The following is a 113,553-nucleotide window of genomic DNA, read 5'->3' as shown; positions in this document are numbered from 1 at the left end:
CCGCAGTTCGATGCCGCCTGGGCTGATGAGCTGGCCAAATGGAAACGCGGGCAGGACAGCTGGGACATGCTGCAATTTGCGCTCCGGCTGGGGCAGGAGCCGCGCGTCTGCGTCACCACCACACCGCGCAATACCGGCGTGCTGCGAGACCTTCTGGCCAGCCCCTCCACCGTGCAGACCCATGCCGCGACCGAGGCCAACCGTGCCAATCTCGCCGCCTCCTTCATCGCGGAGGTGCGCAGCCGCTATGCCGGGTCACGGCTAGGCCGACAAGAGCTGGACGGCATCCTGTTGCAGGATGTCGATGGCGCGCTCTGGACCAATGCCGGGCTGGTTGCGGCGCAGATCGCAAAGGCCCCGGCACTGGACCGGGTGGTGGTGGCGGTGGACCCGGCGGTGAGCGCCGGCAAACACTCCGACGCCTGCGGCATCCTCGTGGTGGGTGCCACGCTCACAGGCCCGCCGCAGGACTGGTGCGCCTATGTGCTCGCGGATTGCACGGTGCAGGGCGTCGGACCGCTGACCTGGGCGCAGGCCGCCATTGATGCGCGCGACCGCTACAGCGCCGACCGGGTGGTGGCGGAGGTCAATCAGGGCGGTGCCCTGGTCGAAAGCCTGCTGCGCCAGATTGATCCGCTGGTGCCCTTTACCGCGCTGCACGCCAGCCGGGGCAAGGGGGCACGGGCCGAACCGGTCGCCGCCCTTTACGAACAGGGCCGGGTGCGCCACCTGCCGGGGCTTGGCGCGCTGGAGGATCAGCTCTGCCAGATGACCCCGCGTGGCTATCTGGGGCAGGGCTCACCGGACCGGCTGGATGCCCTGGTCTGGGCGGTGCAGGAGCTGATCCTGACCCCGGCGACCCGCCACAGGCTGCCCCGCGCGCGCATGTTATAGGCGGGCCACCGGCCATCAAATCAGACGCAAAACGCCCGCAGTCCTGCGGGCGTTTTTTATTTGAATCAAAGGTTTAGCGCAGGTGTTGCGTGCCCTGCGCGCGCCTTGCTCAAATCTTCTTCAACCCCCGCCGTCATAAAGGATCGCAGCAAACAGGGGCATGGTTCGCCCCCTTCAAGCAAAGGAGTGGCCCCATGGTCTTTGACCTTCTGCGGCGCAAGCAACAGCCCGTCGAAACCAAGGCAAGCGCCGCCGCCCGTGTGGTGGCCTGGCACGGTGGCACTGGCAGCACCGGCTGGAGCCCGCGCGACAGCAGTTCGCTGACCCGCAGCGGCTTTGTCGGCAATCCCGTGGGCTACCGTGCCGTCAAGATGATCACCGAGGCCGCCGCCGCGCTGCCGCTGGTGTTGCAGGACGGCGCACAGCGCTACGACAGCCACCCGCTGCTGACGCTGCTGGCCCGGCCCAATGCCGCGCAGGGCCGCGCCGAGCTGCTGGAAGCGCTGTTTGGCCACCTGCTGCTGTCCGGCAACGCTTATATTGAGGCGGTCTGCGATCCCGACGGTCGCGACGTATTGCCGGTCGAGCTGCATGTGCTGCGCCCTGACCGCATGACCGTGGTGCCCGGCAGCGATGGCTGGCCAGTGGCCTATGACTACAGCGTGTCGGGTCGCAAACACCGCTTTGATGTGACCATGCCCTGCGCCCCGATCTGCCATCTGCGCAGCTTTCATCCGCAGGACGATCACTACGGTTTGTCGCCGATGCAGGCCGCAGCCATGGCGGTGGATGTGCATACCTCGGCCTCGCGCTGGTCCAAGGCGCTTCTGGACAATGCAGCCCGCCCCTCCGGCGCTCTGGTCTGGACCGGAAGCGATGGTCAGGGGCTGATGGCTGAGGATCAGTTTCGCCGTCTAAGTGAGGAAATCGAAATGAATTTTCAGGGCGCGCGCAATGCCGGCCGTCCAATGGTGCTGGAAGGCGGGTTGGATTGGAAACCAATGGGGTTCTCGCCATCGGATATGGAATTTCACCAGACCAAGGACGCCGCCGCGCGCGAAATTGCTCTCGCGCTTGGGGTGCCGCCAATGCTGCTGGGCCTGCCGGGCGATGCCACATATGCCAATTATCAGGAGGCCAACCGCGCCTTTTACCGGCTCACCGTGCTGCCGCTTGTGACCCGTGTCACCGCGACGCTGTCGGACTGGCTGGCGCGCTATCAGGGGGCTGCGGTCACCCTGAAACCGGACCTTGATCAGGTGCCTGCGCTGGCCTCCGAACGCGAGGCGCAGTGGCGCCGCGTGGCCGCCGCGGAGTTCCTCAGCGTGGCCGAAAAACGCAGCCTTCTGGGCCTGCCGCCGCAAGAGGAGGCGATGGCGGATGACTGAGATCCCGATCCCGCCGTTTGAATGCTCACCGGGTCTGCGGCTCACCGCCCATGAGCGCATCGCCGAGATCCAGCAGGAGGCGATGAACCGGCGTCTCGACCGGCTGGAGATGATGATGGAGCGGATGGAAAAACGCCTCTGGCTCACCGTTTACGGCGTTGCCGCCGTGATCCTGGCGCAGGCTTTCCAGTCCTTTCTTGTGGTTCAGTAATTGCCAGAAATTCAAAGAGATAAAAGGAGAAGCTGATGCCATCTCATGCGCATCTGGAGCATAAGTTCGCGCGCTTCGGCGAGGATCTGACCATTGGCGACGAGGCCGACGATATGGTCATGATCAGCGGATATGCCAGCCTGTTTGGCTGCGTCGACGCTGGCGGTGACATGGTGCAGCCGGGGGCCTATCAGGCGTCGCTCGACCGTCTGGCGCAGGCCGGGATCGCGGTCAAGATGCTGTGGCAGCACGATCCCGCACAGCCCATCGGAGTCTGGGATGAGGTCCGCGAGGATGCCCGCGGCCTGCATGTCCGGGGCCGTATCCTGACCCGCACCCAAAAGGGCGCCGAGGCTGCGGCGCTGATCGCTGTCGGCGCATTGGATGGGCTGTCGATCGGCTACCGGACCCGCCGCGCCGTGGCGCGCAAAGGCGGCGGGCGCTCCCTGTGTGAGCTGGACCTCTGGGAGGTCTCGCTGGTGACCTTCCCGATGTTGTCCACAGCCCGCGTCAGCCCAGCCGGGGCCGCCGCCAAATCGCAGACCGCAGAGCACGGCGCCATCGCCCCGGACGATACCCCGCAGATCTGGCGGGAGGTGATCGACCTGCTGCGCAGCGGTGCCAGCCTGACGCCGCTCGGCTGAATGCAGGCCCCGGCCGCCGCTGCGGTCGCGCCCCGCTTTTGCCTTCCTCAATCGACCCAAAAGGACAGACAGATGAGCCATCCCCAATCCCACCCGGAACCAACGGCCCACTCCCATGCGGCCCCGCAGGAGGTCAAACAGGCCGTTGCCGACTTCGTGCATGATTTCAACGGGTTCAAAGACGACATTGCCCTGAAACTGAAACAGACAGAAGAGCGTATGACCATGTTGGATCGCAAATCCCACTTTGCCAATCGTCCCCCTCTGGCCGCTGCCGATGCAGGCGGCGCGCCTCATCAGAAAGCCTTTGATGCCTATCTGCGGTCCGGCGATGACGCCGCGCTGCGTGGCCTTGATCTTGATGCCAAGGCGATGGCCACCACCGTCAATGGCGATGGCGGCTACCTGGTGGATCCGCAGACCTCGGATACGGTCAAATCCGTGCTGAACAGCACCGCCTCGATCCGCGCCGTCGCCTCGGTGGTGACGGTGGAGGCAACCTCCTACGATGTGCTGATCGACCATGGCGATGTCGGTCACGGCTGGGCGAATGAGACGGCGGCGGTAACCGAAACCGCAACCCCGGTGATCGACCGCATCACCATCCCGCTGCATGAGCTGAGCGCCTTGCCCAAGGCCTCGCAGCGGCTGCTGGACGACAGCGCCTTTGACGTCGAGGGCTGGCTGGCTGGACGGATCGCCGACAAGTTTTCCCGCGCCGAGGCGGCTTCCTTCATCAATGGCGATGGCAACGACAAACCGACCGGCATCCTCTACCACCCGGTGGTGGCCAATGACAGCTGGAGCTGGGGCAACCTTGGCTATGTCACCACCGGCGTGGAGGGCGATATCGGCGATGGCGATGCAATCATTGATCTGGTCTATGCGCTTGGCGCGCAGTACCGGGCCAACGCCAGCTTTGTGATGAACTCCAAAACCGCGGGCCTCCTGCGCAAGCTGAAGGATGCCGATGGCCGCTTCCTGTGGTCCGACGGGCTGGCAGCGGCGGAACCGGCGCGGCTGATGGGCTATCCGGTGGTCATTGCCGAGGACATGCCCGACGCCGGTGTGAACGGCTATGCCGTGGCCTTTGGCGATTTCGCGGCCGGCTACACGATCGCCGAACGCCCCGACCTGCGGGTGCTGCGCGATCCCTTCAGCGCCAAGCCGCATGTGCTGTTCTATGCCACCAAACGTGTCGGCGGCGATGTCAGCGATTTTGCCGCCATCAAACTGCTGAAATTCGGCCTGAGCTGACGCTTGGACCGATGGCGGACCCGGCAGCCCGGTTCCGTCTGCGGATGCGTGCCTTCAGGCCGCTGTCGTCCAGCTGCTCCCCTTCCGTCCAGCGGCAGCAGCCCGGCGCGCATCCGCCCCGACCCATCCGGCAACAGCCAGCCCGAGCAGCCCCCGAACGAACACCCGTTGGAGTGAAGAGATGATGTTGAATGAAGTGACACCGGTGCCAGAGGCGGTTCTGCCGCAAGAGGCGTTCAAGGCGCATCTGCGTCTGGGCACCGGCTTTGACGAGGCGGGGGTGCAGGAGGCCGTGCTGATCAGCTTCCTGCGCGCTGCCATCGCGGCGATCGAGGCACGCACCGGCCGGGTGCTTCTGGCGCGGGATTTCCTGCTGACGCTCGCCGCCTGGCGGGATCCCCAGCTACAGGCGCTGCCGCTTGCACCGGTGCAGCAGATCCACTCGGTCACGCTGAGCGATGCCGCCGGGGTCGAGACCGTGCTGCCACCCGGTCGCTACCGGCTGGAACCCGACAGCCAGCAGCCCCGGCTGCGTCCGGTTGGCGGGGTGCTGCCCACAATTGCCAGCGGTGGTGCGGCGCGGATCCTGATGCGGGCGGGCATGGCCAACAGCTGGTCGGCATTGCCCGGCGATCTGGCGCAGGCGGTGCTGATGCTGGCGGCGCATTACTATGAGTTTCGCGATGACACGAGGTTGCAGGGCGGCTGTATGCCCTTTGGCGTCACCAGCCTGATCGAACGCTATCGTGCGCTAAGGGTGAGCCTGGGCGTCGGCGGCGGGCATGGGATCGGGTTCGGCCGCAGCTTTGGGCCGGGGGCAGGCGCATGAGCCGCCGCACCACATCCCGCCCCGCTGCCCGCTCCACACCACGTCTCAACCGCTGTCTGGCGCTGGAGGATCCGCGCCGCACCTCGGATGGGGCTGGCGGGTTTCTTGAGGCATGGCAGTTGCTTGGCCACCATTGGTGCGAGATGCGTGCCCTCAGTGGCCGCAGCACCGATCACTCCGGCACCAGCCTGTCATTGCAACGCTACCGCATCACCCTGCGCGCCCATCCCACCGGTAGCCCGGCGCGGCCCCGGCCGGACCAGCGGCTGCGCGATGGTGCCCGGATCTTTCGCATTGATGCGGTGGCCGAAGGCGACCCTGACGGCCGCTACCTGACCTGTTTTGCCACCGAGGAGACCACCGCATGACCTATGCCCTGGCCCTGCCGCTGCAGGAGGCGCTGTTTCAGCACCTGACCAATGACCCGGCGCTGACCACCGCGCTGAGCGGCGCCATCTATGACGCGCTGCCAGCAGGCAGCCTGCCGCAGACCTATGTGACCCTTGGCCCCGAGGAGGTGCAGGACCGCTCCGACCGCAGTGGTGCCGGCGCGCGCCACCGGGTGGAGATCACCGTCTATACCGATATTGCGGGCTTTGCCGGTGCGAAGGGCATTGCCGCCAGCATCTGCGACAGCCTCGCCAGCGCCTCGCTCAGCCTGACGCGCGGGCGACTGGTGGGCCTGTGGTTCGACCGCGCCAGCGCCAGCCGCAAACCCTCCGGCGGCCGCGAGATCCGCCTGCGCTTCACCGCGCGGCTGGAGGACAGCTGACACCCGGTCGGTTTGGTGAAAATCCAACATTAATTACAATGCGTTGCGCGGCAAGGCTGATCTGAACTGGCGCGACGTCCCATCACTCAGCAACAGGAGATCACCGCTATGAGTGTTCAAAACGGCAAGGATCTATTGGTCAAGATCGACATGACCGGCGACGGTCAGTTCGAAACCATCGCGGGGCTGCGCGCCACGCGCATCAGCTTCAACGCCGAAAGCGTCGATGTCACCAGTCTGGAAAGCCAGGGCGGCTGGCGCGAGCTGCTGTCCGGCGCGGGGGTGCGCTCGGCCAATATCTCCGGCTCCGGCATCTTTCGCGATGCCGGGACGGATGAGCGGGCGCGCCAGCTGTTCTTTGAGGGGCTGACCCCCGCGTTTCAGGTGATCATCCCCGATTTTGGCATCGTCGAAGGCCCGTTTCAGGTCACCGCCCTGGAATATGCCGGCAGCCACAATGGCGAGGCCACCTATGAGCTTGCGCTCGCCAGCGCCGGCGCGCTGGTCTTCACCGCCGTCTGAGGGGGGTGACCATGACCCCCTCGGAACAGCCAGCCCCGGCAGTTAACGCCTGTGCGGCCAATCCCTATGCCGGCGAGGTGCTGCTGGCGGTAAACGGCGATGTGCTGGCGTTAAAGCTCACCCTCGGGGCGCTGGCGGCGCTGGAAACGCGGCTCGGGACGGGATCGCTGATTGATCTGGTGACCCGGTTCGAAAGCGGCGGGTTCTCGGCGGCGGATGTGCTGGCGCTGCTGGCGGCGGGGGTGCAGGGCGGCGGCCACCGGCTCAGCGAGGCGGATCTGGCTGTTGCCGATATCGACGGTGGTCCGATGCAGGCCGCACGGGTCGCCGCACAGCTCCTGGCGCGCAGTTTTGCGCTGCCGGGAGAGGCGGGCGCGCAGCCGACCGGATCGGTGGCCCCATGACGCGCCGGCAGCACTCCACAGACAGACAGAGCACCGGCCTTGACTGGCCGGCGCTGATGCGGGCGGGGCTGGCGGGGCTGCGGCTCACGCCGGATCAGTTCTGGCGCCTCACCCCGGCGGAGCTGCGGCTGATGCTGGGGCAGGACAGCGGCGTTGCGCCGCTGGGACGGGCCGGGCTGGACCAGCTGATGCGCGCATTTCCCGATCCCGCCGCGCCGAGATCCCCAGAAACAGGAGCCGTAAGCGATGAGTGACACAGGACTGAACCAGCTGGAACAGCAGGGCGAGGCGCTGAGCGACAGCCTTGGCGATGCGGCGGGCATGGCGGCCACATTCGATGCCGAACTGCGCCGGGTGCGCGCCGCCTTTGCCGCCACCGGCAAGGATGCCGAGACCCTGGAACGCGGTATGTCCAAGGGGCTGCGCCGCGCCTTTGACGGTGTTGTCTTTGACGGCATGAAGCTCTCGGATGCGCTGGATACCATGGCGCAGTCGATGATCCAGACCACCTATTCGGCGGCCATGAAACCGGTCACTTCCCATATTGGCGGGCTGCTGTCGGATGGGGTGGGCAAGCTGATGAGCGGCATTCTCCCCTTTGCCGATGGGGCGGCGTTTTCGCAAGGCCGGGTGATGCCCTTTGCCAAGGGGGGGATCGTCAGTGGCCCGGTGAGCTTTCCCATGCGCGGCGGCACCGGGCTGATGGGCGAGGCAGGCCCAGAGGCGATCCTGCCGCTGACCCGTGGCGCCGATGGTGCGCTTGGTGTGCGCAGCCAGGGCGGGCGGGCCACCTCGGTGGTGATGAATATCCAGACCCCCGATGTGCAGGGGTTCCAACGCAGTCAGGGCCAGATTGCCGCCCAGCTGAGCCGCGCGCTGTCGCGTGGCAATCGCAACCGCTGAGCCGGAGGACAGCAGATGAATTTTCACGAGGTCAGATTTCCCGCATCGCTGAGCTTCGGCTCAATCGGCGGACCGGAGCGGCGCACCGATGTGGTGACGCTTGCCAACGGGCATGAGGAACGCAACACCCCCTGGGCGCATTCGCGTCGCCGCTATGATGCGGGGCTGGGCCTCAGGGGGCTTGAGGATATCGAGGCGCTGATTGCCTTTTTCGAGGCGCGGCAGGGCCAGATGTACGGTTTCCGCTGGAAGGATTGGTCCGACTACAAATCCGCCCGCGCCACGCAGGAGGTGGCGTTTGGGGATCAGGTGATCGGTATCGGCGACGGGGTGCAGCAGGTGTTCCAGCTGAGCAAGACCTATCGTTCCGGCAGCTTTGCCTATCAGCGTCCGATAACGAAACCGGTGGCGGGCAGCGTGCGCATCGGGATTGAGCAGGACGCTTTGCAGGAGACGGTAGACTACACGCTCGACAGCACCCTTGGCACCATCACGCTGGCGCATCCGCCAGAGGCGGGACTGTCGGTGAAGGCGGGGTTTGAGTTCGATGTGCCGGTGCGCTTTGACACCGATCGCATTCAGACCAGCGTGGCGTCCTTTCAGGCGGGCGACGTGCCCAATGTCCCAGTGGTGGAGGTGCGGGTCTGATGGCGGGGGTAAGCGAGGCGTTTCAATCCCATGTGGCCAGCGGTCTGACCACGCTGTGTCGCTGCTGGCTGGTGACCCGCAGCGATGGCGTGCGGTTCGGCTTTACCGATCATGACCGCGACCTGCGGTTCGAAAGTGCCGCCGAGGGCGAGGCCGGTCTGCTGTTTCGCGCAGGCACCGGGCTGACCGCGCGCAGCCTGCAACAGGCCACCGGGCTGGCGGTCGACAATACCGAGGCGCTGGGTGCGCTGAGCGATGCCGCGATCCGCGAGGACGAGATCGAGGCCGGGCGCTTTGACGGCGCCGAGGTGCGCTGCTGGCTGGTGAACTGGGCCGATGTCTCGGTGCGCTGGTTGCAGTTTCGCGGCAGCTTTGGCCAGATCCGCCGTGCCGGTGGTGCCTTTGAGGCGGAGCTGCGCGGCCTGACGGAGGCGCTCAACCAGCCGATGGGGCGGATCTACCAGAAACCCTGCACGGCGGTTCTGGGCGATGGCGCCTGCCGCTTTGACATGACCACGCCGGGTTACACGCTGGAGCTGGCCGCCGAAGAGATCCGCGAGGGGCAGTATTTCGGATTTGCCGCCCTGCCGGGGTTTGAGCCGAACTGGTTCACCTCTGGCCGTCTCACGGTGATGAGCGGTGCGGCTGAGGGGTTGTGGGGCTGGATCAAGCAGGACCGCCAGAAGGTCGGGCGGCTGGGACAGGACGCCACCGCGCCGGATCCGAACGCAGAGCACCGCCAGCTGACCCTCTGGGAGCCGCTGCGGGCGCAGATCCGACCCGGCGATCTACTGCATCTGGCAGCGGGCTGCGACAAGCGGCTGAAGACCTGCCGGCTGAGGTTCAACAATGGCGTCAATTTTCAGGGCTTTCCCGATATCCCGGGCGAAGACTGGGTGATGAGCGTGCCGCGCCAGAGCGGCAATAACACCGGCGGCAGCCGCAGATGAGCGGCGCGAGAGGGATATTGCGCGCCGAGCTGGTTGCTGCGGCGCGGGGCTGGCTGGGCACGCCCTATGTGCATCAGGCCGCCCGGCGCGGTGCTGGCTGCGATTGCCTCGGCCTGATCCGGGGGGTCTGGCGTGAGGTCTACGGCCAGGAGCCGGAGGCGGTGCCGGGTTATACGATGGACTGGTCCGAACCGCAGGGCGAGGAGGCGTTGTGGCAGGCGGCGCTGCGCCATCTCAGCCCCCGACCGCTGGAGGATGCGCGCGCCGGTGACGTGATCCTGTTTCGGATGCGCCGGGGGGCGGTGGCCAAACATATCGCGCTGCAAACTGAAACCGGCGCCATGCCGCGGTTCATCCATGCCTATTGCGGCCACGGTGTGGTCGAGAGCGCATTGAGCCAGCCGTGGCAACGGCGGATCGTGGCGCGGTTTTCCTTTCCTGATGTTGATGCTGATGAGGTGACGTGATGGCGACCATTCTTCTTTCTGCGGCGGGGGCGGCCCTTGGTGGCTCGGTTGGGGGGGCTGTGGCGGGTCTCTCCTCGGTAGCGATTGGCCGCGCACTTGGCGCCACCGTCGGACGCGCCATCGACAGCCGCCTGCTGGGCGCGGGCAGTGAGCCGGTGGAGACCGGCCGGGTGGAACGCTTTCGCCTGACCCATGCCAGCGATGGCCAGCCGATTGCGCAGGTTTATGGCCGGATGCGGGTGGGCGGGCAGGTGATCTGGGCGTCCCAGTTCCGCGAGACCTCCACCACCAGTGGCGGCGGCGGCAAGGGCGGCGGTCGGCGCCAGCCCAAGGTCACCAGCTACAGCTATGATGTCTCGCTGGCGGTGGCGGTCTGCGCCGGAGAGGTCGCCTCCATCGGGCGGGTCTGGGCTGATGGCGAGGAGGTCGCGCCCAAGGATCTGAACATGACCGTCTATCGCGGCACCATGGACCAGCTGCCCGATCCGGTGATCGAGGCGGTGGAGGGCACAGGCGAGGTGCCCGCCTATCGTGGCACCGCCTATGTGGTGATGGAGAACCTGGCGCTGGAGCGTTTTGGCAACCGGGTGCCGCAATTCTCGTTCGAGGTGCTGCGTGCCGAGCAACCGGCCTCCAGCACCTATGATCTGGATCTGCCGCAGCTGGTGCAGGGGGTTGCCCTGATGCCGGGGACCGGGGAATACGCGCTGGCCAGCACGCCGGTGCATTACGACCACGGGCCGGGACAGGCCAAACCCGCCAATTCGCACAGCCCCTCGGGGGAGACCGATCTGGTCACCTCGCTGACGACCCTTGGCGAGGAGCTGCCCGCCTGTGGCGCGGCCTCGCTGATTGTGTCGTGGTTTGGCAATGATCTGCGCTGCGGAGTGTGTAGCGTCAAACCGAAGGTGGAGCGCCAGCATATCGAGGGGGCGAATATGCCCTGGTCGGTGGCCGGGCTGACCCGGACGGAGGCCGAGCTGATCGCGCGGCAGGATGACAGACCCATATACGGCGGCACCCCCACCGATGCCTCGGTGATCGAGGCCATTCGCGCAATGCAGGCGCAGGGCAAGCGGGTGATGTTCTATCCGTTTATCCTGATGGATCAGATGGCGGGCAATGATCTGCCCGATCCCTGGAGCGGTGAGCCGGGTCAGGCGCATCTGCCCTGGCGCGGGCGGATCACCCTGTCGCTGGCACCCGGCCAGCCCGGCAGCCCCGATGGCACGGCTATGGCGCGGGCTGAGGTGCAGCAGTTCTTTGGCACGGCAACGGCGGCGGATTTCACCGTGGCTGACGGGAGCGTCACCTATAGCGGCCCGTTGGAGGATTGGGGGCTGCGGCGGTTTATCCTGCATAATGCCGCGCTTTGTGCCGCGGCGGGCGGGGTTGAGGCGTTCTGCATCAGCTCGGAGATGCGCGGATTGACCCAGATCCGCGATGAGGCAGGCTTTCCTGCGGTGGCAGAGCTGCAGGCGCTGACGCAGGAGGTGCGCCAGATCCTTGGGCCGGATACCAAGATCGGCTATGCCGCCGACTGGTCGGAATACTGGGGCTACCAGAGCCCGGAGGGGAACCGCTATTTCCACCTCGATCCGCTCTGGGCGGATGAGCAGATCGATTTCATCGGCATCGACAATTACATGCCGCTGTCCGACTGGCGCGAGGGGGAGGATCATCTGGACGCCCGGGCCGGGGCGCCGGGCATCCATGATCTTGAGTATCTGCGCGCCAATATCGAGGGCGGCGAGGGCTATGACTGGTATTACCACTCGCCCGAGGCCGAGGCGGCCCAGATCCGCACGCCGATCACCGATGGCGCCTATGATGAGCCGTGGATCTGGCGCTACAAGGATCTGCGCAGCTGGTGGTCCAAACCGCATCATGACCGGATCAACGGGCAACGTGCCGCGCTGCCCACCGCATGGGAGCCGCAGAGCAAACCGATCTGGTTCACCGAACTGGGCTGTGCCGCCATCGACAAGGGCACCAACCAGCCGAACAAGTTTCTGGATCCCAAAAGCTCGGAATCCAAACTGCCGAAATTCTCCAACGGGCAGCGCGATGACATGATGCAGCTGGCCTATCTGCGCGCGTTGCTGGGCTATTGGCAGGAGGAGGGGAAAAACCCCGTCTCCGAGGTCTATGGCGGCCCGATGCTGGATATGTCGAACGCCTATGTCTGGGCCTGGGACGCGCGCCCCTTTCCGGTGTTTCCCAATGCGGTGGAGGTCTGGAGCGACGGGGAGAATTACCTGCGCGGCCATTGGTTGAACGGACGGGTGGGGCAACGCACGCTGGCCTCGGTGCTGGAGGAGATCTGTGCCGCCTCGGGTGTTGCGGCGATTGATGTCAGTGACCTGCCTGCGCTGGTGCGCGGCTATGCGATCAGCGATGTCGGTGAGGCCCGCGCCGCGCTGCAACCGCTGTTGCTGCGCCACGGGGTGGATGCCATCGAACGCGATGGTCTGCTGCGGTTTCGCCTGCGCAATGGGCGACAGGACGCAGCGCTGGATCTGGCGCAACTGGTTGAGGGGCAGGAGCTGGACGGGGTGCTGGAACAGACCCGCGCGCCGGAGGCCGAGCTGGCCGGACGGATGCGGCTGCGCTTTGTCGAATGGGGCGGGCGCCATGATCTGCGCGGCGAGGAGGCGGTGCTGCCCGATGAGGCCACCCATGCGGTCAGCGACAATGAGCTGCCGATGGCGCTGACCCGCGCCGAGGGGCGGCAGGTGGTGGAACGCTGGCTGAGCGAGGCCCGTATGGCCCGCGACACCCTGCGGCTGGAGCTGCCGCCCTCCGCCATGGCGCTGGGCGCGGGCGATGTAATCCGCCTGCCGCTTGCCGGGGCAGAGGCAGGCCCGGAGGTAGGTTCAGAGGCGGGTGCGGAGGTCGGCAGCGGTGCGCAGGCCCGGTACCGGATCGACCGGGTCGAACAGGGCGCGGCGCAGCTGATCGAAGCGGTGCGGATCGAGCCGGAGAACTACCACCCGGCACCAGTGCCGGAGGAACTGCCCGGTGTCACCGCCTTTGCGGCACCGGTGCCGGTGCTGCCGCTGTTCATGGACCTGCCGCTGATTGGCGGCGATGAGGTTCCCCATGCGCCGCATCTGGCAGTGACGGCGCAGCCCTGGCCGGGGAGCGTTGCCCTATACGGCGCACAGAGTGATGCGGATTATGCACTGGAGGAGGTGCTGGCCGCCGCTTCAACCATTGCCATCACCAATACGGTGCTGCCTGCGGGCGCGCCAGGGCGCTGGGAGCGGGGCGACGATCTGGAAGTTGATATGATCTCTGGCCAATTGCAGAGCCGGGACCGGCTGGCGGTGCTGAATGGCGCCAATCTGGTGGCCATCGGCGATGGCAGCCCCGGCAATTGGGAGCTGATGCAATTTGGCGAGGCCGAGCTGATCGCGCCGGGGCGCTATCTGCTGCGCGACCGGCTGCGTGGGCAGCAGGGCAGCGATGCGCGGATGCCGGTGGCCTGGCCGAAGGGCTCTTATGTGGTGGCGCTGGATGGCACGCCGCAGCAGATCACACTGGCTGCCAATCAGCGTGGACTCAGCCGTCACTACCGTATCGGCACCGCCCGGCGCCCCTATGATGATCCGAGCTATGTGCATCTGGAGGCGGCCTTTGCCGGTGAAGGGCTGCGCCCCTATGCGCCGGTGCATCTGCGCCAGACAGGCGTGTTGGGCAGCGGCGCGGTCGGGCTGGACTGGATCCGCCGCAGCCGCATCGACGGCGACCGCTGGGATCTGGCGGAGATCCCGCTGGGCGAGGATCTGGAGCGCTACCGCCTGCGGATCCTGCGCGGCGGCGAGATCCTGCGCGAAGAATTGCTGGACGCTCCCGGCTGGAGCTATTCGCTGGCGGCCCAGACAGCGGATGCGGTGGTGCCGGGAGATCGTATCGAGGTGGCGCAGGTCTCGGCCCGCTACGGGGCTGGTGCGGTGACCGCACTGCGGCTGGTCTGAGGCGGGGCGGGAATGCGACGGCCTATCCTGCCCGGTGATATCACCAGCACCGCCCGCGCGCTGCTGGCGGTGGCCCCGGCGCAGCGGCGCGCGCTGTGCCAGCGGATCTTTGCCGGGGCGGCGCAGGCGGTGCGCCATCTGCGCCGCCACCGGCGGCTCTGCCCGCGCTGGGGCGATGGCTCCCTGAGTGCTGCGGCGCGGAAATTCCCGCTGGCGGATGAGCCGTTTTATGACGCGCCGGACTATCTGGCCTGTACCCGGCTGGTGCTGGCTGAATTGGCGCGTCATATCAGGCATAATCCGGGCTAGCGGCTACCGGATGCCTTGTGATGCGGCTGTTGCGGCGCCTCAACGACGCTGGCAGCGTCTGTGCCGGGCGGCCATTTGACAGCCTGTGGCACTGTCAATATCGGGCCTGCACAGCCCCTGTGCATCGGGGCACGGGAACTGGTGCGGCGGGTGATCACCAATAAAAACAATGGGCTGTCGGTGTATGACTGCGCAGCCGGGGCAAAAGATCAGCAGATCCGATGGCTCTCATCACGGATTTGCGGTTGGCCTTTTTGCGCTGGGGGAGGTACTCTGGTTGCAACACAGGAGGCAGAGCCATGCTTGAGACGCGCCAGGCCGTCAGTTCCGTTGATCCCGTCTGGGATCAGATCACCACCGAGGCGCAGGACGCCGTGCGCCGCCAGCCGCTGATGGGCGGGCTGATCCATGCCTGCATCCTGCATCATACCTCGCTTGAGAAGGCGCTGTCCTATCGCATCGCGGCGAAGCTCTGCTCCAATGAGATGTCGATGGTGATCCTGCGCGAGATCGTCGACCGGGCCTATGACGAAAACCCGGATCTGATTGCCGCCGGGCGCGCCGATCTGATGGCGGTCTATGAACGCGATCCCGCCTGCCACCGGCTGTTGCAGCCGATCCTCTATTTCAAGGGGTATCAGGCGGTTCAGGCCTATCGGGTGGCGCATTGGCTGTGGCAGCAGGGCGATTACGATCTGTCCTATTTCTTCCAGATGCGGATTTCCGAGATCTTTGGCGTTGATATCCATCCGGCGGCCAGAATTGGCCGGGGCATCATGATCGATCACGCGCATTCCATCGTCATCGGCGAGACGGCGGTGGTGGGCGACAATGTCTCCATGCTGCATTCGGTGACCCTGGGCGGCACCGGCAAGGAAGAGGAAGACCGGCACCCGAAGATCGGCAATGGCGTGCTGATCGGTGCTGGCGCCAAGGTGCTGGGCAATATCAAGGTGGGCCATTGCAGCCGTATCGCGGCAGGATCGGTGGTGCTGGCCGAGGTGCCGCCCTGCAAGACCGTTGCGGGCGTGCCGGCCAAGATTGTCGGTGAGGCCGGCTGCGACCAGCCGTCGGTCAGCATGAACCAGGTGCTGGGCGGCGACAAGCCGCAGTAGGCCGCGCCGCTTTGCAGGTCTGGGCATGGCGGGCAGTGCGCGTGCCGCCATCGGTGCATTTGTGAGTATTTTTGGAAAGATGACGATGGAGAGGGGCAGCGCTGGCGGCCCCTTTTTTGGTGGGGTGTGGGAGGTGCGAATGGTTGCCAGTCGGGTAAGTCGCTGTCACAGCCCGAAGCCGACTTGCGGCGATGCGGCGGCAGGGCTGCCGCGAAACTTTATCGGGGCGCTTCTGCCAGACGACGTTAAGCTGCCCAACGTAGGCATGGCCGCCTCATGTCAGCTAGAGGCCGGTTCGGCGAGACGTTTCATTTCAAGTTCGTCCTCCCGCAGGCGGAGTTATCTCTGGTCGGCTTTGAAATCCTTAAGGGCATGCCGCCGGGTATCGGTCGCAATCTGGCCTTCGGCGCTTCGCCTTGCGTCTAAATCCACCGGTTCTTCCGTCATCACTTTGTCCTCTGATACATCAGCGTTCGGCCGCGGCCGTCAGGCCGGGAGCTGGAGGAGGCGTGCTCCCAGCCGGCTCTCCGGTCTCCATTCCTCTCAGAAACCTGAAAAGTTCGCTGTCCGTTGTCAAAACCAGCGTTGTGCCCCCTGAAATCATGTCCTTGTAGGCCTGCATTGTCCGGGTGAACGCATAGAATTCGGCTGCTTGGGCGTCGGTGTTGTAGGCTTTTGCGTAGATCGCAGCCGCCGAGGCGTCAGCCACGCCGCGGATTTCCTCGACGGCGCGATACGCTTCGGACTGTATCTTGTTCAGGTCGCGCACCCGGTTGCCGCGGATCCGCGCGGCTTCGCCGTTACCTTCGGAGAGGAAACGTTCAGCGATCTGGCGGCGCTCTGAGATCATGCGGTCGTAGATCTTCGGACGCACACTCTCGTTGTAATTGATCCTCTTGAAACGGATATCGAGAAGCTCGATCCCAAAAACGCGAACCTTTTCTGAGGCGGCTGCGAATATCTCCTGTTCCACAAGTGCGCGGCCTTTCTGGATAGGAACCAGAGAACCTATGTCCTGCGCGCGCTCCTCATCGGTCAAAAGCGTGTCCCGCAGCGGGGTCCGGCCCTTCGTGGTCCGGATAATCTCTATCAGCTCGTGTTTGGCGACGGCATTGCGGGTTTCGCTGCCGAGAATATCGTCTAGACGGGATTGCGCGCTGCGCTCATCGCGCAGCCGCAGAAAATACTGCAACGGGTCGGTGATTTTCCAGCGGGCGAACAGATCGACGGATATGTAAAGCTTGTCCTTGGTGGGCATGTCAGAAGGATTGCCGTCCCACTCAAGAACCCGGCGGTCGATCCGGTTGACGTCCTGAACGATGGGCAGCTTCAGCTTTAATCCGGCCGTTATGACTGGTTCGCCCACAGGTTTACCGAATTGGGTGATAATGGCCTGCTCGACTTCGCCAACAGTGTAGAGGGAACCGGAGGCAATCACGCCGACAGCAACCGCAATCCCTGCGAAGAGCCCCAATCTGATGTTCATGACGGATCCTCCTGAAGCCTGTCGAGGTTCAAAAGCGGCAGGATGCTCGCAGTCGATCCGTCGACAATGATTTTTGACAGGATGCTGGGCAGAACATCTTGGAGGGTTTCTATGTATATCCGCCGCCTCGTGACTTCAGGCGCCTTTACGTATTCGGCCAAAAGCGCGGTGAACCGCGCTGCGTCGCCTTCCGCCTCGTTGACGCGTTTCAGGCGATAACCGTCAGCCTCGCGGATCCGCTGATCTTTCTCGCCTTCGGCCAGCGGAATGACTTTGTTGTATTCGCGGCGCGCCTCATTGATCAGGCGCTCCTTTTCCTGCTGTGCCTGGTTGACCTCATTGAACGACGCCTGAACCGGTCCCGGCGGGTTGATGTTCTTCAGCTGGACCTGGTCGATGCTGATACCCATGGCGTATTTCGTGGACAGAGCCTGCATCTTGAGAAGCGCCTCGCTCTCGATCTCCTGACGGCCGATGGTGATGACCTCGTCAACGGTGCGGTCGCCAACGACCTCTCGCATCACGGACTCAGAGACGTAGCGCAAAGTCGCGCTTGGCTCGCGTACCTCGAACAGGAATTTCAGGGGGTCAGAGATCCGGTACTGCACCACCCATTCCACAAGCGCGGCATTCAGATCTCCCGTGACCATTTCGGTTTCGCGCCGGCCGTCTGACGGGCTCTGGAAGGGATCACTCCGGCCCGGAGTCGTGAATCCGAATTCCTGCTTCAGCTGCCGTTTCACGGGCACCAGCGTGGCAACGTCGATGCCAAGCGGGAATTTGAAATGCAGGCCAGGCGGAACCTCAGCAGTGTATCTGCCAAAACGCTGGACAACGGCGACAGAGTCGCTCGGGACTGTGTAATATGAAGACCAGGCCGCAACCGCTGCCAAGACTATCGCTCCTGCGACCAGTATGCCCTTCACAGGGGGCCGCCCATCAGGGAGCAATCCGCCCAGCCGGTCGCGGCCTTGACGAAGAATTTCGTCGATATCGGGCGGATTGCGCTTCTGTCTGCTTTGCCATGGCCCACGGTCTTCCGGGCCGCCGTTCTGGTCAGGCATATTGTTTCCTCTCCTGGTCTCTCAAACCGGCATCCGATACAGACCTTTGACGCAAAGGCGCCTGCGCGCGGCTTATTCCCTCTGTGTCGGCATTCCTTCGTTCTCCGCGGCCTGGATTGGTGAATTTTCCGTTGGCAATTCACCCGCTATAGCCGCATCCGGCGCCTCTTTGTGCGCCTGAGATGCGCCCCCGCCCGAGTAAAGGTTCCGCAGCTGAGTTTCGGAGACCCCGTCGGCCACCATCACCAGCCGGACCATCGGGTCAGAAAGCATTTCTTCCAGGAAATATTCGGCCAGTTCTTTTCCGGTGAGCTTGTCCTTTGCCAGGGCGTCATCGAGGTCGGCCAGCGAAACGGTCAAGGTTCTCGCCAGCCCGGGGTGGAATTCCCTGGGATGCAACTTCACGGCGACAGAAGCTCTCCAAGTCTCAGGCTGCAGGCTGTCGGGAGGTGAACACAGTTCCGTTTCAATGTCATATTCTCCGGCAGGGAGCGTTTCGCTGAAGCCCGGAACGTTGAACGGCCGGGCAAAGACCGCAATGGATTTTCTAACTGCCTCGTTCATGGGTGGGGTCCTCTCATCGAAGCGACAAGCGGGCCAAGGCTGCGGCTACTGACGCAGTGCCCTTGTCGTGGTAGTCCCCGTGGAAAACACCGTCCACCTTGACCTCCCAGATTCCATTCCTCTTCCGGGCACGAACGCGCTCCGCCTTCGCAGTTGGACGATAGGGGTGTGTCGAAATTTGGATATCTTCCGGTTTGTGCAGTGGCTTATCGAGCACGCTGGAGCTTGCGGCCCTTGGCAAATGCGGTTCTCCAAGAGCCATTACGGTGCGAATGAATTCCTCTGCATAATCATCCGCGTTCCGGTGGTCATGCTCATGCCTCACCATGGCCATTGGCTCAACAAAACGCTTCTTAAGGTGTTCAATGAAACGCGGTTCCGTGCGGGACATGTAAGCAATGAGCGACTGGAGAATCCGTTCATGGGCCAGAACGCGCCGTTCAAGATCTGTCATTTCAGGCAGAGATGGTAACATGGCACTGTTCATCCTTCATTGATCGTGTTTTCCGGGCGCTCCGACGACTTTTCGACGTCAAGGGCCGCAAGACAGGCGTGCGCAATGTCCCGGTCCGGAAACTCGGTTCCCGGGACGGTCGCCCAACCGGCTTTCATGAGGGCATCCCGCTGCCGGTAGGTAGCAACGGCCCTGATCGCTGCCAGCTTTGCGTCGCGTTCCGCATCGGTTCGGGCCATGTCCAGACAGACCGGGACCAAAGCCGTGACTACATTGTTGCGGGACATGGTCACGGCCATGCCGTGTGACGTTCCGCCGGTCACCCAGCCGCCCCAGGTAAATCCGCCGATGCCTAATAATGCGCCACCTATCACGGCGCCGTAGAGGCCGGGTTTAAGCCATTCGGGAGTGTACATTGTGAATCCTCCTGCGGGGAAAGCGCCGCCTCGCTATCTTCAAGTGTTGCGTTTCGGGTCTTGGCCGAGCGCTGCTTCCAGGTCGGTCCAGGTAATTGGCCGCAACTCTGTCCGGCCCGGCAAACGCCCCTTGCCGTGGATGGTCAGGTAAATCGCCGTTCTGCGGTAAGCCGTGAAACTCAGCCCTTCGATAAGCTCCTCCTCGACCAGCACTTCGTATTCGCCGGAAGGCAGTTCGTCCGGATATCCGGGCAAGGTAAAAGGCTGCGGGAAAGTCACGGTGGATCTGATTGATCGCAAGGCCATCACCGGTCTCCGCGATATGTGCATGTCTGCCGCGCTGCCTTGGCTGCAGCATCCCGGTTGCCGAGAGGCAGCCAAACTTTGCGGCCCTCCTACATTACCCCGGAACCGGGCGGTGCGTGCTGACCCATGTTAGCGCCGCTGGGGTCCTGACCGCTCTGGCATACCCGGACCAAACCTTCGGCTAGACTTCAGAGGACTGGAGACCGGCTGATCTGCGTCAGCGCGTGCGTCGGGCAATGCGGGTATGATCGGAGTTATCCGAAGCGTGTTACCCGGCAGGCGGCAGCCCGGTTCTTCGGGAACAGCCGCTTCCCGATCCGAACACCTAAAAAGGGAGGATATGCCGATGCCAGCCGCTGGCATTCTTCAACCCCACAGCCCTGAGTTTGACCGCTTTTTGCAAGCCTTCGTTGGCGAGGACCGGAATGGCAATGCTGTTACGGTTCTATCGGCCCTCGCGCGGCTTGAACTCGAACCTTGGGAGGAGGCAGCCGCGCTTGCCGCGTTGGAGAAAGAGGTCGCAGGCTCGCGACTGGAGATGCTGCTGTCGCAATGCCGCGACGTGCCCGCACTCAAGCAGGATAGCGGAACGCTCGCCCGGAAACTGACCCGGCTTCTCCCCAAACATCGCAAGCGCTTGATGGCTGTTTCTGGCGCCGCAGAAAACGGGCCGACGAATTTGTCTGGGTTGATCTGGGCGGTACTGACGATCCTCTTTCTGATTTTGCAGTTAATACTCACAGGCACTCCGGGGACGGGCCAATGATGTCAGGCAAAACACGGGAGGGCGACCGCAGTGATGGTAAGGACTATGCGGTGCTATGGGATCTGGAAGAGCGGTGCTGGACCAGCGGAGCGGACAGCGCCCGCACCGTGACTGCAAAAAATGCAGTGATGATACTTCCCTATCCGCCGGGCATTCTTCAGGGCGGGCAGATCCTGGAGCATGTGAAGAAAAACACGGGCTGGCGAACCGTGGAAATGAAAGACCGCAGCCAAATCAGGCAAGGGGCCGTTGCTGTGCTCGCCTACCGCGTATTCGCCGAGAAGTCAGGCTTGCCAATCTATGAGGCGCTCTGCGCGTCCACATATCTGCTGGACAACGGCCGGTGGCTGCGGCTGTCACATCAGCAAACCCCCACCACCTGATGCCAGCGGGATGAACCCTCACCTTGGGGCGATATCTTTAACGCACTTCTCGGCATGTGAAACGGCTCCCGAGCTCTTCGTTCAAAGATCATCAGCCAGAAGATGCGGACCCGCCCCAAGCTAACCTGCGTCAGTGCTGCGGAGCAGAGAAGATGGGTACATGGCTGCGTGCCTGCCGAATCTCCGGCGGCACTCATTTCCGAGCAGCAGAGAAGCACGGGATGCGTGCGGATCCTCAAATGGACTGCATTGCACTGCGTGCCCTATTCTCGGAATGTCCAAGAAAGGACAATCCAATGACACCCGAACAGACCAATGCCGCCGAGAAGATGACCTCGGTCAAAGCAGCCTGTGACAAGGCAATCGCCGGCCCCAAAAAAGACCGGGCTGTGAAGCACTACCAGGCGGCCGAGAAGGCGCACGCTGCGAAGAACCACGCCGAAACGAACAAGGAACTGGACGCGGCTAAAAAAGCGCTTTCGTGATACTCCTTTGCTTTAAATGAAGATCGGGCCGCCCCAGGTTGTTCCGGGGGGAGGGGCGGCCTTTTTCATTTCAAGAGCGGGCCGGTCTGATCCAGATACGCCGGATCGAACCCCGAAAACTCTACCAGCCCGTCATAATTGCCGAACGTTACACGGCCGTCCCGAAATGTCAGCAGGCCGCGTTCGCGAAGCTGGCGCAAGACACGGTTCACATGGACGGCGCTTAGGCCGAGCGCGTCAGCAAGATGATACTGTGTCAAAGGGCAGACGTAGCCTTTCTTGCTCCCCATTCCGACCAGCTTCAGCCTTGCCCCCAATTCCAGCAGAAAATGCGCCATGCGTGCATCCGCAGCGCGGCGGCCAACTCCTACGAGATGCTCGACCACCATGGCTTCGTCCCGTGATGCCGCCCAGAGAATTGCTGCCGCGAGGCGAGGCGTCTTCTCGAAGGCTTCCAGAAGGTCGTCCGCAAAGACCTCTGCCGCCTGAATATCCGTGACCGGCTCGAAGCTATGGTCGGAGGTGCGCAGCAGCACGCTGCGCAATCCAATAAAGTCCCCCGGTATCTGGAAATCTACGATCTGGCGGGTTCCGTCCGGCTGAAGCTTGTAGGAACATACCCAGCCGGCGGCCAGAATATAAGCGGCCTGATCCGACTGCCCCTGATGCACGAGATCACGCCCCGCCAAAAAGGACCGGCGGCGCAGATGCAAACGCTTCAAGACGCCCAATTCATCTTCAGACAATGCGACGAAGACTTGCAGCTTCCGTGTAAGCGGGCTTTCTAAGATATCCGTCATCGGGGCCTCTCAAGCTGGAAAGAAACTCCAGACGCAATCGCGCACAGACTGCTTTCGGTTAGCCCAGCATACCATTTTTCTGCGAAGATGCTTGGGACAAGCGAGGCCAGTCTGCTGCGCGATGTTTTACCGTCACCGGAAGGATACAATAAAATGCTCAGCGAGAAAGACTTCTCGGGAATGGCTGCCCTCTCGATCTGCGAAGCACTGCTGCTGGCGATGAACGATCACAAGCTCCTGCCCGAGCGCGAGATCGTGGGTATCCTGCGGGACGCTGCAAAGACGCATGAAAACGCAGCTGTTACTGATGGCGAGATAGAGGCGCATCGAGCCGTAGCGGGTCTCATCAACCGGATCATTGCTGGCGGGAACTCCGTTCGGAGGCCGCCGGGATGATATACTCAATCGCAGCGTGATAGACTTCGCCTATGCCGCTTTCGTCCAACTCTTGCAATGCACGGAGCCACCAGGCCGACCTGCAGGACATACCGAGTGGCACGGGCCGCAAAGACGGTAACGTCCAATCTGACATTGTCTGACGTCAGCGCCAATGGGACAGTGTAGCGCGATTTGATAACAGCGGGTTTCCGGCTCATCGTAACCACCATTGAGTGGAGATGAGGCGACCCACTTCCGTATGCGAACGCCCAAGAACGTCCGTACCAAGATGGCCTTCCATGTCCTCGCCGATAAGATCAAGCGAATGATAGCCCCGATCGGGGTACGCGGGCTTCTGACTGCCATTCCGGCCTGAAGGGCGGTGCTCAACTCAAGCTGCACCGCAGAAAACGCCACACAAGCGCGGATTCAGCCCTCTCCGGCGTATAAGACGCTAAAGTGTTCCTGGATCCGGCTGCCTCCCCAAAATCGACTGAAACATCCTCATCGTCGAGAAACCAGGCGAGTTTCCACAGACCCTCGGCTGAAGCCAGACAAATAGCTGCGGCAAAAGCCTTGGAGCATATACTTTCGTGATTGTGAGCATTGTCGCGAAGAGCCTGATCGAACAGTAGTTATGACGCAGCTGGGCGATCTCCAGGCTCTGTCCATTACCTTTGCCGCTGACGCGATATACAAACCTGTGTCCAGCAGTGATCCGGCGGGACCACCAGCCGCTTAAATCGCCTTTGAGAGCCAGTATCCTCTCCTCCCGCTGGAGCCTTGCCTAAGGCTCTACAAGTCAGAGGCAAGGCTTTGGGTATGTTTTTTAACGTCTTGGCGTCCTAGATCTCGACACTCTCGGAAATTGACAAGGCATCTTCCAGGTCAACCCCTAAGTAGCGGACTGTGCTATCCATCTTGGTATGGCCGAGAAGGAGCTGAACCGCTCGAAGGTTCCCGGTTTTGCGATAAATCTGAGCCACCTTGGTACGCCGCATCGAATGTGTTCCATAGGCGCTTGGCTCCAAGCCAATGGATTTCACCCAATCCCGAACCAGTCGCGCGTATTGGCGTGTACCTATGTGCGGCCGATCGTGCAGTCTTCCAGGCCAAAGAAACTCCGATTTCTTCATTATTGGCATATTCAGCCAGGCCTGAAGCGAAGATCGCGTTCCTTCGGTAATTTCGAACCGAACCGGTTGACTGGTTTTGCTTTGGGTTATGGACGCGTGCTCTTTCACGTGGCCTGCTGCATAAACGTCAACAACACGCAAACGGACGAGATCACATCCTCTGAGTTTGCTGTCTATTGCCAAGTTGAAGAGTGCCAGATCACGCACCCTATCGGAGAGTTCAAGGCGAACGCGAATTGCCCAGACATGCTTGGGACGCAAAGGACGTTTTTGGCCTATGATACGCCCTTGTTCCAGGGAGCGTGACGCATGCGAATTGCGGGAAGGTTAGGAATTGACATAGTTGGTCCTCCGACCACCGCAACCCTCCACATCCTTGGCATTTCGCCAACGGTCTATGGATAGCATCTGAAGTCCATCCGTAGGTCGAAAGACTTCGAAGTATTCTGCGTTAGAGGGTAATAGTGCGGAAAGGTCTGCTTTGCTTCGCTGCAACGCAGCAGAGTGGCGACAGGGCAAGAAAGAAGCTCCGACTTTGCAAAGCCCGCTTTCCTGCGCGTCGCTGACGTCTACACTGATCGCAGTATCGCCTGGATCAATTGGACAGGCTTGAAGGTCCGCTTTCGGGAGACCTTTCGCGCTTGCAGCGGCGCTTGCGCTGCGCCCTGCCTGAATGTCGTGATTGGGCTGCCTTGCGTTGTCTGGTAGAAGCGTCTTGGTGAAGTTTCGCTGCAACCCTGCCGCCGCATCGCCGCAAGTCGGTAGTGAGCCCAACCTGTACCTTGGATGTTCTCGCTGCGCGTGCTCGCAGCAGAAAAATCGCCGCGTGAGCAAGAAATTTGATGCCGCCAAGCAGCAGGAAGAGCGGTCACTCATGCGCGCCGCAGCGAGATCACTCACCCGAATTCACAGGTCGCCGGACAAAACTGACATTGGAAATTTGACAATTGCTGACGCAGCATCTGTTCTCGCACATAGCGCGTCCATCGTTGCGATGCAGCGCGTGTCGTTGCAGCGGTCGTTCGGGTTTAGAAGCTTTCCGCTAGCCCTCGACCACCCACGCTTACAAACCCAAGCCCATGACAAAAGCGACCGCCAGGGCTAGAAGAAACAGCGTCTCGGCCAGAAGGATAATTCCGTAGCTGGGTTTCACCTTGAGGATCGTGGAGAGGCTGGTCTTCACGCCAAGTGCCGAGATGGCGATAACCAGGCACCAGCGCGACAGGGCGCCTGCCGCTTCGGTAATTGCCTGCGGCACTGAAACGGTGTTTGCAAGAACCGCCAGGACAATGAACAGAACAAGGAACCACGGCAGCGACAGTTTTTGCGCTTGTGCGCCGCGGAAGCTGGCCATGACAAGAAGCATCACCACGGGCAGCAAAGCCACCCTGACCATTTTCACAAAGGTGGCAATGACCCCGGCCTCTTCGCTGATGGAATAGCCAGCCCCGACCACCTGGGCGACATCGTGAATGGTGGCGCCAATCAGGAAACCGCTTTCCAGGTCGCTCATCCCGACGGCCGCAAAGAGGACCGGATAGACAATCATGGCGATGGTCGAAAGGGCGGTAACGCCGATCACGACAAACAGGGTGTCCTGCTCGCGGCCGCTGCGCGGCGGCAGAACGGAGGCAATGGCCAGCGCGGCGGAGGCCCCGCATATCGCCACGGCTCCACCTGCGAGAAGGCCGAAGGCAAGGCGGCGGCCGAACAGGAAGGACAGGGCCGCCCCCCAGGCGAGGGTGGCAATGACGAAACCGGCCACCGCGGCGACAGCGCCCAGCCCCACGCTCTCCACGTCGCCGATGCTCAGTCTCAGCCCCAGCAGAGCAACACCAACGCGCAGCAGGGTCTTTGCGGAAAAGTCCAGACCGGGTGAAAACGCCGGGTCGCTGTTCAGGAAATGGAAGGCCATCCCGATCAGCAGCGCAAACAGCATGGCAGGCGCGCCATAGTGTTCTGACAGAAAGGTTGCGGCGGCGGCGATCACGCAGACGAGCAGTATGCCGCCAAAGTGGCTGTCCCAGCGCGGTTTGATCGCCGAAATCATTGGCCTCTCCTCAATCGGAAGTGCAAATGCACGCACTGGCCCCGGTCATGGGCCAGGCATGGCATTCTACAGAGAATGTGCGACCCTAAGAGGGCAGGCCGCACAGAAGAACGCGGATCAGGATGTCCAGCGGGCCTTATGGTCAAAGGCGGCATCATATCCGAACAGTGCCGCCGCGCCGCCGGTATGCAGGAATACCACCCGCTCACCTTTCTTGAAATGCCCCTTGCGGATCAGATCGATGAAGCCGGCCGCCCCCTTGGCGGAGTAGACCGGATCCAGCAGGATGCTTTCCAGCTCGGCAAACATCCGGATCGCCTCCAGACCGCCTTCGGTCGGGATGCCATAACCCTCGCCGACATAATCCGTGTTGGCCACCACATCTTCGCGCTGCACGATGCCGCCGCAGCCCAGCTTCTCCGCCGTGGCGCAGGCCAGGTTATAGACGTTCTCTTCCTGCTTGGGCTTGGGCGCCCGGACACCGATACCCAAGAGCGGGATCTGCGCGTTCATCGCCTTCAGGCCTGTGATCAGCCCCGCCTGGGTTCCGGCAGAGCCGGTGGCATGAACGATATGGTCGATCTTCAGCCCGCCGGCATTGGCCTGCTGCAGGATCTCAAAGGCGCAGTTCACATAGCCCAGTGCGCCCGTGGCGTTGGAGCCGCCGCCGGGGATCGTATAGACCTTTCTGCCATCGGCGCGGAATTTCTCGGCCACGGCCTCCATTTCCGCATTCATGTCCAGACCGCCGGGGCGCTTTTCGGTGGTGGCGCCATGCAGGTGGTCCAGCAGTACGTTGCCGTTGTTGTTGTAATTCGCGTTGTTCGAGCCGGTGCGGTCCTCCAGCAGGATATGGCAATCGAGGCCCAGCTTAGCCGCAAAGGCCGCAGTCTGGCGGGCATGGTTCGATTGGGTGGCACCCTGGGTCATCACCATATCGGCTCCCTGCAGCTCCGCCTCTGCCATCAGGAACTCCAGCTTGCGGGTTTTATTGCCGCCGGTGGACAGCCCGGTGCAATCGTCCCGCTTGATCCAGATCTCGGGCCCGCCCAGCTCCTTGCTCAGGCGGTCGAGCCGCTCAAGCGGCGTGGGCAGATGCGCGATGAAACGGCGGGGGAAGCGGGCAAGGTGCATGGGACTCTCCTAATGTGGATTTCCTGCAAGTTACCCAACCCAAACACAGTAAACTAATGCAAAATCCGCAGCTAAAATTGCCGATCTTGCATGTTATGACATTTTCGACCTAATCTGCCGCCATGCAGCTGGACTGGATCGACGACATACTTGCGGTGATTGACACTGGCTCTCTGGCGCGCGCGGCAGAGCAGCGCCTGCTGACCCAGCCCGCCTTCACCCGGCGGGTGCGCGGCATCGAGACCCGCCTTGGCGCCCAACTGTTCGACCGCTCCCGCAAGCCGGTGACAATCCTGCCCGGCGTCATGGCGATGGAGCCTGAACTGCGCGAGCTCAGCGCCCGCCTGCGCCGCCTGGAGCACGACCTGAAGGTCTCAGCCGAGAGCGGCGGCCGCGGCGTTGCCTTTGCCTGCCAGCACGCGATCACGGCAACCATATCCCCCTGGATCGTGAAACTGCTGACCGCCGCGCAGGACCAGCCGGTGCGGGTGCGCTCCGGCAACCGCGATGCCTGCCTGATGCAGCTGCTGTCTGGCGATGCCGACTTCGCCGTCGCATATGACTGGATCGGCGGCGGAAACCTTGCGCTGCCCGAGGCCTTCGGCACCCGGGCATTGGGCACCGACCATCTGGTGCCGGTTGCCGCGCCCGCCCTTATGGCCGCGATGGAGCAAACCGAAATCCCCGCGATCACCTACCCGTCCGATGTATTTCTTGGCCGGGTGGCAAGCCAGGCAATTCACCCCCGGCTGCCGGACGGCACCGTGCTGCTGCCCAAGGCCGAAACCGCGCTGACGCTGGCGGCTTGCGAATATGCGCTGGACGGGATCGGCGTTGCCTGGCTGCCGCTGAGCCTGGTCAAGCCGCATCTTGACGCCGCCCGCCTGCAGCAGGTGCCCAGCCTGCCCGCGGAAGAGCTGAACGTGGTGATGATCCGCCTCGCCGGGCGCGGCAGCCGTCAGCAGGAAGCGGTCTGGCGCCTGCTGGGCGATTCGGCGGATTGCCCTGGCCTGTCATAACGCATCCCAAACCTGCAGCCCGGTCTTGTCCAGGCGTTCAAGCGAGCAGAACAGCGACAGGGTCAGCTGCGCCTGCCAGACAGGGCCGCCAACCTGAACCACACGGCCTGCAGCCAGTTCCGCCGCCACCACGCTTTCGGGCAGCCAGGCGATGCCGCTGCCGGACAGCATCCGGCGTTTGATGGCTTCGGTCAGCGCATCCATATAGCGCAGCGACAACGGAGGCGTGCGGCTGCCGATGGTCTGGTCAACCACCGATCCCAGGAAACTGCTTGGATCATAACCGAGATAGGGAAACGGCCCGCGCCCGCCCCGGTCCAGATCCCACCCCCCAGCCCTGGCCGCGGCGGCCTCTGCCACCGGCAGCATCAGCTCGGTGCCGATGTCCTTGCGCGCGAATTGCGCCTCATCGAACACCGGCTGCACGTCCTTGTGCCGGTAATACAGCAGGAAATCGCAGGTGCCGTCCGAGAGCAGCTGGCAGCAGGTGCGCAGGTTGTCGGAATAGATCCGCACCCGCAGGTTCGGAATGCTGTCTTCCAGTTCGGCTATCCGCAGCGACAGGTAGTTGACCGAGATCGTATGCAGCACCGCGACGCGCTGAAACGCGGTGCTGCCCTGCTCCTGCGCCCGCAGGGTCTGACGGATGTCGGTGAGGTTCGCAATCAGCTCCAGCGCTACCGGCAGAAACTGCTGGCCCGCCTCAGACAGCTGCACCGGGTAGCTGGAGCGTTTTATCAGCGGCACCCCCATCCAGATCTCCAGCGACTTGATCCGCCGGCTGAAGGCCGACTGGGTGATATTCCGCTCTTCCGCGGAGCGGGTGAAATTCAGCGTCCGCGCCAGGCAGGTAAAGTCCCGCAGCCAGTTGATATCCAATTGCCCCTCCAGCCCAGCAGCAAGATACTGGAAACAAACATCTATGCGCTTTTCGAATAGTTTAATGTTTTTTTTGAGTTGGCCAACCCCGCACGGCAGCACCTAGCCTTCCCTACAGGCATCCCGGGCCTCAGGCCAAAATCACCAAAAGGGGGAGCCACGGGTCCGGCGTCCTTGAGAGCCGCCATGAAGCCCGAGTTTCAAGGGAGGAACGAATGATCAGAACGACAACATCCGCAGTTGCCCTGGCGGCTGCCCTGGCCGCAGGCGCGGCCTCCGCCGAGACCACGCTGCGCCTCAGCACCTATGTGAACGAATCCGACATCCGCTATCAGGGCTTCACCCATTTCGCGGACCTCGTCGCGGAAAAAACCGGCGGCTCCGTCAAGGTTGAGGTGTTCCCTTCGGCCACGCTGCACGGCTGGTCCGAGGGCGTCGATTCCGTTCAGGGCGGCGTCTCCGACATCAGCTGGATCAACGCCGACAACCGCCTGCCCTGCTACGCGGTCACGTCGCTGTATCCGGCCGAGGTCAGCCTGGAAGACCAGACCGGCCTCGATGCCGCCTATGCTGAGCTGATCCGCGATGAGGCCGCAAACGCCGGTCTGGTGCCGCTGTTCAACTCGAACTATTCCTACGATCAGGAATGGTGGTTCGAGGAGCCGATCAGCGACATCGGCAACCTGAACGGCAAGCTGGTGCGCTCCATCGGGCCGCTGGTCAGCATGATGATCGAGACCTGGGGCGGCGAGCCGGTGTTCGTGGCGCCCAAGGAAGTGTTCCAGTCAGCCGAACGCGGTGTCGTGGACGGCATCAACATGGGGGTTGCTACCTACAGCTCCTGGAAGCTGTGGACCGTGATGCCCTATATGGTCAACGCCAACCTGTTCTATGGCAACATCCAGTACATGATGAACAAGAACAAGTTCGACGCTCTGACCGCGGATGAGCAGGCGGCGCTGACGGCCGCGGCGGCCGAGACCGAGGAATGGCTGCAGCCGCGCTATGAGGCATGGGTCGACCAGCAGGTCGGCAATGCGGTGATGCAGGGCGGCGGTGCGGCAGTGTCCATTTCCGATGACCAGCGCGAAGCCCTGATCGCCAGCGTCAAACCCAAATGGGATGAAACGGTGAACGAGGCCTGCGGCGCGGAAATGGCCGACAGCATCCGCTCCCTGCTGGCAAGCCACGCGCCCTAAGGCTCCCCCCCGGCCCGGCGGTGCGGCACCTTGCCCGCCGCCGGGAACTGAACACCTCCAACAAGGAGCCCTGTCATGGATGACGGTCTAGACCGCCTGATCCGGGCCGTGGAACGCGCAGTCGTCTGGCTGGCCGGAGCGGGCGCCGCTGTGGTTCTGGTTCAGATGCTGTGGATCTCCTACGGTGTCTTTGTGCGCTACGGCCTGGGAAAACCCGACCGGATGGTGACCGAAGCCACAGCCCTGCTGCTGTTTCCGGTCGCCTTTGCCGGCCTCGCCTATGCCCTGCGCGAAGACGCCTTTCCCAAGGTCACGATGATCACGGAGCTGCTCCGCCCCAGCGCCCGGCGGCTGCTGGATATCGTGAACCATATCCTGATGCTGGGGGTCGGCAGTTTCTTTGCCTATGCCGGGGTCAGCGCCACGATCCGCTCCTTCAACTCCGGCGTTGCCTCCGAAATCCTGCACTGGCCCCGCTATGCGTTCTGGGCCCCCGGCGCCACCGCGCTGGTGCTGTTCTCACTTTATGCCGCATTGCGCCTGATCCGCCTGATCCGCACTCCGGCCCCGTCGGGAGACCTCTAATGGAATGGTATACTGTCGGCCTTGGCCTGCTGGGCCTGCTGATGATGTTCATCACCATCGGCCTGCCCATCCCCTTTGCCCTGGCGGCGGCCTCGCTGCCGTTCCTCTGGCAGATCCAGGGCTGGGAAACCTCCATCGTCTCGTCTGAGCTGAAGCTCTGGGGCGTCTGGATCGACTACATCCTGCTGGCAGTGCCGCTGTTTGTCTTCCTGGGTGAACTGATCGGACGCTCCAGCATCGGACCTAACCTCTACCAGTTCCTGCATCAGGGTGTCCGGATCAAGGGCTCTGCCGCCTATGGCTCCATCGGGGCCAGCGCCGGTTTCGGGGCGGTCTGCGGCTCCTCGATGGTGGGGGCGCTCACAATCGGCGGCGTCGCCCTGCCGGAAATGCTGCGGCTGGGTTACGGCAAGCGCCTGTCCAGCGGGGTGCTGGCGGCAGGCGGCACACTGTCGGTGCTGATCCCGCCCAGCCTGATCCTGCTCTTTTATGGCATCGTGACAGACCAAAGCATCGGTGATTTGTTCATCGCAGGCGTCATCCCCGGACTGATCCTGGTCTCCAGCTTTGTGGTGGTGGTGCTGATCTGGGGCATGATGAAGCCCGAGGACATCCCCGGCAGCGAGGACGCCGCGAAGATGCCGCTGAAGATGATCCTCAGCACCATCGGCCCCGTCATTCTGATTGGATTGGTGATCACTGTCGCGATCTACGCAGGAATTGCCACCCCGACCGAGGCCGCGGCCGTTGCCGCGCTCCTGACCGTGGTGCTGGCCTTCTCGGTCGGCGACCTCAACTGGCAGGGCTTCAAGGGCGCCATCTTTGCCACCATGCGCACCATGGGCTACCTTGGGCTGCTGTTGTCGGCCGGGGTGCTGTTCGGCTTCGTGCTGACCTACTACCGGGTGCCGCAACAGTTCACCGATCTGTTCCTGTCGTTTGAGCTGTCGCCCTACACGGTCCTGGCCATCGTGCTGGTGTTCTACATCGTGCTTGGCATGTTCCTGGAACCGGTATCGATGACCTTCATCACGCTGCCGACCATCTACCCGCTGATGGATGCAGCCGGGTTCGATCTGATCTGGTTCGGCGTTGTTTACACCATCACCATGGAAATCGCGGTGCTGACGCCGCCAGTGGGACTGAACCTTTATGTGATCCAGGCCATTGGCCGCGAACAGGTGAGCATTGGCGACGTGATCATGGGCTGCCTGCCCTTCATCGCCGCCATGATCCTGCTCATCTCCATTCTCATCCTGTCGCCCGAAGTGGCGCTGTGGCTGCCGGAGCAGATGCGCTGATGCCAAACCTTCCCTATCTGCGTTCCGGCTCCGGTCCGGTTTTGGTGCTGGTGCATGGCTACCTGGGCGGCGCCGCCCAATGGCAAAGCGAAATCGATGCCTTCGGCGGCGGCTACGATGTCATCGCGCCCAACCTTCCGGGCTTTGGCACCGCCGCAGGCCTGCCGGGATGCAGCACCATCGCAGCAATGGCAGAGGCAGTGCTTGACCTGCTCGACAGCCTGAACGTTCCGGAGTTCATCCTCATGGGCCATTCCATGGGCGGCATGATTGCCCAGGAGATGGCCGCCACCCGGCCCGCGGCGGTGCAGAAGCTGATCCTCTACGGAACCGGCCCGCTGGGCCTGATGCCGGACCGGTTCGAACCCATCACGGTATCGCGTGAAAGGCTGCTGTCTGACGGTGTGGCAAAGACCATCGCGCGCATCGGGGCAACCTGGTTCAAGGCCGGGGACACCGCGCGCGGCTACCCGCTGCTGACGCAAATCGGCGCTCAGGCCAGCCCGCAGGCCGCCTTGGCCGCTCTGCAAGCGATGGCCGAATGGGACGGACGGCAGGCGCTGCCGCGGCTGACCATGCCGACGCTGGTTGTCTGGGGCGATTCCGACCGCTCTTACCGTTGGCCCCAGGTTGAATCGCTGTGGACCAACCTGCCCAACGTGCGCCTATCGGTGGTGCCCGGTGCCGCCCATGCGGTTCATCTGGAAAAACCGGCTCTGTTCCAGTCCCTGATCCGTGACTTCCTGCAGGAAGGCTGCGGTGCCAACGAGTAACTATCGGATTTGCAGCGGCACTTGCTGTTCAGGGAGCACCCCGTTCTGTCTCTCCGCTTTCCGCAAGAGCAAAAGCTGGCAAAGGTCTGTTTAGTCCCGCTCCTAGTGAATTGACCGTTCCTGCCTCGCTGAACGCCGCACAAATGGCCGGTTTCATCGCCGCGTCACAGCGCTAGATTTCAAGCGCATGCAGCATTTCTTCAACTGAGAGCGCGCGCAAACACAACCCACAATGACCGGGTAGGGCTCTCTGCTGCCCAATGCGTCTGCGGCGTTCCCCGAAGAAGCGGCAAGCTGACAACAGCCATTCAAACCACCTGTAAACTGGGGCGTCAGCGCTGTGCTGATGTCTGGGTTTGGCGGGAGGATTGGAGGGCGTACAATGCCAAGAGTCCAACTTCCCGCTGTCACCCCGAAACGAAGAGCCTGGAACAAGGGCCGGATCATCGGCCAGAAACGGCCGCTATTGCCGAAACAGGTCTAGGCGATCCGCGCGCGGCTCGAACTGGCGGGCAACCTGCGCGATCTTGCGCTGTTCAACGTGGCAATTGATAGCAAGCTTCGCGGATGCGATCTGGTGAAACTGGCTGTCGCCGACCTGGTGAGGGATGATCGCGTTCGCGAACGGGTGTCTGTGGTCCAGAGCAAAACCAAGCGGCCCGTTCAGTTTGAACTCTCTGAAAACACGCGGAATACCATTGCCGCATGGATCAAGTCGCCAGAGATGCTCGGTTGCCGGTTTATGTTTCCCAGCAGGTTTCATGACCGCCCGCATATCTCGACACGCCAATATGGCCGGCTTGTGAGGGATTGGGTGGCCGCGATTGGGCTGGAGCCCAGCGGATACGGCACCCATTCGCTGCGCCGGACCAAAGCAGCGGAAATCTACCGCAAAACCGGGAATCTCCGGGCGGTTCAACTCCTGCTAGGACACACAAAGGTGGACGGCACTGTCAGATACCTTGGCGTCGAACTTGAAGATGCGCTGAGCATTGCCGAGCAAATCGACATTTGAACCACGTAGGCGGACGGCACTTGCCGTTCGCCAACCCTGAGCGCACCTACGTTCGGGTCGCAGCGGTGGGTCGGATCGAGCCCTTTCCGGAAGCGCTGAAATTCTGCTGCGGGCGCGAAAAGTACGTGAAACCGCTCCGCCGACGATCAATTCATGCTGCGTTGCAACGGCAGATTTGGTCATTCCGAAAAGCCCGGGAAGGAATCGACGACCAACGGCCGTTCGTCGAAGATATTCCTCTTCCACTGGCAACCCGCGTTAACCAGCCGAGGAGGACGGTTTTACGGTCAATACACCCCCAAAAAGAAAAAGCGGCCGCCCCTTCCGGTGCGGCCGCAGTGATGTGCGTTTTTGATTACGCCCGCGAAACGTCAGGAGTTTTCAGCACATGGGGAGTGTCGTACGCCTCAAGGTCAATTTGATCTTCGGACTTCGCAATGAGCACGGTGCAGGCTGCGTCTCCGGTGACATTGAGCGACGTGCGTGCCATGTCGAGAATACGATCGATGCCTGCAATGATGGCAACACCTTCCAAAGGCAGGCCGACAGAGGTCAGAACCAGCGACAGCATGACCAGCCCGGCCCCAGGAACACCGGCGGTACCGATGGAGGCCAGCGTCGACGTCAGAATGATTGTGACATATTCCGACATGCCCAGTTCTATACCAAAGGCCTGTGCAACAAAGAGAGCGGCAACGCCCTGGTACATGGCGGTTCCGTCCATGTTGATAGTTGCGCCGAGCGGCAGGGTAAAGCTTGCAACCGACCGGTTAACGCCAAGGTTCTGCTGTACGGCGGTCATTGTGACGGGCAGAGTGCCTGAGGAGGACGTGCTGGTGAAAGCCACGATCTGCGGTTCAATGATGCCTTGGAAGAAGCGAACCGGACTTAGGCGGGCGAAGACCGAAACGAGCCCGCCATAGACAAACAGCGCATGCAGGATGCAGCCGATATAGAGTGCGGCAATCACCGTCCCCAACGGAAGCAGAAGATCAAGCCCGTAGGTTCCGGCGACCCAAGCCATCAGTGCAAACACGCCGTAGGGGGCGAAACTGATCACTATCTCTGTCAGCTTGAGCACAACTGAATTCAGCGCTTCAAAGAACTCCCGCACCGGCTTGCCTGCGTCGCCAACCAGGTTGATGGCCAGGCCGAACATGATTGCGAAAAAGATGATCTGAAGAACGTTTCCGTCTGCTGCGGCGGCAACCGGATTCTTCGGGACGATCCCGATGAGCTGCTGAATGAAGGGCGGTGAGGTTTTGGGTTCCATGGCGGCGGCGGCACTCAGGTCAATGCCCGCGCCGGGTTGCATCAGTAACCCCAATGCCAGGCCGATCGTGATCGCAAATGCAGTCGTGCCGAGATAGAACACAATCGCCTTCAGGCCAATACGACCCATGCGCGCCATGTCGCTGACGGATGTCATGCCGCATACGAGCGACACGAAGATCAGCGGGACAATCAGCATTTTAATGAGCGACAGGAACAAGGTTCCGATGTTCTTGATCATGCCGGCAATTGCCTGGTTGCCGGTCGCGTTCAGCAGAACGCCTGTAATCACTCCAAGGACAAGTGCGATTACGATTTGCTTCCACAGAAGCATGTTTCTCCAAGGTGCCAAAAACCCTATTTTTTGACTGGTATTCGCCATGAGGACCTCCCTTTCCAAGGCAGCCAACCGGATCGGGCTGCCAACAGTCGCAGCATGGTACCAGTTCGATGACAGTCAGCGTCGCGCAAACATGGCAAGGGCGTTGCAAACTTTGCAACGCCCTTTCAGCTCCCAAGGAGAAACCGCTTTCAGCTATGGGCAGGACCTTAGGCCTTTGCCAGTTGCACGCATTTACGGGCCAGCACATCGGTTGGATCAACGGCCAGCGCCCCCAGTTCGCCGGCGCCTGCCGTCACAAGGATAGGGAGTTCCGTGCAGCCGAGAATGACAGCCTCGGCGCCGCGCCCAACCAAATGGGAAAAAGCCCGGGTAATCAGCTCCTTGCAGAGACCTTCGGTGTACCCAGCCTTGACGCCGGCCGGGCCGTATATGCACTCCATGACCAAGTTTTGATGCTGCTCATCGGGGACGATGTGGCAAAGACCAGCCTCCTCAAGCGCCTGCTGATACAGTCCGCTTCGGATTGTTCCATCGGTGCCGAGAACCCCGACCGTGCGCGTCCCGGGAGAGCTTTCCCTGATGTGGTCAGTGGCCGCTGCCAGAATACTAATGATCGGAATGCCGAGATGGCGCTGGATACGATCGACATAGGCGTGGGCGGTGTTGCAGGGAATGACCAGAATGTCAGCCCCACCGCGTTCCAATTTCTTGCAAGTGGAATAGAGGGCTACTGTCGGATCGGCTCCTGTTCCCACCAGGTTTTCAGTCCTGTCAGGGATTTGCGGATTTTGTTCGACCAATATCTTGATGTGATCCTGATCACGTGCGGCCTCAGTACCCCTAACAAGTTTGGAGAGGAAATCCACGGTTGCGGCAGGCCCGACACCGCCAACAACCCCGACTTTGAATCGGCGGCGGTGGTCTGTTTGCGTCTCCTGTAGCGCGTGCTCTGCATAAATCGCCGCCGTGTCTATGGCTGCCATCCCGTCTGGCAGGTCAAGCTGATCGAGCAGCAGCGGCAACTCAGAAAGCCCGGGCACAAAAACCGTCGCCCCCTGCTCCGACAGGCTGGCAAGGGCTGCGTTGATAGGTTTCAGCACTTCTTCGCTACGGTTTCCGGCTTTGAAACCGTTGTTGCCATAGACCGCTTCCAGAACAACGCATTCCAGCTCCGCAGCGGGATAGACAACCTGTGCATCCACCCCGAACAGGTGCTCGAACAGCCCGTGTTCCCTGACAAAAGGTGTCGCGATGACACCAATTTTCTCTGGCTGCGGATCCAGCCTTGCAACCGCAGCTGAAATCGCCTCCGTCATGCTGACAAGTTTCAGCTCCAGTTCATCCCCCAGTTCCTGCAGGAAACTATGCGTGACAAAACATGGCAGAAGCGCCGCATCACATCCTTCCCGTTCCATGCGGGACAGCGTATCAAATACATAAAGTTTACGGTGTGTGGGTTTGTAGTCAGGTTCCTTGGGGGAGACTGGTTCGCGCAATGGCTTTTGATGGAAAACCAGCTCCCTGTGATCCTCCTCCGACCTGACCGGAGTGTTCTGAACAATTCTGTTCAGCAAGTCGGCCCCGGCAAGGGCGCCTAAGCCGCCGACAATTCCCAGACGCAGAGACTTGTTACTGTTCATTGGGCTTCCTCCCGCATCTTAGCCTGAAGATGTCTCAGGGCCGTCTCGGCCAATTCTTCCGGTAAGGCCGGCATTGCAGCGGATTGCAGGCTCAGCCCGTTTGCCTGCGCATATTTAGCAAGTTTGGTTGCGGCCTCATAACCGATCAGGGGGGCGAGCGCGGTCACATGCACAAGACTATTGCTCAGCAGCATCTGGCATCTTTCTTCATCTGCTGCGATGCCGTCCACGCAACGGGTTCGCAGCACATTCATTGCACTGGTTAGAGAGCCCATCGTTTCCAGCACCTTGTGGATGATAACAGGCTCCATTGCGTTGAGCTGGAACTGGCCTGCTTCGGCGGCCATCGTCACGGTCAGATCGTTTCCGATCGCCTGGTAGCAGACCTGGTTCACCACTTCCGGGATAACCGGATTTACTTTCCCGGGCATGATGGAGGACCCGGCCTGCACTGCAGGCAGAATGATCTCGCCGATTCCTGCGCGCGGGCCAGAGGACATGAGGCGCAAATCGTTGCAAATCTTGGACAGTTTGATGCCAACCCGCTTAAGCGTGCTGGAAAACATCACAAAGGCGCCGAGATCAGAGGAGGCTTCTATCAGGTCCAGGGCCAGTTGTAGTGGTTCGCCCGTGATGTCCCGCAAGTGCGCAACGGCGGTTTCCCCGAAATGTTCGGGCGCATTGATGCCGGTGCCTATCGCCGTGCCTCCAAGGTTCACTTCGGTAAGAAGGCGGGAAAGGTCGCACAACCGATCGGCGTCCTCATTGATCGTTGTTGCAAACCCCCGGAATTCGGCGCCGAGCGGCATGGGTACAGCGTCCTGAAGCTGCGTACGGCCGACCTTCATAATATGCTGAAACTCGGTTGCCTTTTGGCCGAACGAATTGGTCAGCCAGTGCATAGCCTCGATAAGAGGGGGAATCCGGGAGAGGACAGCCAGACGGATTGCTGTGGGATAAACGTCGTTTGTGGATTGTGAGCGGTTCACGTCGTCATTCGGGTGAAGCCGGCTGTAAACGCCAAATTCCACGCCAAGCTTTCTAAGCCCGAGGTTAGCAATGACTTCGTTGGCGTTCATATTGGTCGATGTCCCGGCGCCGCCCTGCATCACATCGACAACAAACTGATCGTGATGCTCCCCGGTAATAATCTCATCGCAGACGGCGGCAATGGCGGCCGCTTTATCAGCAGGCAAAGCGCCCAGATCCCGGTTTGCTAGTGCGCAGGCTTTCTTGACCGAGGCCAGTCCGGCGATCAATTCCGGATAGTGGCTGATAGATACGCCAGTTATTGGGAAGTTTATCAGCGCCCGCTGGGTCTGGCTGCCCCAAGCGGCTGCCAGGGGAACTTCCACAAGGCCGTGGCTGTCGGATTCCATTCTATGTTTGCTCATGATCTGGGGCCTTTCTGCGGTCCGGCTGTACCCGCCTGAAGCGTGGGGCACAGAAACGGGGCTATCGTTGGGCCAAACCTACTGCCGGGCCGTGCCCGCAACTATGACAACCAACGCAAGGGCGTTGCATTTTTTGCAATCAACTCCTAGCATTACTCATTTCTTCAAGCGGAGGAGACAGATGGAGATCGACTGGCTGGAAGATTTTTTGGCACTGTCCGCTGCAGGGGTATTTGCCCGGGCCGCCGATGCGCGCAACATTAGCCAATCCGCTTTCACGCGGCGGATCAAGAATCTGGAGAACTGGACCGGGACACCCCTGTTCGATAGGAGCGTGCATCCGGTCGAGCTCACTGCCGCAGGCAAGGCGTTCAAGCAAACCGCCATCGATACCGTTGCCGCGCTGAAGCAAACCAAAAGCGATATCCGCGGCCTGTCCCGCCGGGAAGCCTCAGTGCTGGACTTCGTTGCGCTACACACCCTGGCAATTTCTTTTTTTCCCACCTGGCTGACAGGTATGTCCAGCCATCTAGGCCCCATCAAGTCCAGGCTGGTCGCGGAAAACTTCTCAGGCTGCGCTGAAGCGATATTGAGCGGCAGTGCAGATTTCATGCTATGCTATTTTCACCCGGCGGTGCCTACTATTTCGGATGAAAACCGGTATCCGTCCTCAACGATCGCAAAAGACCAGATAATAGCCGTCAGCTGTGTTGGCGCCGATGGGCGTGTCAAATACAGCTTGGCCGCAGACAACCCGGTTCCGTTTCTGTCCTATCCGCCCGATACTTTTCTGGGTCGGGTCTCCCAAGTTTGCCTGGAACGGGGTAACCTGGGTGACGCAGTGGAGCCCGTTTACGAAAACTCCGTTGCCGAGGCGCTCAAATCCGCCTGCCTTGCCGGGCTTGGCGTGGCTTTTCTGCCAGAAAGAGCCGCAGAGCGGGAACTGCAAGACGGCACATTGCACAAGATCAGCAGGCCGGAATACGAATTGGCAATTGAAATTAAGCTTTACCGTTCAATCGAACGGTCAAGGGCAGAGCTGGAGCGGTTCTGGATGCTGGCCCAGAACCTCTGAATAACTTGCCGAAACAGCCCAGCAATGTGCTAGCGTGCCGGAACGCCAGCACTTTCTGCTAGCTTCCAGAAGCGCTCAACGGATGGGCGGCTTCTTTCGATCGAGCGGTACAGTTTGATGGACATACTGCGTTCAGAAGCATCGTCGCTGATTCGCACGAGTTTACCGTCATCTAACATCGGCAGTATTGTCATTTTGGGCAGCCAGGCCACTCCCAGTCCTTCCGCACAGGCTGCTTTCTGAGCCTCAGCCACCGAGTTTTCGCTGCGGATTTCCAGTTTTTCTGCCACCCCAGCCCGCTTGATTGAGATTTCGCTTAGCCGTCCAAGAAAGCTCTCTGGGGAATAGGCCAGGAAAGGCAGTTTACCTTGCTGGTCGAAACGGTAGAGCGCGTTGCCGGATTTGTCGGTGCCGGACACGGCTACAAGCCTGTCATCCGCGATCTTGACCGAAGGGTAACGGTCGTCATTGGACATGGTCGCAATGGACGGATGATCATAGCACAGCATGAAATCTGTAGTTCCGGCCATTAGCGTTTCCACGCAGTCAGAGAAATTCTCAACCGCAAACCTGGTGTTGATCGGGCCTATTGCAGCCGAGATTGTTTTTAGCCACGCAGGGGTGAATGAAATGGCAAGTGTATGCAGAGCGGAAATGTTTATTACGTCACCCGCACGCCTTGTAAGCAGTTTCAGGTCTTCACGGGCAAGGCGAAGGGAACACACAGTCTCATAGGCTGTTGCTCGAAAGGCTTCTCCCGCTGGTGTCAGAACCACCGGATGCACGCTTCTGTCAAAAAGGTCCGCTCCCACCCAGTGCTCCAGGTTTCTGATTCTGCGCGTAAATGCAGACTGACTGATATTTCTGGCATAGGCGGCCTTAGCAAAGATTCCCGCCGAGGACAGCGCCAGGAAATCCTCCAGCCAATCAATTTCCATTCCAGTTCTCCCTAGGATGCAATGGAGTGTAGCGGCGAAGGAAGATAGATGGCATTGCAAACTTTGCATGGTGGTTGCAAAGTTCAGTCTGAGGTTTCGCCTTTTTCCCCTTGTGCGGACAAAGGGTACACCTCAAATCGCTTTCTCATTGCTGATGCATGATAGTCGGCTTTTCCAGGAGCAAGCGAGGATGACGGCTGCCGCTGGCGTTTCAAGCTCCAGTCAATCCAGGTCAGCAACTGATTTCCGGAAAAGTGCTCCGCGCGGATTGGACACATGGGTATAAAGAACGATATCCAGTGGCAGACGGCCGTACTCGGGGGAGAGAATGACAGCATCGCCGGAAATGATGTGGTTCTGAATGAGGGAGTGAGGCACCCAAGCGGCGCCGGTTCCTTCGAGAACCATCTGAGAAATCCCCACCGAAAACGCGCTTTCCACCGTCGACCTACCTATCCAAGCACGTTCAGCCTTGTTTTGATGCAGCGAAACAATCTGCCCGAAGAAACTACCGGAAGGATAATCAATGCAGGGAGCATCCGGCGGCAGTATCTGGCCTTCCAAGAGATCATGCCGCAGAGCGCCGCCGACGACGGGAAGCAGGGTGTCCCGCCGCCAGACACAACGGTCAACGGTATCGTCAAAAGGCACCTGCGGCAGTTCGCGGTACTCATAGCTCACAAGAACATCGGCTTCGTGGCGCAAAAACGTTGACATGGCCGATACCTGGTTTTGCGTCCGCAGCCGGATTTGCGGCGTCCGACCGCTGGTGCGGAACTTGCGGAGAATCTCTGGGACAACAGACACTGACAGCGAGTGCTGCGTCGCCAGCACCAGCGGCTCACCAGTGCCTTCCGAGTTCTTCAGGTGCCCATGCAATTGCCGCAGATGTGCCAGCAGAGCCCGGATCTGTGGCTCGCTTTGAAGCAAGGTGGGGGACAGTTCTACCCGGTTGGCCTCGCGGGTCAGCAAGTTTTTGCCAATCCAATGTTCCAAGGCCCGTATGCGCCTGGAAAAGGCCGGTTGTGTTACGTTCCTGCGGGCTGCCGCGGCAGTCAGGCTGCGTTCTTCCAGCAGGATCAGAGCATCTTCTAAAAGGCGTGTGTCCATACTCACCCATACAATTTGTATGAGCAGCCTGCAATATTTGCATTATTCAGCAGTTCCTGCAGCGGGTAGCCTTACAAAAGATACGCAAAAGGGATAAAATGCATGAACAGCGCAGTGACAGATGACACGACTGCAGCGGATGGCAACCTCATTCTGGTAAAGCGCGCACTTGAGAACTTCCCGCGCGTGCGGCTGGGCCATATGCTAACTCCGCTGGAGCCACTGGACAGACTGAGCGAAGAACTGGGCGGGCCGCGCATCTGGGTCAAACGCGACGATTGCACGGGTCTTGCATCGGGCGGCAACAAGACCCGCAAACTTGAATTCCTGATGGCCGAGGCACTGAAACAGGGTGCAGATACGGTAATCACCCAGGGCGCCACCCAATCCAACCATGCCCGCCAGACGGCAGCCGCAGCGGCAAAACTGGGCCTGGACTGCCATATCCTTCTGGAGGACCGCACAGGTTCCAATGAAGAGGCCTATAATTTCAATGGCAATGTGCTTTTGGACCAGCTGCATGGCGCAACCATCTCCAAGCGGGCTGGCGGCGCCGACATGAATACCGAGATGGAGACCCTGGCCCAAGCGCTGCAGGATCAGGGCCGCAAGACATACATCATCCCAGGCGGCGGTTCGAACCGCGTTGGCGCATTGGGCTATGTGAATTGCGCCGCCGAACTGGAGGAGCAGGCCGCGGCGATGGGGCTGAAGATCGGCGCGCTGGTCCATGCCACCGGCAGCTCCGGCACCCAGGCGGGCCTGGTGGCGGGCCTTGCAGGCCTGGCCAGCGATATTCACCTGCTTGGGATCGGCGTGCGCGCGCCGCAGGAGAAACAGGAAAGCATGGTCTTTGATCTGGCCTGCAAGACCATGGATTACCTTGGAATGGGGGTTGAAATCGACCGGGCCACGGTTCGGGCGAATTGCGATTATGTGGGGCCAGGCTACGGGCTGCCGACCGAGGGCATGCGCGAGGCCCTTCTGAAGCTGGCCCGGCTCGAAGGGCTTCTGTTTGATCCGGTCTATTCGGGCAAGGGGCTCGACGGCCTGATCGATCAGGTCCGCAGGGGGTATTTCGACGGCATGGAGAACATCGTTTTCCTGCACACCGGCGGCAGCGCAGCGCTGTTTGGATACCCCGGTATTTTCGGCCTGCCGGGTTATCAAGCCTGACGCAAGCAAAAGACAAATCAACAGGGAGAAAAACATGGAACTACTGAAACCAGCGGCCGCCTTGGCCTTTGCTTTGGCCCTGGCGGCTCCGGCCTCAGCCCAAGACCGCACCGGAACTCTGGCCAAGATCGATGCCTCGGGCGAGATCGTCATCGGGCACCGCGAAAGCTCGGTTCCGTTTGCGTATCTGGATGAAAACCAGAAACCGGTCGGCTATTCGATCGACCTCTGCATGAAGGTGGTTGACGCGGTCTCTGCGGAACTGGGCAAGGAACTGTCGGTCAAATACGTGCCGGTGAACCCGAAGACCCGGATCGCGCTGATGGCCAATGGCACCATCGATCTGGAATGCGGCTCAACAACCAACAACCTGACCCGCCAGGAGCAGGTGGAATACCTGCCCACCACCTTCATCACCGGAACCAAGCTGATGGTGCGCAAGGACTCGGGTATCAGCTCGGTTGCGGACCTGGACGGCAAGGCCGTTGCCCTGGCGCAGGGCACCACCAATGAGCGCGCAGTCAAGGCGGCCATTAAAGAACTGGGCCTGGATGTGAAGGTGCTCCCGGTACGCGACCATGCCGAGGGCATGCTGTCGCTGGAAACCGACCGTGTGGACGTCTATGCCACCGATCACATCCTCCTGTTCGGGCTGATCGCCAAGTCGAAGACTCCAGACGCATTTGCGGTCGTCGGCGATTTCCTTTCCTTCGACCCTTATGCGCTGATGGTGCGCCGCGACGACAGCGCCTTTGAACTGATCGGCAAGAAGGCCCTGGCCGAAGTATTCCGCTCGGGTGAGATCAACGGGATCTATGCCAAGTGGTTCGATCCGCTGGACGTTGCCCAGACTGACCTGCTGAAGGCCGCATTCCAGCTGAACGCGCTGCCCGAGTAACGGTTTGCCGCACATGCCGGCCGGGTCATCGCAATTCGAGGGGCCCGGCGGCTTCATCAGGGTATTGAATCATGAATTACAACTGGAACTGGGGTGTCCTCTTTGAAGAGGAGTACCTGGGCTGGCTGATATCAGGGCTGGGCTGGACCTTTGCGGTCGCGCTTGCAGCCTGGGTGCTGGCTCTGGCCGTGGGCGTGCTTGTCGGCGTCGGTCGCACGCTGCCGTCACGGCCCGTTGCCGCCCTCTGCACCACCTATGTCGAGCTTTTCCGCAACGTGCCGCTTCTGGTGCAGCTGTTCCTGTGGTACTTCGTCATGCCCGAAATCGTCCCCGACGATCTGGGCCGCTGGATGAAGCGGGACATGCCCAACCCTGAGTATGTCACGGCTGTAATCGGCCTGGGTCTCTACACCGCCAGCCGCGTTGCGGAACAGGTCCGCGCCGGGATAAACGCCGTCGGCCCCGGCCTGACCAGCGCCGCCTACGCCAACGGCTTCTCCACCGCGCAGACCTACCGCTATGTGCTGCTGCCGATTTCCTTCCGGCTTATCGTGCCGCCGATGACCTCCGAGTTCCTGACCATCTTCAAGAACTCTTCGCTGGCGCTGACCATCGGCCTGCTGGAACTGACCGCGCAAAGCCAGCAGATCGCCGAATACACCTTTCAGGGGTTTGAGGCCTTTACCGCCGCAACCGTCATCTATGTGGTCATTGCGCTTGGTGCGACCGTGATTGCGCAGACCCTTGAAAAATATACCCGGATCCCGGGTTTCGTCGGAAAGGGCTGAGCCATGGGTGATTTTGATCTTTCCGTCATCTGGAACAGCCTTCCTTTCCTGTGGCAGGGGCTGCAGCTGTCGCTGTGGCTCACCCTTCTGGCCGTGATCGGCGGCATCATTCTGGGCACGGGCCTCGCTATGATGCGGCTGTCGGGCATCGTCCCGCTTGCACTTGCCGCCGCCGGCTATGTGAACCTGATCCGCTCGGTGCCGCTGATCCTGGTTATCTTCTGGTTCTACTTCCTGGTGCCGCTGGCACTGGGCCGTCCGATCGGCGGCTTCTACTCGGCGCTGATCGCCTTTGTCATGTTCGAGGCGGCCTATTACTCGGAGATCATCCGCGCAGGCATCCAGTCGGTCCGCCAGGGGCAGGTCCATGCGGGGCAGGCCACCGGCCTCAGCTACTGGCAGATCCAGCGCTATGTGGTGCTGCCGCAGGCGTTCCGCAACATGATCCCGATCCTGGTCACCCAGGGCATCATCCTGTTCCAGGACACCAGCCTGGTCTTTGTCGTCAGCCTGCGCGACTTCATGACCGCCTCCTCCATCGTTGCCCGCACCGAGGGCCGGCTGGCGGAAATGTATATCTTCGCCGCCCTTGTCTACTTCACCATTTGCTTCGCCGGCTCGCTTCTGGTCCGGCGCCTTCAGAAGGCCAGAACCGCATGATCAGCATCGAAAACATTTCCAAACGCTACGGCGACTTCCAGGTGCTGACCGATTGCACCACCCATGTCGCCAAGGGGGAAGTCGTAGTGGTCTGCGGGCCGTCCGGTTCCGGCAAGTCGACCCTGATCAAATGCGTGAACGGGCTGGAGCCGGTTCAAGTGGGCCGCATCCGGGTCGAGGACGTGGAGGTCACCGCCAAGGGCACCAATCTGACAAAGCTGCGGGCGCGGATCGGTATGGTGTTCCAGCATTTTGAGCTCTACCCGCATATGAGCGTGCGTGAAAACCTGTGCCTGGGCCAGCAGAAGGTTCTGGGCCGCTCGCGCGACGAAGCCAACGCCAAGGCCGAGGCCCTGATCGGCCGGGTCGGTTTGCTGCCGCATATCGAGAAGTTTCCCGGCCAGCTCTCTGGCGGCCAGCAGCAGCGGGTGGCGATCAGCCGGGCGCTGGCGATGGATCCGATTGCGATGCTGTTTGACGAGCCTACATCAGCCCTTGACCCGGAGATGATCAACGAGGTGCTGGATGTGATGGTCGAACTGGCGCAAGACGGCATGACGATGATGGTTGTGACCCACGAGATGGGCTTTGCCCGCAAGGTTGCGGACCGGGTGGTGTTCATGGACGCCGGCAAGGTTGTTGAGGACCGCGCTACTGAGGAGTTCTTCGGAGACCCTGAAAGCGAACGGGCACAAGATTTCCTGAGCAAGATCCTGAATCACTAAGCTTGCCCGGCGAGATTTTACCGGCAGGTGTCTTGAGTTTTTGGCGCAAGTTCGAACAGCAACTTTCCGGGTATCGTCGTGAGGTTTCGTGCAGACAAGATTATTTCACCTCGTCATTGTATAGACCAGTCGCTGCGAAAAGGGCGGATATGAGTTGCACTTTAGGTGATTTTAGATGACCGCTTCAATGACAAGGGCTGCAATGCAGCGAGGAGTCCGCCGCGTGTGCAAAGCCATGCTGCGTCAGCGAACAGGAAGAACCCAAGGTCGGTTTTGTCCCGCATCCCTTCCGTTCGATGATGGTTGGTGGCTGCACCTGCGGCGAAGGTCTGCTCCTTTCATTGCTCGTGCAGCATGGGATCGCCGTCCGACTGCCAGCCCCCGAGATTTTGCAATGGTCACTAACTGCGCTCCGCCGCCTCCGGTGCAACCCGCAGAATCCCATGAAGCAACTTGGCCCTGCCGAGCGTCCGCTTCCGGGAATTTGGCCCCAGACCTTTGCACCTGCGGCGATACCAGCGCCGGGCCTGGCACGGCCGTCTGCTTTGGGCTGGCTGGTGTCATCTGGTAGCTTGAATGTGGTACGAGATCTACTGCAACCCTGCCGCCGCATCGCCGCAAGTCGGTAGTGAGCCCATATCTACCGGTGCTGCAATCAGCTCGAATGGCCGCATCGCTATTTTGCTGCGAATTTCGACCGTGAAAGCCGGTTGCCCCGTGTTTCAGGTGCGGACGTATTGGGACGCCGCGTCCTGGGCCGCTGAATAATCCCAGGCCGTACCGTTTGCCTTCATTGCATCATTGACCACCTGTTTCATGGCAAGCCGGTCCCAGACGTCGGATTTGATTTTCTCCAGATCGAAATAGCCGCCGGTGATTTCGCGGTTCAGCCTAGCTTCGATTTTGGTATAACCGGGATCGCCTGCCAGGTTGTTCCATTCACCGGGATCTTCCGCCAGGTTGTATAGCTGCGGCGCTGAGCCGTGGCAGTAATGATACTTCCAGTCGCCCAGCCGCACCATAAAGCTGGGGCGCATGATCCCTTCGCCGTGGTATTCGGAAATCACCGGAATGACATCAAGACCGGCCCCGTGAATGGCAGGCAGCAGGGATCGGCCTTCCAGCCGCCGCACCGGTTCCTGCCCGGCGATATCAATCAGGGTTGCGGGCAGATCCAGCAAGGAAACCGGTGTGCCGATTTGCCGGGGCTCAGCCCCCGGAATGTCTATGAACATCGGGATCCGGGCGGACCATTCATATAGGCCCCTTTTCTGGATCATGCCCTTTTCCCCCAGCATTTCACCGTGATCCGATGTGACGATGACGATCGTTTCTTCGCGGAGGCCGCTGTCTTCGAGAACCTCCAGAAGCTCGCCGATTTTGTCGTCTACATAATGGGCCAAGGCGGCAAAGCCGCGGCGCATCGCAATCAGGTTTGCCGGATCGCGGATCTCATCGCTCCGGATATGCAGCCCGTGCCAGCGGCGCAAAGCGAGATCATAGTCAGAATACCTGGCATCCATGTCATCAGGATAGTCAGGCAGCGGGATATCTGCATCCTTGTACCTCTCCCAGTACTTCTTAGGGACCTTGTAGGGCGGATGGGGGTTGGTAAAAGAGACTGTCAGCAGCCAGGGATTGCCCGGGGCGTTGCGCAGAAACTCCAGCGACTTGAAATGGGTCTCTTCGTCATATTGAAGCTCCTTCGACCAACCCGGCCCGATGTTTTCGGCCAGGTATTGCGGGGTGAAGTCAAAGGCTTTGAAGTTCGGATCGTTTTCCGGAGGCAGCGGGTAGGACCAGATGAACCCCGACGGATAAACGTCCGTATTCAGGCGGCGCTGGAACCCGTGCAGCTGATCGGCGCCGATGAAATGCATTTTGCCTGCCAAAACCGTCTCATACCCGGCATTGGTCAGGTAATGCGCAAAGGTCGGGATGAAACTGTGATAGGGGTCGCCATTGTCATAACAGCCGGTGGTCGAGGTATAGAGCCCGGTCATGAAACAGGACCGCGCGGGCACGCAGATCGGGCTGGGCGTATAGGCATTGGTGAAATTGGCCGAACGCCGGGCCAGCGCGGTCATGTTTGCCGTCCTCGCGCCAGTGCCGCCGCATGCCTCAAGCATGAAGGGCGTCATCTGATCGGCCATGATCAGCAGGATGTTCGGTTGTTTTGTCTTGGTCATGCAGAGGTCTCGCAGGGGCTGGTTGAGAAATCGGGAAAGAGATCCGGGGACAGAACGCCCGAAATGTGGCTGCACAAAAAACGCGCGTTGTCGCGGCGCATGGCGGATAGGATCCGGCGGCGGCTTGCCTTCAGCGCGGCCGCATCCGCCCAGACGGGGCACAGGGCGGGGTTGTCAATCTCGGCCCGCACATGAAATAGATCTGCCAGAAAAAACAGGACCTCGCCGTCCGAGGAAACACGCACCACGCGATGGCCCGCGGTTTCACCCGGGGCGTCGAGCAGGCGGATTTCCTCCGGCAAGGGTACGGCGCTTTCACCCAGGTCCAGCAATCCGCGCCGGTACAGCATTTCAAGTGACGCAGGGTCGGCGGCATCGCCATCGGCCCGTTGCGCTTCAGGTGTCAGCGTGCCGCCGGCCCAGTCTTGCGGCGGAAGAACATGCCGCGCCGTTGGGAAGGCAGGTTCATTACCGGGGCCGGCCACACCGCAGAAATGGTCGTGATGCCCATGTGTCAAAAGGATATGGGTGACACGCCCCGGGGAAATTCCGGCCTCCTCCAGGCGCTGCCCGATGCTGCCGCCTGCAGATCCGGTTTCCGGGTAGCACCGGGGATCGCAGGCATCGATCAGAACCGAAATGTCAGGCCCGCCGATATGCAGGCAGTTCACCGGCAGCCGTGTTTCGCCGCCCGCAACAGCCAGCGAGCCCGTCGGAAACCAGCGGCGCTGTTCGTCATAGATTTCACCCAGGGGCAGGACCGTGATACGCAGCGCCCCAACCTCAACCCTTTGCACCGGCCAGCCTGTCATCCTTCGACAGCCGCGCGGAATTTCCGGGCGTAATCGCCGCGGTTTTTCACAAACCACAAAGGTTGCTCAGGCTGCCACCAAAGCTTGTCCAGGGCGTTGTCCGGATAGCTGGCCGCAAAGAACGCCTGATCCTCCGGCGGCAGCACCTCTCGTGCACCCTTTGCCGCCGGGTTGGCCCCAAAGGCTGAGGCATACAATGCAGAACCGCTTGGAGTGTTGACCCAGGATATCCAGTCCTGCGCAGGGCCCGGGTCAGCCCTGGCGCTCAGGACAAAATTCTGCAGGTAGCAGTTTGCGCCCTCCGCCGGGGCGGCAAAGGCAAATGGCATTCCCTGCCGCGTCAGGGCCGCTATTGTCGTGTCCCAACTGTAGCCGATCACGCACCCGCCGGATCGGAACGCGTCAATGCCCTCCTCTTCACTGAACCAGAAGCGAGCGATATGGGCTGCATGCCCGCAAAGAAAGGCGCAGATGACATCGTAATTGGCAATCATCCGCTCCTCAAACGCATAGGAATCGTCAAACGGGAACGGCAGCTTCCCGGCACTTTCGAGCGCCCGCCCGGCGGCGACAAAGGCCGTGTCCTCGCGCAGGGTAAGCCGCCCGGCGAAAGCGGGGTCAAACAACTTCATCAGGCTGGCCTCTGCCCCGTCAAGCGGCGCTTTGCCGGTATGATGCCCGATGCCGGCCCCGCCCCAGAGATTGGGTGAACCATAGCGCTTGCCCTGAATGACCGTATGGGCATCGGCATGAAAGGCCGGATCAATCCGCCCATAGCCGATCCGGCCGTCATCCAGAGGGGCGATCAGCCCGCTGTCAAGCCAGCTGGCCAGCCTGTCGGTGGTCGGGCAGGCGATATCGAAGTCTTCGGACTGCGTCGCCGCGTGCATCTCGTCTTGGTTGCGCACCCCTCGGAACGAAACGGCAATTCCGCTGTCCCTGGTGAAGCTGTCAAAGGCCTTGCTCAGGCCCGTGTCATATCCTTGCCAGCCTAGAATTTTCAGCATGATCCAGCCCGCCTCGAAAGAAGTCAGGCACAAGATTTGCATGGCCCGGGGCCTCGCTGATGCGGTATCCTGCCGAAATGATATGGAATACCGCCAATGCCTCCTAAGAAGCTCGCAGTCTTTGCCGTTCACACCGGGTTTTCACTTTTTGGCTACGGAATCGCGCGTGACTTGATCCGCATGGCCAATGACACCGGCAGCAACGTACAGGTCGACGTGGCTACCGCTGCCTCCAACTCGGGTCCGGTGCGCAGTTCCTGCGGTGCGGTGGTCCTCGCTGATCACGGCTGGCCGGTGATTTCACGGGCCGATTATGTGTTCGTCTGTTCGTCCCGTGATCCGGGTTCGGAAGGCGCCCCAGCGGCCCTTCTGGCCGGTCTGCGGGAATGCCACCGCCATGGCGGCTGGGTCATTGGCCTTGGCACCAGTATCTTCGCCCTGGGCCAGGCGGGATTGCTGGCGGGCAGGCGGGCTGTGGCACATCCGGCGCAGCTTCCAGCACTGGAAACTGCGTTTGCCGAAACCTGTTTCACATTCCGGCCCTTTCTGATCGACCAGCGGATTGCAACCTGTGTCGGCGGAGATGCGGTGACAGACCTGATGCTTGAGCTGCTGTCGCAGGCCTTCGACCCTGCAATCGCCGAGAACGTCCGCAGGCATGTGCTGCTCAAACCTGAGCGTTCGGAAACCTTTGCTGCATCCATTGGACTAAAAGGTTCGCTGGAAAGTCTCGACCCGCGGCTCGCCCGCTATATTCAGCTGGTCGAGCAGACCCTCTCAGCCCCAAGGCCCTTGGACGAGATTTGCGCCGCAATCGCTACCTCCAGCCGGACGCTTTCACGGCTGACCCGCGCTGTGTTCGACTGCACCCCAGGCGAGCTGTCAGCCCGGATCCGGCTGAACTACGCCGCCGGCCTGCTGAAGTCTTCCTCCAAGAGCTTGCCGGATATCGCGGAAGCAAGCGGCTACCGAAGCACCCCCCATTTTTCAAAAGCCTTCAATGCGCATTTTAGAATGAGGCCGGGGAAGTACCGGACACTCCAAAAGCAGCCACTCGAGCAAAAAGAATGAATGGCAGAAAAATCCCGCTGTGTGTGAATTCACCAGGTCCAACACCTCGCAGTCGCAGCGAATGACCGGAACAGCGGGCCGCGCCGCAGCATGGTTGCTTCAAACGGCCGAGTTTGCAAATGACGCTTCCTGCGCTTTGCTGTCTCTGGCAGCCGTCCAGCTGCGCCCGCGTGCGGGAGGCTTAAGTGGCCTTTTGAGCAAGGCACCCGTTCCACAAAACAAGGCACCCGCTCCACAAAAAAGGACCGGAGCGCTGCGCCGGTCCTTTCCTTATGCTTGTCCGTTGACCTGTGGCGGTTTAGGCCAGCATCATCATCGGATTTTCAAGGTTGTCCTTGATCGCGTTCAGCAGTTCGGCGCCAAGTGCGCCGTCGATGACGCGGTGGTCGACGGACATGGTCACCGACATGACGGTGGCCACGGCCAGTTCGCCATCCGCACCGACAACCGGTTTCTTCACCCCTGCGCCGACGGCAAGGATGCCTGCGTGCGGCGGGTTCACGATGGCGTCGAAATTGTCGATGCCGAACATGCCGAGGTTGGAGATCGCAAAGCTGCCGCCCTGATATTCATGCGGCGCAAGCTTGCGGTCGCGGGCGCGTTTGGCGAGGTCTTTCATCTCCGTCGACAGCGTCGAGAGTGATTTGGTCTCGCTGTTTTGCAGAACGGGTGTGAACAGGCCGCCCTCGATCGCGACGGCGACCGCCACATCGGAGGCCTCCATCTTCAGTACGCGGTCACCGGCCCAGACGGCATTGGCATCCGGCACGGCCTGCAGCGCCAGGGCGCAGGCCTTGATGATGAAGTCGTTGACCGAGAGTTTGACGCCACGGCCCTCGAGCTGTTTGTTCAGCTCGCCGCGGAATTTCAGCAGGGCATCCAGCTGGATGTCGCGGCGCAGGTAGAAATGCGGCACCGTCTGCTTGGCCTCGGTGAGGCGGGCGGCGATGGTCTTGCGCATGCCGTCCAGTTTGACCTCCTCATAGCTGCGGCCTTCGTACATGCGGGCGACCTGATCGGCGGAGGGGCCTGTGGCGGCGGCGGCTGCGGCAGGGGCTGCGGCGGCTGCCGGAGTGGTTGCTGCCGGGGCGGCGGCGGCCTGCGGTCTGGCGTTTTCCACATCGGCCTTCACGATGCGGCCACGGGGGCCGGAGCCGGAGATGGCGGCCAGATCCAGCCCTTTGTCAGCTGCGATACGGCGCGCCAGGGGTGATGCAAAGATGCGGTTGCCATCGGCGCCCTGCGGGGCTGCGGGCGCGGGTGTTGCCGCAGCGGCGGCCTCTGCCGGCGCCGGGGAAGAGGCCGGGGCGGCTTCCTCGGACGCCGCCGGGGCGGCCTCGTCTGCCGCGGCGGCGGGGCCAGCCGGGGTGGCGCCGATGTCGTCGGCGCTTTCGCCCTCTTCCAGCAGCACGGCGATGGGGCTGTTGACCTTCACGCCTTCGCTGCCTTCGGGGATCAGGATCTTGCCGATCACCCCTTCGTCGACGGCTTCGAATTCCATCGTCGCCTTGTCGGTTTCAATCTCTGCCAGCAGGTCGCCGGAGGCGACGGTGTCGCCTTCCTTCACGAGCCATTTGGCGAGCGTGCCTTCCTCCATGGTGGGAGAGAGGGCGGGCATCAGGATTTCTGTGGGCATCGCTGTCTCTCCTTACCGGTAGGTCACTTGTTTCACCGCTTCGATCACCTCATCGGTGGTGACCAGCGCGTGTTTTTCGAGATTGGCGGCATAGGGCATGGGCACGTCCTTGCCGGTGCAGGTGATCACCGGGGCATCGAGGTAATCAAAGGCCTCCTGCATCACCACAGAGGAGATATAGCTGCCAACAGAGCCCTGCGGCCAGCCTTCCTCAACTGTAACCAGACGGTTGGTCTTCATCACCGATTTGATGATGGAGCCGGTGTCCATCGGGCGCAGGGTGCGCAGGTCGATGACCTCGGCGCTGATGCCATCCTCGGCCAGTTTCTCCGCCGCTTCCAGCGCATAGGTCATGCCGATGCCAAAGGAGACGATGGTGACGTCAGTGCCTTCCCGCCAGATCCGGGCCTTGCCAAAGGGAACGGTGTAATCATCCAGCTTCGGCACTTCAAAGGATTTGCCGTAGAGGATCTCGTTCTCGAGGAAGATCACCGGGTTGTTGTCGCGGATCGCGGTTTTCATCAGACCCTTGGCGTCGGAGGCGGAGTAGGGCATCGCCACCTTCAGGCCGGGGATCTGCATGTACCAGGCGGCGTAATCCTGGCTGTGCTGCGCGCCCACGCGGGCAGCGGCACCGTTGGGGCCACGGAACACCATCGGTGCCCCCATCTGACCGCCGGACATATAGAGCGTCTTGGCGGCAGAGTTGATGATGTGGTCAATCGCCTGCATGGCGAAGTTGAAGGTCATGAACTCCACAATCGGGCGCAGACCGCCAAAGGCCGCACCGGTGGCGATGCCGGCAAAACCATGTTCGGTGATCGGGGTGTCGATCACGCGCTTGGAGCCGAATTCGTCCAACAGACCCTGAGAGATCTTATAGGCGCCCTGATATTCGGCGACTTCCTCGCCCATCAGGAAGACATCGCCGTCGCGGCGCATTTCCTCGGCCATGGCGTCGCGCAGGGCTTCGCGGACCGTGGTCTGCACCACTTCGGTGCCCTCGGGCCAGTCCGGGGTGGTGTCCACCTCGGGTGCGGCGGGGGCTGCGGCAGCAGCGGCGGCGGTTGCGGGCGCCGCAGGTGCCTCTGCCGCCGGCGCTTCGCTTGTGGAGGGCGCGGATGCTGCGGGGGCCGCATCGGGGTCGTAGCTTTCGCCCTCTTCCAGCAGCACGGCGATCGGGCTGTTGACCTTTACGTTCTCGGTGCCTTCACCGATCAGGATCTTGCCGATGACGCCTTCGTCAACGGCTTCGAATTCCATCGTCGCCTTGTCGGTTTCGATCTCGGCCAGAATATCGCCGGAATTTACTGTATCGCCCTCTTTGACCAGCCATTTGGCCAGGGTGCCTTCCTCCATGGTCGGCGACAGGGCGGGCATCAGGATTTCAGTTGCCATATCGTATTACGTCCCCTCAGGCGGTTTCTTGCGGCAGCTCATCCGCATAAATATCGGTCCAGAGTTCATCGAGCGCCGGTTCCGGGCTCTCCTTGGCGAAGTCTGCGGATTTGTTGACGATGTCCTTGATCTCTTTGTCGATCACCTTGAGGTCGTCCTCGCTTGCATGTTTGCCGGTGAGCAGCATGTCGCGGACCTGTTCGATGGGATCGCGTTCCTCGCGCATTTTCTGCACCTCTTCGCGGGTGCGGTACTTGGCGGGGTCGGACATGGAGTGGCCACGGTAGCGGTAGGTCTTGACCTCAAGGATATAGGGGCCTTTGCCTGCGCGGCAGTGGGCGACGGCGCGTTCGCCAGCCTCTTTCACGGCCAGCACATCCATGCCGTCCACTTCCTCGCCCTTGATGCCGTAGGCTTCGCCGCGTTTCCACAGGGCGGGGGATTTGGTCGAGCGCTGCACCGAGGTGCCCATGGCGTATTGGTTGTTCTCGATCACGAAGACGACCGGCAGATCCCAGAGCTGGGCCATGTTGTAGGTCTCGTAGACCTGACCCTGGTTGGCGGCGCCATCACCGAAATAGGCGAATGTCACGCGGTCGTTGCCTTTGTATTTGTCGGAGAAGGCGAGGCCTGCGCCCAGTGGTACCTGCGCGCCGACGATGCCGTGGCCGCCGTAGAAGTGTTTCTCTTTCGAGAACATGTGCATCGAGCCGCCTTTGCCCTTTGAGTAGCCGCCTTCGCGGCCGGTCAGCTCGGCCATGACGCCGTTGGGGTCCATGCCACAGGCCAGCATATGGCCGTGGTCGCGGTAGGAGGTGACGCGTTTGTCGCCCTCTTCGGCGGCGGCCTCAAGGCCGACAACAACCGCTTCCTGTCCGATGTAGAGATGGCAGAAGCCGCCAATCAGACCCATGCCATAGAGCTGGCCGGCCTTTTCCTCGAATCGCCGGATCAGCAGCATCTCGCGGTAGTACTCGAGTAGCTCTTCGGCAGAAACGTTTGGTTTCTTGACACTTTTTCTCGCAGCCATAGTGGCGGGCTCCCCCTTAAGGCTAGATAGTTTAATGCTAAACTAGTTCATAATGGATTTTGTTACGTCATGCGAGTGTTATTATGACGTGCCGTCACCAAGGGGTAAAGGCGATGGTGTTTCACCAGTGTTTCAGCGGTGTTCCGGGGCGTTGACCTGAGGGCTGATCGGGGGCTGGCCTGCGGCGTGGGGTATCGGCTGGCATCGCGCGGCGCAGCCTTGCGCCCGCCGGACAGCAAAACGCCCGCGAGCGAGGCTGCGGGCGATCACATGTTTCAGAGCGGTCTGCGCCGGGGCGGCTGTTTAGCGGATGACGATTTCATCCGAGCGCAGCAGGCCCAGAACGGAGCGGGCCTGTTCATCCAGCAGGTCCAGATCGAGGTAATCATCGGACAGCCGGTGGGTGAGGTTCTCCATCTGCGCGGTCTCACGCTTCAGCTGGTCGAGATCCTGACGCAGCGCTTCCACTTCGGCCTGGATCTCGACCCGCCTGAACAACCCGAAATCCCCCTGCACGGCAGCGAAGGTGAAATATGCGCTCAGCGCGAATGCAATCGTGGAAAAGACGAATGCACCCAAAGAGGGTCGATTGGTTCGGGTCACGGTGATGGCCTGTATGATCTGCTGCTCAAGTCTCGCGCCGGTTTACCCGGCGTCTGCAACAATACTGCCACAGGCATCATGGTTTGTGAAAGGTGAAAATTGTTAATTATGAACATTCTGACGCAAAAACGCACCCCAACCGGATGGCAGGGGTGCGAGGTGTTAACAAGTGGTTAACGGATCTTGCGGGTCACCGCGATCTTAACCTTTTGGCGGCGATACCGGCCTCCGGCCTGCGACAGGTGGCAGATTCGGCTTAGCCCTCCAGTGCGGCGACGCCGGGCAGGGTCTTGCCCTCCATCCATTCCAGGAAGGCACCGCCCGCGGTGGAGATATAGGTGAAATCAGCCGCAGCCCCGGCCTGATTGAGGGCCGCAACGGTATCGCCGCCCCCCGCGACGCTGACCAGCGCACCGGATCTGGTCAGCGCGGCGGCCTGTTGTGCGGCGGCATTGGTGGCGGCATCGAAGGGCGCGATTTCAAAGGCGCCCATGGGGCCATTCCAGATCAGCGTTTTGGAGGCGGAGAGTGTATCGGCGACGGCAGCGACAGTCTGCGGGCCTGCGTCGAGGATCATCGCATCTGCGGGGCAGGCGTCGGCGGCGACGGTTTCATTGTCGGCCCCGGCCTTGAATTCGCGTGCGACGACGACGTCGACGGGCAGGATGATCTTGCAGCCTGCGGCCTCGGCTTTGGTCAGGATCTCGCGGGCGGTGTCGGCCATATCGTGCTCGCAAAGCGATTTGCCCACATCAATGCCCTGTGCGGCGAGAAAGGTATTGGCCATGCCGCCACCGATCACCAGATTGTCGACCTTGCCGACGAGGTTGCCCAGCAGTTCCAGTTTGGTGGAGACCTTGGCACCGCCAACCACGGCGGTGACCGGGCGCTGGGGTTGGCCGAGGGCTGCGTCAAGCGCTGTCAGCTCAGCCTCCATCAGACGACCAGCGCAGGCGGGCAGCAGACGGGCCAGCGCCTCGGTCGAGGCATGGGCGCGGTGGGCGGCGGAGAACGCATCGTTGCAATAAATATCGCCCAGCTGGGCCATCTCAGCCGCAAGAGCGGCGTCATTCTTCTCCTCGCCCGCGTGGAAGCGGGTGTTTTCCAGCAGCAGCACGGCACCTGCGGGCAGGCCCGCCAGCGCGGCCTCGGCAGCGGGGCCGCGACAATCGGCGGCAAAGGTCACCGGCGCGTCGAACGCGGCCTCAAGTGCTGGCACCAGCGGGCGCAGCGACATCTCTGCGACAACCTTGCCCTTGGGGCGGCCGAAATGGGCCAGCAGAATCGGGGTGCCGCCCTTGGCGAGGATATCCTTGACCGTTGGGGCGACGCGCTGAATGCGGGTGTCATCGGTGACGCGGCCATCCTCGACCGGGACATTGATATCGACGCGCACCAGAACGCGCTTGCCTGCCAGGTCCATCTTGTCGAGTGCGGTCCAGCCCATGATCATATCCTTCTGTTGGTCGCGTGTGTTGGTCGTGCTGTGCGAGGCCAGTCGCGCGGAGGCGGGCTGGCGCTGTTGGCGCGATGTTTCGGGGCTTTTTGCCGCCCAGTCAATGCTCCGTGACCAAAGCTCCCTTGGCAATCGGCGGCGCGGGGCTTAACTATCGGGCGAATGCAAAGCACAGGAGGGCCACATGGCCGAGATCAAGGATCCCGAAAACACCATCATCATGGAGCTGAAAGACGGCAAGGTGGTGATCGAGCTGCTGCCCGATGTGGCCCCCCAGCACAGCGCACGCATGAAAGAGCTGGCCCGTGGCGGTGAATATGACAATGTGGCGTTTCACCGGGTGATCGACGGCTTTATGGCGCAGACCGGCGACGTGCAGCACGGCGATATGGAAGACGGGTTCAACCTGCGCATGGCAGGCACCGGCGGCTCTGACCTGCCGAATGTGCCGGCGGAATTCTCCAAGCTGCCGCATGACCGTGGCACGCTGGGCGCGGCGCGCTCCGCCAACCCGGATTCGGCCAATTCGCAGTTCTTCATCAACTTCAAGGACAACCATTTCCTGAACGGTCAGTACACGGTCTATGGCCGCGTGATCGAAGGTATGGAACATGTCGATGCGATCACCCGTGGCGAGCCGCCTGCGAACCCCGACCGCATGATCAGCGTCAAGGTGGCAGCCGATGTATAAGCTGGCAGCGGTATTTGCGCTGATGGCGGGGCCTGCGCTGGCCAGCGGTCTGGAGATCGCGGTCGAAGGCGAGGGCGCCAATGGCACCATCAAGATCGACCTGTTCGAGGATGTGGCCCCCAAACATGTCGAGCAGATCACTGCGCTGGCAGCCGAGGGCAAATATGATGGCGTGGTGTTTCACCGCGTGATCGAAGGCTTTATGGCGCAGACCGGTGATGTGGAATTCGGCAAGCTGGGTGGCGATATGCGCCGCGCAGGCATGGGCGGTTCCGAGCGCTCGGACCTGCCGGCCGAATTCTCCGATCTGGAGTTCGATCGCGGTGTCGTCGGCATGGCCCGCTCACAGGATCCCGACAGCGCCAATTCGCAGTTCTTCATCATGTTTGCGCCGGGGCATTTCCTCAATGGTCAGTACACCATTGTGGGCAAGGTGACCGAGGGCATGGATGTGGTTGACGCGATCAAGCGCGGCAGCAGCAGTCAGAACGGCGCCGTTGTCGGCCAGCCCGATGTGATGAAAACCGTCACAGTGACTGAGTGATCCTGCGATCCGGCCTGCCGGATTGACCTGATATATATTGCAACGGCCCGTACCCTGCGTGGTGCGGGCCGTTTGCCGTTTCAGCCAGGGATACGCACGCCTGTCACGGGCTTGTGCGGTGCATGTGAGGGGATTTTGCGGCAGGCTGTGCGCCTCAAGATCAGTTGCGAAGCTGGTCGCAAGTCAAGGGGGAGCGCAGAGATGTCACGGCTGGCGATAGGGAAACGGGATCCGCTGCGCGTCGGGACGGTCGGCGCTGTGCTGGCGGCTTTGCTGGTGATGCTGGGCGCTGTTGCGGCGGCGGCTGATCCGGCGCAATGGGCGCGGGAGTGGCCGCAGACCGATTTCAGCCGCTCCGCCGTGGCCAGCTGGGATGAGATCAAATCCGGTGGTCCGCCAAAGGATGGCATTCCGGCGCTGAGCGATCCGGCGTTTCACCCCGCGGCGCAGGTGACGGGGCTGAGCCCCGCCGAACCGGTGGTGGTGCTGGATCTGCCCGGACAGGCGGCGCGGGCCTATCCGCTGCGCTATCTGATCTGGCATGAAATCGTCAATGACCGGGTCGGTGGCACGCCGGTTGCGATCACCTATTGTCCCTTGTGCAATTCCGCCATGAGCTTTGACCGGCGGGTGGCTGGCCGCACCCTGAGCTTTGGCGTCACCGGCAAGCTGCGCCAGTCCGATATGGTGATGTATGACCGCGAGAGCGAGAGCTGGTGGCAGCAGGCCACGGGCACCGGCATCGTGGGCGAAATGACGGGCCGGGAGCTGCGGCAGCTGCCGAGCTGGCTGGACAGCTGGCAGGCATTTCGCGCCGCCTACCCAGAGGGTCTGGTGATGGCTGAGCCACGCCACAACCGCAGCTATGGCCGCAATCCCTATCAGGGCTATGACCGGTCGAACTGGCCGTTTCTATATGATGGCGCGCCGCCGCCCCATGGTATCGCGCCGCTGGCGCGCGTGGTGCGGGTGGGGGACCGGGCCTGGCCCCTGGCGCGCTTGGCCAAGGCCGGGGAAATCCGCGAGGCGGGGGTGGTCCTCAGCTGGCGGGCCGGGCAGGCCTCGGCGCTGGATGCCGGGCAGCTGGGCAAGGGGCGCGACGTTGGATCGGTGCGGGTGCGGGGACAGAACGGTGCGGATCTGGCCCATGATGTGATGTTTGCCTTTGCCTATCATGCTTTCTGGCCCAAGGGGCGCTGGATGCTGGAGTGAGGGGGCGATGCACAACCGAGTTCTGCCCGAAAAAGAGGGCGCACCGGCGAAGGCGCGCCCATAGCCATATTCTGAGAGCGGTATCTAATCAGAACAGGAAGTTATCGGTGTCCATTAGCTGATCGACGGTCACGTCTTCGACCAGCAGGGAGACATTGGCGAAGGTGACGCGCACATCCGCGCCGAGCTGTGCAAATCCAAGGTGATCGATGCGGGGTGCACCGCGGGTGATCTCGATCACATCCTCGCCAAGGCGGAAATCGGTGATGGTGTCCTGACCGGAACCACGGCCAAAGACAAAACTGTCGGCACCGCTGCCGCCGGTCAGGCGGTCATGGCCGGACTGACCGATGAGCCGGTCGGCGCCGTCGCTGCCAAACAGCGTGTCATGCCCGCGCCCGCCCAGCAGGAGATCATCGCCGGCATCGCCGCGCATCACGTCGTGGCCACCGCCGCCGCTGAGCCGGTCGCTGCCGGTACCGGCGGTCATCGTGTCATTGCCGCGCCCACCGGTCAGGCTGTCATCGCCGGTCCCGCCGGTGATCAGATCGCGCCCGTTGCCACCGTCAAGCCGGTCATTGCCGTCGCCGCCATCAAGCGTATCGGCGCCACTACCGGCCCTCAGCGTGTCGTGGCCTGCGTTGCCGTCAAGGCTGTCGTGGCCGCTGCCGCCAATCAGCAGGTCATTGGCATTTTCGGCCGGGCCAATCTCGTTGTCGCCACGCAGGGTGTCATTGCCAGCGCCGCCGATCAGCGTGTCATTGCCAAGACTGCCACGCAGGTTGTCGTGACCGGCCTCACCGGAGAGGTGATCGTCCCCCAGCTCGCCGTCGAGGAAATCATTGTTGCGCCCGCCCGACAGGGTGTCGGCGCCGGTGCCGCCCAGCAGGAAATCCTTGCCCGCGCCGCCGGTGATGCTATCATTGCCGCCCCGGCCATGGATCATGTCGGAGCTGTTGCTCTCCGCCGCGTTTCGGGTGGTCAGGATATCGTCGGCGCTGCCGCCTTCCTGAATATGCAGGGTCTGGGTGGCGAGGCGCACCGTCTCCACGCTGAGCAGCAGGTCCTGTCCGGCCCGCGTCGTGAGCTGCGCGCCTGCGATGTCGTCAAAGGCAAAGCTGTAGCTGGTGATCCCCTCCGCCAGTCGCAGCTCATCCTCGCCGGGGCCGCCGATGATGGTATCATTGCCGCCGCCTGCCTGAATGGTGTCGTTGCCACCAAACCCCTGGATCCGCTCGCCACCGTTCCAGGCCGAGGTGATGGTGTCATCGCCCGCCAGCGCCAGTGCCAGCAGCGAATAAAGGTCACTGGTGGCAATCATCTGCGAGGGCAGGCTGAAGCCGCTGACCGACAGGATCAGGGTCTGGTGGTGGAACAGGGCAAAGCTGTTGAGCGGGCTGTCCGCAGTCAGATTGCCGGTCTCGTCAAAGGTGAACCTGCCCTGAAACACCAGCACAAAGTCGCGGTATTGCACGGCGATCTGGGTCTCGGATGTGCTGAGAACAGCCACTTTGGTAAAGTCGAAGTCATTGAAATCAAACGGCGGCGCCATATTTGACGCGGCCGCTACAAAAAGCTCTGCCATGGTCTGACCTGCTGCCTGAATGCCCGTTGCATCTTTTTGATGCTTTTGTCGGAAACCTAGGGGGCGGGTCTGGATCGGGGAAGTCTCGGGTTAACGAATAATTAACCTTTGTTAATTCTGTTGCGAAAACTCTGCACCGTGTGCACGGCGGACTTGTCGCCTGCGGTATTGAAAAAGGCGCCCCGATTGGGGGCGCCCTTGGTCAGTGCTGATCTGCGATATCGCTCAGAAGAGGAAATTGTCCGCCGCCTCGATCTGCTCAAGCGTGCTGTTCTCGACCAGAATGGTGACATCGGCAAAGGCAATCTGAACATCGGCGCCCAGCTGGGTGAAGGTGAGATCCTCGACCCCATCCGCGCCACGCCCGATCTGAATAAGATCCTCGCCGAGGGTGAAATCGGTGATGACATCGCTGCCATAGCCACGATGGAAGACAAAGGTATCGGCGTGAGCGCCGCCGGTCAGCGTATCGTCACCCTCCTGACCGATCAGCCGGTCGCTGCCGCCATCACCATAGAGGCGGTCGTCTCCCTGGCCGCCCAGGAGTGTATCCTGGCCGGAGTTGCCGCGCAGGAGGTCGTGACCTGACTGACCGCGCAGCTGGTCATTCCCGCCGCCGCCGATGAGTTTGTCACCGTGGGACCCGCCGACGATAATATCGTCGCCAAGATCGCCAGCCAGCCAGTCACGCCCGGTGCCGCCAAGCAGGAGATCATCCCCATCGCCGCCTTTCAGCGTGTCATGGCCCGTGCCGCCGAGCAGGCGATCGTTGCCTTCTTCGCCCAGCAGCATGTCGCGCCCGGAGAGGCCAGAGAGCGTATCGGCGCCACGTCCACCAAGCATCATGTCGCTGGTCAGCTGGGCATCCTGATCGCCGCTCAGCGTGTTGTCGAAACTGCTGCCGGTGCGCAGCGCGAAGCTGCGGTTGGCAAATTGCAGTTGTTCGATCGACACCAGCGTGTCGCGGCCATCGGCGGACTCCAGCGTGATGGTTCCATAGAAGGACGACGCGGAAGCGCGGCCAAAATTGTCGTTGATGATCAAACGATCGGTGCCAGTGCCGCCATTTACATAGTCATTGCCGGTGCCAAGGCTGATGACATCGTCGCCGCCATAGGCCAGCCAGCGGTTGCCCTCGGTCATGTTGGAGGTGATGGTATCATCACCGGTCAGCAGCGCAGCTTCGAGAGCGCTGCCGCTGGACGAGGCGAACCGATAGAAGTTCATCGAAAATTCGCTGAAGGAATAGACCGTTGTCCTGCCGGTCGCCACGGACATGGAGTTCACGGTCCACAGGTAGGGAGAGGATGAGGCGAAGGTTCCGGTCAGGGTGACCGAGGTATCACTGGGGGAGGTAAAGTACAGCCGGTTGCTGGTTCGGCTACTCAGGCTGAGACCTGAATACCCAAGATCGTTGATGCCATCCAGGGTCAGCGTTCCGGTGGGATCATTTACAGTAAAAATTGCCATAACAGAAAGAGATCCTGATGAGAGATGCAGCAGACCAAATGCCTGCAACTTTAACGGTCTCGTACAGTGAGCAACCTATGCCTGCAAGATCCGCGCCTAAGAATCGCGCTGCATTCACCGGGCGACGTCGCGTCCGCATGCTGGGATAGTCGGGTCAGACGGGCAGATGACCATGGCGCAGCAAAAACGCCGCAGGCGGAACCTGCGGCGTTGATTTTTTGTCGATACGGCCAATGGAAGGCTCGGATCAGCCCTCGGCTTTATGCGCGGCGGTGGCTGCGGAGACGGCGGCGGAGGGGGCCGGTGCCGGGGCTGCGGCGCGGGGCGCTGCGGCTTTGCCGGGGTTCAGCGGGTCGTCCTGACGCTGCACGGAGCCTTCGAAATGGGCGCCGCTTTCGATTGCGATGGTCTTGTGGATGATGTCGCCTTCGACGCGGGCGGTCGAGGTCAGGCGCACCTTCAGGCCGCGCACACGACCGACGATGCGTCCATTGATCACCACGTCATCGGCGGTCACTTCGCCCTTGATGGTGGCGCTTTCGCCAATGGTCAGCAGATGGGCGCGAATATCGCCTTCGACGGTGCCTTCGACCTGGATATCGCCGGTGGTCTTGAGGTTGCCGGTGATGTGCAGATCCGAGCTGAGCACGGAGGCCGGTGGCTTGGCCTTGGGCGCGGTGGCCTTGAAATCGCTGGCGGGCGGAACCGGAGCGGAAGACGGCGCAGGTGCCGCAGGGGTTGCTTCGGCCGCTTTCTGGCCGGGCTCGTTGATTTTGCTTTTAGAAAACATTTCTCGCAGCCTTGATATAGATCATCGGGTTTACGGGGTTGCCATTGACCCGAACCTCGTAGTGGAGGTGGGTCCCGGTGGACCGTCCGGTGTTACCCATATCAGCAATGTGATCCCCGCGCGAGACCCTTTGACCGACCTTCACGCGGAGTTTCGAATTATGGGCATATTTCGTCTCAATGCCAAAGGCATGTTGAATTGTCACAAGTTTTCCGTAGCCGGATTGCCAGCCGGCATGAGTCACCACGCCATCGGCGGTGGCAAAGATATCGGTGCCGGTCTGTCCGGCGAAATCGGAGCCTTTGTGCAGGCGGCGGCCGCCGGTTTTGGGGTCGCGACGATAACCAAAGCCGGAGCTGCGGCGCACCAGGTTGAGGTTCACCGGCGAGGCGAAAGGCGCCTTCTGCGCGGCCAGCCGATAAAGGTTCAGCTGGTTCATCTGGTGCAGCAGGTCGTTGGCTCTGCGCTCTTCGCGGGTGGGTTCCTCACCGCGCGTGGACAGGGCTAAAGGGCTGAGCGGACCGCCCTGACCGCTGTAACCGCGCCGAACCTGTTCAAGGATACGGTCGGTGGGCATTCCGGCGCTGCGGAACATCTTGTCGAGGGGGGCGACGGAGACTTCCATCGCCTCTTCCAGCTGGCGGAAGATCTGATCGTTGCGCTCATCCATCAGCCGCAGTTCCAGCTCCAGCGCGTCGCGCTGTTCAAGCGCGGATTGGGCATTGGCTTCGATCTGGTCACGCTCCGCGGCGGTTTCGGCCAGCGCCTCGGCCATGAATTCCATCTGCACGGGCGCGCTGACGGCCATCAGCTGGGCCGGGCTGTCGGCGGCGGTTTCCTGTTTCAGCGCGGCGAGGGCGTCGCGGGCGGCTTCGCGATCCTTCATGGTCTGGCGCAGAGTGGTCTGGATCACCTCGATGCCGGTTTCCAGCTCACGGCGGCGGGTCTCGGAGGCCAGCAGCTCGGATTGCATGGAGGAAATCTGCGTCAGAGCGGCGTTGAACCGTTCCTGGGCGGCCAGCGCCTCGGCGGCGCGGTCGTTGCGCTCGCTCGACAGCGCATTGAGCCGCGCACGATAGGTCATCTGGTCGCGCTTGGCCTGTTCGCGGAAATTGCCGGAGCCGATGCTGTCCATCAGCACGATGGCGGTGGCGACGATGGACCAGGCCACCAGCAGCGCCATGCCGGCAAAGGCGATGAGCTGGGTTTCGGAGCGCAGCCGGATGAAACGGGTATCCGTGTCGGATTTGAGGAACACACGTCGCTCCGGGAAACGACGTTCAAGAAATGCGTGAATTTTGATTGCCAGACGTGTTCGCACGCTTTGGTCCTTGTCCTGCCCCAGTTGTCGCACTGCCTGTACCGGCGCTCCTCCTGCCGGTGTGACGGTCGGTTCCGGTCCCCCTCGGAGCGCCCCTGTCGCAGTGCCTGGACGCGCAGATACGCGCCATGGCGAAAGGGAATAGCCAGCCGGAGGAATTTGGGCAAGCCTGTTGGCCCGGTGTTCGGCGGGAGGGCGCGGAAACCGCGCGGCAGGGCGAAGATCAGCGGGTGAATGAGCGAAAAATCGCCGATAGCCGCCCGATCCGGGGTGTGAGGCCGGTAATGGGGCTGCGGCGGTTGGCCTGCCGACACGGGGCAGGCTTACCGGATCGGAGGGGTGTTCAGGTCAGGTTTCTGGACCGTCTGCGGCGTCCTGCGCAGGCCGCTGGGAGTGCGCGTTATTGGCCACTTCGCGGAGCCGATGGCGCCGCGCCCCGCGCCTGTTGCGGCTGTGGGTGGCCTAGCGCAGGGCCGGGGGCTTCATCGGGATATCTTCGGTGAGCGGCCAGTAGAAATCGGGCGGAATGCCGGCCTCGGCACGTTTTTCCTCGTTGAAGGGCGGTTTCAGATGGCCATGAAAATATCGACCGACGAGATCGTGAAAGACGTCTTTCGGGTCCAGATTGTCGCGCCCGCAGAGGAAATGGAACCATTTCGATCCATAGGCCACATGACTGACCTCTTCGGCGTAGATCACCTCCAGCGCATCAACCGCCTGGGTGAGCTTGGCCTTGCGGAAAATCTCGATCATGCCGGGGGTCACATCCAGGCCGCGCGCCTCAAGCACCATCGGCACGACGGCGAGCCGACCCATCAGATCCTCGGCGGTGTCCTCGGCGGCGCGCCACATGCCGGCATGGGCCGGAAGATCTCCGTAATGGCTGCCCAGTGCCTCAAGACAATCACACATCAGATTGAAATGTTTGGATTCTTCATCTGCCGCCTTGACCCAGTCGTCAAAGAAGCCAAGCGGCATCGGCACATGAGAAAAGCGGGCGATGATGTCCCAGTGCAGATCCACCGCATTCAGTTCGATATGGGCTACCGCATGTAGCAGCGCCTTGCGGCCGGCCTCTGACCCGGGGCGGCGGCGCGGCACATCGCGGGGGTTCAGCAGCTCCGGGCGCTCGGGGCGGGCCGGGTGCAGCGGCGGGTTGGCGGTGCCGATCTCGATCTTATCCGCATCACCGGCGCGCGAGGCAAACCAGTGCGCGGCGTGGCGACGCGACAGCGCGGTTTTCTCGCGCCCGTCGGCGGTGGTCAGCACCTGCTGCGCCATCTGCGCAAGGGTGAGCGGGGCGGTGGTCTCGGCTGTGGTCTGCGGGGCGTCGCTGGTCATCTGGGCGGGTCCGTTACTGGCGGTGGGCTGCTCTTGTCCCTCCCTGCCACCGGCGGCTGTGGCGCGCAACCCGATAGGCGGCCCCGCGTCAGGCCGATCTGGATCAGCGGGGCGGCCGGCACGGTGGGCGGAATGGCTGGCGGGATGGGGCCGCGTTCAGAGCGCCTGCGCCGCCTCCAGCACCTCGGCGACATGGCCGTCAACCTTCACCTTGCGCCAGATCCGGGCGATATTGCCCTCGGCATCGATGAGGAAGGTCGAGCGTTCGATCCCCCAGTGTTTCTTGCCGTACATGTTCTTTTCTTTCCAGACGCCATAATCCTCGCAGGTGGTGCCGTCGGCGTCGGACAGAAGCGGCGTGGTCAGCCCGTGTTTGGCGACAAATTTGTCGTGTTTGGCAACCGGATCCTTGGAGATGCCATAGACCACGGTTCCGGCATCGGCAAAGGCCTGCAGGTGCTCGGAAAATCCGATGGATTCCTTGGTGCAGCCCGGGGTATCATCGCGGGGGTAGAAAAACAGGACAACGGCCTTGCCGCGCAGCTCCTCCAACGTCACGGTGCCACCGCCGTCGCGGGGCAGGTTAAAGGAGGGCGCTGGGTCTGAGGGGGCGAGCATAAGTTAAGGTCTCCAAAACGGTTTCGCAGGGTTTGCGTGCCATAGTTAGGCCATCACGGGCAAAGGGAAAGCAAGGATTAAACCGGTCTCACCCATAGCGGTGGATCCCGAGCGGGAGCCATCTTCCTCTGTGTCGGCGCAGGCCACGCAGGAGGCTGCACCCGATGGGGTTGCGGCGGATGAGGATGTGGCTGTTGCGCGCGCGGTGCCGCCGCCGGAGGGGGTTGTCTATCTGGGCCCCGATGAGGCGCCACCGGCAGAACCGGTGGAACAGGCGGTGCCGGTGCCGGGGCCTCGTGCGTCGGACGGGATTTCGGCCGGGGATCTGGGCATTCCTGCGGCGGCAGGGGTTGATCTGCCGCCCGCGGCGACGGTGCGCGCGCGGCCCCAACGTCGACTGCTGCGGCGGATGCTGCGCAGTGCGACCATCACCGCCGTGCTGCTAGCGCTGCTGGCAAGCGGGGTTGTCTTTCTCGGGCTGGGCACGCGCATAGATGCGCCGGACTGGCTGCGCGACCGGGTAGAGCGGCGGATCGAGCAGCACCTCGGCGGTCTGAGCATTGAATTCGGTGCTATTCATCTGGTGGTGAACCGGGGCTGGCGGCCCCGTGTCAGCCTGCGCGATGTGACCCTGCGCGATGAGACCGGCGCGCGGGTGGCGCGGCTGGCGGACGCGCAGGCCTCGCTGGCGATGCGGCCGCTGCTGCGCGGGCAGATCCGACCCAAGACGATCATGCTGAGCGGTCTATACGGCACGCTGCGGCGCGACAACAGTGGCGGTCTGGCGCTGAGTTTGGCCGAGGGGGAGGCGCCGCTGCGGCAGGCCGCCACCCTGCCTGCGCTGATCGAACAATGGGACCGGCAGCTGGAACTGCCGGTGCTGTCGGCGCTGGTTGCGGTGGAGACCGAGGCGCTGACCCTACGCTATGAGGACGCGCGGCTGGGTCGGGTCTGGACGCTGGATGGCGGCAGCATCCGCATGGGCCGCAGCGGACAGGAGATTGAGCTGGCCGCCGGGTTCTCGCTGCTGAGCGGGCGCGATTATGTCGGCACGGTCGAGGCGAATTACAGGTCAGCCATTGGCGACAAGGCGGCGGATTTCGGTGTCCTGGTCAATTCGGTGGCGAGCAAGGATATCGCCGCCCAGAGCGCCGCGCTCGGCTGGCTGGATGTTCTGGACGCGCCGATTTCGGGCTCTCTGCGCGGTGCCATCAGCAGCGAGGGTGCCTTGTTGCCGGTCTCTGCCAGCTTGCAGATTGGCGAGGGGGTGATCCAGCCCACCGCCGCCACCCGCCCGGTGCCGATCACCGGCGCGCAGAGCTATTTCACCTATCTGCCCGCGCGGCAGGAGCTTCAGTTCAACGAGCTGTCGGTGAACAGCGGCTGGGGCTCCGGCTCGATGGAGGGGCGGGCGCGGCTGATCGGGGTGGAGAACGGCCAGCTCACCGATCTGGTGGGGCAGCTGCGGTTTCAGGACCTGAGCCTCAATCCGGCGAAACTCTATGAGGCGCCGCTGGATCTGGCCGGGGTGACGGCGGATTTCAAGCTGGAGATGGCGCCGTTTCGGCTGCGTCTGGGCGAGATGCTGGTGCGTGACGGTGAGACGCGGATCCTGCTGGATGGCGAGATTTCGGCGGGGCAGACCGGCTGGGATTACGCGCTGAACGGACGCGCCAACCGGATGACCGCCGAGCGGCTGAAAGAGGTCTGGCCTGCCGCAGCCCCGCCAAAGCCGCGCGAATGGGTGCGCGAGAACCTGCTGGCAGGCTATGCGCGCGATGTGAATTTCGCGCTGCGTGGCCAGGGCACGGCAAAGCCGTTTGTCTATCTGGATCTGGCATTCGAGGAGGCGGCGGTCCGGTTTCAGAAAACGCTGCCGCCGCTGCGCGATGCGGCCGGGCAGTTCAGCCTTTATGGCAACCGTCTGGTGGTGATGGCGACAAAGGGCTGGGTGACAGCGGATCAGGGCGGGCGCGTGGATGCGGCGGGTACGTCGTTCATCATTCCTGACACTTCGGTGAAGGACGGCGCGCCGGGGATTGCCCGGATCGAGGCCACAGGCCCGGTGACGGCGGCGCTGTCGCTGCTCAACCGTCCGCCGCTGTCGGTGATGGACAAGGCCGGGTTGCCGGTGGATCTGGCGACGGGGCAGGTTGCGATCAGCGGCACGCTGGCGGTGCCCCTGCGCAAGGGCGTCACGCCCGAGGAGATCACCTATCACTACCGGGGGCGCCTCCGTGATGTCAGCAGCGATGTGCTGGTGCCGGGTCAGCGCGTGGCGGCGAAGGCCCTGAGCCTGAGCGGCAATCAGGACCATGTGCAGATCGAGGGCGGCGGCGCGCTTTCCGGGGTGCCGGGCAGCCTGATCTGGCGGCAGGCGGTGGGACCGGCGGCGGAGCGGGCGGTTGCGGCTGCGGGCGGGGCCGCGCCGGTGCGGGTCAGCGGCACCATCGAACTGTCGCAGAACACGATTGATACGTTTGATATCGGCCTGCCTGCGGGATCGGTATTCGGACGCGGCGAAGGCCGTTATGAGGTGGTGATCGACAAGGGGCAGGCGCCGCGGCTGACCCTGGAAAGCGATCTTGCGGGGCTGGGGCTGCGGATTCCGGCGCTGAGTTGGCGGCTGAGCGAGGCAGGCACCGGCCAGCTGAAACTCAGCGCGACCCTTGGGGAGACGCCGGATGTGCAGGCGCTGTCGCTGGAGGCGGCGGGGCTGCGGGCGGCCGGTGCCATCACGCTGGAGCCGGGCGGTGGTCTGCGCCGGGCGCGGTTTGACCGCGTCGACCTGCAGGGCTGGTTCCGGGGCGCTGTCGATCTGGTGGGGCGCGGCGCGCGGTCGCCGGCCATCAATGTGCTGAACGGGGTGCTGGATCTGCGGCAGATGCCCGATGGTTCCGGCGGCAGTGGCAGCAGCGGTGGTGCCTCTGGCGGCACCGGGCCGATCAGCCTGCAACTGGACCGGATGCAGGTCACCGACAGTATCGCGCTCACCGGTTTTGCCGGGCGGTTTTCCACCACTGGGGGTCTCAACGGCAACTTCACCGCGGCGCTGAACGGGCAGACCGGGGTCAGCGGCATGGTCGTGCCCAAGGATGGCGGCTTTGCCACCCGGATCCAGTCTCAGGATGCCGGTGGGGTGTTCCGCGCGGCGGGGGTGCTGCGCCATGGCTCTGGCGGGACATTCGACATGTCGCTGGTGCCGGCCCCCGGCGCCCCCGGCGAATATGACGGCCAGATCGAGGTCAAGAACACCCGGATCAAGGACGCCCCCGCAATGGCGGCGCTGCTGAATGCGGTCAGCGTTGTCGGGCTGATCGACGCGCTGGCCGGGCAGGGCATTCTGTTCACCACGGTGGAGGCGAGGTTCAGGCTGGGGGCGACCCATCTGATTGTCCATGAAAGCAGCGCGGTGGGGCCGTCGATCGGCCTGTCGATGGACGGCAATTACGATCTGGAGCGCAGCGTGCTGAACATGCGCGGGGTGGTCTCGCCGATTTATCTGCTCAACGCCATCGGCCGCGTCTTTACCCGCAAGGGTGAGGGGCTGATCGGCTTTGCCTTTACGCTGAAGGGCACGGCGGATGATCCTCAGGTGCAGGTGAACCCGCTGTCGGGGCTGGCGCCGGGGATGTTCCGCGAGCTGTTTCGCGGACCGGCGCCGCGGCTGCCGGGGGAGGAGCCGCCAGCCCCCGCCGTGCCGCGCGCCGAACGCGACAGGCCGAGCTATTCGGTTTCGCCGGGCGAAGACCGCTAGGGCGACCCGCTGCCATCGGGCCATCCATGGGCCATTCCAAGGCGATTCATGGGCGGTGTGCCGATCGCGGACAAAGGTGCAAAACCTATTGGCCAAGGGCCGCGCAACAGCCTATATCGCAGCCTATGAAACTCAGTGATTTTGACTTCGATCTCCCCGATGACCGCATTGCCACCCGTCCGGCAGTGCCGCGCAGTTCCGCGCGGCTGCTGGTGGCCGAGGGCGATAGCATCAGCGACGCGCGTGTTGCCAATCTGGGCCAGTGGCTGCGCCCCGGTGACCGGCTGGTGCTGAATGACACCAAGGTGATTCCCGCGCGGCTGAGCGGGCTGCGCCACCGCGACACCGCACAGGGGCCGATGGCCGCCAAGGTGGAGGTCACGCTGCTGGATCCCGGCGCCGATGGCAGCTGGGCGGCGCTGCTGAAGCCGCTGAAGAAGGTCAAACCGGGCGAGGAGATCGTGTTCTCCGAGGCTCTGAGCGCGACATTGGAGCGGGTCGAGGACGGGCAGGGCTACCTGACGTTCAATCTGAGTGGCACCGATTTCGATGCGGCTCTGGCCGAGGCGGGGGCGATGCCGCTGCCGCCTTATATCGCGGCCAAGCGGCCAGCGGATGAGCAGGACAAGACCGATTACCAGACCGTCTGGGCGCGCAATTCCGGCGCGGTGGCGGCGCCGACAGCCTCGTTGCATTTCGACGAGGCGCTGCTGGCAGAGCTGAAGGCCATGGGGGTCGAGGTCAGCTATGTGACCCTGCATGTGGGTGCAGGCACCTTCCTGCCGGTCAAGGTCGAGGATGTGACCACCCACCGGATGCATGCCGAATGGGGCCGCGTCAGCGCCGAGGCCGCCGCCGAGATTGCCGCAACCAAGGCCGCAGGTGGCCGGGTGATCCCGGTTGGCACCACGGCGCTGCGGCTGATCGAAAGCGCCGGGCAGAGCGGTGCAATCGAGCCCTGGGAAGGCGATACCGACATCTTCATCTATCCCGGTTTCACCTTCCATGTGGCGGATGCGCTGATGACCAATTTCCACCTGCCGAAATCGACGCTGTTGATGCTGGTCTCGGCGCTGATGGGGCAGGACCGGATCCGGGCGATTTATGACCATGCGCTGGCAGAAAACTACCGCTTCTTTTCCTATGGCGATGCGTCGCTTTTGATACCGCCGGTGGCGGAGATGTCGCAGACCTGAGGGATAATTTCAGCGAGAAGCATTTTTAACTGGTCTGGGCTATGGTCCTGCCGGATCCAATTGTCACCGGGTTTGCAATGGGCACACCCGGTTTTTGGGGTCTCTTGGTCATGAAGCTGCCATAAGACCCTGTTCATAACGGCGCCGGGCGATTGCGATGCCCGTGACCAATTCACCAGGACCCCGGAGCGGGCCCAGAGCCCGTTCGGCGCGCTCTGGTACGGACAAGCGAAGTAGGAGAGACGGGCAATGTGGCAGGTGCTGTCGAGCGCATGGGCGCTGCTTTTGGGTATGGGTATGCTGATGGTCGGCAACGGTCTTCAGGGGACCCTGCTGGGCGTTCGGGGCGAGATCGAGGGGTTTTCTACCCTCGAGATGTCCTTTGTCATGTCGGCTTATTTTGTCGGCTTTCTGGGCGGATCGCGTCTGGCGCCGGAGATGATCCGGCGGGTCGGCCATGTGCGGGTCTTTGCGGCGCTGGCCTCGTTCATCTCGGCGGTGATGATCCTTTATCCGGCAATCACCAACCCGGTGGCCTGGATGCTGGGCCGGGTGCTGATCGGTTTCTGTTTCTCCGGCGTGTATGTCACCGCCGAAAGCTGGCTCAACAATGCCTCTGACAATGCCAACCGGGGCAAGGCGCTGTCGCTCTATATGATCGTGCAGATGATCGGCATCGTCAGCGCGCAGGCGCTGTTGCTGGTCGGCGATCCCTCGGGCTATGAGACCTTTGTCATCGCCTCGGTGGTGGTTTCGGTCTCCTTTGCCCCCATTCTGCTGTCGATCTCGCCAACCCCGGCCTTTGACCGGACCAAGCCGATGACCCTGCGCCAGCTGATGGATGCCTCGCCGCTGGGCTGTGTGGGCATGTTCCTGCTGGGGGGCGTGTTCTCGGCGCAATTTGGCATGAGCGCTGTCTATGGCGCTGCGGCCGGGCTGAGCCTGACGCAGATTTCGATCTTCGTTGCGACCTTCTATGTGGGGGCTGTGCTGATGCAATACCCGCTGGGGTGGATGTCGGACCGGATGGACCGGCGGATCCTGATCCTGTTTGGCGCGGCGGTTGCCGGCGGTGCTGCGATCGGGGCGATGATCCTGGGGGCTGATTTCCGTTTCCTGCTGATTGCGGCCTTCCTGATCGGGGGCATGACCAACCCGCTTTATTCGCTGCTGATTGCCCATACCAACGATTATCTCGACTATGACGACATGGCGGCGGCCTCGGGTGGGCTGGTGTTCATCAACGGGCTGGGTGCTGTCGCCGGGCCGCTGATCACCGGCTGGCTGATGGGGGATGAGGTCTTTGGTGCGCCGGGGTTCTTCCTGTTTACCGCGCTGCTGCTGCTGATGCTGGCGGTCTATGCTGCCTATCGCACAACCCAGCGCCCGGCGATTCCCACCGAAGAGACCGGGATCATGTCTGCGATGTCGCCGACGGCCTCTCCTGTTGCGGTTGAGTTCGCCCAGGAATATGCCATCGAGGCGGACATCGAGGAGCAAGAAGCCGCCGCCGAAGCGAGCTGATTGCGCTAACTCACGGGAACTGTGGCAAGTTTTTCACGAAACTGTCGTGTATGACGCAAATCGTGACGGGCTTGCCCTTGTAAAATCTCTGCAAAAAAGTCTGAATTTCAGAACGGTATCTATGTGGAGGCAGACCTATGACAGGTCCCGAGGAGATCCTGGACTTCTGGCTTGTAAGCACGGGAGAGAAGGGGTGGTACATGCAGGATGACGCGCTGGATGAGGAGATCCGGCGCCGGTTTCAGCCAACATGGGAGGCGGCCTGTGCCGGCAAATGCGACCATTGGCGCAGCAGCCCGCAGGGGGTTCTGGCCTATATCATCCTGACCGATCAGTTTCCGCGCAACATGTTCCGGGGGCAGGCGCAGGCTTTCTCGTCGGATACATTGGCACTGGCGGCGGCGAAATGTGCGATCAGCAAGTCCTGGGACATGAAGATCGACGAACCGCAGCGGCAGTTTTTCTACCTGCCGCTGATGCATTCGGAGAACCTGTGCGATCAGGAACGCTGCGTGCGGCTGATGCTGGAGCGGATGCCCAAGAACGGCGCGTCCAATCTGCTGCATGCGCGCGCCCACCGCGAGGTGATCCGCCAGTTCGGCCGTTTCCCCTATCGCAACGAGGCGCTGGCGCGCAGCAGCACCGCGCCGGAAATGGATTACGTCATGGCCGGTGGCTATGGCAGCACCATGCGCAGTCTTCAGGCCGCAGGCTGAGGCGGCTGCCTTTCAGGCTTGCCTGAAACGCATCCTGCCCTGACACTGTTTTTGCGCCGCGCCCCAAGGAACGGGGTGCGGCGTTGCTGTTTCTTGCATGGCTCCTATGCGGTTGCATAGTGTGATTGCAGTGCCGCGAGAAATAGTTTAACGGTGAACTAGTTTTTGATCCAGTATGGCGAGGAACCACCATGGCCGCAGAAACCTATGACGTGATCGTAATCGGCGCAGGGCCGGGGGGCTATGTTGCCGCCATCCGTGCCGCCCAGCTGGGGTTGAAGACCTGCATTGTCGAACGTGAACATATGGGTGGCATCTGCCTGAACTGGGGCTGCATCCCGACCAAGGCGCTGCTGCGCTCGTCGGAAGTGTTCCACCTGATGGAGCGGGCCAAGGATTTCGGCCTGAAGGCAGACAACATCGGCTATGATCTGGACGCTGTGGTGAAACGTTCGCGCGGGGTGGCCAAGCAGCTGTCCAGCGGCATTGGCCATCTGATGAAGAAGAACAAGATTGCCGTGGTCATGGGCGAGGCGACGATCCCGGCCAAGGGCAAAGTGTCGGTGAAAACCGAAAAGGGCACGCAGGAACTGGCGGCGAAGAATATCGTGCTGGCGACTGGCGCCCGTGCGCGCGAGCTGCCGGGGCTGGAAGCGGACGGCGATCTGGTCTGGACCTACAAACACGCGCTGCAACCGGTGCGGATGCCGAAGAAGCTGCTGGTCATCGGCTCCGGCGCCATCGGCATTGAATTTGCCAGCTTCTACAACACGCTGGGCGCTGACACCACGGTTGTTGAGGTGATGGACAGGGTGCTGCCGGTCGAGGACGCGGAAATCTCCGCCTTTGCCAAGAAGGCCTTTGTCAAACAGGGCATGAAGATCATGGAGAAAGCCATGGTCAAGCAGCTGGACCGCGGCAAGGGCAAAGTCACCGCCCATATTGAGGTCGGCGGCAAGGTGGAGAAACAGGAGTTTGACACCGTGATTTCCGCCGTGGGCATCGTCGGCAATGTCGAGGGGCTGGGGCTGGAAGGTCTGGGCGTCAAGGTCGACCGGACCCATGTCGTGACCGATGAATACTGCCGCACCGGTGTCGATGGGCTTTATGCCATCGGCGATATCGCAGGGGCGCCCTGGCTGGCGCATAAGGCGTCGCATGAGGGCGTCATGGTGGCCGAGCTGATCGCGGGCAAGCACGCGCATCCGGTGAAGCCGGAAAGCATTGCGGGCTGCACCTATTGCCAGCCGCAGGTCGCCTCAGTTGGCTATACCGAAGCGAAAGCTAAGGAGCTGGGCTATGACATCAAGGTCGGCCGCTTCCCCTTCATCGGCAACGGCAAGGCGATTGCGCTGGGGGAGGCCGAGGGCATGGTGAAGACCATCTTTGACGCCAAGACTGGCGAGTTGCTGGGCGCCCATATGGTTGGCGCCGAAGTGACCGAGATGATCCAGGGCTATGTGGTGGGTCGCCAGCTGGAGACCACCGAAGAAGACCTGATGAACACCGTCTTCCCGCATCCGACGCTGAGCGAGATGATGCATGAGAGCGTGCTCGATGCCTTTGATCGGGTGATCCATATGTAATCTGGTCTTTTGGCCTGATTGATTGAGATGACAGAAACGCCCGAGGCCATGCTTCGGGCGTTTCTGCGTCCGGGGGGTCGTGTTTGATGTATCGCTCGGCTGGTGCTTTGCAGTGGGGCGCGCTATGCCATGCGCTTCGACCGGTTTTGGCGGATTCCAAGCGCCAGGCGCAATTGCAATGAGGGCAGCCCCATGAACACCCCCCACCTCCAGGAACCGCAGACCCGCTGGGGCGTGGTGATGATCATCTGGGTCGCCGGCCTGGGGGCAGCGGCGCAATACGGCAAGATCGCGATCATTTTTGATCAGCTGGGGCTGCTGTATCCGGCTGCGGGGTCATCGCTGAGCCTGACGGTGACCATGGTCGGGGTGCTGGGCATTCTGCTGGGCGTGGTTGCGGGCGGGTTTGTCGCCTCCTTCGGCTATCGCCGCAGCCTTGTCTGGGCGCTGTGGATCGGGGCGGCGATGTCGGCGCTTCAGGCGCTGCATCTGCCTTATGGTCTGTTTCTGGCAACACGGCTGATCGAAGGTCTGTCGCATCTGGGGATCGTGGTGGCAGCCCCAACACTGATCCCGCAGATCTGTAGCCCGCGCCACCGTGGCACGGCGCTGTCGATCTGGAGCACCTTCTTTGGCGTGTCCTTTGCACTGCTGGTCTGGTTCGGCCTGCCGCTGGTTGCCGGTTTCGGCCTGTTGTCGCTGTTTGGCGCCCATGCGCTGGTGATGGCGGTTCTGGCGCTGTTGCTGGGGCGGGTGCTGAAATCGGTGCAGGTGCCGCCGCGTCTGCCGCTGCCCAAGCTGGCGGAGCTGCCGGGCCTGCATCTTGAGATCTACCGCTCTCCGGCCAAAGTGGCCCCGGCGGCGGGCTGGCTGTTCTATACCACCTGTTTCGTGGCGCTGCTTACGGTCCTGCCGCCGCATCTGGATGCGGACGTACGGGTCGGCGTGGTCAGCGCCATGCCGCTGGTCAGCATTGCCACCTCGATGACACTCGGGGTCTGGTTGCTGCGCCGGGTGGCGGCGGTGCGGGTGGTGCAGGCGGGGTTCCTGCTGGCCGCTGGTGGCGCGGTCTGGCTGCTGCTGATGCCGGGGCTGCCGCTGGCCTGCATGGCGCTGGCGGTGGCCTTTGGTCTGGTGCAGGGGGCCAGCTTTGCCTCCGTGCCGCAGCTGAATGCTGAGGCGGCAGAGCAGGCGCAGTCCAATGGCGCGATGAGCCAGGCCGGCAATATGGGCAATGCCATTGGCACGCCGCTGTTGGTGGCGGCTGTTGCGCTTGGCGGATACCACGGGATGATGGGGATGGCGCTGCTGCTGTTTCTTGGCGGCTTGGCCGTGCATGTGATGCTGGCCCGGCGGCGGGCGCAAAGGGCAGCTATCTGAAGGCGTTCGCCCTCTGTTCTCTTTTTTCTATTGGAGACTCGGCGCGCAGTCCCTATCTGTAGGGTCGGACACCGGTCGCAAGGGCGGCTGGCGTTGAATCTGGGGGCAGTATGGCTGAGTTGAAATCGATCGAAGTGCGCGGCGCGCGCGAGCACAACCTGAAAAACATCGACGTGGATATCCCGCGCGATCAGCTGGTGGTGATCACCGGCCTGTCCGGCTCGGGCAAGTCCAGCCTCGCGTTTGATACCATCTATGCCGAAGGCCAGCGCCGCTATGTCGAGAGCCTGTCGGCCTATGCGCGCCAGTTCCTCGACATGATGGAAAAGCCGGATGTGGATCACATCAGCGGCCTGTCGCCTGCGATCTCCATCGAGCAGAAGACCACCTCGAAGAACCCGCGTTCGACTGTGGGGACCGTGACCGAGATCTACGATTATCTGCGTCTGCTGTTTGCCCGCGCGGGCACGCCCTATTCGCCGGCCACCGGAATGCCGATCGAGGCGCAGCAGGTGCAGGATATGGTCGATCGCATCATGACGCTGGAGGAGGGTACCCGTGGTTTCCTGCTGGCGCCCATTGTGCGGGACCGCAAGGGGGAGTACCGCAAGGAGTTCCTCGAGCTGCGCAAGCAGGGCTTCCAGCGCGTGAAGGTGGATGGCGAATTCTACGAGCTGGATGAACCGCCGACATTGGACAAGAAGTTCCGCCATGACATTGATGTGGTGGTTGATCGTCTGGTGGTTCGTGAGGGGTTGGAAACCCGGCTGGCCGACAGCCTGCGCACCGCGCTGGATCTGGCTGATGGCATCGCCATTCTGGAAACCGCCCCGCGTGCGGCCGAGGGCGAAGAAGCGCCGACGCCGGAGCGGATTACTTTTTCCGAGAATTTTGCCTGCCCGGTCAGCGGTTTTACCATTCCCGAGATCGAACCACGGCTGTTTTCCTTTAACGCGCCGTTTGGGGCCTGCCCGGAATGTGACGGTCTGGGGGTTGAGCTGTTCTTTGACGAGCGGCTGGTGGTGCCGGATCAGAACCTGAAGATCTATGACGGCGCGCTGGCGCCCTGGCGCAAGGGCAAATCGCCCTATTTCCTACAGACCATCGAAGCCATCGCCAAACATTACCAGTTCGACAAGAACACCAAGTGGAAGGACCTGCCCAATAAGGTGCAGCAGGTGTTTCTGCACGGTTCTGGCGATGAGGAAATCAAGTTCCGCTACGATGAGGGCGGTCGTGTCTATGAGGTGACGCGGGTTTTTGAGGGGGTGATCCCCAATATGGAACGCCGCTACCGCGAGACCGACTCCAGCTGGATCCGTGAGGAGTTCGAACGCTATCAGAATAACCGCCCCTGTGGCACCTGCGAAGGCTACCGGCTGCGCGAAGAGGCGCTGGCGGTCAAGATCGCCGGGCTGCATGTGGGGCAGGTGGTGCAGATGTCGATCCGCGAGGCGCTGGCCTGGATCGAGGATGTGCCCAACCACCTGTCGACGCAGAAACAGGAAATCGCCCGCGCCATCGTGAAGGAGATCCGCGAACGTCTGGGTTTCCTCAACAATGTTGGTCTGGAATATCTGACGCTCAGCCGCAATGCCGGCACGCTCTCCGGTGGCGAAAGCCAGCGGATCCGTCTGGCGTCGCAGATCGGCTCTGGTCTGACGGGCGTTCTCTATGTGCTGGATGAACCTTCTATCGGGCTGCATCAGCGCGACAATGACCGGCTGCTGGAGACGCTGAAAAACCTGCGCGATCAGGGCAATACGGTGATTGTTGTCGAACATGACGAGGATGCGATCCGCGAGGCGGATTATGTTTTTGACATCGGTCCGGGTGCCGGGGTGCATGGCGGCCAGGTGGTCAGCCATGGCACGCCGGAGATGATCGCGGCCGATGAAGCCTCGATCACCGGGCAATATCTGTCCGGCAAGCGTGAGATCGCGGTCCCCGCCGAGCGGCGCAAGGGCAATGGCAAATCGGTGAAAGTGGTGAAGGCCACCGGCAACAACCTGAAAGAGGTGACGGCGGAGTTTCCGCTGGGCAAATTCCTCTGTGTGTCCGGCGTCTCTGGCGGCGGCAAATCCACGCTGACGATTGAGACGCTGTTCAAGACCGCCTCCATGCGATTGAACGGCGCGCGTCAGACACCGGCGCCCTGCGAGACGATCAAGGGGCTGGAGCATCTGGACAAGGTGATCGACATCGACCAGCGCCCGATTGGCCGGACGCCACGGTCAAATCCGGCGACCTACACCGGTGCTTTTACCCCGATCCGCGAATGGTTTGCAGGGCTGCCGGAGTCAAAGACGCGCGGCTACAAACCGGGTCGGTTTTCCTTCAACGTGAAGGGCGGTCGCTGCGAGGCCTGTCAGGGTGACGGGGTGATCAAGATCGAGATGCACTTCCTGCCGGATGTCTATGTCGAATGCGAAACCTGCAAGGGCGCACGCTATAACCGTGAGACGCTGGAGATCCAGTTCAAGGGCAAGTCGATTGCCGATGTGCTGGATATGACGGTGGAGGATGCGCAGCAGTTCTTCCAGGCGGTGCCGTCCATCCGTGACAAGATGGATGCGCTGATGCGGGTGGGCCTTGGCTATATCAAGGTGGGCCAGCAGGCGACCACCCTGTCCGGCGGCGAGGCGCAGCGGGTCAAGCTGTCAAAGGAACTTGCCAAACGCTCAACCGGGCGGACGCTCTATATTCTGGACGAGCCGACAACTGGTCTGCATTTCGAGGATGTACGCAAGCTGCTGGAAGTGCTGCATGAGCTGGTCGATCAGGGCAATTCCGTCGTGGTGATCGAGCATAACCTAGATGTGATCAAAACCGCCGACTGGATCATTGATATCGGTCCTGAAGGTGGTGACGGCGGCGGTCAGATCGTGGCCGCAGGCACACCCGAGGAGGTTGCCGCCACCGAAGGCAGCCATACCGGCCACTACCTGAAGGATATCCTGAAGGCGCGCAGCCTGGCGGCGGAGTGATCCGCCAGGCGCGGCGGTCAGTCTGTGGCGGGACATAGTCCCTGTCGCGCTGAGTCGATCCTGCCAGTGTCCTGCGAAACGGTATCCTGAAACGACGAAGCCTAAAAAGACGAAGCGCCGCCGACATTCTGTCAGCGGCGCTTTCCACAGAGCTGGATTGGGACGGCGCGGCACCCTTCGGGGGGGTGGGGGAGAGCCTGCGGACGAGGGGCGCAGGCAGCAGATGCCGCAAACCAAAATCGTTTAATCCAATTGGCGTGGAAGTCTTCTTCTCAGAAGCCAAGCGAACCTGTGTAAATGCGACGAAATAGACGATACCGGTGGGGGTTCAGTGTCGTTTCTTACGTATTCGCAAAGTGTCGCTTATATATAGGTCGGTCCTTTCCTGATAATTGCCGTATTAATGTCTATACGCCATCGGCCTACTGCCAATTAACGAAATAGGGCCCGGATTGCTTCCAGAGAGAGTGGCCATTTTTAGCCGCATCGTCAGGGGGGATCAGATATTTGGCTGATCTATTCGTAGGTTGACATATGAATATTCATGCGTCTAGGAAAAAGTTAACGCGTCGCCTTACGTAAAAATAATAATTTTACATTTCCTAATGTGAAGATCTGTTAATTAATTGTCTGTTAACGAAAGTTTCCCGAAAAACTGTTGATCATTTTATTTATTTCCCCGCTTGTAAAGCGCCTGAGGGCGGCAGCATCAAAATGCGTGAATAACGCCAAATCAGAGAAAAACGCCGCAGCCCGGAATGGGTGCGGCGTCCGGGTGTTTTTTACGAACTCTAAGTCAGGCGTCAGGTCACGGGGGGCCGGATCTGGCGGAGACAAAAGGCTCAGCTGTCGGTTCAATCGTGGCGGCTGCGGGCCGCGAAGCGCGGCAACATGGCGCTGAAATCCTTGCCTGCGCCGCCTTCTTCCTCAACAAACATGGAATAAAGCGCCTGCGCCAGCGCCCCCATCGGCGTGTCGGCATCGGCGCTATGGGCGGCCTGCTGGGCCAGACGCAGATCTTTCAGCATCAGCTCGGCGGCAAACCCGGGTTTGTAGTCATTATCGGCAGGCGACTGCGGGCCAACCCCCGGCGCCGGGCAATAGGCGTTCATCGACCAGCTGTAGCCAGAGGAGGTGGAGACCACATCGAACATCTTCTGACGGTCGAGACCCAGTTTGTCGGCAAGGGCAAAGGCCTCGCAGGTGCCGATCATGGTGATGCCGAGGATCATGTTGTTACAGATCTTGGCGGCCTGACCGGCGCCGGCATCGCCGCAGTGCACAGCCTTTTGTCCCATCACGTCAAACAGCGGCTTGGCTGCGTCGAAGGCGGCCTGGCTGCCACCGGCCATGAAGGTCAGCGTGCCGGCCGATGCGCCACCAATACCGCCGGAAACCGGGGCGTCGACAAACATCAGATTGGCCGACCCGGCACGATCGGCGACCGCGCGGGCGCTGTCGACGTCGACGGTAGAGCAGTCAACCAATGCAGCACCGGTCGCCATTGCGGGGATCACGTCATCGGCAACCGAGCGCAGGATCTCGCCGTTGGGCAGCATCGTGATCACCACCTCTGCGCCGGTCGCGGCCTCAGCGGCGGAGGCCGCCATGGTGACGCCCTCGATCGAGACATCCGCCATGTCAAAGCCGGTGACGGTGTGGCCTGCCTTTGCCAGATTGGCGGCCATTGGGGCCCCCATATTGCCGAGACCGATAAATCCGATGTTCATGTCTTACTCCTCCTCGAACTGCAGCGTGTCGCGGGCCAGTGGCATCAGCATCTGGCTGACAGCGGTAGCAGGCACTTCACGATCTGCATATTGCCATTTGGGCTGGCGGTCCTTGTCAATGATCTGGGCGCGGATGCCCTCCAGAAAATCGCCCTTTTCCATTGCGCGGTGAGTAAAGCGATACTCCAGTTCCAGCGCTTTGCGAATACTCATGCTGCCAAGGCGCAGCCGGTGCAGCAGCTCGACGGTGCAGGCCATTGATAGCGGCGAATTGCGGCGGAGGGTTTTCAGCGTGTCCTCGGCAAAGCTGCTGGCCTCATGATTGAGCGCAGTCAGGATATCGCCAAGCGCCTCGCCGCCAAAGCTGCGGTCAATGTCGGCACGCAGCGCGGCCATCTGCCCTTCGGGGGCGGTCTCTGCGCTGCTTTCGAGACTCTCGGCACGGCCGGTCTGCTCAAGCTCCGAAATCAGCGCAGGCCAGCTGACCTCGGGAATGTAATGGTCGGCAAAGCCTGCGTAGATCGCGTCGGCCGCCGTCATGCGCGCACCGGTGAGGCCCAGATATTCACCAAGCCGACCGGGCGCCAGAGCCAGCATCAGGCTGCCGCCCACATCGGGGATGAGGCCGATGCCGACCTCGGGCATGGCAATACGTGTGCTGTCGCCGACAATGCGATGGGTGCCGTGGCAGCCAAGACCGACGCCGCCACCCATGACAAACCCCTGAAGGAAGCTGACCACCGGTTTGGGATATTCGAAGATCCGGGCGTTCATACGGTATTCGTCGCGCCAAAACCGGCGACCATAGTCATAGTCGCCACTGGTGCCGGTCTGGTAGAGTTCGGCAATGTCACCGCCGGCGCAGAAGGCTTTTTCGCCCTCGGCGTCCATGACCACCAGATCGACAGCGTCCTCCGTTGCCCAGGCCCTGAGGGCGGCATCGACCGCCAGACACATGTCATAACTCAGCGCATTCAGCGCCTTGCCACGGGTCAGGGTGATCCGCCCGGCGCGGCCGGTGATGCGGATATCAATATCGCTCATGTCAGCCTCAGTGGTTTTCCGCCAGCATATGGCGCGCGGTAATCACCCGCATGATTTCATTGGTGCCTTCCAGGATCTGGTGGACGCGCAGATCACGCACCAGTTTTTCGATGCCGTAATCGGCAAGATAGCCGTAGCCGCCATGCAGCTGCAAACATTGATCCACCACTTTGGAGCCTGCTTCGGTGACAAATTTCTTTGCCATCGCGCAGTGTTTGGAGGCATCCGGCGCGCCCTGATCCAGCTTCCACGCCGCCTGACGCAGGAATACACGGGCCGCCTGCAATTCGATTTCCATATCGGCAAGACGGAATTGCAGCCCCTGAAACTGGTCGATAGATTTGCTAAAGGCCTTGCGTTCGGACATGTATTTCAGGGTCATGGTCAGCGCCTGCTGCGCAGCCCCGAGCGAGCAGGAGGCGATATTCAGGCGCCCGCCGTCGAGACCCTTCATCGCGTATTTGAAGCCGCTGCCTTCTTCGCCGACCAGGTTATTGGCCGGGATCGTGCAGTCGTCGAACTGGACCTGCGCGGTGGGCTGGCTCTTCCAGCCCATTTTTTCCTCAAGCCCGCCAAAGCTGAGGCCCGCCGTGCCATCTTCGACATAGACGGTGGAGATCCCCTTGGGGCCGTCTTCGCCGGTGCGCACCATGCAGACATAGGCGTCAGAGTAGCCGCCACCGGAGATGAATGCCTTGGTGCCGTTGAGGGTGTAGCCCTCGTTGGTCTTGGTGGCGCGGGTTTTGAGGGCGGCGGCATCGGAGCCGGAGCCGGGTTCGGTCAGACAGTAGCTGAGCACGGTCTGCATCGACAGGATGTCGGGCATGATCCGGGCCTTCATCTCGTCGCTGGCAAAGCTGTCGAGCATCTTGGCGCACATATTGTGGATCGACAGGAAGGCGGCAACAGACGGGCAGGCCATCGACAGCGCCTCAAAGACCAATGTGGCATCCAGCCGGGACAGCCCCGCGCCGCCGGTTTCCTCGGAGACATAAAGCGCGCCGAACCCCAGCTCGCCGATCTGCGGCCAGAGTGATTTCGGAATGGTGCCTTCGGCCTCCCACTGGCGGGCGAAGGGGGCGATATGCTCCTGTCCAAAGGCGAAAGCCATATCGAAAATGGCGGTCTGTTCCTCGGTCAATGCGAAATCCACAGCATATCCTCCCTGATGTGAACGCGGCCCGGCCCGGATCTGACCCGCCGGGGTCGTCATGAATTGAACGGTTGTTTATTTTCTAGCGACCCAAGGGCAGCAGGGCAAGCCGCAGCGGTGCAAAGCTGCTGTGCAGAAATGTCGGTCCGGCGGCGTTTGCCGATGGTTGACCGTGGCATTGACGCAAGGGGTGCCATCTGGCCGTAAGTGAACCGTTTCTTAGGCATTTTCTTCCAAACTGACCGAAATTTGTCAAAAACCGTGGTGCATCGCCCGCCATGGATGATCAGCTGAGGGCAGACTTTCGATGAACAAGCCATTGCGCACCAAACATCTTCCGAAATCAGCGCGTCGCAGGCTGGAAACTCCGGCGCCATCGCCGGCGCTGGCGCTGAAAGCAGAGGCGGGGCGTGCCTTTATCGAGGCTGACTATCCACGCGCGCGCGACTTTGCGACCCGCGCGCTTGCCTTTGAGCCGGACAACGCGACGCTGCATGCGGAGATTGCTTCCAGCTTCATGCAGGAGAAAAAATACGAACTGGCGCTGAAGCATCTTATGGGTGCGCTTAAACTTGAGCCGACCAATCCGAAATGGCTCAGCGCGATCGGGACCATTCTGTTTCTGATGGACAAGCTGACAGATGCCGTTGGCTTCTTTGAGGCGGTTTATCAGATCGAACCGGAAAATGCGATGAATGTCTCCCGGCTTGTGCAGTCGCAGATGAACCTTTGCGACTGGACCGTCTACAAGGATCAGAAGAACAAGCTGAGGATCCTCGATAACGACCCGGCCAACGGCGATCCGTTCACCACGCTGCTCTATGTCGATGACGCCGCGTTGCAGAAGAAACGCGTGGTGAGCAAGACGAAGAACAAGGTGACGATTTCCGAACGGAAAGTGGCCCGTAAGTTCAACAGGACTCCGGTGGCTGGTCGCAAGATCCGGATTGGCTATTTCTCCTGCGATTTCTTCAATCACGCGACCATGTTCCTGATGGCGCGCCACTTCGAATTGCATGACCGTGATAACTACGAAATCTACATCTATGACTACAGCCGCGAACCAAGCGATGTCATGCGTCAGCGCGTGCTCGACGCTGCCGACTGCTACCGGCCGATCCATAACCTGAAAGACGAGGATGTCGCGGAGCTGGCCCGGGGGGACAGTCTGGACATCGCGATCGATCTGAAAGGCTACACCAAAGACGCAAGGCCAACGATATTCGGCTTTCGCGCGGCACCGGTGCAGATCTCCTATCTCGGCTACCCAGGCACCACGGGAATGCCCGCGATGGACTATTTCGTCGCTGACGCTGTCACCGTACCAAAAGAGGGGCGGCGCCATTTCTCAGAAAAAATCCTGTATATGCCGAATTGCTATCAGGTAAATGACAACAGTCGTCCCCATCCCGAGACCGGACCGACCCGCGCGGATATGGGGCTGCCCGAGGATGCGGTGGTTTTCTGTTCGTTCAACAACCATAACAAGGTTTCCCCGGCGGAGTTCGACATCTGGATGGACCTGCTTAAGGAGGTCGATGGCAGTGTCCTGTGGTTCCTTGCGGTGCCTGGTGTGATCCGTGATAACATCCGCAAGGAGGCGGAGGCTCGTGGCGTGCCGGCGGATCGGATCGTCTTTGCCGGGCGTTGTCCTACTCCCCATCACATTGCGCGTCTGCCGCTGGCGGATATCTTTCTTGATACCTTTGCCTGTAATGCCCACACCACGGCGAGTGAGACGCTGTGGTCGGGTGTTCCGGTGGTGACCAAACCGGGGCAGCAGTTTGCGGCGCGGGTCGCGGCGAGCGTCGTCACCGCCGTGGGTTGTCCTGAGCTGATTGCCGAGACGGAGGAGGAGTATCGCGCGCTGGCGCTGCGGCTGGCCCGAAACGCCGAGGAACGACAGGCGCTGCGCGAGAAGCTGAAGGCGAATATCGCCACCACGCCGCTGTATGATACCGAGCAATATGTCCGCGATTTCGAGGCGCTTCTAACAAAGGCGATCCAGCGCTATGACGATGGGCTGAAGCCGGATCATTTAAGCCTGGCCGAGGGCAAGGTCTAACCCTCCATCCGTGGCGTCGCTGACCGGGATCCGCATTTGCTGAGCCGGGCGGTGCTTCCGGCGCAAAGCCTGCCGTCGAAAAAGCGACCCGCCAAAGAGGAAAAAAAAGCGCCCCGGTCTGCCGGAGGCGCGTTTTTGTTATGACATCCGCGTGGCGCGGGGATCTGCCATGGTGGCCGACCGGCGCTCAGGCCGACGGATATTTGACCGGCCGCCGCCTGCGGGCGGATGGATCAGAGCAGGCGCACCTTTGTGCCGATCTTCACCATCTCGTAGAGCGATTCGACGTGCTGATTGTAAAGGCCGATACAGCCGGAGGAGCTTTGCCGTCCGATCTTGCGGGTGTCATGGGTGCCATGCACCAGATAGGCCGGCCAGTCGAGATACATCGCACGTGTGCCCAGCGGGTTGCCCGGGTCGCCGCCGTCGATGCGGACCGGCAGTGTCGGGTCACGCTCGCGCATTGAGGCGGTTGGAGTCCAGCTGGGGTTCTCCGCCTTGCGCACGATTTCGGTATAGCCGCGTCGGGTCAGCTCCTCGGTCATCGGCACCGAGGAGGGGAACAGCCGGTAGGTCTCGCCATCCGGCCCCCAGTAATGCAGCGCGCGCGAGGAAATATCGGCCAACATGCAGCCCACGCCCAGATCATCGAAGTGATCCTGCCAGGCCTGCTGCTGGAAGGAGGAAATATTGCGTTTCACCGGGATTTCGGTTTCGATCTTTGGCTCTTCCACCGGAAAGGCGTCGCTCGACTGGGCGCGCAGCAGCGCCGGGGTGGCCAATGTGGCGCCAATCCCGGTGAGGGCAGCGCGGCGGGTCATACGAAAGTTGCTCATGGTATCCTTCGACAGTCTGCTCGGACATTAGTTGGCAAACTAGGTAGTGCTGCGGAATTTCCTAGGGGCAGGTCGCGAAATTCAGCCGGTCTCACAGGGTTGTGTAGCCCGGTGAGACCGTGAGTGGCGGAAGTCTGCCGTTCTTTCGGCGCCTGGGCGCCGGTGAGGGTCAGCCGTAGAGCTGGCGCGCCTGGGCAAAGGACAGCAGGCGCTTGGTCTTCTCGTCCCAGAGGTGCAGCCGCGCATTGGCGAGGCTTTCGCGGATGGTCATCCGGTTGCCCTCGGCCAGTTCGGCGTGGTCGCGCAGCACCTGGGGAAGCCGGTAGAAGGGAATGCGGCTATAAAGGTGATGAACGTGGTGGATGCCGATATTGGCGCTGATCCATTGCAGCACCGGCGGCAGAACATAATGCGAGCTGCCATGCAGGGCGGCGTCATGCAGGTGCCAGTCCTCTTCCTGCTCCCACTGTGTCGTCTCGAACTGATGCTGGACGTAGAACAGCCACAGCCCGGCGGTGGCAGCCAGCAGCGTGGCGGGCACAAAAATCAGCAGCAGCGGCATCAGCCCGCCGAAATACCAGATCACCGCCAGCGCCAGAATAATGGTCAGATTGGTGCCCATGGCGCTGATCCAGTAGCGGGCTTGGCCCATCAGCCCGTAGGGGATACGGTTTTGCAGGAAGAACAGATAGCCGGGACCGATGGCAAAAAGCGTCACAGGATGGCGATAGAGCCGATACATCAGACGGCCCCAGCGGTTTTCGGCGTGGTATTCGGCCACGGTCATGGTGTGGATATCGCCCATGCCGCGTTTGCCCAGATTGCCATGGGTGCTGTGATGGATCGAATGGGTGCGGCGCCAGACATCATATGGCGTGAGGGTCAGCACCCCGATGATGCGACCGGTCCAGTCGCTGAGCCGACGGTTGCTGAAGAAGGAGCCATGGCCGCAATCGTGCTGAATGGTGAACAGCCGCAGCAGGAAGGCGGCGATCAGAACGGAGATGGCCAGCGTCAGCCAGTAACTGATCGACAGCGACCACCAGGCCAGGGCCCAGAGCAGCAGGAAGGGCACGACCGTCACCGCCAGCTCAAAGCTGCTGCGCAGGGGGCTTGGGTCGCGGTATTGGGCCAGGATCTTGACCCAGTCGCGGGCGGATTTCGCAGCCGCCTGCGGCTGGTTGGATTCGTCTGTCGTGCTCATGCGCCTGCCGTTTTTCTGTCCATCCATGACCGGATAGACGAGTTACGCGGCGGAACAAGCATAAATTGGTCGAAGCCGTTATTTTTCTGGCCCTGTGCCGCGAATAACGCCCGCCTGCCGCTCTATCTGGGCGGGAGCGCGCGGCGCCATGGAAAAAGGCCCCGGAATGTCCGGGGCCTTTTCTCGTTTTGGGGCGACAGCTCAGTCCATCGCCTTGAAGTTGAATTCGCCACCTTCCTTGATGCCCGAAGGCCAGCGGGAGGTCACCGTCTTGGTGCGGGTGTAGAATTTGAAGCTGTCGGGCCCGTGCTGGTTCAGGTCACCGAACATCGACTTCTTCCAGCCGCCGAAGGTGTGATAGGCCAGCGGCACCGGGATCGGCACGTTGATACCCACCATGCCGATGTTCACGCGGGAGGCAAAGTCGCGCGCGGTGTCGCCGTCACGGGTAAAGATCGCGGTGCCATTGCCGTATTCGTGATCCATCGCCAGCTTCAATGCTTCCTCGTAAGTGCTTGCGCGCACAGTCGAAAGCACCGGACCGAAGATCTCCTGCTTGTAGATGTCCATGTCGGGGGTGACATGGTCGAACAGGTGGGCGCCGACGAAGAACCCGTCCTCGTAACCTTGCAGTTTGAAGTCGCGGTTGTCGACCACCAGCGTGGCGCCCTGGTCAACGCCGGACTGGATCAGGCCCAGGATGCGGTCCTTGGCGGCCGCGGTCACAACCGGGCCCAGGTCGACGTCGTCGCCGGCGGTGTAGGGGCCGACCTTCAGTTTCTCGATGCGCGGGATCAGCTTCTCGATCAGCTTGTCGGCGGTTTCCTCACCGACCGGAACCGCAACCGAGATTGCCATGCAGCGTTCGCCGGCCGCGCCGAAGCCTGCGCCAACCAGCGCGTCAGCGGCCTGATCCAGATCGGCATCGGGCATCACGATCATGTGGTTCTTGGCGCCGCCGAAGCACTGCGCGCGCTTGCCGTTGGCGGTGGCGCGGGAATAGATGTACTGGGCAATCGGGGTGGAGCCGACGAAGGACACGCCCTGAATGATTTCGCTGTCCAGAATGGTGTCAACCGCCTCGCGGTCGCCGTTCACCACCTGGAACACGCCTTCGGGCAGGCCTGCCTCGACGAACAGCTCAGCCAGCATCAGTGGCACGGAGGGGTCGCGCTCGGACGGTTTCAGCACCACGGCGTTGCCGCAGGCCAAGGCCGGGCCGACGTGCCACAGCGGCATCATGGCGGGGAAGTTGAACGGCATGATGGAGCCGACAACACCCAGCGGCTGGCGCATGGAGTACATGTCGATGCCGGGGCCGGCGCTGTCGGTGAATTCCCCCTTCAGCATCTGCGGCGCGCCGATGCAGTATTCGATCACTTCCAGACCGCGCTGCAGGTCGCCCTTGGCGTCCGGGATGGTCTTGCCGTGCTCGCGCGAGAGCGCCTCGGCCAGCTTGTCCATGTCGCGGTTCATCAGGCCAACCATCGCCATCATCACGCGGGCGCGCTTCTGCGGGTTGGTGGCGCCCCATGCGGGCTGTGCCGCGGCGGCTTTTTCAATGGCATCGGTGGTCTCCGACGCGCTGGCCATCGGGCATTTGTACTGCACTTCGCCGGTTGCCGGGTTGAAGACATCGTCAAAACGGCCCGAGGTGCCGGACACCAGCTTGCCGTTGATAAAATGGCCGAGTTCTTTCATCGGATCCTCCTACATTCCAGTTGCCGGTATCGTAGGCTTGCAAAAAACACTGGAAAAGAGGAAAGATCTCAAAGAGGCTTTGCAGGAACGCAAAGGTTAACAGAATGTTGACGGCAGGAGAGGGAAAAGCTCATGGATCCACAATGGGATGACATGCGGGTGTTCCTGGCAGTTGCGCGCGAAAGCAGCCTGTCGGGGGCGGGGCGGATCCTGAAGATGGATCCGGCCACCGTGGGTCGGCGGATCTCGCGCTTTGAGGAGGCGCTGGACACGCCGCTGTTCGTGAAATCCCCGCAGGGCTATGCGCTGAGTGCTGCGGGGGACCGTTTGCTGGGCCATGCCGAGGCTGCCGAACAGGCGATGCGGGCCGGGCAGGAGGCGCTGGTCGGCCCCAGTGACACGCTGTCGGGTCAGATCCGCATCGGTGCGCCGGATGGCAGCGCCAATTATCTGCTGCCGCAGGTCTGTGCCAGAATCGGGGCCGAGAACCCGGATCTGGATATCCAGATCGTGGCGCTGCCACGGGTCATCAACCTCAGCCGCCGGGAGGCCGATATGGCGGTGACCGTCAGCGCGCCCACCGCAGGCCAGCTGCTGGTGCAGAAAATCACCGATTACAAACTGCATCTGGTGGGATCGCGCCACTATCTGCGCGCCCATCCGCCGATCGAAAAGCTGGAGGATCTGAAGGATCACAAGATGATCGGCTATATTCCTGACATGATCTTTGACCGGGAGCTGGATTATCTCAATGATCTTGGGGTGGACCGGGTGGCGCTGGCCTCCAATTCGGTGTCGGTGCAGATAAAACTGGCGGCTGAGGGTACGGCGCTGTGCGTCGCGCATGATTTTACGCTGCCGTCGCACCGCTCGCTGCGCAAGGTTCTGACCGACAAGATCAGCCTGACGCGCAGTTTTTATCTGGTGCGCCACCAGGGGGATCAGCGTAGCGACCGGCTGAACCGGTTTGCCCAGGGGTTGTCAAAAGGCATACGCGACGAAGTGGTCCGGCTGGAAGGCTTGACTTGATGCCGGGTTAGGGCAACCCTTGGTGGTACGTAATAAAATTACAAAAAGGAGCGCCTATGCTGGTTCAATTGATTCTGAAGTCCAAGGCAAGCTCTGGGGTGGTCACCATTGCTCCCGAGGCAACGATATCCGAGGCCGCCAAATTGCTGGGCGAGCACAAGATCGGTACTGTTGTTGTCTCCAGTGATGGCGAAACCGCCGAGGGTATCCTGTCCGAGCGCGATATCGTGCGCGAGCTGGCCCGCAGCGGCTCCGGCTGCCTGAGCAAGGCCACCAGCGAATATATGACCCGCAAGCTGGTCACCTGCACCAGCCAGTCCAACGTCGAGGACGTGCTACAGCAGATGACCGAAGGCCGCTTTCGCCACATGCCGGTGGTCGAAGATGGCAAGCTGATCGGGCTGGTGTCGCTGGGCGATGTCGTGAAGGCGCAGCTGGCCGAGGTCGCGATGGAGAAAGACGCCCTTGCAGGCATGATCATGGGGCACTGACCTCAGGATCCTGGCACCCGGGGCTGTGGCCCCGCGTCTGATGCGGTGTCCTCCCGCATCGGACGGCTGACGTCACGGCGCAGGAGCAGGTCGGTATTTCCACGCTCTTGCGCCCTGATGACAAAAATGTTTGCTTGCGCGCAACCAACCAGCAGGCAGGAGAGGCCCCATGCGTATTGGCTTGTATCCCGGCACATTCGATCCCATCACATTGGGGCATATAGATATTATCCGCCGGGCCAGCGCGCTGGTGGACAAGCTGGTGATCGGCGTTGCGATCAACCGGGACAAGGGGCCGCTGTTTTCGCTGGAAGAGCGTGTCGCCATGATCGAGGCGGAATGCGCCAAGCTCAGCGAACAGACCGGCACCGAGATTGTTGCCCATCCGTTTGAAAACCTGTTGATCGACTGCGCCCGCGACGTGGGCGCGCAGATCATCGTGCGCGGGCTGCGCGCGGTGGCGGATTTCGAGTATGAATTCCAGATGGTTGGTATGAACCGGGCGCTCGACAGCTCGGTCGAGACGGTGTTCCTGATGGCCGAGGCGCGCCATCAGGCAATTGCCTCCAAGCTGGTGAAGGAAATCGCCCGGCTGGGGGGCGATGTTTCGAAGTTCGTCACGCCGATGGTCAAGAGCGAGCTGAGCCGCCAGCTGGCGAAATAGTCAGCCTGCGGCGATAGAGATGCGACATTGGGAGCGGCCCGGTTCGGGGCCGCTTTTTTATGTCTGTAAACACTGTGTTGCGACCTGTTCCTGATCTGCGCGGCGCCGCCGGATCAGCGCCAGAAGGCAATCCAGTCGATCAGTTCAAACAGGCGCTTGCCCAGAAACACCATATGTCCGGTTCCAAACAGCCAGAGATCCACGGCCAGACCAGCCAGGATCAGCAGTGCAAGGAACAGGGCAATTCTATTGGTCATGATGGGTCTGGGGCCGGGGTAAACAAGATACGCCCGGCCAGATATGCCTGACCGGGCGGTGTCTTACAAGCCATGCGGGCCAAGTGCTGCGCACAGAGGCCGTTGTGCCGGGGCTCAGCCCAGACGACCCATCGCGACAGCGACGTCCGCCATACGCACCGAGAAGGCCCATTCGTTGTCATACCAGGCCAGAACGCGCACCAGGCTGTTTTCCACGACGCGGGTCTGATCCGGCGCGAAGATCGAGCTTTGCTCCGTGTGGTTGAAATCAATCGAGACCAGCGGCGCGGGTTCATAGCCGATCACGCGGGACATATGGCCCTTGGCGGCTTCGCTCATGATGGCGTTGATTTCGGTGACGCTGGTCTGCTTGCTGGAGCGGAAGGTCAGATCCACAGCAGAGACATTCGGGGTCGGCACGCGGATCGCAGAGCCATCCAGACGCCCCTTCAGGTTTGGCAGCACCTCACCCAGCGCCTTGGCGGCACCGGTGGTGGTCGGGATCATCGCCATGGCAGCGGCGCGGGCGCGGTAGAGATCGTCGTGGCGGCGGTCCAGTGTCGGCTGATCGCCGGTATAGGCGTGGATCGTGGTCATGATCCCGCTTTCGATGCCGACGGTTTCATCCAGCACCTTGGCCAGAGGGGCGAGGCAGTTGGTGGTGCAGGAGCCGTTTGAGACCATGCGGTCGCCCGCCCGCAGCTTGTCGTCATTGACGCCAAAGACGATGGTCTTGTCGACATTGGTGCCGGGGGCGGACAGCAGAACCTTCTTGGCGCCGCGCGCCAGATGCGCCTTGGCCTTTTCGCCGTCGTTGAATTTGCCGGTGCATTCCAGCACCACGTCACAGCCGGACCAGTCCAGATCGTCCATATTATAGGTGGAGAACATCTGCATATCGCCACGGCCGAGGTTCATGGTGTTTTCACCCAAGGTGACCTCGCCGGGGAAACGGCCATGCACGGAGTCGTATTTCAGCAGATGCGCTGCGGTTTCCAGCGGGCCGGTGGCATTGACCTTGACCACTTCGATATCGTCCCGGCCCGAGGCTGCGATATGCGCCAAGGTGCAGCGGCCGATGCGGCCAAACCCGTTGATCCCGACTTTGATGGTCATATGCGTATCTCCAAGCGAGCAAGAATTGCCTCCGCTATAGCTGCCATTCCCTCGGGTCAAAAGCTTAAAAATGGCTTTATTCCAGACTGTTAGCGCAAAACTTGACTGGTTGCGGTAACAAAATTGACTGATTGCGATAACGGTTTTCGCGGCCCTGCGGCGGATGTGCGAGGCGCCCCGGATTGAACGCCATCGGGAACAAAGCGGGCGCTGAACGGCTTGTGCCTGAGAGGCGATAGGATAGGGTGGGCCAAAATGCGCGCGAATGGAAAAGGGGACCGGGTATGAGCGGTTTGTTGGCTTTGCTCGATGATGTGGCAGGCATTGCAAAGGTGGCTGCGGCCTCGGTGGATGATGTGGCCGCGGCGGCGGGCAAGGCGGGCGCCAAGACGGCGGGCGTGATCATCGACGATGCGGCGGTCACGCCGAAGTATCTGCAAGGCTTTGCCCCGGCGCGCGAACTGCCGATCATTTGGCGCATCACCCGTGGGTCGCTGTTCAACAAACTGATCCTGTTGCTGCCGGTCGCCATGCTGCTGGCGAATTTCGCGCCCTGGCTGATCACGCCCTTGCTGATGCTCGGCGGCTCCTATCTGTGTTTTGAGGGGGCCGAGAAGATCTTTCACGTGCTGTTCCCCCATGCGAGCCACGCCATTGACGAAGACATGAGCATCAAGGATCCCGGCCATCTGGAAGAGCAGAAGATCAAGGGCGCGATCAAGACCGACTTCATTCTGTCGGCGGAAATCATGACCATCGCGCTGGCCGCGATCGAGGCACCAACTGTGTGGATGCAGGCAGCAACGCTGGCAGTGGTCGCCATTGGGGTGACGCTGGCGGTCTACGGATCGGTGGCGGTGATTGTGAAGATGGACGATGTGGGGCTGTATCTTGCGGGCAACGCACCAACACCCATCGGGCGCGGTCTTGGCCGTGGGCTGGTGAAATTCATGCCGGTGCTGATGTGGATTCTGTCGGTGGTCGGCACCGCCGCAATGCTCTGGGTCGGCGGATCCATCATCATCCACGGGCTGGAGGTGCTGGGCTTTGGCTGGCTGGGCCATCACATCCACGACTGGGCCTACGCCGTCGGTCACGCGGTGCCTGCGGGCTGGATGGGCTTTGCCGAGTGGAGTGCCAAGGCGGCGATGGACGGTGTATTTGGGGTTGTTTGGGGGCTGCTGCTGATCCCGCTGGCGACTAAGGTTGTGGGGCCGGTGATTGCGACTGTGTCGGGGAAGTCAGCGGGGCATTGATCATCTATTGGCGAGTAGAACGATGTCTGCTTGGAGCCCACTTTACTGGATGCTGCACTAAGTGCGAACGTCAGCTATCTGCGCAGTACATCGACTTCTCAGCATGGGAAGATGTGTTCAACGACATCAAAAAAGCTCTAGCTCAGAAGCCCAGCCAATCGGTAACTTGGCTAATCACTAGAATAACAATGATGAATATGGCGGCCTGATAGAAGACATCGATCCTTCCGCGTATTGCCTCAACATCCCGAGAGAGTTTTGCGACAGTCCTTTCGACGTCGCTTTCAAAAGGCTCTAGATCTTCTTCGAGGTAGTCGTATTTATCGGGCTCATCCCGATAGCTAGCCGTCCTGTTTTCGAGATTTGGCGACCATTCAAGCAAGACTTCTTGCAGTCGTGCCCGCGTGAAGCCGCTGGAGCCCTTTGAAGCGCCAAAAGTGCTTTCACCTTCATCTTTACTCAGGATAGCGTAATTGTAGCGGTGACCGGGCATGCCAGCGCCCATACTCTCGTAGCCAAATTCGTAGAGATCAGCGAAAACATCCAAGCGCGTCGAATGAATTTTTCCGGATTTTATAGCTTCAACTAGGTCGTCGAATTTTTCCCGGGATAGCAACAATGTCGCAAAGAGCTGGGAGGCGTGATGGTACTCACCTTGGCTGTGGAAACAGATTCGGCCAGTCTCTTCGCTAAGCCACCCTTCGTCTGGTATATGCTCTTCATCGCGAAGAAATGAGAACTGGTCGATAGTGCTAGTCTTGACCAAATTTTCAAGTTCCGTCGGATAGATCGACACATCAAGCTGCGAAAAAACTTCGTTCGGATTGTCGTCCAAGGTGATTGCGTGAATTCGGCAGTTATCCATCGCTCCGACGGCACTAATGTACTCTCGTGTCGAATAACCAGTCTTGCTCTCTGGCTCTTTTGCGTCTTTCAACTGCCACGAGGTTTCATTGAGCACTGAAATTCGATCCAGTTGGACATGAATGGAATTTGGTCTCTTTTCGGCTGACCCTTCGTGCTGCTTGCCGTCCAGTTCGTAGGTGTAGACGAGTGTGGTCCCGTCTTTCTTTTCCCAACTAGATGTATCTTTGAAATCGCTCATCGCTAAACCACTACGGACAAATGATCTCACAACACTAATCCGAGAAAGTCGAAACATACAGTGCCGATCTTTTTGAGACGTACTGAAACCAGACATTGCCTCCCAATCTTTGAACGACAGCAAAGTCCCGCACAGTCGCCACTCGACAACAAAGAAGGGCACCCGATTGGGTGCCCTTCGTATTTTCGCGTTATGACAGCTATTAACCCAGCAGCTCTTTCACTTTCGCCACAGTGCCCTCAGCCGTAATGCCGAACTTCTCGAACAGCTCGCCTGCGGGGGCGGAGGCGCCGAAGCGGTCCATGCCGACGAAACCGGCTTTCTTTTCCTGGCCGCGCTCGCCCATCAGCAGGCGATCCCAGCCGCCGGCGCGCATGGCGGCTTCGATACCCACGCGGACCGGGCCTGCGGGCAGGACCTTGCGGCGGTAGGCTTCGTCCTGTTCGGCGAACAGTTCCATGCAGGGCATGGAGACAACGCGGGTGCCGATGCCGTCGGCCTCCAGCTTCGCCTTCGCCTCCAGCGCGACGGAGACCTCAGAACCGGTGGCGATCAGGATCACCTGACGCTTGCCCTCGGCCTCTGCCAGAACATAGCCGCCCTTGGCGGTCAGATTGCTGAGCTTATGCTCGGTCCGCACGGTGGGCAGGTTCTGCCGGGTCAGGGTCATCACCGAGGGGGTGTCCTTCGAGGTCAGGGCGATTTCCCAGGCCTCTGCGGTTTCCACGGTGTCGGCGGGACGGAACACATAGGTGTTCGGGGTCGCGCGGCAGATTGCCAGATGCTCCACCGGCTGGTGGGTCGGGCCATCTTCGCCAACGCCGATGGAATCATGGGTCATCACAAAGACGGTCGGGATCTTCATCAGGGCCGCCAGACGCATCGCCGGACGCGCGTAGTCGGTGAAGCAGAAGAAAGTCCCGCCATAGGGGCGCATCCCGCCGTGCAGCGCCATGCCGTTCATCGCCGAGGCCATGCCGTGCTCGCGGATGCCCCAGTAGACGTAGCGGCCCTTGCGGTTGTCGGTGTCAAAGACGCCCAGATCGCCGGTCTTGGTGTTGTTGGAGCCGGTGAGGTCAGCAGAGCCGCCGACGGTTTCCGGCATGATCGGGTTGATCACTTCCAGCGCCATCTCGGAGGATTTGCGGGTGGCCACCTTCGGCTGGGTTTCGGAGACCTGCTTTTTCAGCGCTTTGATGGTGGCCGACAGCTTCTTGGGCGCATCCAGCGCATAGGCGCGGTTGAAGCGGTCCTGTTTCTGCTGCGAGGCTTCGGCAAAACGGGCTTCCCAGGCTTCGCGCTCGGCTGCGCCGCGCTGGCCGATGGCTTCCCACTGGGATTTCACATCTGCGGGCACCTCAAACGGGCCGGTGGTCCAGCCGTAGGCGGCCTTGGCGGCCTTCATCTGCTCGGCGTCGGTCAGCGCGCCGTGACCTTTGGAGGTGTCCTGTGCAGCGTGACCCAGCGCGATGTGGGTCTTGCAGGCGATCATCGAGGGTTTCTTCGATTTCTTCGCCGCGGTCAGGGCCTCGTCGATGGCCTTGGGATCGTGACCGTCGATTTCGATGACCTGCCAGCCGGAGGCCTTGAAGCGCTGCACCTGATTGGTGCGGTCGGAGAGTTCAACCGTGCCGTCGATGGTGATGTTGTTGTTGTCCCAGAGCACGATCAGCTTGCCCAGCGAGTGGCGACCGGCGAGGCCGATGGCCTCCTGGCTGATGCCCTCCATCAGGCAGCCGTCGCCTGCGATCACATAGGTGTGGTGATCGACCAGCTTGCGGCCGTAATGCGCGCGCTGCATTTCCTCGGCCATGGCAAAGCCAACGGCATTGGCAATGCCCTGACCCAGCGGGCCAGTGGTGGTTTCGACGGCATCAATCAGGAAGTTTTCCGGGTGACCGGCTGTCAGCGCGCCCATCTGGCGGAAATTCTTGACCTGATCCAGCGTCACCTGTGCATCGCCCATGAGATAGAGCAGCGAATAGATCAGCATGGAGCCGTGACCGGCGGACAGGATGAACCGGTCGCGGTCGGGCCACTGGGGGTTCGCCACATCGAACTTCATGTGTTTTTCAAACAGGACGGTGGCGACATCGGCCATGCCAATCGGCATGCCGGAATGGCCGGAATTTGCCGCGGCAACGGCATCAAGGGTCAGGGCACGGATGGCCGCAGCCTTGGTCCAATGTTCGGGGTTTGCGTTGCGCAGGGCTGTCAGATCCACTGGATTTTTCCTCTGGGTTTTCGGCAGACTGAGCGCTCAATAGCAGTGATATGGCAAAGATCAAGCGTTTGCGCGGCTTCCTGCGCGAAGTTGACGCTGCAAGTGGTTGAAAGCAAACAGGGGGTAATTTATCCCTGCATGAACTAAGCTGGATGTGCAGCGCCGGATCCCTCTTGATTCGCCCTCCGTTTGCGGAGACGAGCGGAAAAACGGAGCGATGGCGCGGCGCAGGGTCCGGCGGAAAAGACCGGCAGATACTCACGGGGTCGTAAAGGGGCAGGCATGGAGCAGATCGAAGAATTGCAGGGTCGGATCCTGGCGGCAATGGACCGGATTGGCGCAGGTGCCGCAGCATTGCAGGCCGGCGCACAGGCTTCGGCAGAGGCGCATGCGCAGGCCCAGGCGGAGGCGCAGTCACGGACGGCTGCTGCGCAGAGCGACCTCAGCCGCGCGCTGGAAGAGGAAAAGATCGCCAATGCCCAGCTGGAAGAACGGCTGAAGGTTCTGCGCGCCAAGCTGGAGGAGGCTGAGGCCAATGCTGCCCCCGCGCAGGGCGCCGATATCGGTGAGCTGGCGGCGTTGCAGGCCGAGGTCGAGCTGCTGCGCAACGAGGTGGGCAATACCGCCGAGAAAGACGCGCTGAAGTCCGAAGTGGCGCGGCTGAAACAGGAATTGGAAGTGCAGGGCAACGAGGCGGCCACCGCCCGCGAAACCTTGCAGGATCAGCTGGATGAGGCGCAGGCCTCGTTGGCGCGGCTACAGGAAGAGCTGGCCGAGCAGCCCGATGATCTGGGGGCGGCGGTGGATACAGCCGCGCTTGAGGCCGAAGCGGAGGCGCTGCGCGGTCAGCTGGCCCAGGCTCAGGACGAGCTGGCCCAGGCGACGGCCACCCTTGCGGCGCGGCCCGCAGGCCCCAGTGCCGAAGAGATTGCGCAGCAGAATGAGACGCTCTTGCGTCTGGATGCCACGCTGCAGGAGCTGCGCCACAGCAATGATCAGCTGCGGGCCTCCAATGCGGCGCTGCGAGAGGCAAATGCCGCTGGCGTTGGTGATGCGACGCTGATCAATGCAGCGCTTCAGGCCGATATCGACGCGCTGACCGCAGCGCGCGCCAGCGATCAGGCCGAGGTCGATGCGGTGCTGGCCAAACTGGAACCCCTGCTGGCGGCTGAGCCTGCGCAGGGCGCGGCCCCCGCAGCCCTGGCTGAGGCGGCGCCGATTGCGCAGACGGCGGCGCCCGTCGATGTGATGCCTGCATCCGCGGCGCCCCAGGTGCCCCAGGCGCCGATCACGCAGCCGCGAACCGCCCAGCCCATGCCCGAAGGGGAGGATGTATGATGCCCGAGGTTACGATTCATATCGGGGGGCGCGGTTTCGAAGTCTCCTGCCAGGAAGGCGAAGAAAGCTATCTGCATTCGGCGGCCAAGATGCTGGACGATGAGGCTCAGGTGCTGTCGGACCAGATTGGCCGTATGCCCGAGGCGCGGATGCTGCTGATGGCGGGGCTGATGCTGGCGGATAAAACCGCAGCGGTCGAGGATCGCATCAAGGAGGTTGAGGCCGAACTGGCAGAGCGCACCGCCGAGCTGGCCGAGCTGCGCGCCGCTCCGGCACCGGAGCCTGAGCGGATCGAGGTGCCGGTGGTGCCGCCGCTGGTGACCGAGACCCTCGCCGAGCTGGCCGCCCGCAGCGAGGCGCTGGCGCAGGAACTGGAAGAGCAGGGGGCCGCGGGCTGACAGGCCGCGAACCGCGACGCTCACATTAGAAACCGCCGCATGGGTCAGCCCCATTGCGGCGTTTTTCTATGATATTGGAACCAAACGGTGCATAAAAAAACACCCCCGGCCAACGCCGAGGGTGCGGATCTTATGGTCGCCAGCCACAACAAGAGGCCAGCGGGGCAGGCTTAGCCGTTGGCTTCGCGGATCTTGTCTGCGGCATCCTTGTCAAAGGCGACACCGTTTTCAGCAAACATGCCGTCCAGTTCGCCGGAGAGGGTCATCTCGGTGATGATATCGCAGCCGCCGACAAACTCGCCTTTGACATAGAGCTGGGGAATGGTCGGCCAGTCGGAATATTCCTTGATGCCCGCGCGGATTTCCTCATCCGCCAGCACGTTTACATCGGTGTATTCGACGCCGATGTAGTTCAGCACGCCAGCCACGCGGGAAGAGAAGCCACATTGCGGCATGTCCTTGGTGCCTTTCATGAAGAGCACCACGTCGCTGGCTTTGACGGTTTCATCAATACGGGTTTTTACGTCGGTCATTTTCGTCTTCCTCTCGGCGAATGTGCCGTTGATCAGTTGGCCATGATATAGGCAATTACATGCGGCTTGCCAATCCGGGGCGCTAAGTTGGCGCGGCGAGCGGCTCTGCGGCTATCTTTTCCCTCTTGGAACAAAGAAACGGGCGTATTCGTCCGGGTCCTTGGGCACCTTCCATGTGCGCATGGAGCCGCCGCCCATCCCCGACTGATAGTCGGAGCGCAGGGTGTGGTAATTCGGGTCGTTGTCATCCTCCTCCAGCGGCGCACGGCGCTGCCCAACGAGGGCAACAACCGCCGTCATGACAACAATGCCGAGGATCAGAAGAGACATGAACACCGACATGGCAGGTTACTCAGGCGCCTTGGTGGTCAGGGCCAGCGCGTGCAGCTCGCCGTTGGCTCCGTCCATCTTGCCCTTCAGGGCTGCATAGACGGCGCGCTGCTGCTGGACACGGTTCTTGCCGCGAAAGCTTTCGTCGATGACCATCGCGGACATATGCACACCGTCATGGCCACCAACCTGGATTTCCGCATCGGGAAATGTCTCGCGCAGCAGGTCTTCGATTTCTTGGGCTTGCATCGGCATTGGGGGGTGTCCTTATTTCTAGCTTATCAAAAATGTAGGGTGCGGCGGGGGCCTCTGCAAGGCGGATTAGCCGCGCAGCGTCACATAGGGAGCAAGGCGCGGGATGAAGGCGGGCACCTCGGCCAGGGCCTCCTGGACCTGCGGCTCCTCAAAGTCCCAGATGGTGCGCCCGTCGCTGACCGCCAGCGTCGCCATCAGAACATTCAGATCGGCCCGCAGCGCGTCCGGCAGCGGCAGGCCGGCTGCCTCGCGCAGGATCAACAGCGCCTCATGGATGGGGCGCAGGACACGCAGGGCGTGGGTCATATGCGGCAGAAGGTCAGCATCGTCGCGCCATGTCTCGCCCTGAAACAGCACCTCGCTCACCCGCTGCCCGGCGCCCGCGCAGGAATAGGCAATACAGCCGCCAAAGCCACGGGTGTCGAGATCCTCGTGGATAGAGCAGGAGAAACACTGCGGCGAGAGGTTGGGGCAGGGGGTGTCGGTCTCCTTCAGGATCGCGAAATCCTCGTCCTCCTCAAACGGGTAGGCCACACAGCAGAGCGCGGCGCAGCGGCTGCAATCTGCTGTCAGTTCGGGGAGGTCGATATCAGGAGTTTGGCCGGACAGGGGCATGGGGTCACCTGCGAGACATCAAAAAAATGGGTGGGACGGCGATGCCATCCCACCCGGTATCATCGTGTCGAGGACCATGCCCCAACGCGGCCTGCGCTCAGGCAACGGCAGCAGCGAAGCTGCTGCGGAAGATGTCTGCCAGCTCGGCCAGTGGCGCTTCGGAGCCGCCGATTTTCACCATGTCGCCGCCGAATTTGCCGACGGTGGTGATGGTGACACCGGCCTGACCTGCGGCCATCATCAGGGCCTCGGCCTGATCGAAGTTGCAGGCCACGAGGTAGCGCGCCTGATCCTCGCCAAAAACCGTCGGGGTGTCGCCTGCGTCAAGCTGCACGCCGACATTGGCCGCTTCGGCCAGCTCAAACGCCGCCAGCGCCAGACCGCCATCGCCCAGATCGGTGCAGGCCTTGATCAGATCGCGGTTGGCGCGGATGAACTCGCCGTTGCGCTTCTCTGCTTCCAGATCCACTGCCGGTGCGTCGCCGTCCTCGCGGTTGAAAACCTCCGCCAGCAGCGCCGACTGGCCCAGATGGCCGATGGTTTCGCCGATCAACAGCGCGATATGTCCGTCGCGAACTTCGCCGGTGATGGCCTCTTCGCCTGCCGCGATCAGGCCAACGGCGCCAATCGTCGGGGTCGGCAGGATGCCCTGACCGTCGGTTTCATTATAGAGCGACACGTTGCCGGAGACGATCGGCATGTCCAGCGCAGCCACAGCCTCGCCGATGCCTTTGATCGCGCCGACGAACTGGCCCATGATCTCGGGCTTTTCGGGGTTACCGAAGTTCAGGTTGTCGGTGGTTGCCAAGGGTTTGGCGCCGACAGCGGTCAGGTTGCGGTAGGCCTCGGCCACCGCCTGTTTGCCGCCCTCATAGGGATTTGCCTTGACGTAGCGCGGCGTCACGTCGGAGGTGAAGGCCAGCTGTTTGTCGGTGCCATGGACCCGCACGATGCCGGAACCTGCGCCCGGGCGGCGGGCGGTGTCGCCCATCACCGTGGTGTCGTATTGTTCATAGACCCACTGCTTGCCGGCATAGTTCGGGCTGGAGATCAGCGCCTTTAGCCCGTCGATCGGATCAATGGTCGGCACATCGGCATCACTCAGCGCCTCGGGCGCGGGAGTTTCCACCCAGGGGCGGTCGTATTCCGGCGCGGTGGAGGACAGTTTCGACAGCACCAGATCGGCCTTCACTTCGCCGTTGTGCATGATCAGGAAGCGGTCCTCGGCGATGGTTTCGCCGACGATGGCAAAATCGAGATCCCATTTTTCGAACACTGCACGCGCCTCGGCTTCCAGCTCCGGCTTCAGCACCATCAGCATCCGTTCCTGGGATTCCGACAGCATCATCTCGTAGGCGGTCATGTTCTCTTCGCGCTGCGGCACGTTTTCGAGATCCAGACGGACGCCCAGTTTGCCCTTGTCGCCCATTTCCACGGCAGAGCAGGTGAGGCCCGCGGCGCCCATGTCCTGAATGGAGATCACCGCGCCGGTCTGCATCAGCTCCAGCGTGGCTTCCATCAGGCGTTTTTCGGTGAAGGGGTCGCCGACCTGCACGGTGGGGCGTTTTTCTTCGATAGTGTCGTCAAATTCCGCCGAGGCCATGGTGGCACCGCCAACGCCGTCGCGACCGGTCTTGGCACCTAGATAGACCACCGGCATACCAACACCCGAGGCGGCGGAGTAGAAAATCGCGTCGGTCTTGGCCAGACCGGCGGCAAAGGCGTTCACAAGGCAGTTGCCGTTATAGGCGGGATGGAAGCGCACTTCACCACCGACGCATGGCACGCCAAAGCAGTTGCCATAGCCGCCGATGCCCTCAACCACGCCGTTGACCAGTCGCCGGGTCTTGTGGTGGGAGGGTTCGCCAAAGGACAGCGCGTTCATTGACGCGATGGGGCGTGCACCCATGGTAAAGACGTCACGCAGAATGCCGCCAACCCCGGTCGCCGCGCCCTGGTAGGGCTCGATGTAGGAGGGGTGGTTGTGGCTTTCCATTTTGAAAACAACGGCATCGCCGTCGCCAATGTCCACGATGCCTGCGTTCTCGCCGGGGCCGCAGATCACCTGGGGGCCTTCGGTCGGCAGGGTGCGCAGCCATTTCTTGGAGGACTTATAAGAACAGTGCTCGTTCCACATCGCGGAGAAAATCCCCAGCTCCGTGAAGGTTGGCTCCCGCCCGATGATGTCGAGGATCAGATCATATTCCTCGGGCTTCAGCCCGTGGTTGGCAATCAGTTCAGGCGTGATGGCGGGTTCTTGCATCCGTAAACGTCCCCAATGGCTGCGATTGCGCGCCTTTTAGGGCAAGCAGGGCCAAGGGGGAAGGAAAAAGCGCAGACTTGCAGGCGGCGGCGGGCCTGGCCGTGCCGATGCTGCGGATTTCGGCACGTCGGGGCGCGCATCACGGTGCGGTCGATGCGCCAGATCCCATGAAAAAAGGCCAGAGCCACGACGGCTCTGACCTTGTGATGGTCCCCGGTCCCGCGCTGCGGCGGGGCGTGACCCTCAGACGGTGGCGATCAGTTCAGAACGGAACCGTCGGTCAGTTTCTCAGGGTTTTCGCTGGCAAAGGTTTCCAGCATGGTGCGCAGCTCGCCCGTGGTCTGACCCATGCGCAGCACGCCATCGGTTTCCCACATGCCGTCCAGCGTGAAGCGCATGCCGCTCAGCTTGTCGGAGAAGCTGTCGCGGAACTCCACCAGGATCTTGCGGTCAGGGCCCGGCTCGGTGCCGACCTCAACAACTTTGCCCAGGAAGACACCGTTGACGTCAACCACGGGGGCACCCATGAATTCCATGTTTTCTTCAAGAAAGGTCTCGCCCGCATCGTTCGGGGTGGCGTTTTCGGTCAGCACCTCGGCGCTGGCGGCGCCGGTCATTGCGATCAGGGCGGCGATAGAGGTCATGCGGAGCATAGTGGCTCTCCTTCAAGTCAGTTGCATTTGTCTTGCGTTCTGGCTGCTCAACGGAGGAGACCGACAAAAGGTTCCTGAGTTTTTTTCGCGCGATGATGGGGGTGATCGCCAGATCGGCGGTGATCTGCACAGGCTGATCGGATTTCCAGCAGCTGCGGTGAAAATTGCGGCGTTCCGGGGAAATGTGCTGCCTGAATATCGCGCGCGGCGGCAGGCCCGTTGACGGCAGGCGGGGCGCTGGCGACGCTACACGCAGACCAGTCATTGCCAGCCGGCCTGTGAGTGCCGATCGTTAGGATAACGCCGAGCGATGCCTTGATCCGGCGGCCAGTCCTGCGGATCACGCCGCCGGCGTTTGAACCAAAAAAAAGGCCGAGCACTAAGCTCGGCCGAAGTCCAACAGGGAGGTATGAAGGGCGACAGCGTCGCTGCCTTCGAGATGTGATTTAGGGGGGCAGCGCGCCTCGATCAAGAGTTAACAGACCCGGAAAATGGCAAGGCCGCTATGCGCTGTGCGCATGGCTCGGGTCTGGCTAGATTTTGCCCAGTTCTTTCATGTGCTTGCGATGTGCAATAATCTCATTCTGGACGAAATCGCGGAATGCGGAAATCCGCCGGGAGTGGCGCAATTCTTCCGGGTAGGCGAGGTAGACCGGCACGTCGCTGGTATCCTCTTCCTGAAGCACCGGCACCAGATCCGGGAAGTCCTCGGTCACGTAATCGGGCAGAACGCCAATGCCCAGATCGTGGATAACGCCCTGCAAGACACCGAAGTAATTGTTCACGGTGAGCAGCGAAGAGGGGTTATAGGTCATCAGTTTCTGTACCAGGACAGCCGCGGAGCCAACCTGCGCCGAGCGCGGGTTCTGGCAGATCAGCCGGTGATCTGCGATATCCTCCGCCTGTTCCGGCGCGCCGTTGCGTTCGACATATGCACGGGAAGCATAAAGCTTCATCTGCACCGTCATCAGCCGCTTGCGGATCAGGTCGGCCTGGCTCGGCTCCTTCATGCGGATCGCCACATCGGCCTCGCGCATGGGCAGGTCAAGAACCCGCTCCTCCAGCATCAGGTCGATCTTGAGATCGGGGTAATGTTCATAAAGCTTGGTCAGGCGCGGCGCCAGCCACAGAGTGCCGAAGCCAAAGGTGGTGGTAACGCGCAATTCGCCAAACACCTCTTCCTCGCTGTCGCGAATGCGGGCAGAGGCGGCTTCCAGCCGTTTTGACATCGATTTCGTCGCGTCAAACAGCAGCTCCCCCTGTTCGGTGAGAATCAACCCCCGCGCGTGGCGGTGAAACAGCGTCGAGCTCAGACTCTCTTCCAATGCGCGAATCTGTCGGCTGACTGCCGATTGCGACAGGTTCAGCTTGTCGCCTGCATGGGTGAGGCTGCCTGCGTCCGCCACCGCGTGAAATATTCTAAGCTTATCCCAATCCATACCCGTCACTTTCGATGCCTCTGATGTAGCCTATATGAAATGTATCGAAACTTTCAATTTGATAGGGCGGTCAGAAACATATTCCGGCAGAAAACAGTATACAGGTCAGCAATTATGACCTAATATATCGCCAAGAAGTGCAAGCTAATCGAGGTTGGGGAGGCCCAGGATGAGCACGCAGAAGATTTCTCTGAACGACAAATTCGATCTGACAAAATCACCGGTGATGCTGAATGGCACCCAGGCGCTGGTGCGTCTGATGCTGATGCAGAAACACCGGGATAAGGCGGCGGGGCTGAACACGGCTGGTCTGGTGACAGGCTATCGCGGCTCGCCGCTTGGCGCTGTCGACATGCAGATGAAGCGGGCGGAAAAACATCTGACCGCAAGCGATGTCACCTTTCAATTCGGTCTGAACGAGGATCTCGCCGTGACCGCCCTTTGGGGTGCCCAGCAGGCCGAGGTGCGTGGCGAGGGCAAATATGACGGCGTTTTTGGCCTGTGGTACGGCAAGGGGCCGGGGGTCGATCGCTCTGGCGATGCCATCCGCCATGCTAATATGGCCGGCTCGTCGAAATATGGCGGCGTGTTGATGGCGATGGGCGATGACCACACCGGCGAAAGCTCCACCGTGCTGCATCAGTCGGAATGGTCGCTGATGGATTGTTACCTGCCCATCGTCAGCCCGGCTGGCGTGCAGGAAATCCTTGATTACGGGATCTACGGCATTGCGCTCAGCCGCTTTTCGGGGCTGTGGGTTGGTCTGAAAACCATGAAGGACACGATCGAGGTGACATCGGTCGTCGATGGCAACCCGGACCGCATGCAGCTGGTCACGCCGGAGTTCGACATGCCGGCCGATGGCCTGAACATTCGTCTGGATGATGATCGTTTCCGTCAGGAAAACCGGATCATCGACTACAAGCGCTTTGCGGCGGAGGCTTTCAGCCACGCCAACAAGATGGACAAGCGCATGTGGGGCAAGCCGGGCGCCAAGATCGGCTTTGTCGCGGCGGGCAAGAACTGGCTGGATCTGGTCCACGCGATGTCGCTGCTCAACATCGACGAGACCATGGCCGAACGGCTGGGGATTACAACCTATAAGGTTGGCCAGACCTGGCCTCTGGACATGAAGGGGTTCAACGCCTGGGCCGAAGATCTGGACCTGATCGTTGTGGTCGAGGAAAAGCGCAAGCTGATCGAGATCCAGATCAAGGAAGCCCTGTTTGACGAGCGCAAGGGCCGCCGCGTCTACGGCTGGTACAAGGGCGGCGCAGGCGGGATGCACCGCGACGAGCTGTTCCCGACGAAATATGCGCTCGACCCGATCATGATTGCCGAAAAGCTCGGCCAGATCCTGATCGAAGAGGGCCGCGAGACCGAGGCGATCCGTGCTGGTCTCTCGGCGCTGGATGAGGCGAAGCGTGCCGACAACGCCGAGGAAATCGCTGCCCGTCTGCCCTATTTCTGCTCGGGCTGTCCGCATAACTCCTCGACCAAGCTGCCGGATGGCTCCCGCGCCTATGCCGGGATTGGCTGCCATTTCATGGTGCAGTGGATGGACCGCGAGACCACTGGATTCACCCATATGGGCGGCGAGGGCGTGAACTGGGTCGGCGAGGCGCCGTTCTCCAACCGCAAGCACGTGTTCCAGAACCTTGGCGACGGCACCTACAACCACTCCGGCGTGCAGGCCATTCGCGCGGCGCTGGCCGAAGGCACCAATATCACCTTCAAGATCCTCTATAATGACGCGGTCGCCATGACCGGCGGACAAGAGGCCGAGGGCGGGCTGACCGCCCAGCAGATCGCGCATGAGCTGACGGCGATGGGCGTGAAAACCATCGCGGTGGTCTATGACGAAAAGGAAGACGTTGACGCCAAGCTGTTCCCGGCAGGTATGCGGATGCATGAGCGTGCGGAGCTGATGGTGGTACAGAAGGAGTTTGAGAAGGTCGAAGGCGTCTCCGCCATCATCTACATTCAAACCTGCGCCGCCGAAAAACGCCGCCGTCGCAAGAAGGGCCTGTTCCCCGATCCCGACATGCGCGTGTTCATCAACTCCGACGTCTGCGAGGGCTGCGGTGACTGCGGGGTGCAATCGAACTGCGTTTCCATCGTGCCGAAGGAAACCGAACTGGGCCGCAAACGCGCCATTGATCAATCGTCCTGCAACAAGGATTTCAGCTGCGTCAAAGGCTTCTGCCCGTCATTCCTGACCATCGAAGGGGCAAAGATCCGCAAGGAGCCGACCGCCGCACTGGACCTGCCGGACCTGCCCACACCTGAGCTGCCGAGCATCAATGGCACCCACAACGTGGTGATAACCGGCGTCGGTGGCACCGGCGTTGTCACCATCGGTGCCGTGCTGGCGCAGGCCGCGCAGATTGATGGCAAGGGCGCTGGCATGATGGAGATGGCCGGTCTCGCCCAGAAAGGCGGCGCGGTGCATATCCACTGCCGCATTGCCAACAGACCCGAAGACATCAGCGCCATCCGCGTGGCCACTGGCGAATGTGATGCGCTGATCGGCGGCGATCTGGTTGTGTCTGCCGGGGCAAAAACCATCGGGTTGATGAAAACCGGCAAGAGCGGTGCGGTGGTGAACAGCCATGAGATCATCACCGGTGATTTCACCCGCGACACGGATTTCCAGATCCCGAGTGATCGGCTTCAGGTCGCGCTTGAGGCCCGTCTGCGGGATCGTCTGGATCTTTTTGACGCCTCCGAACTGGCGCGCGCCAGCATGGGCGACTCGATCTTCTCCAACATGATGATCTTTGGCGCCGCCTGGCAGCGCGGTCTGCTGCCGATCAGCCTGGAGGCCATTCGCGAGGCGATCACCCTCAATGGGGCTGCGGTTGAGCGCAATCTGCGCGCCTTTGATATCGGTCGCTGGGCGGTGCTATATCCGCAGGAGGTGCAGAAGCTGATTGCCCCCAATGTGGTCGAACTGCCCAAGACATTGGAGGATCAGATCGCCTTCCGCAGTGCCCAGCTGGTCGATTATCAGGGGCCGCGGCTGGCCAAGCGCTATGGCAGGATGCTGGACGGCATTTCTGACAAGGCGCTGAAGGAAGCTGTGGCCAAGGGCTACCACAAACTGTTGTCCTACAAGGATGAATATGAGGTGGCGCGGCTGTTGCTGTCGAGCCGTGAGAAAGCCGAGGCCGAGTTCGAGGGCGATCTGAAGATCTCCTACAACCTCGCGCCGCCGATGCTGACTGGCACCGATCCCAACGGGCGCCCGAAAAAGCGCAAGTTTGGTCCGGGTCTGGAACGCTGGCTGCGGCTGTTGGCAAAGTTCAAAGGCCTGCGTGGCACGCCGCTGGATGTGTTTGGCTATACCGCCGAGCGCAAGATGGAGCGGGCGCTGATCAGCCAGTATGAGGCCGACATGAAGGAATGGCTGCCCAAGGCATCGCATGAGATCATGGCGCCGCTGATTGCGCTGGCGGAATTGCCGCTGGAAATCCGCGGCTTTGGTCCGGTGAAACAGGCCAACGAGACCAAGGCCGCCAAACGCCGCGAGGAACTGCTGGCCGCATTGCGTCAGGGCGGCAGCGAGTTGAAGACGGCCGCGGAATAACGCGGGCCGTTGCTGGCGGTCGTTCTGGCCGAGCCAGTTAGGCCAGACCACTTCGGAAGGGCGTCACCGGTCGGATCGGGGGCGCCCTTTGTCGTTGATCCGGGGGATCTGGAACCGGAAAGACACAGATTGCCAACCCGCTGTCGCATCGCCGTTACCCTGGTTGTGTAGACCGGGGCGCAGGCCCTATAGCCTGAGCGGGGGGCTGGTTGCCCCTGCGTAAACCAGAGACTGAGACCACGAGGCTCGCTATGTCGTCCATCCGCAGCACGCCCGGCAACATGAACAGCTATGCCAGAGACACTGGATCACGACGTGAGGCGATGCGCAGCGCACGAGATCTCTCTTATGCGCATTCCGCCCAGACCCGGCCGGGACGGGCGATGATCCGGGTGATGGAGAATGCCACCGGGCGGCTACAGCTGATCAAACGTGCCGAAGGCTATGAGGCGGATGTCGCCGCCGGGCAGAGCTTCTGGACTGTCATGCGCGACCGCTACGGGCTGCAGCTGGAGCTGCTGGGAGGCACGCTTGCCAATATCCCGAAGGATCAGCCGGTGGTGGTGATCGCCAATCATCCCTACGGTATTCTGGATGGTCTGATGCTGGGGCATATCCTGTCCGAGGCGCGGGGCGATTTCCGCATTCTGGCGCATCAGGTGTTTCGCAAGGCCGACGATCTGTCCCGCGTTATCCTGCCGATTGATTTTGCCGAAACCAAGGCGGCACTGAAGACCAATCTGGAGACCCGCAAGACCGCACTGGACTATCTGGGTCAGGGCGGCGCGATCGGCATCTTTCCGGGCGGCACAGTGTCCACCGCCGCGCGGCCCTTTCTGCGGCCGATGGTGCCGCCGATGGATCCGGTCTGGCGTGGCTTTACTGCGCGGATGATCGCCAAATCTCGCGCGGTTGTGGTGCCGATCTACTTCGACGGGCATACCTCCCGGCTGTTCCAGATCGCCAGCCATGTCCACCCGACTCTGCGTATGGGCCTGTTGATCAAGGAGTTTCGCAAACGGGTGGATACGCCGGTCCGGGTCGCCATCGGCAGCCCGATCGGGCGCGAGATCCTCGATCCGCTGGCAGGTGACGCAAAAGCAATGATGGATTTCCTGCGCAAAGCCACGTATGAGCTGTCTCCGAAACCACTCAAATCCTATGACTATGGGTATGAGTTTGAGGAGAAACACCGCGCCTGAGCGGTGAGCGAGAGAGACAGATGGCTGTAGGTATCTTTGATTCCGGCCTTGGCGGGCTGACGGTTCTGAATGCCGCGCAGGAGCGGCTGCCGGATGTGGACTTCCTCTACTACGCGGACAGCGCCCATGCGCCCTATGGCGTGCGCGATGCCGAAGACATTTACCAGCTGACCAAGGCCGCAGTTGAAGACATGTGGTCGAAGGGCTGCGATCTGGTCATTCTGGCCTGCAACACCGCCTCGGCGGCGGCGCTGCGCCGGATGCAGGAAGGCGGGCTGCCCGAGGGCAAGCGCGTGCTGGGTGTGTTTGTCCCTCTCATCGAAGCGCTGACCGAGCGGCAGTGGGGCGACAATTCGCCGCCGCGCGAAGTTGCGGTGAAACATGTCGCGCTGTTTGCAACGCCCGCCACCGTCTCCAGCCGCGCGTTCCAGCGTGAACTAGCGTTCCGCGCCATCGGCGTCGATGTCGAGGCGCAGGCCTGCGGTGGTGTTGTGGATGCCATCGAAGACGGCGACATGATCCTTGCCGAGGCGCTGGTGCGCAGCCATGTCGATGCGCTGAAGCGCAAGATGCCACAGCCGCAGGCGGCGATCCTTGGCTGCACCCATTACCCGCTGATGGAAGATATCTTTCAGGCGGCTCTGGGCGACGGGGTTCAGGTGTTCAGCCAGGGCAAACTGGTGGCCGAGAGCCTTGCCGACTATCTGGAGCGTCATCCCCATATGATGGGCTCGGGGCAGGGCGGGTTCTACACCACCGGTGTGCCGAGCCGCGTCAGCGATCGCGCCACGCAGTTCTTGCGACGAGAGATGATCTTTCAGGCGGCCTGAGCCGCGCCGGTGAGCGGATTTCGGCGATTGTTTGATCTGCCGCAACTCTGGTCACCACCGTCTTTGCTATCACTGCCGCAATCTCGACGCGGCATCTCGTTCTTCCCTCGTTTCAAAGAGGTCCATGATGACCCATAAAGTAGCTATTCTGGGCGCCTCCGGTTACACCGGCGCTGAACTGGTGCGGCTGATTGATCAGCACCCCATGATCGAAATTGTCGCCCTCTCTGCCGACCGCAAGGCAGGCATGACCATGGCCGAGGTGTTCCCGCATCTGCGCCATATGGATCTGCCGGTGCTCTGCAAGATTGACGAAATCGACTTTGCGGGCATCGACCTGTGTTTCTGCGCGCTGCCGCATAAGACCAGCCAGGACGTGATTGCCGCCCTGCCGCAGGATCTGAAGATCGTGGATCTGTCGGCGGATTTCCGGCTGCGCGATCCTGCGGAATATGAAAAATGGTACGGCAACCCCCATGCCGCGCTGGCGCAGCAGAAAGAGGCGGTCTATGGCCTGACCGAATTCTACCGCGAGGGAATCAGATCCGCGCGGCTGGTGGCCGGCACTGGCTGTAATGCGGCCACTGGCCAGTTCGCGCTGCGCCCGCTGATCGCGGCCGGGGTGATTGATCTCGATGACATCATTCTGGACCTGAAATGCGCCGTTTCCGGCGCTGGCCGCAGCCTGAAGGAAAACCTGCTGCACGCCGAGCTGAGCGAAGGGTACCACGGCTATGCCATCGGTGGCACGCACCGCCATCTGGGCGAGTTTGACCAGGAGTTTTCCAAGATCGCAGGCCGCCCGGTCAAGGTGCAGTTCACCCCGCATCTGGTGCCGGCCAACCGCGGCATTCTGGCCACCGTCTATGTCAAAGGAGACGCGCAGACGATCCATCAGACCTTTGCCAGCGCTTATGCGGATGAGCCCTTCATCGAGCTGCTGCCCTTTGGTGAGGCGCCCTCCACGCGGCATGTCCGTGGCTCCAACTTCTGCCACATCGGGGTCGCTGCAGACCGCATCGAAGGCCGCGCCATCATCGTTGCGGCACTTGATAACCTGACAAAAGGTAGCAGCGGGCAAGCCTTGCAGAACGCCAACCTGATGTTAGGTGAAGAGGAAACCACGGGGCTGATGATGGCGCCGCTGTTCCCCTGATACCCGATTGTCTGGCGCCCTCCGGCGCCGGACCGCACCCAAGAGGCTCCGATGAAGTCACTGAAGAAACAACGCCGTATCCAGATCATCGCGCTCACAACTGTGGCGCTGGTGGTGGCGACGGCGTTGATTGGCTACGCCATGCGCGACGGCATCAATTTCTTCCGCTCGCCCAGCCAGGTGATTGCGGCGCCACCGGAGGCAAGCGAGGTCTTTCGCATCGGCGGGCTGGTCGAGGAGGGCAGCATCGTGCGTGGTCAGGGCGAGACCCTGCGCTTTGTGGTGACGGATGGCGGCGCCTCGGTCCCGGTCACCTATACCGGTGTGCTGCCGGATCTGTTCTCTGAGAACCAGGGTATGGTCGGCACCGGACGCTACATCAATGGCGTGTTTGAAGCCTCTGAAATACTTGCCAAACATGATGAGACCTATATGCCGAAAGAGGTCATGGACGCGCTAAAGGAACAAGGCGTGTATCAGGCCCCGGAGAGCTGATCCTCCAGTTGTCTTGACACCCGATCACGCGCTCGGATCGGGTGTTGCGATCCGAGCGCGCGCCGAGGTCCGGGTGCGCTCATTTTTCATTGTCATGCTGGTGTCCCGAACCAATCAAAGGGACTGACCCATGCAGGACATCAAAGCCATCGCTCAGGAAATCATTGCCCGCGAAGGCGGCTATGTGGACGACCCGGATGATCCCGGCGGCGCCACCAAACACGGTGTGACCCTCGGCACGCTCCAGCGCCTCGGCATGGATCTGACCGGCGATGGTGACATCGACAAGGCGGATGTCGCGGCTGTCAGCGAGGCGCAGGCGGTGGATCTCTACATCCGGCATTACTTCGACCGGCCCCGGATTGCGGCGCTGCCGGAGGTGCTTCAGCCCTCGGTCTTTGACATGTATGTAAATGCCGGCGCCAATGCGGTGCGGATTTTGCAGCGCCTGCTGGTGCAGATGGGCTATGAGCTGGCAGTGGATGGGCGGATCGGCCCGCAGACCGCCACGGCGGCCCGCGCGGCGGCCAAGATCGGCCGCGTTGCGCTGCGGGACGCCTATGGCGTGGCCCGGCGGAACTATTACTTTCGCATTGCCGACCGGCGTCCGGCCAGCCGCAAATATGCCCGAACCCGCAAGGGCGGCAAGGGTGGCTGGATCCTGCGGGCCGAAAGCTTCATCTCGCCGCAATATCACCTCAGCCCGGCAGAATTTCAGGCACGGGTGGCGACATGGGGCTGATTGCGGATGTGCTGCGGGGCCTGTTCGGCCGGGAGCGGAATGTCGTTGTCGAAACGCTGGAGGTGTTTCGCGAGAACGCCGAAGCCGGTGCGGAGCGGGATCAGGCGCGCCGCGCAGATGCGCTGGCCCAGCTGGCGGCGGAATTTGCCCGTGGCGGCGGCGGCGCGCCCAGAGGCTGGTTCGATCGCTGGATGGACGGGCTGAACCGGCTGCCGCGGCCCTTGCTGGCGCTCTCGACGCTGGCGCTGCTCGGCTCGGCGATGGTGGATCCCGTGTGGTTTGCGGCCCGAATGCAGGGACTGGCGCTGGTCCCGGAGCCGCTGTGGTGGTTGCTGGGGGTGATTGTCTCCTTCTATTTCGGGGCACGCCAGCAGCTCAAGAGCCAGGGGTTCCAGCGCGAGATCGCCGAAAGCCT

Annotated in this window: 106 protein-coding genes and 1 pseudogene (2 of these 107 running past the window's edge); 59 read left to right on the top strand and 48 right to left on the bottom strand. The window is 61.8% G+C overall.

All coding sequences use genetic code 11. The features are described from left to right. From WLQ66_RS07940 to cysE, 18 genes are all read left to right on the top strand, one after another. A protein-coding gene (locus WLQ66_RS07940) for a DNA-packaging protein (RefSeq protein WP_340545793.1) crosses the window boundary here: on the top strand, positions 1-894 show its 3' portion. 399 nt of this gene lie to the left of the window's left edge; only the last 894 of its 1,293 coding nucleotides appear in the window; its start codon lies off the left edge, out of view; the stop codon is at positions 892-894. A gap of 194 nt (positions 895-1,088) precedes the next feature. Then, positions 1,089-2,282 (top strand): phage portal protein, encoded by a 1,194-nt coding sequence (locus tag WLQ66_RS07935; RefSeq protein ID WP_340545792.1) that lies wholly within the window; start codon positions 1,089-1,091, stop codon positions 2,280-2,282. Next, a complete protein-coding gene (locus WLQ66_RS07930) occupies positions 2,275-2,493 on the top strand; it encodes a GTA head formation protein, RCAP_rcc01685 family (protein ID WP_014874871.1) in 219 nt (72 codons plus the stop codon). The genes WLQ66_RS07935 and WLQ66_RS07930 overlap by 8 nt, the downstream gene beginning before the upstream one ends. A gap of 35 nt (positions 2,494-2,528) precedes the next feature. After that, a complete protein-coding gene (locus tag WLQ66_RS07925) occupies positions 2,529-3,137 on the top strand; it encodes an HK97 family phage prohead protease (RefSeq protein WP_340545791.1) in 609 nt (202 codons plus the stop codon). 72 nt (positions 3,138-3,209) lie between these two features. Beyond that, positions 3,210-4,394 (top strand): phage major capsid protein, encoded by a 1,185-nt coding sequence (locus tag WLQ66_RS07920; protein ID WP_340545790.1) that lies wholly within the window; start codon positions 3,210-3,212, stop codon positions 4,392-4,394. 181 nt (positions 4,395-4,575) lie between these two features. Beyond that, positions 4,576-5,223, top strand: a complete 648-nt coding sequence (locus tag WLQ66_RS07915) for a head-tail connector protein (RefSeq protein WP_340545789.1) — start codon at positions 4,576-4,578, stop codon at positions 5,221-5,223. Continuing rightward, complete coding sequence (locus WLQ66_RS07910) at positions 5,220-5,591, top strand: head-tail adaptor protein (RefSeq protein ID WP_340545788.1); 372 nt, start codon at positions 5,220-5,222, stop codon at positions 5,589-5,591. The genes WLQ66_RS07915 and WLQ66_RS07910 overlap by 4 nt, the downstream gene beginning before the upstream one ends. After that, positions 5,588-5,995 (top strand): DUF3168 domain-containing protein, encoded by a 408-nt coding sequence (locus WLQ66_RS07905; RefSeq protein WP_340545787.1) that lies wholly within the window; start codon positions 5,588-5,590, stop codon positions 5,993-5,995. Before WLQ66_RS07910 ends, WLQ66_RS07905 begins: the two co-directional genes overlap by 4 nt. A 108-nt stretch (positions 5,996-6,103) precedes the next feature. Then, positions 6,104-6,517, top strand: a complete 414-nt coding sequence (locus WLQ66_RS07900) for a phage major tail protein, TP901-1 family (RefSeq protein ID WP_061048939.1) — start codon at positions 6,104-6,106, stop codon at positions 6,515-6,517. 11 nt (positions 6,518-6,528) lie between these two features. Then, positions 6,529-6,921, top strand: a complete 393-nt coding sequence (locus WLQ66_RS07895) for a gene transfer agent family protein (protein ID WP_340545786.1) — start codon at positions 6,529-6,531, stop codon at positions 6,919-6,921. Then, positions 6,918-7,175 carry a rcc01693 family protein gene (locus WLQ66_RS07890; RefSeq protein WP_340545785.1) on the top strand — a complete coding sequence of 86 codons (258 nt, stop codon included), beginning with the start codon at positions 6,918-6,920 and terminating at the stop codon, positions 7,173-7,175. Before WLQ66_RS07895 ends, WLQ66_RS07890 begins: the two co-directional genes overlap by 4 nt. Next, positions 7,168-7,824, top strand: a complete 657-nt coding sequence (locus tag WLQ66_RS07885; RefSeq protein ID WP_260079402.1) for an RcGTA-type gene transfer agent tail tape measure protein — start codon at positions 7,168-7,170, stop codon at positions 7,822-7,824. Before WLQ66_RS07890 ends, WLQ66_RS07885 begins: the two co-directional genes overlap by 8 nt. A 15-nt stretch (positions 7,825-7,839) precedes the next feature. Further along, on the top strand, positions 7,840-8,472 hold the full coding sequence (locus WLQ66_RS07880; RefSeq protein ID WP_260079401.1) for a DUF2460 domain-containing protein: 633 nt from the start codon (positions 7,840-7,842) through the stop codon (positions 8,470-8,472). Beyond that, complete coding sequence (locus WLQ66_RS07875; RefSeq protein ID WP_340545784.1) at positions 8,472-9,422, top strand: phage/gene transfer agent baseplate hub protein; 951 nt, start codon at positions 8,472-8,474, stop codon at positions 9,420-9,422. Before WLQ66_RS07880 ends, WLQ66_RS07875 begins: the two co-directional genes overlap by 1 nt. Continuing rightward, entirely contained in the window at positions 9,419-9,889 is a 471-nt protein-coding gene (locus tag WLQ66_RS07870; protein ID WP_340545783.1) for an NlpC/P60 family protein, read from the top strand. Before WLQ66_RS07875 ends, WLQ66_RS07870 begins: the two co-directional genes overlap by 4 nt. Continuing rightward, positions 9,889-13,869 carry a baseplate multidomain protein megatron gene (locus WLQ66_RS07865; protein ID WP_340545782.1) on the top strand — a complete coding sequence of 1,327 codons (3,981 nt, stop codon included), beginning with the start codon at positions 9,889-9,891 and terminating at the stop codon, positions 13,867-13,869. Before WLQ66_RS07870 ends, WLQ66_RS07865 begins: the two co-directional genes overlap by 1 nt. Positions 13,870-13,881: 12 nt before the next feature. Further along, on the top strand, positions 13,882-14,178 hold the full coding sequence (locus WLQ66_RS07860) for a DUF7742 family protein (RefSeq protein WP_340545781.1): 297 nt from the start codon (positions 13,882-13,884) through the stop codon (positions 14,176-14,178). Between the two features lie 299 nt (positions 14,179-14,477). Next, complete coding sequence (cysE, locus tag WLQ66_RS07855; protein ID WP_340545780.1) at positions 14,478-15,293, top strand: serine O-acetyltransferase; 816 nt, start codon at positions 14,478-14,480, stop codon at positions 15,291-15,293. Between the two features lie 466 nt (positions 15,294-15,759). On the opposite strand, the gene hflC is transcribed toward cysE, so the two are convergent. From hflC to WLQ66_RS07825, 6 genes are all read right to left on the bottom strand, one after another. Next, complete coding sequence (gene hflC, locus WLQ66_RS07850; protein ID WP_340545779.1) at positions 15,760-16,779, bottom strand: protease modulator HflC; 1,020 nt, start codon at positions 16,777-16,779, stop codon at positions 15,760-15,762. Next, positions 16,776-17,843: an FtsH protease activity modulator HflK gene (gene hflK, locus WLQ66_RS07845; protein ID WP_340545778.1), complete on the bottom strand. Its 1,068-nt coding sequence runs from the start codon at positions 17,841-17,843 to the stop codon at positions 16,776-16,778. The genes hflC and hflK overlap by 4 nt, the downstream gene beginning before the upstream one ends. A gap of 72 nt (positions 17,844-17,915) precedes the next feature. Beyond that, complete coding sequence (locus tag WLQ66_RS07840; RefSeq protein WP_340545777.1) at positions 17,916-18,407, bottom strand: hypothetical protein; 492 nt, start codon at positions 18,405-18,407, stop codon at positions 17,916-17,918. Positions 18,408-18,420: 13 nt separating this feature from the next. Further along, on the bottom strand, positions 18,421-18,882 hold the full coding sequence (locus tag WLQ66_RS07835; RefSeq protein WP_340545776.1) for a hypothetical protein: 462 nt from the start codon (positions 18,880-18,882) through the stop codon (positions 18,421-18,423). 8 nt (positions 18,883-18,890) lie between these two features. Continuing rightward, a complete protein-coding gene (locus WLQ66_RS07830) occupies positions 18,891-19,277 on the bottom strand; it encodes a hypothetical protein (RefSeq protein WP_340545775.1) in 387 nt (128 codons plus the stop codon). 39 nt (positions 19,278-19,316) lie between these two features. Further along, positions 19,317-19,583, bottom strand: coding sequence for a hypothetical protein (locus WLQ66_RS07825; protein WP_340545774.1), 267 nt, complete (start codon positions 19,581-19,583; stop codon positions 19,317-19,319). A 346-nt stretch (positions 19,584-19,929) separates the two neighbouring features. Between WLQ66_RS07825 and WLQ66_RS07820 the strand changes: the two genes are divergently transcribed. The 3 genes from WLQ66_RS07820 (at position 19,930) to WLQ66_RS07810 (ending at position 21,217) form a co-directional block, all read left to right on the top strand. Next, on the top strand, positions 19,930-20,349 hold the full coding sequence (locus WLQ66_RS07820) for a hypothetical protein (protein WP_340545773.1): 420 nt from the start codon (positions 19,930-19,932) through the stop codon (positions 20,347-20,349). A gap of 50 nt (positions 20,350-20,399) precedes the next feature. After that, a complete protein-coding gene (locus tag WLQ66_RS07815) occupies positions 20,400-20,732 on the top strand; it encodes a hypothetical protein (RefSeq protein ID WP_340545772.1) in 333 nt (110 codons plus the stop codon). A 296-nt stretch (positions 20,733-21,028) separates the two neighbouring features. Continuing rightward, positions 21,029-21,217 (top strand): hypothetical protein, encoded by a 189-nt coding sequence (locus tag WLQ66_RS07810; RefSeq protein WP_340545771.1) that lies wholly within the window; start codon positions 21,029-21,031, stop codon positions 21,215-21,217. A gap of 65 nt (positions 21,218-21,282) precedes the next feature. On the opposite strand, the gene WLQ66_RS07805 is transcribed toward WLQ66_RS07810, so the two are convergent. Next, positions 21,283-22,017: a Crp/Fnr family transcriptional regulator gene (locus WLQ66_RS07805; RefSeq protein ID WP_340545770.1), complete on the bottom strand. Its 735-nt coding sequence runs from the start codon at positions 22,015-22,017 to the stop codon at positions 21,283-21,285. Between the two features lie 153 nt (positions 22,018-22,170). Here WLQ66_RS07805 and WLQ66_RS07800 point away from each other — a divergent pair, with 153 nt between their 5' ends. Beyond that, the gene (locus tag WLQ66_RS07800) at positions 22,171-22,413 is read left to right on the top strand and encodes a hypothetical protein (RefSeq protein WP_340545769.1); all 243 of its coding nucleotides are present in this window, start codon (positions 22,171-22,173) and stop codon (positions 22,411-22,413) included. A 436-nt stretch (positions 22,414-22,849) separates the two neighbouring features. Here WLQ66_RS07800 and WLQ66_RS07795 read toward each other — a convergent pair whose 3' ends face one another. The 4 genes and pseudogenes from WLQ66_RS07795 to cuyA (WLQ66_RS07780) form a co-directional block, all read right to left on the bottom strand. Then, positions 22,850-23,155: a type II toxin-antitoxin system YoeB family toxin gene (locus tag WLQ66_RS07795; RefSeq protein WP_340546324.1), complete on the bottom strand. Its 306-nt coding sequence runs from the start codon at positions 23,153-23,155 to the stop codon at positions 22,850-22,852. 85 nt (positions 23,156-23,240) lie between these two features. Then, positions 23,241-23,872 (bottom strand): annotated as a pseudogene (locus tag WLQ66_RS07790) (tyrosine-type recombinase/integrase). 722 nt (positions 23,873-24,594) lie between these two features. Continuing rightward, positions 24,595-25,581, bottom strand: coding sequence for a YeiH family protein (locus WLQ66_RS07785; protein WP_102855925.1), 987 nt, complete (start codon positions 25,579-25,581; stop codon positions 24,595-24,597). Between the two features lie 117 nt (positions 25,582-25,698). Beyond that, the gene (gene cuyA / locus WLQ66_RS07780) at positions 25,699-26,715 is read right to left on the bottom strand and encodes a D-cysteate sulfo-lyase (protein WP_340545768.1); all 1,017 of its coding nucleotides are present in this window, start codon (positions 26,713-26,715) and stop codon (positions 25,699-25,701) included. Positions 26,716-26,837: 122 nt separating this feature from the next. Between cuyA (WLQ66_RS07780) and WLQ66_RS07775 the strand changes: the two genes are divergently transcribed. Further along, complete coding sequence (locus tag WLQ66_RS07775) at positions 26,838-27,734, top strand: LysR family transcriptional regulator (protein ID WP_340545767.1); 897 nt, start codon at positions 26,838-26,840, stop codon at positions 27,732-27,734. On the opposite strand, the gene WLQ66_RS07770 is transcribed toward WLQ66_RS07775, so the two are convergent. Continuing rightward, complete coding sequence (locus WLQ66_RS07770; RefSeq protein ID WP_340545766.1) at positions 27,729-28,613, bottom strand: LysR family transcriptional regulator; 885 nt, start codon at positions 28,611-28,613, stop codon at positions 27,729-27,731. The genes WLQ66_RS07775 and WLQ66_RS07770 overlap by 6 nt on opposite strands. Before the next feature lie 215 nt (positions 28,614-28,828). On the opposite strand from WLQ66_RS07770, the gene dctP reads away from it, so the two are divergent. The 5 genes from dctP (at position 28,829) to WLQ66_RS07745 (ending at position 33,486) form a co-directional block, all read left to right on the top strand. Further along, entirely contained in the window at positions 28,829-29,812 is a 984-nt protein-coding gene (gene dctP, locus WLQ66_RS07765) for a TRAP transporter substrate-binding protein DctP (protein ID WP_102855929.1), read from the top strand. Positions 29,813-29,887: 75 nt separating this feature from the next. Further along, positions 29,888-30,397 (top strand): TRAP transporter small permease, encoded by a 510-nt coding sequence (locus WLQ66_RS07760; RefSeq protein ID WP_340545765.1) that lies wholly within the window; start codon positions 29,888-29,890, stop codon positions 30,395-30,397. Then, positions 30,397-31,698 carry a TRAP transporter large permease gene (locus WLQ66_RS07755; protein ID WP_102855931.1) on the top strand — a complete coding sequence of 434 codons (1,302 nt, stop codon included), beginning with the start codon at positions 30,397-30,399 and terminating at the stop codon, positions 31,696-31,698. Before WLQ66_RS07760 ends, WLQ66_RS07755 begins: the two co-directional genes overlap by 1 nt. Further along, entirely contained in the window at positions 31,698-32,471 is a 774-nt protein-coding gene (locus tag WLQ66_RS07750) for an alpha/beta fold hydrolase (RefSeq protein WP_340545764.1), read from the top strand. Before WLQ66_RS07755 ends, WLQ66_RS07750 begins: the two co-directional genes overlap by 1 nt. A gap of 487 nt (positions 32,472-32,958) precedes the next feature. After that, positions 32,959-33,486: a tyrosine-type recombinase/integrase gene (locus WLQ66_RS07745; RefSeq protein ID WP_340546323.1), complete on the top strand. Its 528-nt coding sequence runs from the start codon at positions 32,959-32,961 to the stop codon at positions 33,484-33,486. Positions 33,487-33,841: 355 nt separating this feature from the next. Here the strand turns inward: WLQ66_RS07745 and WLQ66_RS07740 are convergent, their stop codons facing one another. The 3 genes from WLQ66_RS07740 to WLQ66_RS07730 all read right to left on the bottom strand — a co-directional run bounded on the left by WLQ66_RS07740 (position 33,842) and on the right by WLQ66_RS07730 (position 38,120). Next, a complete protein-coding gene (locus tag WLQ66_RS07740; RefSeq protein ID WP_340545763.1) occupies positions 33,842-35,140 on the bottom strand; it encodes a dicarboxylate/amino acid:cation symporter in 1,299 nt (432 codons plus the stop codon). A 167-nt stretch (positions 35,141-35,307) separates the two neighbouring features. Further along, complete coding sequence (gene cuyB / locus WLQ66_RS07735) at positions 35,308-36,741, bottom strand: cysteate racemase (protein WP_340545762.1); 1,434 nt, start codon at positions 36,739-36,741, stop codon at positions 35,308-35,310. Then, a complete protein-coding gene (locus tag WLQ66_RS07730) occupies positions 36,738-38,120 on the bottom strand; it encodes an aspartate ammonia-lyase (protein ID WP_340545761.1) in 1,383 nt (460 codons plus the stop codon). The genes cuyB and WLQ66_RS07730 overlap by 4 nt, the downstream gene beginning before the upstream one ends. Before the next feature lie 196 nt (positions 38,121-38,316). Between WLQ66_RS07730 and WLQ66_RS07725 the strand changes: the two genes are divergently transcribed. Then, complete coding sequence (locus WLQ66_RS07725; RefSeq protein ID WP_158525095.1) at positions 38,317-39,210, top strand: LysR family transcriptional regulator; 894 nt, start codon at positions 38,317-38,319, stop codon at positions 39,208-39,210. 29 nt (positions 39,211-39,239) lie between these two features. On the opposite strand, the gene WLQ66_RS07720 is transcribed toward WLQ66_RS07725, so the two are convergent. Together WLQ66_RS07720 and WLQ66_RS07715 are read right to left on the bottom strand one after the other, a co-directional pair. Continuing rightward, positions 39,240-40,148, bottom strand: a complete 909-nt coding sequence (locus tag WLQ66_RS07720; RefSeq protein WP_158525096.1) for a LysR substrate-binding domain-containing protein — start codon at positions 40,146-40,148, stop codon at positions 39,240-39,242. Positions 40,149-40,370: 222 nt separating this feature from the next. Beyond that, positions 40,371-41,258: a LysR family transcriptional regulator gene (locus WLQ66_RS07715; RefSeq protein WP_102884511.1), complete on the bottom strand. Its 888-nt coding sequence runs from the start codon at positions 41,256-41,258 to the stop codon at positions 40,371-40,373. A 102-nt stretch (positions 41,259-41,360) separates the two neighbouring features. Between WLQ66_RS07715 and cuyA (WLQ66_RS07710) the strand changes: the two genes are divergently transcribed. From cuyA (WLQ66_RS07710) to WLQ66_RS07690, 5 genes are all read left to right on the top strand, one after another. Continuing rightward, positions 41,361-42,434: a D-cysteate sulfo-lyase gene (gene cuyA / locus WLQ66_RS07710; RefSeq protein WP_102855939.1), complete on the top strand. Its 1,074-nt coding sequence runs from the start codon at positions 41,361-41,363 to the stop codon at positions 42,432-42,434. Between the two features lie 34 nt (positions 42,435-42,468). Next, positions 42,469-43,332, top strand: a complete 864-nt coding sequence (locus WLQ66_RS07705; RefSeq protein WP_102884510.1) for an amino acid ABC transporter substrate-binding protein — start codon at positions 42,469-42,471, stop codon at positions 43,330-43,332. Positions 43,333-43,403: 71 nt separating this feature from the next. Continuing rightward, the gene (locus tag WLQ66_RS07700; RefSeq protein ID WP_102855941.1) at positions 43,404-44,120 is read left to right on the top strand and encodes an amino acid ABC transporter permease; all 717 of its coding nucleotides are present in this window, start codon (positions 43,404-43,406) and stop codon (positions 44,118-44,120) included. 3 nt (positions 44,121-44,123) lie between these two features. After that, the gene (locus tag WLQ66_RS07695; RefSeq protein WP_340545760.1) at positions 44,124-44,780 is read left to right on the top strand and encodes an amino acid ABC transporter permease; all 657 of its coding nucleotides are present in this window, start codon (positions 44,124-44,126) and stop codon (positions 44,778-44,780) included. Beyond that, positions 44,777-45,505, top strand: a complete 729-nt coding sequence (locus WLQ66_RS07690; RefSeq protein WP_340545759.1) for an amino acid ABC transporter ATP-binding protein — start codon at positions 44,777-44,779, stop codon at positions 45,503-45,505. The genes WLQ66_RS07695 and WLQ66_RS07690 overlap by 4 nt, the downstream gene beginning before the upstream one ends. A gap of 722 nt (positions 45,506-46,227) precedes the next feature. Here the strand turns inward: WLQ66_RS07690 and WLQ66_RS07685 are convergent. The 3 genes from WLQ66_RS07685 to WLQ66_RS07675 are packed head-to-tail and all read right to left on the bottom strand — an operon-like array spanning position 46,228 to position 49,513. Beyond that, complete coding sequence (locus tag WLQ66_RS07685) at positions 46,228-47,694, bottom strand: sulfatase-like hydrolase/transferase (protein WP_340545758.1); 1,467 nt, start codon at positions 47,692-47,694, stop codon at positions 46,228-46,230. Then, positions 47,691-48,506 (bottom strand): MBL fold metallo-hydrolase, encoded by an 816-nt coding sequence (locus WLQ66_RS07680; RefSeq protein WP_340545757.1) that lies wholly within the window; start codon positions 48,504-48,506, stop codon positions 47,691-47,693. Before WLQ66_RS07680 ends, WLQ66_RS07685 begins: the two co-directional genes overlap by 4 nt. Beyond that, positions 48,503-49,513, bottom strand: a complete 1,011-nt coding sequence (locus WLQ66_RS07675) for an extracellular solute-binding protein (protein WP_340545756.1) — start codon at positions 49,511-49,513, stop codon at positions 48,503-48,505. The genes WLQ66_RS07680 and WLQ66_RS07675 overlap by 4 nt, the downstream gene beginning before the upstream one ends. 180 nt (positions 49,514-49,693) lie before the next feature. Between WLQ66_RS07675 and WLQ66_RS07670 the strand changes: the two genes are divergently transcribed. Continuing rightward, positions 49,694-50,584 (top strand): GlxA family transcriptional regulator, encoded by an 891-nt coding sequence (locus WLQ66_RS07670; RefSeq protein WP_340545755.1) that lies wholly within the window; start codon positions 49,694-49,696, stop codon positions 50,582-50,584. A 298-nt stretch (positions 50,585-50,882) separates the two neighbouring features. On the opposite strand, the gene WLQ66_RS07665 is transcribed toward WLQ66_RS07670, so the two are convergent. The 5 genes from WLQ66_RS07665 to WLQ66_RS07645 all read right to left on the bottom strand — a co-directional run bounded on the left by WLQ66_RS07665 (position 50,883) and on the right by WLQ66_RS07645 (position 56,698). After that, complete coding sequence (locus tag WLQ66_RS07665) at positions 50,883-52,220, bottom strand: pyruvate dehydrogenase complex dihydrolipoamide acetyltransferase (RefSeq protein WP_340545754.1); 1,338 nt, start codon at positions 52,218-52,220, stop codon at positions 50,883-50,885. 12 nt (positions 52,221-52,232) lie between these two features. Further along, positions 52,233-53,618, bottom strand: a complete 1,386-nt coding sequence (locus tag WLQ66_RS07660) for a pyruvate dehydrogenase complex E1 component subunit beta (RefSeq protein ID WP_340545753.1) — start codon at positions 53,616-53,618, stop codon at positions 52,233-52,235. Positions 53,619-53,634: 16 nt separating this feature from the next. Continuing rightward, positions 53,635-54,648 carry a pyruvate dehydrogenase (acetyl-transferring) E1 component subunit alpha gene (gene pdhA / locus WLQ66_RS07655; protein ID WP_340545752.1) on the bottom strand — a complete coding sequence of 338 codons (1,014 nt, stop codon included), beginning with the start codon at positions 54,646-54,648 and terminating at the stop codon, positions 53,635-53,637. Between the two features lie 303 nt (positions 54,649-54,951). Further along, positions 54,952-55,251: an FtsB family cell division protein gene (locus tag WLQ66_RS07650; protein ID WP_340545751.1), complete on the bottom strand. Its 300-nt coding sequence runs from the start codon at positions 55,249-55,251 to the stop codon at positions 54,952-54,954. 256 nt (positions 55,252-55,507) lie between these two features. Further along, positions 55,508-56,698: a phosphoglycerate kinase gene (locus tag WLQ66_RS07645; protein ID WP_340545750.1), complete on the bottom strand. Its 1,191-nt coding sequence runs from the start codon at positions 56,696-56,698 to the stop codon at positions 55,508-55,510. 193 nt (positions 56,699-56,891) lie between these two features. Between WLQ66_RS07645 and WLQ66_RS07640 the strand changes: the two genes are divergently transcribed. The 3 genes from WLQ66_RS07640 (at position 56,892) to WLQ66_RS07630 (ending at position 59,154) form a co-directional block, all read left to right on the top strand. Continuing rightward, positions 56,892-57,398, top strand: coding sequence for a peptidylprolyl isomerase (locus WLQ66_RS07640; protein WP_340545749.1), 507 nt, complete (start codon positions 56,892-56,894; stop codon positions 57,396-57,398). Beyond that, the gene (locus tag WLQ66_RS07635; RefSeq protein WP_340545748.1) at positions 57,391-57,942 is read left to right on the top strand and encodes a peptidylprolyl isomerase; all 552 of its coding nucleotides are present in this window, start codon (positions 57,391-57,393) and stop codon (positions 57,940-57,942) included. Before WLQ66_RS07640 ends, WLQ66_RS07635 begins: the two co-directional genes overlap by 8 nt. A 279-nt stretch (positions 57,943-58,221) precedes the next feature. Continuing rightward, a complete protein-coding gene (locus WLQ66_RS07630) occupies positions 58,222-59,154 on the top strand; it encodes a DUF3179 domain-containing protein (protein ID WP_340546322.1) in 933 nt (310 codons plus the stop codon). Between the two features lie 88 nt (positions 59,155-59,242). Here WLQ66_RS07630 and WLQ66_RS07625 read toward each other — a convergent pair whose 3' ends face one another. The 6 genes from WLQ66_RS07625 to WLQ66_RS07600 all read right to left on the bottom strand — a co-directional run bounded on the left by WLQ66_RS07625 (position 59,243) and on the right by WLQ66_RS07600 (position 66,279). Further along, positions 59,243-60,739 carry a calcium-binding protein gene (locus tag WLQ66_RS07625; protein WP_340545747.1) on the bottom strand — a complete coding sequence of 499 codons (1,497 nt, stop codon included), beginning with the start codon at positions 60,737-60,739 and terminating at the stop codon, positions 59,243-59,245. A 225-nt stretch (positions 60,740-60,964) separates the two neighbouring features. Further along, a complete protein-coding gene (locus tag WLQ66_RS07620; RefSeq protein ID WP_340545746.1) occupies positions 60,965-62,209 on the bottom strand; it encodes a calcium-binding protein in 1,245 nt (414 codons plus the stop codon). 247 nt (positions 62,210-62,456) lie between these two features. Then, positions 62,457-62,999, bottom strand: a complete 543-nt coding sequence (locus tag WLQ66_RS07615; protein WP_340545745.1) for a bactofilin family protein — start codon at positions 62,997-62,999, stop codon at positions 62,457-62,459. Beyond that, positions 62,989-64,320, bottom strand: a complete 1,332-nt coding sequence (locus WLQ66_RS07610; protein WP_340545744.1) for a DUF5930 domain-containing protein — start codon at positions 64,318-64,320, stop codon at positions 62,989-62,991. The genes WLQ66_RS07615 and WLQ66_RS07610 overlap by 11 nt, the downstream gene beginning before the upstream one ends. A gap of 462 nt (positions 64,321-64,782) precedes the next feature. After that, the gene (locus WLQ66_RS07605; protein WP_340545743.1) at positions 64,783-65,661 is read right to left on the bottom strand and encodes a ferritin-like domain-containing protein; all 879 of its coding nucleotides are present in this window, start codon (positions 65,659-65,661) and stop codon (positions 64,783-64,785) included. A gap of 156 nt (positions 65,662-65,817) precedes the next feature. Beyond that, entirely contained in the window at positions 65,818-66,279 is a 462-nt protein-coding gene (locus tag WLQ66_RS07600) for a peroxiredoxin (RefSeq protein ID WP_340545742.1), read from the bottom strand. Between the two features lie 100 nt (positions 66,280-66,379). Between WLQ66_RS07600 and WLQ66_RS07595 the strand changes: the two genes are divergently transcribed. The 7 genes from WLQ66_RS07595 to uvrA all read left to right on the top strand — a co-directional run bounded on the left by WLQ66_RS07595 (position 66,380) and on the right by uvrA (position 79,425). Further along, positions 66,380-70,036 (top strand): YhdP family protein, encoded by a 3,657-nt coding sequence (locus WLQ66_RS07595; protein ID WP_374015250.1) that lies wholly within the window; start codon positions 66,380-66,382, stop codon positions 70,034-70,036. Positions 70,037-70,161: 125 nt separating this feature from the next. After that, positions 70,162-71,232: a tRNA preQ1(34) S-adenosylmethionine ribosyltransferase-isomerase QueA gene (queA, locus tag WLQ66_RS07590; protein ID WP_340545740.1), complete on the top strand. Its 1,071-nt coding sequence runs from the start codon at positions 70,162-70,164 to the stop codon at positions 71,230-71,232. A gap of 249 nt (positions 71,233-71,481) precedes the next feature. Beyond that, positions 71,482-72,756, top strand: coding sequence for an MFS transporter (locus WLQ66_RS07585; RefSeq protein WP_340545739.1), 1,275 nt, complete (start codon positions 71,482-71,484; stop codon positions 72,754-72,756). A 137-nt stretch (positions 72,757-72,893) separates the two neighbouring features. Then, the gene (locus tag WLQ66_RS07580; protein WP_340545738.1) at positions 72,894-73,472 is read left to right on the top strand and encodes a DUF924 family protein; all 579 of its coding nucleotides are present in this window, start codon (positions 72,894-72,896) and stop codon (positions 73,470-73,472) included. Between the two features lie 191 nt (positions 73,473-73,663). Then, positions 73,664-75,058, top strand: coding sequence for a dihydrolipoyl dehydrogenase (gene lpdA, locus WLQ66_RS07575; protein WP_340545737.1), 1,395 nt, complete (start codon positions 73,664-73,666; stop codon positions 75,056-75,058). Between the two features lie 129 nt (positions 75,059-75,187). Then, positions 75,188-76,438: an MFS transporter gene (locus WLQ66_RS07570; protein ID WP_340545736.1), complete on the top strand. Its 1,251-nt coding sequence runs from the start codon at positions 75,188-75,190 to the stop codon at positions 76,436-76,438. Between the two features lie 110 nt (positions 76,439-76,548). Next, positions 76,549-79,425: an excinuclease ABC subunit UvrA gene (gene uvrA / locus WLQ66_RS07565; RefSeq protein WP_340545735.1), complete on the top strand. Its 2,877-nt coding sequence runs from the start codon at positions 76,549-76,551 to the stop codon at positions 79,423-79,425. Between the two features lie 854 nt (positions 79,426-80,279). Here the strand turns inward: uvrA and mmsB are convergent. The 3 genes from mmsB to WLQ66_RS07550 are packed head-to-tail and all read right to left on the bottom strand — an operon-like array spanning position 80,280 to position 83,352. Further along, complete coding sequence (mmsB, locus tag WLQ66_RS07560) at positions 80,280-81,155, bottom strand: 3-hydroxyisobutyrate dehydrogenase (RefSeq protein WP_340545734.1); 876 nt, start codon at positions 81,153-81,155, stop codon at positions 80,280-80,282. A 3-nt stretch (positions 81,156-81,158) separates the two neighbouring features. Next, entirely contained in the window at positions 81,159-82,199 is a 1,041-nt protein-coding gene (locus tag WLQ66_RS07555) for an enoyl-CoA hydratase/isomerase family protein (RefSeq protein ID WP_340545733.1), read from the bottom strand. 7 nt (positions 82,200-82,206) lie between these two features. After that, positions 82,207-83,352 carry an acyl-CoA dehydrogenase family protein gene (locus WLQ66_RS07550; RefSeq protein ID WP_340545732.1) on the bottom strand — a complete coding sequence of 382 codons (1,146 nt, stop codon included), beginning with the start codon at positions 83,350-83,352 and terminating at the stop codon, positions 82,207-82,209. Between the two features lie 307 nt (positions 83,353-83,659). On the opposite strand from WLQ66_RS07550, the gene WLQ66_RS07545 reads away from it, so the two are divergent. After that, positions 83,660-85,417 (top strand): O-linked N-acetylglucosamine transferase, SPINDLY family protein, encoded by a 1,758-nt coding sequence (locus WLQ66_RS07545; protein ID WP_340545731.1) that lies wholly within the window; start codon positions 83,660-83,662, stop codon positions 85,415-85,417. A 233-nt stretch (positions 85,418-85,650) separates the two neighbouring features. Here the strand turns inward: WLQ66_RS07545 and WLQ66_RS07540 are convergent, their stop codons facing one another. The 3 genes from WLQ66_RS07540 to WLQ66_RS07530 all read right to left on the bottom strand — a co-directional run bounded on the left by WLQ66_RS07540 (position 85,651) and on the right by WLQ66_RS07530 (position 89,158). Continuing rightward, on the bottom strand, positions 85,651-86,253 hold the full coding sequence (locus tag WLQ66_RS07540) for a L,D-transpeptidase (protein WP_340545730.1): 603 nt from the start codon (positions 86,251-86,253) through the stop codon (positions 85,651-85,653). A gap of 169 nt (positions 86,254-86,422) precedes the next feature. Continuing rightward, the gene (locus tag WLQ66_RS07535; protein ID WP_340545729.1) at positions 86,423-87,457 is read right to left on the bottom strand and encodes a fatty acid desaturase; all 1,035 of its coding nucleotides are present in this window, start codon (positions 87,455-87,457) and stop codon (positions 86,423-86,425) included. A gap of 201 nt (positions 87,458-87,658) precedes the next feature. After that, a complete protein-coding gene (locus WLQ66_RS07530) occupies positions 87,659-89,158 on the bottom strand; it encodes a CoA-acylating methylmalonate-semialdehyde dehydrogenase (protein WP_340545728.1) in 1,500 nt (499 codons plus the stop codon). Between the two features lie 132 nt (positions 89,159-89,290). On the opposite strand from WLQ66_RS07530, the gene WLQ66_RS07525 reads away from it, so the two are divergent. The 3 genes from WLQ66_RS07525 (at position 89,291) to coaD (ending at position 91,342) form a co-directional block, all read left to right on the top strand. After that, complete coding sequence (locus WLQ66_RS07525; protein ID WP_340545727.1) at positions 89,291-90,187, top strand: LysR family transcriptional regulator; 897 nt, start codon at positions 89,291-89,293, stop codon at positions 90,185-90,187. A gap of 56 nt (positions 90,188-90,243) precedes the next feature. After that, positions 90,244-90,678, top strand: a complete 435-nt coding sequence (locus tag WLQ66_RS07520; RefSeq protein WP_340545726.1) for a CBS domain-containing protein — start codon at positions 90,244-90,246, stop codon at positions 90,676-90,678. Positions 90,679-90,847: 169 nt separating this feature from the next. Continuing rightward, on the top strand, positions 90,848-91,342 hold the full coding sequence (coaD, locus tag WLQ66_RS07515) for a pantetheine-phosphate adenylyltransferase (protein WP_340545725.1): 495 nt from the start codon (positions 90,848-90,850) through the stop codon (positions 91,340-91,342). 113 nt (positions 91,343-91,455) lie between these two features. Here the strand turns inward: coaD and WLQ66_RS07510 are convergent, their stop codons facing one another. Both WLQ66_RS07510 and gap read right to left on the bottom strand, forming a co-directional pair. Then, positions 91,456-91,599, bottom strand: a complete 144-nt coding sequence (locus tag WLQ66_RS07510; protein ID WP_340545724.1) for a hypothetical protein — start codon at positions 91,597-91,599, stop codon at positions 91,456-91,458. 114 nt (positions 91,600-91,713) lie between these two features. After that, positions 91,714-92,715, bottom strand: a complete 1,002-nt coding sequence (gene gap / locus WLQ66_RS07505) for a type I glyceraldehyde-3-phosphate dehydrogenase (RefSeq protein ID WP_340545723.1) — start codon at positions 92,713-92,715, stop codon at positions 91,714-91,716. A gap of 284 nt (positions 92,716-92,999) precedes the next feature. Here gap and WLQ66_RS07500 point away from each other — a divergent pair, with 284 nt between their 5' ends. Then, on the top strand, positions 93,000-93,971 hold the full coding sequence (locus tag WLQ66_RS07500; protein ID WP_340545722.1) for a DUF808 domain-containing protein: 972 nt from the start codon (positions 93,000-93,002) through the stop codon (positions 93,969-93,971). Between the two features lie 142 nt (positions 93,972-94,113). On the opposite strand, the gene WLQ66_RS07495 is transcribed toward WLQ66_RS07500, so the two are convergent. Together WLQ66_RS07495 and tkt are read right to left on the bottom strand one after the other, a co-directional pair. Next, positions 94,114-95,076, bottom strand: a complete 963-nt coding sequence (locus tag WLQ66_RS07495) for a hypothetical protein (RefSeq protein ID WP_340545721.1) — start codon at positions 95,074-95,076, stop codon at positions 94,114-94,116. Positions 95,077-95,278: 202 nt separating this feature from the next. Beyond that, positions 95,279-97,300, bottom strand: a complete 2,022-nt coding sequence (tkt, locus tag WLQ66_RS07490; protein WP_340545720.1) for a transketolase — start codon at positions 97,298-97,300, stop codon at positions 95,279-95,281. Between the two features lie 282 nt (positions 97,301-97,582). On the opposite strand from tkt, the gene WLQ66_RS07485 reads away from it, so the two are divergent. Together WLQ66_RS07485 and WLQ66_RS07480 are read left to right on the top strand one after the other, a co-directional pair. Further along, positions 97,583-98,638, top strand: coding sequence for a coiled-coil domain-containing protein (locus WLQ66_RS07485; protein WP_340545719.1), 1,056 nt, complete (start codon positions 97,583-97,585; stop codon positions 98,636-98,638). Further along, complete coding sequence (locus tag WLQ66_RS07480; protein WP_340545718.1) at positions 98,638-99,036, top strand: cell division protein ZapA; 399 nt, start codon at positions 98,638-98,640, stop codon at positions 99,034-99,036. The genes WLQ66_RS07485 and WLQ66_RS07480 overlap by 1 nt, the downstream gene beginning before the upstream one ends. A gap of 170 nt (positions 99,037-99,206) precedes the next feature. Here the strand turns inward: WLQ66_RS07480 and grxD are convergent, their stop codons facing one another. From grxD to WLQ66_RS07445, 7 genes are all read right to left on the bottom strand, one after another. Then, on the bottom strand, positions 99,207-99,569 hold the full coding sequence (gene grxD, locus WLQ66_RS07475) for a Grx4 family monothiol glutaredoxin (RefSeq protein WP_340545717.1): 363 nt from the start codon (positions 99,567-99,569) through the stop codon (positions 99,207-99,209). 111 nt (positions 99,570-99,680) lie between these two features. Beyond that, positions 99,681-99,899, bottom strand: coding sequence for a hypothetical protein (locus WLQ66_RS07470; RefSeq protein WP_340545716.1), 219 nt, complete (start codon positions 99,897-99,899; stop codon positions 99,681-99,683). A gap of 18 nt (positions 99,900-99,917) precedes the next feature. After that, on the bottom strand, positions 99,918-100,154 hold the full coding sequence (locus tag WLQ66_RS07465) for a BolA/IbaG family iron-sulfur metabolism protein (RefSeq protein ID WP_340545715.1): 237 nt from the start codon (positions 100,152-100,154) through the stop codon (positions 99,918-99,920). 66 nt (positions 100,155-100,220) lie between these two features. Continuing rightward, positions 100,221-100,769, bottom strand: a complete 549-nt coding sequence (locus WLQ66_RS07460; RefSeq protein WP_340545714.1) for a hypothetical protein — start codon at positions 100,767-100,769, stop codon at positions 100,221-100,223. Between the two features lie 97 nt (positions 100,770-100,866). After that, positions 100,867-103,032, bottom strand: a complete 2,166-nt coding sequence (gene purL / locus WLQ66_RS07455; RefSeq protein WP_340545713.1) for a phosphoribosylformylglycinamidine synthase subunit PurL — start codon at positions 103,030-103,032, stop codon at positions 100,867-100,869. Positions 103,033-103,289: 257 nt separating this feature from the next. After that, a complete protein-coding gene (locus WLQ66_RS07450) occupies positions 103,290-103,685 on the bottom strand; it encodes a CBS domain-containing protein (RefSeq protein WP_340545712.1) in 396 nt (131 codons plus the stop codon). A 533-nt stretch (positions 103,686-104,218) separates the two neighbouring features. Further along, the gene (locus tag WLQ66_RS07445; RefSeq protein ID WP_340545711.1) at positions 104,219-105,124 is read right to left on the bottom strand and encodes a LysR family transcriptional regulator; all 906 of its coding nucleotides are present in this window, start codon (positions 105,122-105,124) and stop codon (positions 104,219-104,221) included. 169 nt (positions 105,125-105,293) lie between these two features. On the opposite strand from WLQ66_RS07445, the gene WLQ66_RS07440 reads away from it, so the two are divergent. From WLQ66_RS07440 to WLQ66_RS07410, 7 genes are all read left to right on the top strand, one after another. Next, positions 105,294-108,713, top strand: coding sequence for an indolepyruvate ferredoxin oxidoreductase family protein (locus WLQ66_RS07440; protein ID WP_340545710.1), 3,420 nt, complete (start codon positions 105,294-105,296; stop codon positions 108,711-108,713). Positions 108,714-108,994: 281 nt separating this feature from the next. Then, entirely contained in the window at positions 108,995-109,915 is a 921-nt protein-coding gene (locus WLQ66_RS07435; protein ID WP_340546321.1) for a lysophospholipid acyltransferase family protein, read from the top strand. Positions 109,916-109,935: 20 nt separating this feature from the next. Beyond that, positions 109,936-110,745 (top strand): glutamate racemase, encoded by an 810-nt coding sequence (locus tag WLQ66_RS07430; protein WP_340545709.1) that lies wholly within the window; start codon positions 109,936-109,938, stop codon positions 110,743-110,745. A gap of 127 nt (positions 110,746-110,872) precedes the next feature. After that, positions 110,873-111,901: an N-acetyl-gamma-glutamyl-phosphate reductase gene (gene argC, locus WLQ66_RS07425; protein WP_340545708.1), complete on the top strand. Its 1,029-nt coding sequence runs from the start codon at positions 110,873-110,875 to the stop codon at positions 111,899-111,901. A gap of 51 nt (positions 111,902-111,952) precedes the next feature. After that, positions 111,953-112,396, top strand: a complete 444-nt coding sequence (ccmE, locus tag WLQ66_RS07420; RefSeq protein WP_340545707.1) for a cytochrome c maturation protein CcmE — start codon at positions 111,953-111,955, stop codon at positions 112,394-112,396. A 130-nt stretch (positions 112,397-112,526) separates the two neighbouring features. Next, positions 112,527-113,138, top strand: a complete 612-nt coding sequence (locus tag WLQ66_RS07415; RefSeq protein ID WP_340545706.1) for a holin-associated N-acetylmuramidase — start codon at positions 112,527-112,529, stop codon at positions 113,136-113,138. After that, a protein-coding gene (locus tag WLQ66_RS07410; protein WP_340545705.1) for a holin family protein crosses the window boundary here: on the top strand, positions 113,129-113,553 show its 5' portion. The gene runs 184 nt beyond the window's last position; only the first 425 of its 609 coding nucleotides appear in the window; its start codon is at positions 113,129-113,131; the stop codon falls past the right edge of the window. Before WLQ66_RS07415 ends, WLQ66_RS07410 begins: the two co-directional genes overlap by 10 nt.

This window comes from Phaeobacter sp. A36a-5a, assembly GCF_037911135.1.
GTDB lineage: Bacteria > Pseudomonadota > Alphaproteobacteria > Rhodobacterales > Rhodobacteraceae > Phaeobacter > Phaeobacter bryozoorum.
The sequence above is the reverse complement of the archived record's forward strand: the minus strand, read 5'-3'. Positions and strand labels throughout refer to the sequence as shown.

Coding starts and splice junctions, on each gene's coding strand:
- WLQ66_RS07935 (WP_340545792.1), top strand. CDS start 1,089: ATGGTCTTTGACCTTCTGCGGCGCAAGCAACAGCCCGTCGAAACCAAG.
- WLQ66_RS07930 (WP_014874871.1), top strand. CDS start 2,275: ATGACTGAGATCCCGATCCCGCCGTTTGAATGCTCACCGGGTCTGCGG.
- WLQ66_RS07925 (WP_340545791.1), top strand. CDS start 2,529: ATGCCATCTCATGCGCATCTGGAGCATAAGTTCGCGCGCTTCGGCGAG.
- WLQ66_RS07920 (WP_340545790.1), top strand. CDS start 3,210: ATGAGCCATCCCCAATCCCACCCGGAACCAACGGCCCACTCCCATGCG.
- WLQ66_RS07915 (WP_340545789.1), top strand. CDS start 4,576: ATGATGTTGAATGAAGTGACACCGGTGCCAGAGGCGGTTCTGCCGCAA.
- WLQ66_RS07910 (WP_340545788.1), top strand. CDS start 5,220: ATGAGCCGCCGCACCACATCCCGCCCCGCTGCCCGCTCCACACCACGT.
- WLQ66_RS07905 (WP_340545787.1), top strand. CDS start 5,588: ATGACCTATGCCCTGGCCCTGCCGCTGCAGGAGGCGCTGTTTCAGCAC.
- WLQ66_RS07900 (WP_061048939.1), top strand. CDS start 6,104: ATGAGTGTTCAAAACGGCAAGGATCTATTGGTCAAGATCGACATGACC.
- WLQ66_RS07895 (WP_340545786.1), top strand. CDS start 6,529: ATGACCCCCTCGGAACAGCCAGCCCCGGCAGTTAACGCCTGTGCGGCC.
- WLQ66_RS07890 (WP_340545785.1), top strand. CDS start 6,918: ATGACGCGCCGGCAGCACTCCACAGACAGACAGAGCACCGGCCTTGAC.
- WLQ66_RS07885 (WP_260079402.1), top strand. CDS start 7,168: ATGAGTGACACAGGACTGAACCAGCTGGAACAGCAGGGCGAGGCGCTG.
- WLQ66_RS07880 (WP_260079401.1), top strand. CDS start 7,840: ATGAATTTTCACGAGGTCAGATTTCCCGCATCGCTGAGCTTCGGCTCA.
- WLQ66_RS07875 (WP_340545784.1), top strand. CDS start 8,472: ATGGCGGGGGTAAGCGAGGCGTTTCAATCCCATGTGGCCAGCGGTCTG.
- WLQ66_RS07870 (WP_340545783.1), top strand. CDS start 9,419: ATGAGCGGCGCGAGAGGGATATTGCGCGCCGAGCTGGTTGCTGCGGCG.
- WLQ66_RS07865 (WP_340545782.1), top strand. CDS start 9,889: ATGGCGACCATTCTTCTTTCTGCGGCGGGGGCGGCCCTTGGTGGCTCG.
- WLQ66_RS07860 (WP_340545781.1), top strand. CDS start 13,882: ATGCGACGGCCTATCCTGCCCGGTGATATCACCAGCACCGCCCGCGCG.
- cysE (WP_340545780.1), top strand. CDS start 14,478: ATGCTTGAGACGCGCCAGGCCGTCAGTTCCGTTGATCCCGTCTGGGAT.
- hflC (WP_340545779.1), bottom strand. CDS start 16,779: ATGAACATCAGATTGGGGCTCTTCGCAGGGATTGCGGTTGCTGTCGGC.
- hflK (WP_340545778.1), bottom strand. CDS start 17,843: ATGCCTGACCAGAACGGCGGCCCGGAAGACCGTGGGCCATGGCAAAGC.
- WLQ66_RS07840 (WP_340545777.1), bottom strand. CDS start 18,407: ATGAACGAGGCAGTTAGAAAATCCATTGCGGTCTTTGCCCGGCCGTTC.
- WLQ66_RS07835 (WP_340545776.1), bottom strand. CDS start 18,882: ATGTTACCATCTCTGCCTGAAATGACAGATCTTGAACGGCGCGTTCTG.
- WLQ66_RS07830 (WP_340545775.1), bottom strand. CDS start 19,277: ATGTACACTCCCGAATGGCTTAAACCCGGCCTCTACGGCGCCGTGATA.
- WLQ66_RS07825 (WP_340545774.1), bottom strand. CDS start 19,583: ATGGCCTTGCGATCAATCAGATCCACCGTGACTTTCCCGCAGCCTTTT.
- WLQ66_RS07820 (WP_340545773.1), top strand. CDS start 19,930: ATGCCAGCCGCTGGCATTCTTCAACCCCACAGCCCTGAGTTTGACCGC.
- WLQ66_RS07810 (WP_340545771.1), top strand. CDS start 21,029: ATGACACCCGAACAGACCAATGCCGCCGAGAAGATGACCTCGGTCAAA.
- WLQ66_RS07805 (WP_340545770.1), bottom strand. CDS start 22,017: ATGACGGATATCTTAGAAAGCCCGCTTACACGGAAGCTGCAAGTCTTC.
- WLQ66_RS07800 (WP_340545769.1), top strand. CDS start 22,171: ATGCTCAGCGAGAAAGACTTCTCGGGAATGGCTGCCCTCTCGATCTGC.
- WLQ66_RS07785 (WP_102855925.1), bottom strand. CDS start 25,581: ATGATTTCGGCGATCAAACCGCGCTGGGACAGCCACTTTGGCGGCATA.
- cuyA (WP_340545768.1), bottom strand. CDS start 26,715: ATGCACCTTGCCCGCTTCCCCCGCCGTTTCATCGCGCATCTGCCCACG.
- WLQ66_RS07775 (WP_340545767.1), top strand. CDS start 26,838: ATGCAGCTGGACTGGATCGACGACATACTTGCGGTGATTGACACTGGC.
- dctP (WP_102855929.1), top strand. CDS start 28,829: ATGATCAGAACGACAACATCCGCAGTTGCCCTGGCGGCTGCCCTGGCC.
- WLQ66_RS07760 (WP_340545765.1), top strand. CDS start 29,888: ATGGATGACGGTCTAGACCGCCTGATCCGGGCCGTGGAACGCGCAGTC.
- WLQ66_RS07755 (WP_102855931.1), top strand. CDS start 30,397: ATGGAATGGTATACTGTCGGCCTTGGCCTGCTGGGCCTGCTGATGATG.
- WLQ66_RS07750 (WP_340545764.1), top strand. CDS start 31,698: ATGCCAAACCTTCCCTATCTGCGTTCCGGCTCCGGTCCGGTTTTGGTG.
- WLQ66_RS07740 (WP_340545763.1), bottom strand. CDS start 35,140: ATGGCGAATACCAGTCAAAAAATAGGGTTTTTGGCACCTTGGAGAAAC.
- cuyB (WP_340545762.1), bottom strand. CDS start 36,741: ATGAACAGTAACAAGTCTCTGCGTCTGGGAATTGTCGGCGGCTTAGGC.
- WLQ66_RS07730 (WP_340545761.1), bottom strand. CDS start 38,120: ATGGAATCCGACAGCCACGGCCTTGTGGAAGTTCCCCTGGCAGCCGCT.
- WLQ66_RS07725 (WP_158525095.1), top strand. CDS start 38,317: ATGGAGATCGACTGGCTGGAAGATTTTTTGGCACTGTCCGCTGCAGGG.
- WLQ66_RS07720 (WP_158525096.1), bottom strand. CDS start 40,148: ATGGAAATTGATTGGCTGGAGGATTTCCTGGCGCTGTCCTCGGCGGGA.
- WLQ66_RS07715 (WP_102884511.1), bottom strand. CDS start 41,258: ATGGACACACGCCTTTTAGAAGATGCTCTGATCCTGCTGGAAGAACGC.
- cuyA (WP_102855939.1), top strand. CDS start 41,361: ATGAACAGCGCAGTGACAGATGACACGACTGCAGCGGATGGCAACCTC.
- WLQ66_RS07705 (WP_102884510.1), top strand. CDS start 42,469: ATGGAACTACTGAAACCAGCGGCCGCCTTGGCCTTTGCTTTGGCCCTG.
- WLQ66_RS07700 (WP_102855941.1), top strand. CDS start 43,404: ATGAATTACAACTGGAACTGGGGTGTCCTCTTTGAAGAGGAGTACCTG.
- WLQ66_RS07695 (WP_340545760.1), top strand. CDS start 44,124: ATGGGTGATTTTGATCTTTCCGTCATCTGGAACAGCCTTCCTTTCCTG.
- WLQ66_RS07690 (WP_340545759.1), top strand. CDS start 44,777: ATGATCAGCATCGAAAACATTTCCAAACGCTACGGCGACTTCCAGGTG.
- WLQ66_RS07685 (WP_340545758.1), bottom strand. CDS start 47,694: ATGACCAAGACAAAACAACCGAACATCCTGCTGATCATGGCCGATCAG.
- WLQ66_RS07680 (WP_340545757.1), bottom strand. CDS start 48,506: ATGACAGGCTGGCCGGTGCAAAGGGTTGAGGTTGGGGCGCTGCGTATC.
- WLQ66_RS07675 (WP_340545756.1), bottom strand. CDS start 49,513: ATGCTGAAAATTCTAGGCTGGCAAGGATATGACACGGGCCTGAGCAAG.
- WLQ66_RS07670 (WP_340545755.1), top strand. CDS start 49,694: ATGGCCAATGACACCGGCAGCAACGTACAGGTCGACGTGGCTACCGCT.
- WLQ66_RS07665 (WP_340545754.1), bottom strand. CDS start 52,220: ATGCCCACAGAAATCCTGATGCCCGCCCTCTCTCCCACCATGGAGGAA.
- WLQ66_RS07660 (WP_340545753.1), bottom strand. CDS start 53,618: ATGGCAACTGAAATCCTGATGCCCGCCCTGTCGCCGACCATGGAGGAA.
- pdhA (WP_340545752.1), bottom strand. CDS start 54,648: ATGGCTGCGAGAAAAAGTGTCAAGAAACCAAACGTTTCTGCCGAAGAG.
- WLQ66_RS07645 (WP_340545750.1), bottom strand. CDS start 56,698: ATGGGCTGGACCGCACTCGACAAGATGGACCTGGCAGGCAAGCGCGTT.
- WLQ66_RS07640 (WP_340545749.1), top strand. CDS start 56,892: ATGGCCGAGATCAAGGATCCCGAAAACACCATCATCATGGAGCTGAAA.
- WLQ66_RS07635 (WP_340545748.1), top strand. CDS start 57,391: ATGTATAAGCTGGCAGCGGTATTTGCGCTGATGGCGGGGCCTGCGCTG.
- WLQ66_RS07630 (WP_340546322.1), top strand. CDS start 58,222: ATGCTGGGCGCTGTTGCGGCGGCGGCTGATCCGGCGCAATGGGCGCGG.
- WLQ66_RS07625 (WP_340545747.1), bottom strand. CDS start 60,739: ATGGCAGAGCTTTTTGTAGCGGCCGCGTCAAATATGGCGCCGCCGTTT.
- WLQ66_RS07620 (WP_340545746.1), bottom strand. CDS start 62,209: ATGGCAATTTTTACTGTAAATGATCCCACCGGAACGCTGACCCTGGAT.
- WLQ66_RS07615 (WP_340545745.1), bottom strand. CDS start 62,999: ATGTTTTCTAAAAGCAAAATCAACGAGCCCGGCCAGAAAGCGGCCGAA.
- WLQ66_RS07605 (WP_340545743.1), bottom strand. CDS start 65,661: ATGACCAGCGACGCCCCGCAGACCACAGCCGAGACCACCGCCCCGCTC.
- WLQ66_RS07600 (WP_340545742.1), bottom strand. CDS start 66,279: ATGCTCGCCCCCTCAGACCCAGCGCCCTCCTTTAACCTGCCCCGCGAC.
- queA (WP_340545740.1), top strand. CDS start 70,162: ATGAAACTCAGTGATTTTGACTTCGATCTCCCCGATGACCGCATTGCC.
- WLQ66_RS07585 (WP_340545739.1), top strand. CDS start 71,482: ATGTGGCAGGTGCTGTCGAGCGCATGGGCGCTGCTTTTGGGTATGGGT.
- WLQ66_RS07580 (WP_340545738.1), top strand. CDS start 72,894: ATGACAGGTCCCGAGGAGATCCTGGACTTCTGGCTTGTAAGCACGGGA.
- lpdA (WP_340545737.1), top strand. CDS start 73,664: ATGGCCGCAGAAACCTATGACGTGATCGTAATCGGCGCAGGGCCGGGG.
- WLQ66_RS07570 (WP_340545736.1), top strand. CDS start 75,188: ATGCGCTTCGACCGGTTTTGGCGGATTCCAAGCGCCAGGCGCAATTGC.
- uvrA (WP_340545735.1), top strand. CDS start 76,549: ATGGCTGAGTTGAAATCGATCGAAGTGCGCGGCGCGCGCGAGCACAAC.
- mmsB (WP_340545734.1), bottom strand. CDS start 81,155: ATGAACATCGGATTTATCGGTCTCGGCAATATGGGGGCCCCAATGGCC.
- WLQ66_RS07555 (WP_340545733.1), bottom strand. CDS start 82,199: ATGAGCGATATTGATATCCGCATCACCGGCCGCGCCGGGCGGATCACC.
- WLQ66_RS07545 (WP_340545731.1), top strand. CDS start 83,660: ATGAACAAGCCATTGCGCACCAAACATCTTCCGAAATCAGCGCGTCGC.
- WLQ66_RS07540 (WP_340545730.1), bottom strand. CDS start 86,253: ATGAGCAACTTTCGTATGACCCGCCGCGCTGCCCTCACCGGGATTGGC.
- WLQ66_RS07535 (WP_340545729.1), bottom strand. CDS start 87,457: ATGAGCACGACAGACGAATCCAACCAGCCGCAGGCGGCTGCGAAATCC.
- WLQ66_RS07530 (WP_340545728.1), bottom strand. CDS start 89,158: ATGAAAGAACTCGGCCATTTTATCAACGGCAAGCTGGTGTCCGGCACC.
- WLQ66_RS07525 (WP_340545727.1), top strand. CDS start 89,291: ATGGATCCACAATGGGATGACATGCGGGTGTTCCTGGCAGTTGCGCGC.
- WLQ66_RS07520 (WP_340545726.1), top strand. CDS start 90,244: ATGCTGGTTCAATTGATTCTGAAGTCCAAGGCAAGCTCTGGGGTGGTC.
- coaD (WP_340545725.1), top strand. CDS start 90,848: ATGCGTATTGGCTTGTATCCCGGCACATTCGATCCCATCACATTGGGG.
- WLQ66_RS07510 (WP_340545724.1), bottom strand. CDS start 91,599: ATGACCAATAGAATTGCCCTGTTCCTTGCACTGCTGATCCTGGCTGGT.
- gap (WP_340545723.1), bottom strand. CDS start 92,715: ATGACCATCAAAGTCGGGATCAACGGGTTTGGCCGCATCGGCCGCTGC.
- WLQ66_RS07500 (WP_340545722.1), top strand. CDS start 93,000: ATGAGCGGTTTGTTGGCTTTGCTCGATGATGTGGCAGGCATTGCAAAG.
- WLQ66_RS07495 (WP_340545721.1), bottom strand. CDS start 95,076: ATGAGCGATTTCAAAGATACATCTAGTTGGGAAAAGAAAGACGGGACC.
- WLQ66_RS07485 (WP_340545719.1), top strand. CDS start 97,583: ATGGAGCAGATCGAAGAATTGCAGGGTCGGATCCTGGCGGCAATGGAC.
- WLQ66_RS07480 (WP_340545718.1), top strand. CDS start 98,638: ATGCCCGAGGTTACGATTCATATCGGGGGGCGCGGTTTCGAAGTCTCC.
- grxD (WP_340545717.1), bottom strand. CDS start 99,569: ATGACCGACGTAAAAACCCGTATTGATGAAACCGTCAAAGCCAGCGAC.
- WLQ66_RS07470 (WP_340545716.1), bottom strand. CDS start 99,899: ATGTCTCTTCTGATCCTCGGCATTGTTGTCATGACGGCGGTTGTTGCC.
- WLQ66_RS07465 (WP_340545715.1), bottom strand. CDS start 100,154: ATGCCGATGCAAGCCCAAGAAATCGAAGACCTGCTGCGCGAGACATTT.
- WLQ66_RS07460 (WP_340545714.1), bottom strand. CDS start 100,769: ATGCCCCTGTCCGGCCAAACTCCTGATATCGACCTCCCCGAACTGACA.
- purL (WP_340545713.1), bottom strand. CDS start 103,032: ATGCAAGAACCCGCCATCACGCCTGAACTGATTGCCAACCACGGGCTG.
- WLQ66_RS07450 (WP_340545712.1), bottom strand. CDS start 103,685: ATGCTCCGCATGACCTCTATCGCCGCCCTGATCGCAATGACCGGCGCC.
- WLQ66_RS07445 (WP_340545711.1), bottom strand. CDS start 105,124: ATGGATTGGGATAAGCTTAGAATATTTCACGCGGTGGCGGACGCAGGC.
- WLQ66_RS07440 (WP_340545710.1), top strand. CDS start 105,294: ATGAGCACGCAGAAGATTTCTCTGAACGACAAATTCGATCTGACAAAA.
- WLQ66_RS07435 (WP_340546321.1), top strand. CDS start 108,995: ATGAACAGCTATGCCAGAGACACTGGATCACGACGTGAGGCGATGCGC.
- WLQ66_RS07430 (WP_340545709.1), top strand. CDS start 109,936: ATGGCTGTAGGTATCTTTGATTCCGGCCTTGGCGGGCTGACGGTTCTG.
- argC (WP_340545708.1), top strand. CDS start 110,873: ATGACCCATAAAGTAGCTATTCTGGGCGCCTCCGGTTACACCGGCGCT.
- ccmE (WP_340545707.1), top strand. CDS start 111,953: ATGAAGTCACTGAAGAAACAACGCCGTATCCAGATCATCGCGCTCACA.
- WLQ66_RS07415 (WP_340545706.1), top strand. CDS start 112,527: ATGCAGGACATCAAAGCCATCGCTCAGGAAATCATTGCCCGCGAAGGC.